We start from the raw sequence: 88,453 nt of genomic DNA, 5'->3' as shown, positions 1-88,453 counted from the left end.
ACGCGATTGGGCAATGGTATGGGCCTCCGCCACCCATCGCGTTGGATCGCTATTGTCCCGCATCAGCCGCTACGGCGAAATGGTGACATACTGATGATGCGTGCCCTAGAGTTGTATCGACACCAAGAACTCTGGCAGGCCGCAGTTAAGCGGGCGATGCACTGTGATTGGTCGTGGGCACGTTCGGCGCAACGCTACGATGAACTATATCGCCGAGCCCTCGTCAGTCGTGCAGCGCGTCGGCCACGCGCTAGCTATGGAGACGCGAATGAGCGTTCGTGAGTCGCTGTGGACTATGGATTCGTTTGAAGAAGCCTTCTTTAGTAATAACCACGGAGGAGCCGTGATCACTCATCTGCCGCGTTTGGTGGCGGGCTTGCCGCCCTCGGTTGCTGCCCTGTGGCGACAACTGTTCCGCGTTGATGTGAGCCATGGCACAATTCATCCACCAGACCGAATGCATGGCTGGATTGAACGCGCTTTTGGCAGTGTCGAAGCTGTCTTGCATCAAGAAATTATTCGGGTGACCAACCTCTGGACGCTCGATGGAGCAATTTTTAATCGGATTCGTGGGCTGCGCCCGCAACAAGGTCGCTATCAATCGGATATTGATCAGATTATTGCTGCTAGTGCTGGCCCGCAGGATGAAGCGGGTTTTTGTACGCCTGAAAGTGGCACCCCAGAAGATCGTTTTGGCCGTGTGCGCGGGCGCTATTGCCTCAGCGCTTCCAACGTCGCCAAATTCGATGGCTGGCATGGCGTGCTGATCTTCGATCAACATAATCCGTTGAATTTCAATCTCGAACGGGTTGAGGATTATATTCAGACTGCTGGGCGTTGGTTCGATGCGGTGCATAGCGCCGATCCGCAAGCGATCTATCCATTCTTTATTTGGAATAGTCTCTGGCGTTCGGGCGCATCGGTCATTCACGGCCACGCCCAAATGTCAGTTTCGCATGGGATGGCCTATCCCAAGGTCGAGATGTTGCGGCGTACTGCTGAGCAATATCAGCTGCAAAACAACAGCAATTATTTCCAAGATGTTTGGCGGGTGCATCGAGCTTTAGGTTTGAGCCTCAATATTCATAGCGACAACACCTATGGCTTTGTTTCGCTCACGCCAGTTAAGGAAAAAGAGGTTGTGCTGTTTGGCAATGATCCGCAAGAATTAGCCCAATCGCTCTACCACGTGCTCGATTGTTTTGTGACTGAGTTGGGCGTGCAAAGCTTCAATGTGAGCATGACCCTGCCGCCACTGACCGACACCCCTGAATCGTGGGCAAACTTGCCAACCATTGTGCGAATTGTTGATCGCGGCGACCCCAACAGCCGTGGCTCGGATATTGGGGCGATGGAACTCTATGCAGCAACCGTTGTTGCCAGCGATCCATTTAATATTGCCAATGCCTTAGCTGGCAGATTTCCTAGTTTATAAAGTTAAATAGCACAGCGCCCTGCCCATGTTTTTGATGGTGCAGGGCGCTTTTGTTTAAGCTGAATTTGATTATTCAGCAAACCAATCGCGTAATTCTTGGGGATGAGCGGCAGCACCCACAGCGACCATTAATTTGATGCGGGCTTTAACTGGCGAAAGTTGCTGGGCAAACATAACGCCCAATCGTTTGAGATCGTGATATTCGCCAACATAGCCATATTCGTCGTAGCAAATGCCCTTCAAGCAGCGCGTCGTTACCACCACCGGAATTCGTTTGTTGAGCGCTTCTTGAATGGTTGGCAGCCACCATGGCGGCACGCGCCCACCGCCAAACGCTGCAATCACAATGCCTTGCGAGTTGGTGTCGATGGCAGCGCGCAATTGACGATCGTCGGCTCCTTGGGTGGCATAAATCAAATCGACGCGTTCGGCCAAGCGCGAACAGGGAATATAGTGGCGACCGCTGGGCTGATGATTGATGCGCACAGTTGCGCCAGTTAAGCTGCCAATCGGGCCAAAGCCAGGTGCATCAAAGGCATCAACTGTTTGCGAATCGATTTTTTGCACGGTTGCTGCCGAGAACAAGCGATCGTTGAAGGCGACCATCACGCCCAGCCCACGGGTTTGCGGGGCGGCAGCAGCGCGAATTGCGCCGGTCAGATTGGTCACGCCATCATAGCCAACATCGGTGGCAATTCGCATCGAGCCAGTAAAAATCACTGGTTTATTCGAATCGATCAATAAATCGCATAAGAAGGCGCTTTCTTCCAAGGTATCGGTGCCATGGGTCACGACCACGCCATCGGCCTCGCCCAGCAATTGGCTATTGACTCGTTGCGCTAAATCAAGCGCCATGGTTGGGGTTATATGGCTGCTTGGCAAGTTGGTAAAATCTTGAAAGCTGACGTTAAATTCGCCGCGAGGCAGCATGGCCGAAAAATCATCGCCTTTGAGCATTGGAACTGCGCCGCTCCATTGCGGTGTGCGTTTGGTGGAAATTGTGCCGCCCGTTGTAATAACCACAACGTTGTGCATAGAGTCTCCCTGCCCGAAGGCTGTGAATCGTAAACTCGGCTTCAAGGTTTGAGTTTAGTCAAGCTTGTTGCTCACGTCAAGCATCGTCGCTGGTTAATCCACGAAGCGCACAAAGAGCACGAAGGGAAGAAACCGCGAAGGGAAATTGGCTATAGGCTATAGGCTATATATACTGGTTCATTAGATTGGCAACACGTGGCATGCCCTCACCCCCAGCCCCGCTCCCACTGAACGCGGGCGAGGGGAGTACCCGCGCTTTCCCCGACGCATTGCGCAAGAACCATGGCATTAAAGCCCCTCGCCCGCGCCACGGGAGCGGGGTTGGGGTGAGGGGATCAGTCGGTGGTTAACGCAATGTACCAGTATATTATTAAAGAAAGATTGCTATGCAAATATTAACCATTTTTGATCCTGATCAATATGTTATCAATATAATTGCTGAGATTGAGCGATTTCAGTCTATTAGAATTAATAATTTATCAAGAGATATGATTATGAATTATCAACCTGAACTGAATCAAGCGAATCAGCTAGGAATTATCTATGCCAGTGTTCCAGCGGTAATTTCAGAAATGCAATACTTGAGTATTTGTCACGCTAAATTCTTTTATATTCTTGATCGTGATGATCCATTGCGTACACAAAGATCATTAGGTGGCGAACGAATTTTGCCTTGGAGTATTGGCTCCTTTGTTTATCCATTTGATCGTGATGATCAATATGCTATAGAACATAGGCTTGTAACGTATTTTTTTGGTCGCGGATAGAAAGTGAGTTGTTATGAGTGAACAAAATCCTGAAACGATCAAAGCATTAATTGTTAGATTACATAATGAGAATTGGCAACCATCAGCAATCCTGCATATTCTCAAAAGCCTTGGCCTTGGGCGCGAAATGGCCGATTATTTCTATTTCGCGTTGGATCTCGATCCAGATGTCGTAACGTACATTTATGCTTGGTATCGGCAAGGAATTTCCGACGAAAGACTAGATTTTTTGGTTCAGCGTTTGAATAACTGGTAAAACTACATTCTCGCTATTGATCCACGAAGAGAAGAAACCGCGAAGATCACGAAGATCGCGAAGTTTAGGGTGAAGGAAGCTCTAAAACAATCCACGGAGAAACATTTGGGGGTGCTGGGGGCTGAAAACCCCCAGCGTTTCCCTCCAGCGGAGGGACGGAAGGGATGAGAATCATTGATAAAGGATTAGATTTCAGTGGGAAGGAATTAGCAACTAAATCGCTAAGAATGCGATGTTTCGAAATTGCGAGGCGCACGAAGAAAGGTTTTAACGCAGAGGCGCAGAGCGGATCAGGCTTTTGGCAAAAGGAACTGATCCCTAGCCCCTGACCCCCGATCCCTCGCAGCGCAACCGCGAAGAGCGCGAAGCAGGCGAAGTTTTGATCCACGAAGAGCACGAAGAGCACGAAGGGAAATTGGCTAGAGGCTATGGGCTTTTGGCTATACGGAACATATGTTGGGGTTGCAAAGCCGCTGGGGATTGAACAGCTACCCGATCCCCAGCCCCTGACCCCCGACCCCTTAGACTTGATTATGCTGCCGATTCCAGCCTACCCAATCCCCATCAACAATCCAGTGATCGTTGGTTAGATGTTGGCTAACTCGTTCACTGGCATAATACATCCAGGCTAAAACCTGGTGCTCGCCAACCTCAACATAGCGTGCAACCCGCAAATACCAACTATTGCCAGCGGGGCTAAATTGCTCTAGCTCATCGATGTCGCGCATGACTGCTTCGTACAGCGCTGGCTCAATTTCGACTAACGTGCCAACCACAGTGCCTTCGCCTGGAATCATATATGGGTAGCGGTTGGCATACAGTTGGTGTTGCTGCACAATCGCTGGAGTTTCGCTGCGGGTTTTACCTTCAAGATAGATTTTCCAGTTGTATTCGCCAGTGCGCAACGTGCCATAGACAAACAGTGGCAAGGGCGTATCGTAGCTTGGTTGTTCGTTCATCTTCAATCCTCGTTAAGCCGCGCATAGGCGCGTACCGGAAATGTGCCAAATTGCTTGATTTTTACCGGCACTGCCGAAAAACGAAAGCCCGCATTTGGCAGTTGCTCAAGCTGGCAAAGATGCTCAACAATCGGAATGTTGTTGCCCAATAATATGGTATGCACTGGCCGCCTACCATCGGCAGTATCATCAATATTGTATGAATCGATGCCAACCAAGGTGACTTGCGCCTGTACCAAATACTCAGCTGCCGCCGCTGTTAAGTACGGATGGCCCTCGAAATACTGGTCGGTGCGCCAATGTTGCGCCCAATTGGTGTTGACCAACACCGCCTTGCCTTTGAGATCAAGCCCAGCAAATGCTGAAGCCTCGATTGCCCGCCCATTGGTGAGATCATGGCGAATCAGCACACCCTCAAGTTCGGCAATTTGGGTTAATGTTAATTCGGCTAAATCCTTGCCATCGGCAAAACGATGAAACGGGCTATCAATGTAGGTTCCGGTGTTGGCAACTAACTCAATTTTGCCAATGTGAAATTCGGTGCCTTCTGCATAGACGCTGCGTGAGGCTTCGCGGCTCAGAAAATCGCAGATAATTGGGGCTGGCAGGCCCTTGTAGGTTATCATGCCAGCTTCAACAGTGTGGCTCAGATCGATAAATTGTGACATAGGCCGATCCTTGTAGTAAGTAGGGTTGGTTGAGTATAGCATAGGTGAATGATGGCGCTTCAGACGAGTTTAAATTGCTGGAAACATCATGCCCGTTGGGCGCTGCAAACCCTCGCAGGCTTCCACTATGGCACGCAAACAGGGTTGTTCGCAGGCCTGCAAAAAATCGGCAATTCCCAGATGGATTTGTATCTCGGCGCATTAACGCCAGCCCAAATCAACGGCCAAGTGTTGACCCAACTCCAGCAACATGGGATTGAAACTGAAGCCGAGTATGCAGCATGGTTGGCAAGCAACGACCACTATCAGCTTTTAACCTTGAGCGATAGTTCAAATTGGGTGTTGCGTTGGGGCGATGCTGTTGAGCAGCGTGTGCATTTGCATCCAGCTCGTTATAGCCCGCTGAGTGTGCGCGTGCGGGCGCCAGTTTTGCGCTCGGCCTATGCCTTGTTGCTCTGGCAACGTTGGTATGGTGGCGATATTCATAATCTTGAGCTGGTGAATCAGGTTCGTACAACGTGGCTGCAACTTAGCCCCATTGCCAAACTCCCGCCAAGCGATGGCCTAAGCGGATTATTAGCCATCTTGCAACCGCTAACCGCGCCATAGCTTCAGCATCCAACCATCCCAAATAAAGATATATAAAACTTTTTTAAGAAAGTGCTTGACAGCGCCGATTGGCCTATGCTAAGGTGTTATTAAGTAATTTCAATGAAATTACGAAGCAGCAAGCCGACTCCATAGTTGTAGGAGGATCAGTGTATGGCCCGTTGGCGTTTTGCAATGATAAGTATTGTTTGTTTGCTCTTTTTGGTATTCAATCTTCAGGCGCGGCAGGTTCCAGCGGCGCGGGCAGCGAGCTTGCCCAACGGTTTTAAGAGTATTGGCTATATGCCTTCGTGGGCAGGTGATGTGAATAGCATCCAATATAGCAAAATCACCCATATCAATTATGCCTTTTTATTGGCCAACGCCGATGGCAGCTTGCGCAGTTTGGATAACCCAGGCAAATTGCAATCGATGGTGACTTTGGCGCATAACAACAATGTTAAGGTCTTTATTTCGGTTGGTGGCTGGAGCGGCAGCTCGGTTGATGCTACGTTTGAGGCTTTGGGTGCTAGCCCAACCGCACGTGCAAATTTTATCAATAATATGGTCAATTTCGTCAATCAATATAATCTTGATGGGGTTGATATTGATTGGGAATATCCCAAGGCTTCGTCTGCTGGCAATTATTCGGCCTTGATGAGCGGCTTATCGACCGCAATGCATAGCCGAGGCAAATTGCTGACCGCCGCCGTGGTTTCCGATGGTTCTGCTGCCGATGGCGTGGCCGCCGATGTGTTTGGCTATGTCGATTGGCTGAATATTATGGCCTACGATGGTGGCGAACCGCACGCCAACTACGATTGGTCGATCAATAGTTTGAATTTTTGGCTTAATCGCGGCTTGCCCGCCTCGAAAGCTGTGCTTGGCGTGCCATTCTATGCGCGGCCAGGCGAAAGCTTCACCTATGCCCAAGCAGTTGCCGCCAACCGTGATAACGCCAACCGCGATTGCGCGACGGTCAATGGCGTATATGGTTGCTACAACGGCCAGCCCACGATTCGCCGCAAAACCCAATATTTGCTTACCCACGCTGCTGGAATTATGTATTGGGAAATGTCGCAAGACACCAAAGACAGCACCTCGCTGGTAAGTACAATTTACGACACGGTGATGGGCAATAGTGGCCCGACCGCAACGCCAACGCCAAATCCAAATGGCACGAATATCGCTCGTGGCCGCAACGCCACCGCTTCATCGACTGAAGCCAGCAGCTATGGCGCAAGCTTGGCGGTTGATGGCAATAATTCAACTCGCTGGTCGAGTGCGTGGACCAATCCCCAATGGTTGCAAGTCGATCTTGGCAGCAGCTATGCCTTGAATCGGGTGATTCTCAATTGGGAAGCAGCCTATGCACGCGGCTATCAGGTGCAGGTTTCCAATGATGCCAACAATTGGCAAACGATCTATAGCACTAGCAACGGCGATGGCGGCAGCGATAACTTGAGCCTCAATGGAACTGGACGCTATCTGCGGGTTTATACCACCGCCAAGGCTACTGAATGGGGCGTTTCATTGTTCGAGTTGGAAGCCTATGGCACGCCAGCCAATAGCCCAACCGCCACGCCACGGCCAAATCCAACTGCAACTAGCGTTCCCAACCCAACCGCGACCCCACGGCCAAATCCAACCGCCACACCAACCACGGGCACGCCCGCTTGGCAGCCCAACACGGCCTATGCAGCTGGCGCAAAAGTCAGTTATGCTGGCAAAAACTATACCTGTTTGCAAGCCCACACCTCGCTTGTAGGCTGGGAGCCTGCCAATGTGCCAGCGCTCTGGCAACAACAGTAAAACAAACTAGCTATGCAGAAACGGGGCATTTTTTGCCCCGTTTTTTGCTGCGGATCGAGATCTGCTATACTTTTGCGAGCAGGATTCTTTTTTAGCCTAGGTCGTTCATGGTGTATCGATTGGAAATATTTGGGCGTTCGAGCGATGCCAGTTGTGGCTATGGCTGAGGCCCACGCATGCCTTCGTTGAAGGTAGCAACCAATGTTGCGCTCTCGTTGGAGCGCTTGGTTGGCGCGCAAGTAAGCGTCAACTATTATGATCTTGATGATTCAGCGGTACAAGCCCAACATGCCAACCAACTTGAGTATTTTGCTGAAGAAGGCTGGCCGTACCCAATTGCCTTATTTGAGGATGAAGTATTGTTCGTTGGGGGCTTGCAGCCACTGAAATTGGTGGCTGCCGTCGTCGAACAACTGCGTCGGCGTGGAATTAATCTCACGTAAGCGCAGGGCTATTGCTTGCGCATCCAGCACGAATCGCGAATAACCAAGCTAGTTGGCACGGTGTGTAGCAACTGGCTCGATTCGCGATTTTGCAACATATCAATTAAGAGCCGCACGCCCAACGAACCCATCTCACGAATTGATTGATCGATGGTGGTTAGGCGTGGTGTGGTTTGCATGGTTTCGGGAATATTATCAAAGCCAATCACTGAGAGATCTTGTGGCACGTTGAGGCCCAGTTCTTGGGCCGCTTCAAGCACGCCGATTGCGGTGCGGTCGTTGGCGGCAAAAATGGCGCTTGGCGGATTGGGCTGGTTCATCAGATGATAGGTTGCTGCTTTACCGCAGGCCGAGGTAAAATCACCATCGCAAACCAGTGCGGCCTCGAATTCGATGCCCGCTTTGTGCAGCCCAGCTTTGTAGCCTTCAAAGCGTTGCAGTGCGCTCCACGCCGTAGGATGGCCTTGAATAAAGCCAATACGGCGATGACCAAGACTGACCAAATAATCAACAGCTTGGATTGCGCCTTCGTGATTGGTTGCTACAACCGATGGCACTTCTGCGCCCGCGCCATGAGGATCAATCACCACAATATTGGCGTTTGTTTGGAAGGTTGGGGCTGATGGCGAAACGATAATACAGCCGTCGGTCAAGCCGCTGCTCAACAACGCCACATGCTCGCGCTCCCAAGAGGCCCGTTTGTTGCGGGTTGGGCTGCCACTGGTATAAATCAATAAATCGTAGCCAGAATTTTCGATTGCTGCGCCAACCCCTTTGATCACTTCGTGGTAATAGACCTCAATTAACTCAGGCACCAACAAGCCAAGCACATTGGTTGTGCGGCTGCGCATGCTTTTGGCGGCTAAACTAGCGGTGTAGTTCAGGTCGTCAATTACTTGGCGCACTTTTTTGTAGGTCTCTGGCGAAACATCAGCTTTGTTGTTGAGCACTCGCGATGCTGTGCTCACTGACACGCCAGCCGCTTTGGCAACATCGTGAATGGTGATTGTTGATTGTTTTGAGCGCACAGCACTACCTCTATCTACCCATGAAACGGGCTGGAAACGATACCGGAAACGCGATCATCATAACAGGTTGACCATGAATGTCAATTAACCGTTTGATCCACGAAGAGCACGAAGAGCACGAAGGGAAGAAACCACGAAGAACGCGAATAACGCGAAGGGAATTTTAACGCAGCGGCGCAGAGAGAAGCTGGCTACAGGCTCTGGGCTTTTAGCTATCGGACATCGGGAGGATAGACAACGCAGAAACAATCCATAAAATAAACATTAGGGGGTGCTGGGGGATGAAAACCCCCGGCGTTTCCCTCCAGCGGAGGGACGGAAGGGAGGAGAAAATAGAAGTAGTTAAAAGCTTCTAGTATTCCCATTGCTAGCCATTTGTGCTACACTCCAAACTAATATCAACGACTGTTTTGATTGAGGAGATTAACCATGACCACGCTCAATGCCTTCAAAAAATCCACGTTAAGCCTGTTGCTCGCCAGAATGTTAAATGCAGCCAGTTTTGGCTTAGCGCTGATGCTGGCCTATCCGAGCAGCCAAATCAACCAGCTGTATGGGGTGCTTGGTTTGCTGGCGGCAATTGGCATGCTTTGGCTGACCACGCGCTTAACCAAAAATCCGGCTGATTATCAAACTCACTGGGTCTATTTGCACGCCGCAATTGTGCTTGGCCTGCTAGTGCTTGGCTTTAGCTTGGGCTTTTCGAGCCTGCAATTGTTTGGTGCGACGCTGATTTGGCTGGTTGTTGGTTTGCTTGACGGAGCTTTTCGGCTGCGTAAGCAGCGCTAAAACGTCAACGTCTTCGCTGCATCGTGCTAGAATGAAGCTAGATTAACCCTAGTTTGAGGATCGTTCTATGCCACGCTGGCGCGAAATTGTCCAAGTTGATGCCTTCGCTCGGGTTCCGTTCACTGGTAATGCAGCGGCAGTGTTGCTGGATACTGCTGGACTTGATCCGGTCGTGATGCAACGCTTGGCCCGCGAGATGAATGTTTCCGAGACGGCGTTTGTGCTGCCAAGTAGCCAAGCCGATTTGCAATTGCGTTGGTTTACGCCAACCGTCGAGGTGCCCTTGTGCGGCCATGCCACGGTCGCCGCGTGCCATGCCTTGGCCGAACGCGGCCATTTGGTTATTCCTGGCCAGTATACGATTGAAACTGCCTCGGGCATTTTGGCGGTCGAGCTGCAAGCAAGCGAAACCTCTGCTTGTAAAGTGTGGCTCGACATTCCCGTGCCCGAATTCGAGCCGCTCGATTTGCAAATTGTGGCCTTGGCTGCCGCGCTGGGCTTGGATGAAGCCGATATTCGCAGCGATATTCCGCCAACGCGCGGCGGTGAATATGGTTATATTGGTTGTCATAATCTGGCGAATCTTTTGGCGATTAAGCCGAATATGAATGATGTGCGTTTCCTCTGTCAAAGCCATCAACTAAGCGCATTAACCTTGTATTGCTTGGAAGGGCTAGATGCTGAGAGCGCGGTGCATGTGCGCTTTTTCGGGCCACTCATTGGCATTGACGAAGACCCCGTAACTGGCTCGGCTCAAGGCCCACTTGGCGCATTGTTGGTTGGAGTTGGGGTGATTGCCCAAGCTGATGGCAGCAATGTGGTGCAGTATCGCGCTGAGCAAGGCGATGCCATGGGCCGGCCTGGGCGGGTCGAGGTTGCTGTCGAGTTCGATCAAGAAGCGCAAATTATGAGTTCGCGGATTGGCGGCGAGGCTTTGACGATTCTGCGCGGCCATGTTTTAGCGTAGGTAATCGATTGTGGAATATCAATTTCCCTGCGTCAGCGATTGTGTTTCGCGCGCGGAAGGGGTGTATATTGCACCCCAAGCCTTGGTTTGTGGCGCGGTCGAATTAGCCAGTGATGTGAGTGTTTGGCCGATGACGGTTATTCGCGGCGATAAAGGCCTGATTCGCATCGGTGCACGCTGTAATATTCAAGATGGCTCAATTTTGCATGCCGACCCCGATGCTTGGCTGACAATTGGCGCAGGCGTAAGTATTGGTCATGGCGCAATTGTCCATGGCTGTACCGTTGGCGATGATGTGCTGATTGGCATGGGCGCGGTGATTTTGAACCATGCCCAAATTGGCGCTGGCTCGTTGATTGGTGCGCGTGCCTTGGTTACCGAAGGTATGATTGTCCCGCCCAATTCGCTCGTTTTGGGTATTCCTAGCAAAATCCGCCCACTCGATGCCGCTCATCTTGAGCGCATTCGGCGCACTGCTGAAAACTATGTTGCGCTCAAAAACGCCTACCTTGAAGCTGCTATCAAGAGTAGAGATATATAATAATGCACCGCTCACCAGCTTGCTAGAAGTATTTTGTTTAACAATCGCATGAATCCTACATCATGAGGTTATTAGGTTTAAAAACTATAAAACTTTGTGATTGGATATCAGTTGGTATTTGTTCTAGTTGTGATTGCATCATGCTTGGGGGTATTGCTATATCCTCAAGCATTTGATATTGGGCAAGATTGGTTTCAAGGATTGTATTGCGTTGAACGAGTCGTTGCATTAATGATATAAGGAGTTCGTATTCATTCGATATATTGCTAGACCATGGCATGAATCTTGAGACAGATTGCATATTAACATTAATTGGAATATTTCTTGAAGTTATTTGACGACGTAATTCATCAATCCATAGTAAGCCTTTTGATTCTCCGTGTGCAAAATCCATCCAGTCTATAAGGGTTATTGTACTAATCTGTTCAACGAAATTGCTAGACAAAAAACGCTGTGGATTAGGGGATAACACTGAATCGCGAGCAATTCGACGAGAATGTTCTTGCCAAAATATGAGCGTTTCTTGCGCAATTCTGCTTGCTTGTCCACTTGTAATATCGAACTCAGCATAAGCATGAGCACGTGCGGTTGCAGTTAAAGTAAAAAGTTCTTCTAAAGCATTGAACTTATGCCAATCATTAATTTTAGAGAGTTGCTCCATATAAAGATGATAAAGATCATTGAGATCGGGTAATACATGACTAAGAATGGTCATGCGCCTATCTTCGGTTGAAATTGTATCAAGTATTTGAAGTTCTTCTATCCGCGCTTTGAGTTTTGTCCGACTTTGTGCTTTAAGTAAATCAAGAATCTCACCAACATGAGTATTAAGTTTATTAATTTTTGCTGAAAGAAGTTTAAAACTTAAGGCTATTGCAAATACACTAAGCCCAGATAGGAGTAAACTCATGTTCGAAAAGATAGCAAGGTGATTAGTTATCTGCAATGCCGATAGAGAAGGATTTATGCCATTGCTCATGAATCGTAATAGTAAATATGGGCCAGTCGTAGGTGCGTGAAGATTTGGATGTATTTTCAACCCTGTAGATGGTAATAAATGGCGTACAATTTGTCCTGCATTAGGAGTTCCTGCTGCCCAGCGAATAACTCCTCCAGAAAGTATCATTTGACCACTAAATAAATAGGCAATTAAATCTTTTGGAATAGTTCGCTCTAATGAATGCTGCTAAGCCGATCCGGCGTAAATAGGGATCGTTGGATGGGTAGAAAAAGTTTTCTAGTTTATCAGGTTGGCGGAGCCAAATAGTATTTTCGACATAATCCATTTCGTCGAGCACTGCCCGAAAATTATCAACATGCAATAATTGCTTTTGGCTCAACTGTTGCACAAAATCGAACCATGCTTGCTCGGTATAGCAGCGTGCAGCCAATTGAATTTGCAATTGGGTTGTTAAGCGATCGCTGGCCAATTCGGCCACAATTGCGTGCCCCAAGGGCAAGAAGCTTGGTTGGATTTCGAGTAGCGGCGTAAGATGTTCCACAAATCGATAGAGGAAAAAGCGTTTTGTCAGAAAGCGGCGCACAATCGCGGCAACAACCTCAATAGCGCTAATTCCATAGAGTTGGACGAGCGATATAATGCTACTTTCGAGTAAATCGTGGCTATCGCTAGCAATGATCGCGATGATTGGTTGGACAAGCAGCCGATCAGGGTCAGGAATCAAACTAAGCGCCATCAGCGCATCTCGGCGAACTGCTCCATCAGGATGTTCCAATAACCCTGCCACGAGTTTGAGATAGCGTTGCTGAATCGCTGGCGGTTGACCTTTGAGCGATATATCGGTCAGGCTATCAACCACATTTGGATCGTCATGCTGACCAATGCTTGCCAAGATTTGCCAGGTTTCTGGGTGCTCAAGATAGTTGCTCAGCGCATGGACGAGGGCAATCCGCACGTCGTTATGCAGCTCAAGCCCATTCCAGCGCAATAATTCTTGGTAGGCAACCTGATTTTTGAGGTCGCCAAGCAGCCGCACGGTTTCTTTGGTAACGGTTACTCTGTCACTTGGCACATTGCGCAGAATATCCAAAGCTTGGTTGGTTGGCATACGCAGCAATACCCGCCGCAAAGCATAAATCGCTACGCGGGCACGGCCATCGGCCAAGGCTTCGATTAAGGTTGGCACGCCATCATTGGTTTCGCGGCGGCTTAATGCTTCAAGCGCTTTATCGCGCAAGACCTCAATTGGGGCGTTAAGCTGCGCCAACTCGATCAAGCGGGTTGGGGCAACCTCGCTGAGGTGGGCCAAGCGTTGAGCATAATCAATCAAGGTTGGGTGTTGCAGATCAGGATTATGGGTTTGCTCAATCAGGGTTTGGGCAAAAATCTGTTGTTGCTTGGTAGTCCAGCGCTCAAAGCCGTGTTGAATTGGCAACATATACGCAGCATCGCCTGTGCTGAATTTGCCTTCGTAGGCTTGGGCTGGCAAAAATGGCGTGAGCAAGTCTTGGCGTTTGCTCTGCACAAAATTCAAAATCAGCCTTTGGGTAATCCAGCTTGGGTCGTTGGCGAGCAGCTGTGGCACAAGTTGGTTAAAATGAGGGCGAGCGTAGCTGTGGAGTGCATCCAAAGCTCGTTTTGCTGCCCAATGTAACTGTTCGTTGGCGATTTGCTCAAGCATGGTAATTAATTCGGGCACATCCTTGATTGAGCGCCCAATAAAATAGACAATGCTGAGAATATCTTCAATTTGTTGGGCGCGTTGCCACGTGCGCATAATTGGTAAAAGCACGGCGCACAAGGCTTGGGCCTCGGCGGCATTCAGCTCACCACCATAGCTCTGGACAAACAGTTTGCCACGCTCGCGGCTCATTTGGCCAATTAATGCCATACTGGCCTCTGGATGCACCGCAAGTAATTTGCTCAGCCAGCGTTGTAAGAGCTGAATGCTGGTATCAGAGCAATCGCGGGCATTTAAGCTCGCACGCATAATCTGCTCGATGCTGGCGAGGTGTTGGGATTGCCACCGTCGTGCTGGCAGATCGCTTAAGGCTGTTAGCAGCTTAACCCGCACCGGATCTTGCTCGTTACGCCGATCGTTAACCAAATCCAAGACAGTTTGGGCATATTCTGGTTGATAGCGCACAATCTTGATTAACGAAGCGATTGCTTCACCCCGCCACTCAGCTTCGCTATGCTTGAGCGCTGGTTGCACGATTTCCCATGCCTCATCCCATGGCAAATAGGCGGCATGCTGAATTTTTAAAATAGGGAACATTTCCACATGCGGTACATGTTGCGCGCGCCGTGCTTCGTGCTGGCGTTCATTGCTCGGCAGCGCGTCCCATACATAATCTTGGAGCAACAACCTTTCATCGTACCATTGGCGATGCAGGGCTGCATACAAGGCAGATCGATAGCTAATTGGGGTTTTTCGCAGCCAAGTAGCCCATCTTGGGAGTAAATTCAGCTCGGCCAGCCGTAAAACTTGCTCTAAGCGCAGTTTGCTAACCAAGTGGTCCCAATCAAGCTCTACTGTTTGTTGCTGCTGAATCAGCAGATTGGCAATCGCTTGGGGGCGCTGATGGGCTAGGGCTTGGAGTGGCAAGGAATTGAGTTCCAGCTGTTGATCGAGCGCTGTTTGCACCAATCCGAGCGCCGGATCTGGCTGGCGCGTAGCTAATTTTGGCAGCGCAATGCTCAAAACTGCCTGTTTTTGTTGAATACTCTGCGCTGATTGCTGCAAAAACGTATTTATCGATGCAACACAGGCAAGCGGTTTGAAGCGCGCCAGTTGGCCCCATTCGCGAGGGCTAAACCGCTGAATAATTGATGCTTGCTGCTGATTGTAATACTGTTGCGAACCAAATATTGCATACTGCGCCAATTGCGCTGGCTCTAGAGTTGCCAAAAATCCATCAATTATTGCAAATCGACCTTGTTTGGCCAATAATTTGAGTGCTTTGCGCCAGAATGGGGCGGCTAATTGGCCCAAACTGGCGGCTACATCAGCATCAGTGCAATACACACCCATTAAATTAATTGCTAACCGAACTAACGATTGAGCAGGATCGCTGATAAACCTTCCAATCAGGCTGCTATCGTGGCTGCCGTAGCAACTCCACAAAGCCAAACGGCGTTGGTAAATGCTTGGGCTTTGGGCGAATTGCTCAATTAATTGACCGATTTGAGGATCGTTGGCGACTTGTTGGCCAAGTGCAACCATGCGTTTAATCCGTTGGTTATCACTTAATTGCTCGAACTCAGCCAGCAGTTGATCACGATTCATCAACACACTCTCCATGCTAATTAACTCGCGCTAGGGGCTATCTGCTGATAGCATACGAGTAGTTAACAAATTCTCCCCAGCCCGTAAATATACCAAGCCTGTCAAGCTGGCTGGAAAGCGGCGCGTTGCTTATCGGCGACGCGCCGCTTGCGAGCTGGATTTATTTGGGTGGCTCGGCTGTTTCGACCTGCGGTGGAAAGATAAATTGGGCTGGTACTGCAACCAACTCATCGGGATCGGCCTGATATTCGGCTAGGCGTTGATAATCGGCGGGATGCCAGCCCAGGCGTTTGGTTTTGAAGCCAAAGGCGGCGAGGCCAATTCGACGTAAATAAGCAGCGCTAGATTGATAGAAAAGGCTTTCGAGTTGGGCTGGCTGAGCTAGCCAACGCCGATTAGCAACCGATTCAACGACTTCTAAGACCGCCCGAAAGTTATTAATATTGAGCAAGCCTTGTTGCTGCAACTGCTGAACGAAATCAAACCATTCTTGTTCGCTGTAGCAATGACCAGCCAATCGAATTTGTAGCTGGGTCGTAAATCGGTCGCGGGCTAATTCGTTGATCAGCGCGTAGCCAACTGGACGATATGCTTCAAATGCGCTCACTTGGCGATCAAGCGTGCTAATGAGATCGTAAATAACCGTCCGATTGAGTAAATGCTCGCGTACAATTCCAACAATAACTGCCGAATCCTTAATTGCATACATATTAATAAGCGACTTAATCGCTGCATGGCGGAGCTGTGCAATCCCTGAAGTCAGCGCTTTGGTCAATGGTTTAACCAAAATCCGTTGGCGATCGCTGCCGTAAAAGAAGTAACAACGGGCAATAGCTTCTTCACGGACTTCAAGCTGAGGATGTTCTACTAGTGCTGCCAATAAGCGGAACAGTCGTTCGTGCATGCTGAGCGGCTGGCCTGCGAGCGAAATTGTGCTGAGGCTCTTGACCACCGTGGTTTCTTCATGGCTCAGCAAGCGCTCAAAAATCTGCCAGGTTTCTGGTTGATCAAGGTAGTTGTTGAGCGCATGGACGAGGGCAATCTGCACATCGCGATGCAAATCAAGCGCGTTCCAGCGCAATAATTCTTGGTAGGCAGCCCGATTCTTGAGGTCGCCGATCAGGCGGATGGTTTCTTTGGCGACGGTTATTTTGGCGCTCGGTACATTGCGCAAAATTGCCAAGGCTTGGCTGGTTGGCATGCGCAGCAAGACGCGACGCAAGGCATAAATCGCCACCCGAGCACGGCCATCGTCCAAGGCTTCGAGCAAGGTTGGTACGCCATCGCCAGTTTCGCGGCGGCTTAATGCTTCAAGCGCTTTATCGCGTAGCACCTCAATGGGGGCGTTAAGCTGGGCCAACTCGATCAGGCGAGTGGGTGCGACCTCGCTAAGGTAGGCTAAACGCTGTGCATATTCGATTAAATATTGGTGTTGTAAGTCTTCTTGCTCGGTTTGGGTAATGACTGCTTCGGCAAAAATTTGTTGCTGGCTGGTTGTCCAGCGCTCAAAGCCGCGCTGAATGGGCAAAATATAGCCTGCATCGCCAGTGCTAAATTTACCTTTATAGCGTTGGGCAGGCAAAAATGGGGTCAGTAAATCTTGGCGTTTGGTATGCACAAAATTCACGATCAGCGGCTGGGTAATCAAGCTGCGATCGTTGGCCAAAATGCGCGGCACAACTTGCGTAAACGTCGTACGAGCATAGCGATGCAGCACATAGACGGCACGCATAGCAGCCCAATCGATCGTATCATTGGCGATTTGCTCAAGCATTGCCAACAATTCAGGCACATCCTTAATTGCACGGCCAACAAAATTGACGATGCTTAAAATATCTTCTGCTTGTTGGCGGCGCTGCCATGATTGCATAATTGGCAAGAGTGCCGCCGCTAGGGCTTGAGCCTCGCTGGCGTTGAGTTCGCGGCCATGGCGTTGCACAAAGAGTTGGCCCCGTTCGCGGCTAATCTGGCTAATTAATTCGATGCTCGCTTGGGGATGCACTTCGAGCAATTTGCTCAGCCAGCGTTGCAATAAGCGAATGCTGGTATCGGAGCAATCGCGGGCATTGAGGCTACCACGAATAACTTGCTCGATGCTGGTCAGGTGTTGTGCTTGCCAACGCCGCGCTGGCAGCTCGCTCAAAGCGCTCAACATTTTAACTCGGACGGGATCTTGCTCATTGCGCCGATCGTGCACTAAATCCAAGACTGTTTGGGCGTACTCTGGCTGATAGCGCACAATTTTGATTAACGAAGCGAGTGCTTCGCCACGCAATTCGGCTTCGTTATGTTTGAGCGCCGGTTGCAAAGCTGCCCATGCTTCATCCCATGGCAAATAGGCGGCATAGCGAATTTTCAACTGCAGATTCGCAGCGGTATTGGGCAGTTGCTGAATCCGCCGCGCCTCAGATTGGCGTTCGTTGCTTGGCAGCGCTTGCAAGAGCGTATCATCGAGGAGCATTAATTGTTGATCGTACCATTCGCGATGATGGGCGGCGTACACTGCTGAGCGGTAGGAGCTAGGGATTTTGTTCAGCCATAAACCTGGTCGTGGCAGCAAATTGAGTTCAGCTAGCTGTAAAATTTGATCTACATTCAATTTGCTGAGCACGTTGCCCCAGTTAATCGAGGCTGTTTGTTGCTGTTGAATCATCAAATTGGCAATCGCTTGAGGTCGCCGATTGGCTAAAGCTTGCAATGTAAACGATTGGAGCGCAATTTGTTGATTGAGTGCTATTTGCAGCAGGGCGAGTGCTCGATCGGGATCGTATTCTGCAAGCTCGGGAATGGCTTGGTTGAAAATACTTAGCTTATGGTTAAGATTCAGGACTTCGTTTTGCAAAATCTGCTGAACTGCGTCGGCGCATTCGTGCGGCTTGAAACGGGCAAAGTGGCTCCAGGCTGCTGGTGCAAGGTGGTGGATAATGCTTGCTTGATGCTGGTTGTAATACTGTTCTGAGCCAAAGAGTTGGTATGGTGGCAGTTGTTGTGGCTCTAAGGTTGCCAAAAAAGCGTCAATCAAGTGAAATCGGCCTTGTTTGGCCAATAATTTGAGCGCTCTCCGCCAAAATGGAGTGGCTAATTGGCCTAAACTGGCGGCTACATCAGGATCAGTGCCATACACAGCGATTAAATTAATTGCTAAGCGAATTAACGATTGGGCAGGATCGCTGATAAAGCGCCGAATCAAGCTGCTATCGTGGCTGCCGTAGCAACTCCACAAGGCCAAACGGCGTTGGTAAATGCTGCTACTTTGGGCGAATTGCTCAATTAATTGGCCGATTTGGGGATCGTTGGCTGCTTGTTGGCCCAAGCCAACCATGCGTATAATCCGTTGGGCATTGCTTAATTGCTCGAACTCGGCCAGCAGTTGATCACGATTCATCAAGACACTCTCCTTGCTAGTTAACTCGCGCTAGGTTACGAGCACCAGCGAACTAATTTCTCCCTAGCCCATCACTATAGCAAGCCTGTCAAGCTGGCAGCGTAGCCAATTTGCCCCAGTTTTACCCCTGTAATTACCCCGGTTGTGCTCGGCGGTTTCGCTTTATACTCTTAATACTTAATTAAGTAATTTTAGGAGCGATTGTTCATGATTAAGCGTGCTAAACCGTTATTGCAGCTGCGGATCTGCTTGCTGCTTGGGCTATTTGGGCTATTTGGGCTGCTTGGGTTGCCGCGTTCGATTCAAGCGCAAACTGGGGTGAATCTGGCACTTGGTCGGCCTGCGCTTGCTTCATCAATTGAAGGTGCTAGCTTTGAAGCGAGCAAAGCCGTTGATGGCAATGCTGCAACGCGTTGGGCCAGCGCCGAAACTTCGGTCGAATGGTTGCGCATCGATCTTGGCGCGACCTACAATCTTAATCGGGTGCTGCTCAAATGGGAAGCCGCCTACGCCAAAGCCTACCGGCTCGAAGTGTCAACCAATGCCACAAATTGGACGACGATTTATAACACGACAACTGGCGATGGCAACAACGACGATTTGAATCTTACTGGTAGCGGGCGTTATTTGCGGGTCTATGCAACCACGCGCGGCACGCCATGGGGCTACTCGCTGTGGGAGCTTGAGGTCTATGGCACATCGACTTCGAATCCAACCCCAACCCGCACGCCAGGGCCAACGCTTACGCCAACCCGCACGCCAACCCCAACTGGCAATTGGAACTTAGTTTGGAGCGATGAATTTAACCAAACGACGATTGATCAAAGCAATTGGCGCTATATTGTGAATGGCGATGGTGGCGGCAATAACGAGCGCCAATATTACACCAATGGCCAAAATGCCAGTATCACCCAAGATGCCACTGCCGAGGATGGCAAAGCCCTATTAATCGAAGCGCGTAAGGAAAATCCTGCCAATTACAATTGCTGGTATGGCAAATGTCAATATACCTCGGCGCGCTTAGTGACCCAAGGCAAACGTTCGTGGCAATATGGCCGCATTGAAGCCCGCATGCGCTTGCCGTATGGTAATGGCATTTGGCCAGCCTTCTGGATGATGGGCAACCAAGGCAATTGGCCAGCTTCTGGCGAGATCGATATTATGGAAATGGTGGGTGGCAACCAATGTGGCAGCGAATGTGGCGATAACCGCACCCATGGCTATATGTGGTGGTCGGAAAATGGCGACCGTAGCGATGGTGCGCAAGCCAAAAATCTGCCCAGCGGAAGCTATGCCGATGCCTATCACGTGTTTGGGGTCGAATGGGATGCACAACAAATTCGCTGGACAATTGATGGTCAGCCATTATTGCGGAACGATAATGGCCAGCCGCTGGTCTTGCCAATTACTGGCAGCGGCAAAACCGAATTCCATCAACCATTCTATATTTTGCTCAATATCGCGGTTGGCGGCGATTGGCCGCTTGACCCGCCTGCAAGCAGCGTTTTTCCGCAACGCATGTATGTTGATTGGGTGCGGGTCTATCAACGCTAATTGATTTGTCAGCTGTAAATTCTATCCAAGCCAGCCCGCGTTGCTACTAAAACACGGGCTGGCTTTTTGTTTGTGAGCTGTGAACATGGGCAAATTATCCTCATCAATGACCCTGCTGAAAGGTACTTTTGGTGCTTGATTTGGCATAATCCTCGCATATAATAAGCCTATTCTTCGAGAGAATTTGCTATTTTCAAACCAATCATGAAGCTCGGGTTTGGGTCGATGCCGTAGCAGGTTTGCTGTTACGGTTGGCTTAGCCTATTTGCTATGATCCATGCTGTACTGCGAGGAGAATTTTATGCGTCAACAATCACGTTTTCGGCCAGCCCTGCTTTGGTGGATTAGCGGCCTTGTGCTGCTTGTGCTGGTGTTTCCCAAATCGCCCACCCAAGTTATGGCCGTGCCCTTTGTCGATACCTATACGCGAGTAAGTGCAGGCGGTGCCCATACCTGTGCGATTAAAACCACCGGAACAATTCGGTGTTGGGGATTTGATCAATCGTATGAAACAAGCCCACCGTCTGGGGAATATCGTGAGGTTAGCTCGGGTAGTTCTTTCAGTTGTGCAATTCGCTATCCTGCCCAAACTCTTGCCTGTTGGGGATCGAATACACATGGGCAGACCAATGTACCAAGTGGCACCTTTACCGCGCTTGATTCTGGTGTATGGCATAGTTGTGGCATCAAAACTGATCAAAGTTTGCAGTGCTGGGGCTATAATAGAAATGGCGCACTCAATGCTCCAGCAGGAGCGTATACCAAAATTAGTGTTGGTTTTTTGTATGCTTGTGCAATTAATACTGCTCAGGCACTAGTCTGTTGGGGTAGTGAAGATAGTGAGAATCCATCGCCACCGCTGCCAAGCGGCACCTATCGTGATCTGAGTGTTGGAGATAGTACTTCTTGTGCACTGGCAGTCGATAATAGTATCAGCTGTTGGAATAACCATAGCCAAGACCAAAATAGCCCCGAAGTGCCTGAGCTGCCGTTTAGCCAACTGAGTATTGGTGGTTCACATAGCTGTGGCGTTTACAACACGTCACAGGTTTCGTGTTGGGGCTTAAGCGAATATATCAATGTTCCGGCTGGTAGTTTTATGTATGTTAGTGTTGGTGGTGGGCATAGCTGTGCGATTAAGAGTGATCGCCGAATTTTGTGTTGGGGTGATAATCGTTATGGGCAACTCGATGTGCCAATTGAAAGCACCCCTACGAGAACCCCAACCAAAACCTCAACTGCAACGCGCACGGCAACTCCAACCAATACAGCGACTGCAACTGACATTCCAACAGCCACAGCCACGGCAACAGACGAACCAACGGCGACCGCGACCGCAACTGATCTGCCCACAGCCACGGCAACAGACGAACCAACCGCAACCGCGACCGCAACTGATCTGCCCACCGCAACGGCAACAGACGAACCAACTGCGACCGCGACCGCAACTGATGTGCCAACCGCAACGGCCACGTCGACCAATGTGCCTACGTTAACAAATACCGTAACGGCAACGGCGACTAATGCGCCAACTGCGACCACGACCACTGTACCGTGGCGCTGCTACATTCCTTGGGCCGCGACGAACTAAGAATTTAATCTGCCGCGATCGCTTTCCTGTGCAAGAGGCGAGCGATTGCGGCCCGAATCCACTCCATAAGCAGCTTCTCGGTTATCACTCCTGAACCAGCGCTAGGTATGCGTGATCCCACTGCTGGATTGGACTAATGGCTCTGGTTGCCTACTGATACGCGCGTATAATTGAGCGATCATCATCATTCTGTGGATCTGGGCAATCGTTGTTGAGGAGCTGTGTGGTTATGGATCGCATGCACGTTCGTTTTCGCGCGCCACTGCTGTGGTGGCTACTTGGCTTGGCGGCGCTGATTCTTGTGTTGCCCAAGTCGAATCCGCAGGTTATGGCCGCACCTTTGGTCGATACCTATCTGCGAGTAAGTGCTGGCTACAGCCATACCTGTGCGATTAAGACCAGTCGAACGCTGCAATGTTGGGGCGCGAATGATGATAATGAATCAACGCCGCCAACTGGCTCATTTGAAGCAGTGAGTGCTGGCGCTGGATTTAGCTGTGGTATTCGATCCTCAGATCTCGCGATCCGATGTTGGGGTTCGCCAGATTATGGGATTCTGAATCCACCAAGCGGCAGATTTAGCGCGCTTGATGCTGGTTCGTTTCATAGCTGCGCGATTAAGCTTGATAAAACTTTAGCCTGCTGGGGCGGGAATGTTGATCCATGGGAAAGTGCCCCGCAAGGTCTATATACGAAAGTGAGCGTTGGCCAAGCTTATGCTTGTGCGATTGATACTGCGCAAGCACTGCACTGTTGGGAAAATGGCTGGGATGGATTCGTCCCACCACCTGCTGGGAGCTATCGCGATGTGAGTGTTGGCTATAGCTCTGCTTGTGCATTAGCAACTGATAATAGGATCAGCTGTTGGAATTACTCGACATTCTCCGATTTGCCTGCACCGCCCAATGGCTCATTTAGCCAGATTAGCATTGGGGGCTATCATGGCTGTGGCATCATTAGTAATACGACAATTGCCCATTGCTGGGGGCAATTTCCTGCGCCAATTGTGCCCGCTGGTACGTTTAGCCAAGTCAGTTCTGGATATGGCCATACCTGCGCAATCAAGGGTGATCGCCGGATTTTGTGTTGGGGTAATAATAGTTATGGCCAATTGAATGTGCCAATTGAAAGCACGCCAACCCCGCGCGTAACCGCAACCCGTACACCCCTGCCCACAGCCACTGCAACCGATGTGCCAACTGCAACAGCAACCGCGACTGACGAACCAACGGCAACCGCGACCGATGTGCCAACGGCGACGGCAACTGATGTGCCAACCGTGGAACCGACGGAAACCGCGACCAACACCGCAACGGCGACTGACGAACCAACGGCAACCGCGACCGATGTGCCAACCGTTGAACCGACGGCAACCGCGACTGCAACCACGACAAATACTGCGACCGCGACCAACACCGCAACCGCAACGCCGACCGATGTGCCAACCGCAACAAATACTGCAGCGGCCACGGCGACTGCGACCACGACCATAGCAATATGGCGCTGCTACATTCCTTGGGCCGCGAACTAAACCATAAGCAAAGCCCCGCTCCAACTGCTTCGGAGCGGGGCTTTGCTTATGGTTTAGTAGTTTATGGGTTATGCGCTACGCACTGGAAAAATCGTGCGGAGCCGTGCATCGCTGAGATAGAGGCCACCCCACAATAAACTCCCAATAATGATTGGAAAGATTAATGAGAATAGCGGATCGCCGACCCGAACATGGCTGGCGATGGCCCCGCCAAGATAGCCAGTCAGCAGAACCGCCCCAAGCACTGCGGTGCGTGGAATTGCATACACGATGGTACAGACAATCAATAGCAACCCCAAGCTCAAGGCAATGCCCTCAGGGTAGCCCAGTGCCGCGAACGATTCAGCAACCGGAGCTGGATTAAAAAGCTTGTAGCTGCCATCAAAAAGCAGGAATAGAATTGGTAACCCTCGCATGATCCTGCTGGCCCACAGGCTGGTTTTTGAGCTGGTTGCGGTTAGCGTTGTCATGAATTTCGTCTCCATTCCACGAAGCCACATCACATTTGTAGTAGCCTAGGCTTCGACTGCTGTTGGCTCAAGCAATTCGAGCGCAACTGCTTCAAGCATTGCCAGCGCGCTTTGCATGCCCGATTCCATACCTGAATTGACATGCCCATCGCGATGCTCTTGACAGCTATGTTGCACCAGCAGGGTCAAACTTGAGCCACCTTCGCGATCGGCGAAAATCAGGCTATTCAATGCTTCGCCTTCGGGCATAGCTTCGTATACTTCGGTGCAAACCAGCCGCTCATTGGGGATAAGTTCGCGATATTCGCCATGAAACGCCACTTCAAAGCCCGTGTCTGTAACCGTGACCCACCGCCACATGCCGCCAATTTTTAGATCAATATCAGCAATCGTGACCGTGCCATGGCCTGCTGACCACCAGCGTTTCACCAGTTCAGGCGTAGTCCAAGCCCGATACACCAGCTCCTTGGGCACATTAAAATCGCGGCTAATTTGAATTTGGGTGTCGGTTGGCAGCGTAACCACTGCTGAATGTTTGTTGACGAGCGTTGGCATGGTTAATCCTCCTGATCATGCAATTCTTCGAGCAAATCATCCAAGGCATCAAAGCGGTCGTTCCACATTTGTTCGTAGCGCCGAATCCAATCGTGAATAGGCTTGAGTGCCCGCCCATTTAATCGGTAGTAGCGTTGTCTGCCATCATCGCGCACGAGCACTAGCCCGACTTCGCGCAAGACATGCAGGCGTTTGGATACCTGCGGCTGAGCCAGCCCAAGCTGCTCAACCAGTTCGTTGACGGAAAGCTCGCCATTCGCGAGCAGGTCGAGAATTTGCCGCCGCCCCGGCTCTGCGATCGCATTGAATACATCGGTTGTTGTTGCTGCACGTGCCATATAGTTATTATATACCGATATGGGAATATATCAAGTAGCAATTTTGCTGAATGGCAAATTGAGCTGATCAAAAATATAAAATGATAGAGCAATGCCTCTTGCCAGTGCCGTAGAAGCGAGGCTGAGGGTTTTTCGCTTACCGATCGGTTGCGCGTTGGGCAACGATTTTGCCAACTGCAATAATTGTGTCGCCAGCAAGGAGCTTAATTTGTTCGCCACATTTAAACTGGCCTAAGGCTATTGGGATTCGAGTGAGCAATTTGCCTAGCGCATAGCCTTCACTCGTGGTTTGGGTATATTCCAACTGTATCCATTCGATACTCCGCATCGGAAATTGGCTTGATTCACCTCGAATGCGCGTTTGCATGCGTACAAACGGCGGCTGGCTATGGCCACTGAATTGTTCTGGTAGCCAGAACAATTCAAACGCGATCAGATTTGACATAACTTCAATCCTGTTCTTTCACAATTCGTGGCGGCACAATCTTGGCAATTGCTACGATGTGTGCGCCCTCACACAGTTCAAGTAATTCGCCTGGTTCAAGCCATGCTTCAGGAAATGGGTCATCGAAGGGGAAAATGCAAAATGCATGGCCTAGTCTAGTCTGTGGGTCATAGTCAAGCTCAATCAATTGAATACTCCTGACGCTATTCGGGGCTTGATAGAAATAGCGCTGCCACCGCACTTGACTATATATATTTTTGGCAAATGGATATTTTCGTCCGCCAAACTGGTGTGGAATCATCACAAATTCGATATTCATCGAAACAGCCATCAATTGCTTCTCCTTACGAGGATTTAATTCTGCTCTACTATACTGGGCTTTGTGGCTCAAAGTTCGGCTATGCTCGGCTTTGGTGTATCCTAATGGCGCATAATCGTTTGTCGCAGCAAAGGAATGAGGATGAATTTAGCCGAGCCAGTTGATGATCACGCGCACTATCGCGCCGTTTGCAGCTTGATTGAAGCCGATTTGGCGGCCTTGCCCACTGGCTTGGCCGAGGTCTTGCAAGCCCAATTTAGCCAGTTGAAACAGGGCCGATTTAGCCAGATTGCCGCGCTCTTGCCATGGTGGCTGCGTGAGCAGTTTGCGCTTGCAAGGCCTATGTATGTTCAGCTCGGTGCGGCCCAACTCTATGGCTGGTGGTATTATTGGGTCCAAGATAATCTGTTGGATGGCGATGCAGAGCCAGCGTTATTGCTTGGCGCGCATTTGGCTTTGCTGCGCCAGCTTGAGCTGTATACAGAATTAGGCTTGGCGCAAAGCCCAATCTGGCCGTTATTTCGCCAACTGACGCTCGCATCAGCGCTTGGCCATCAGCAGGAATTGCGCTATCGCTTGAGCGAATTGGCAAGCCTGGGCGTGGATCAATTGGCCAATTTTGAGCAAACAGTCTTGTTGGCGCGCGCCCAACCCTTTTTTTTCAACAGCCGTGCTCAGGCTTGGCTGGCTGGGCACGATCCATTTGGCCCAACCGCGAATCTCGTCATCGAAACGCTTGAATGCTTAACCTTGGCGCGCCAATTCAGCGATGATGCCAGCGATTGGATCGCTGAACTTAAACAGGATAAACTCAACAGCGTGGCTTGTCGCTTTTTGGTTTATTTGCACCAGCAAGCAGTATTTGGCGATTTTAGCCAGCTTACGGCGGCTCATGTTGCTGGCCAACAGATTCTGCATGAACGATTTTGGCGTGAGCTTGAACATGCCAATCAGGCCTTGATTGTGCAGACCTTGGCCAAATTGCGTGCAGCAAACATCGAAGGCTTAGCCCAATTGCTTGAACAGCAAGCCCAAGCCAACGTGGCGCTGTGGGCTAATCACGCGACCTATCGCCAACAATTACGTGGTTTTTTTGGTTTAGCAGCGAGTGAATAACGCTTGATGAAAACACATTACGAGGTTCTTGGGGTTGCCACCAGCGCCGATGCTGCGACGATTGATGCAGCATTTCGCCGTTTGGCGCGCCAATATCACCCTGATATTAATAAAGCTCCCGATGCTACGGCCTTGATGCAGGCCTTGAATATTGCCTATGGCGTACTGAAAGATCCTCAAAAGCGTCAAGCCTACGATCGCGAGTTGAGTGGCCAGCGCGAACAACCGCGCCAACGCCAACAATCAAGCGGCAATGCGATCAATGATTTATTTGCGGTAGCTTGGCATGCGGCGCATCCGGCAGTGTATTTGTACGAAAATCATACAGTTGAAATTGCTGGCAATAGTTTTCGTTTTGATTTTGCGTATCCTGCCCAAAAAATTGGGATTATTTGCCAAGCTTCGAGCAGCGCCCAAACAACTTGGGCCGATTGGCAGGTGATTCAATTAACCGCCCAGCAAATTTTGAGCAATCCGATGGCGGCGGCAGAATCGGCCTATCAAGCGTTATCCGAAACCGCCTACGCCAGCACCAATCCTGAAGAATATGCTGCGGCGCAAGCCGAATTGCGCTGGGCCGAAGAATTGCTCGAAAAATACGATCAAAGCCAAGCCACTGGCGAAGATTTTGAAGATCAAATTCGGGCTACTCTCGCCCCACAATACAAGCCAATGCTCGATTTGGCTTTGGTTGGCGGAGTTGGCGCGATTGTTGCGACGACTGTGGTTGGAGCAGTTATCAAGCTGGCTATTGTTGGCTTTATAGCGATGGTTGTAGGCGCGTTGGCGGCTGTGCGCTTTCTGCCAAGCTTGATTCGGCCATGGTCTGATGACTTACGAATTAAGGTATTTGGTGGGATTGCTGGGGTTTGTTTGCTGTTGTTGCTGGTGGTGCATGGCGGCAGCGCAATTGGTTTGGTGGTTGGGGCCAGTCTCATTGGCGGCTTGGTTGGCTATGTCTATGCCATGCGCCAGCAAGCTCAACCCTAATCCGAGGTGAACCATGCTGATGCCGCGCTGTGTGCCCTATCAACGAGTGCTTTTGGCAACCACGCCTGCCCAACCAAGCTGGCGTTTAAAACATACCTTGCTGGAATATGAGCGCTATGTGCGCCAAATTCCCAATACTGAGCGGTTTGCAATCGTAGGCATGCGCCTGATTCCCCAACCCAATCGCCTGCTTAGCTTGCGCGATTTGGCCCCGCGTGATGGCAAGTTTTTGGCTTTTGCAGAATTGGATTGGGCAGTGCAGATTATTGGCCATTTTGGCAGAGCACCAAGCATCAGGTTGGTTAATTACAGGATTACACTGCGATATTACCAGCTGCGTGGTGCATCCGGTTGATTCTGCCGAGCGCCATTTTATCCAAGCGACGCGTAATATTCTGGCCCGCTGTTTTAACGCTGAGCAACTTGAGGCATGCGATTGAAAGCGCTATGTATGAGCTGCCCATACTTCGATGCCGTAATAATAGTGTTCAGGCTTAGAGCCAACTGAGATTAACCATTGACCATCATGTGACCAACTGAGTTCATCGATATGTACATAGTGGCTTTTCAGTGTGGCATAAGCTTGCCATGAATCGCTGTGCCAGAGGCTAATAGTATGGTCGAGATGGCCGATTGCCACCAACGGTTGGCTTGGATGGACGGCGATTTTTTGGCTTGTAGCATAGGGCATGCGATACTCTGCCTCTAACCGCTGATTCCATGGATTCCAGCGCTGAACAAGTGACGAATGGTGAATCCCATAATGTGGTTCAGAGCCTGTACATAATAAACTTGCGCCATCGCTACTCCAAGCAATATCACTCATCCAAGCAAACTGATTTGTAGGCCAGATAGTTGCGACATCAAGTTCATCCCAAATGCCAATTGTGCGATCAATGCCACAACTAGCCAAAATCGATTGGATTGGATGAAAGGCAAAGCCTAAACTGTGGCCATTATGAACGTTTAGCAGTCGAATTGTGGTTAAATCGTTGGCATTCCAACGCTTAATATCGCCAAAACTGTCACAAGCAAGCTCTTTACCAAGCCGATCACTTTGAATTAATGTTGGGTAGAAGCCATCCCAAGCTTCCATTGCTGCTTGATCATCATCATGGATTGGGCCTTCGAATAGAACTTGAGGCGGCTGGGTTAAGCCGTTGATCCAATGCAATGCCCGATGACCGTACTCATTCGTACTATAAATCGTTGTGCCATCGCTGCTCCACGTTAGTCCAAAAGCAATCCCAGTGCGGCGGCTGCGATGCTGGGCGGTGCGCGCCAAGCTCGGAATTGCCATCTCTTGGATGGTTCCATCATCATAACAGACGGCCATGCGTGGATAGCGCGGGTTAATTGCCAGATCACGGATGGGCTTGCGTAACGCACTATGGGCGTAGCAATAAAAATTCATCAAATTCTCCATTAAGCCGCTTGAAATTCCAAGCAGCCTGAGCCTTAGATTAATCTAGCATCTGCGCAATGGGTTTATCATGGTTTGTGGCTATTTGAATGTTCACAAGGAGTGTTATGGAAGCGAATCCACCAAATCCCATTCGCATGTATGGCCATGCGCGTTGCCCTGCTGTTCCACCTGTGCGCGGTATGCTCAATCGAGCTGGGGTTCCATATGTCTATATTAATATTCATAACGATCCAGCGGCGGCGGCGCTTGTGCAGCAGATCAACAATGGCAATGAAAGTGTTCCAACCTTGATCTTCCCTGATGAAAGTACGCTGACCGAACCAACACCGCGCCAGCTGAGGGAACGGCTCGCGCAATTTGGCTATCATGTGCCATGGACTGCCCGCTTGATCGGCCATGGTTGGAAGATTCTGATTGTTGCGGGCGTTGCTTTTGCGATTATCCGCGCTTTAGGTTGGCTTTAACCGCAGTTGCGCTGCTGATCATAATGTTACTCCCCCCGTCCGCGTTTAATGGAAGCTGTGGCGAGGGGAGTTTGGTTTATTTTAGGGTGCTATAAGCCTAGTTGCTGGCGTTGTTCAGGGTTGAGCGCCAAGCTGGCGAGTTGACTGCTCAAGTGTTCAAACTGCTCGTTTTGCTCAAGTGCTTGGGCCAATTCGCGCCGTGCTAGCAGCACTTGCGCATACTCCAAGGCTGGTGCATCGGAATAGCGGGCCAGGGCATTGTCGAGGGTTTTGGCGGCAGCCTGATCATCATTTTTGAAATCGCGCAGGCGGGTCGCTACGGCGAGGGCGCGTTGCAACGGCGATTGGTCGGGGTTTCGGTAGGCTTGGGAGGCGGCTTCATCCTCATCGCCTTGTTTAATAAAAATAATCGAATTGCCAGCGTTATCGGTGAGCGTGAAACGACTTTGACCCGGCTTCATGCGCGAGATACGCGGAAAGCCTTGGGCTGGCACTTTGCCTAAAATAGCCTTCAAGCGCGTGGCAAATTGTTGGTGCAATTGCTCAACTTCGGTAACGATAATCAGACAAGTGCTATAGTTTTCGGTGGGCGGCAGGTGTTTCAAGCCAAAGAAGTGTAAGCAATAATCGTCGGCATTGATGACGGCGTAGAGGCTGGGCTTGCGTTGGGTATAGCTGACCGTAAAACCAAGGTTACGCCAAAAATCGATGGTCTGATCGAGATCGATGCAGGGCAGTGCTGGAATTGTGGTTGGCATAATCAGCTCCAGATTAAACCGCTTAGATTGGCAGTATACGCTGGGCAAACTTAATTTGGCTCAGTCTTGGGCTGCATTTTCTGCTTGGGCCGCCAAGGCCTCGAAAAAGCGGTCAAGCCCACCTGGAATTGCGGTGATCAACAGCACACAGGTTTCGGGGTGATCATTGCGAAAAAAGTGGCGCGTGTTTTGGGGAAAATGGGCGATGCCGCCAACCTCAAGCAGCCATTGATTGCGCTCGTCGCCAACCGTGCAGCGTCCCGCCTGCACGAGCAAAATCTCCATTTCGACCTCGTGTTGGTGCAGCACTGCGCCTTGACCAGCCTGCAACGTAACCTCCAAGACCGTGCATTGGTTGTTGGTGGCGGCGCTCGAGACTTTGCAGCGAATATCGCCAATCAGGGTTGTGCCTTCTTCCGGCAAAATCACAGAAATCGGCATAAATTGCGCGCTCATTCTGGTTCCTTCCGTGCTCAATTGACGATCTATGATACTCGGATTTAGCTGGTGCGGTTCATTGTTCGTTAAATCTGAGGCCAACGCGATTAAACAATGAAAGCTGGTCGAATGTTGTAATTTGATCACTATTCAGGCTTAATTTCTGGGCTACGTTCCTCAACAATTTTACCGATTGCCATAACTCGATCCCCTCCAGATGTTAATTCAATAAATAAACCAGGTTTAAGCCAGCCTTCAGGTAATGGCCCATCAGAAATAAATCGACATTTCGCATAGCCTTGGTTGGTTAGTAGATCATAGTTGAAGTATTCCCATTTGAGCGTTCGAATCTCGTTCTCTGGATAACCCATGTAATGTTGCCAACGAATTTGAGTCATCATATTTTCGTAGGGTGGAATTGGATGTCCGAAATTGGGCGGCATCCACACAAACTCAAAATGAATCCAAATTGGCATAGTTACTCCTCACAATGAATGCTTCCATCCTGCGAAACCAAGCGATTAAACAATGAAAGCTGGTCGAATGTTGTAATTTGATCACTATTCAGGCTTAATTTCTGGGATACGGTTCTCAACGATTCTGCCGATTGCTATAATCCGATTGCCACCGAATACTAGTTCAAGCAATAACCCTGGTTTAAGCCAACCATCAGGTAACGGGGTATCGGTCAGAAACTGACAGCGTGCATAGCCTTCTCTGGTTGTTTCGTCATAGTCAAATTCGACCCACCGAATTGTGCGTGCTTCCCCATTGGGGCTATCTCCATACTCTTGCCAACCCATGAGTGTCATCATATTCTCAAAAGGTGGACGGATATGCCCACCAAAACGGTGTGGAATCCACAAAAACTCAAAATGAACCCAAATCGGCATTGTCTGTTCCTCAGAGTCTTACTCAATAATTAGCGATAATCTTGCTGATCTAACCAATCCTGCGCTTCGCTAAGAATTGCTTGGCGAAAAAATTCTCGATCCTCAGGTCGTGAACGGGCCTCGCTGGCACAATAAATAAACGGATCAAGATCATGAAATTCTGATTGTGAACGGCCTTGGTTGTTCGAAGTTTTATTATTTCTTACCTCTATTGATACATCCCATAAATCTTCGGCGGCTATAAAGGGATCGATTGTTCCCAATATGACCTGTTGGAGCACATCTGTTGCATAAATGCGCGCTGCATCACAGCTTGTTATAGGCCTGAATGCCAAGTCGGTGTTAACCTGATCCCACAATGTATTCGCCTGCAAGTCAATTTCATACGCTTGCAATCCCGCCAAAATTTGTAACGCTAGGCTACTATATCCGTCGATTAGTAATTGTGTCGCTAGTTTCGGTAACTCGCTATTGGGGATTCGTCCAAGAATATAGCGAGCCTGAATTATGTTGATTCTGCTAGGCTTTGATTCCATCTTATTTACCCAAATTTAAAGCTGAATGCTACGCTATCAATGTCCTTCGTGGGAGGGGCCTTATCATAAACTACGTTCCTCAACGATTCTGCCGATTGCCAAGATCCTCGGCCCATTTAATATGATAATAAACTGATCAGGTTTGAGTCTTTCTTCTGGTAATTGATGATGCGATCCAAAGCTACATTTCGCATACCCTTGACGGGTCGTTTCATCGTAATCAAATTGAACCCATTGAATATCTATGGTGAATTCTTGGAGTTCACCAAGATGACGTTGCCACCCAATTTCTGTGCGCATATTAGGATAAGGCGTACCTTTGTTCCCACCGAACTCCGAAGGAACCCACATAAACTCAAAATGAATCCAAATCGGCATTGTTTTTTCCTCAAGATTAACCTGTGCTGACCTACTTTACCTCTTCTCTCGCAATATAGTTCACTGCTGGCCCCTCGTTTGGTGTGAATTTAATGACTTTTATGCTAAACGGTACGCCTAGGATAGCCTAGTTGCGTATGGGCTGAGCAATCCCATTAGAGGTTATTTTTGGATAGGACTATTGGCCGGATTGACTTTGACTGGGCCTCGGGTAGACTCTGATTATCCACTGAACCATTTGCCGTATAGATGGAATGACCGTTGATCCTGCGATCAAGCGTTCATGGCACTAGTTTGTGACGAGGAGTCCATTCATGAAACGTTTTTCCCTAAAACTCCTGCTCGTATTGTTGGTAGCTGGCACATTTAGTTCAATTACCCTCGCCTCGGAAGGCCAATCGCTTGACAGCGCCGAACGCAACCGTTGCCGCCGCCCAGGCGTTGATTGTGTGTTCGAAAAGGTCGAAGCCTATGTTGAAGCCCGCTATGGTGTTGCTTCATTGCCAGACTTGGCTCCACCAACTGCCAATTATGTGAATGCTTCACAAGCTGGCGAAATTGTTTTCATCTCATCGGCTGGCCCAGAAATCTTGACTGGTAGCGGTGGATTCCTCAAAGGCGAGTTGCCAACTCTCTCGTTAGCAACCGCTCAAGAAGCTGCAATGTTGAGCTGTGTGCGTGGCTTGCGCTTCCTCAAATCGACAATTGGCGACCTCGACCGAGTTGACCACATTGTAATGGTAACTGGCACGGTCAACGTTGTTCCAACCTATGATGACGTTACCTCAGGCCCAGTTGTTGGCGCACTTGGCAAAACTGTCGATGGCTGCTCAGACTTCTTGGTAACAATTTTCGGCCCTGAAGCAGGCAAACACGCCCGTTCATCAGGCGGTAAAGTTGCCTTACCGTTCAATATGGCCACCGAAATTGAATTGATTGTTGAAATCAACTAAATTGGTTGAGAAGGTATGCCGATGCATCATGCTCGGCATACCTTCTTTCATGGAATCCCGCTTCTCACAAGGCCCACCGCATTCTTCAATCGTTGCGCTCGGGTTTCAGGGACTAAGGAGATGCTCCTATGCAGCTTGCAACCAAACGCTCATTCTGGCTTCTTGGCAGCTTATTGGCCTGTAGCTTAGCCGCTTGTGGTACGGCCCAGCCAACCACCCAACCAACCAATACTCCGGGCGCAACCGCCGCATTGAGCCAAACCAGTACCAGTGCTAGCTATCAGGTTGAAGTCTGGAATCCGCCGTTTGATTTTGCTAGCCCTCGGACGACGACCGATTATGTGCCGCTGGTGCTGGCTGATAAAGCTGAAACGATTTGTGTTTCGATTCCGCACATCAAAGATAGCTATTGGCTGGCGGTTAATTATGGCATTGTCTCCGAGGCCGAACGCTTGGGCGTGAATGTCGAAATTGTTGAAGCTGGCGGCTATGGCAATTTGCCCACCCAAATCACTCAAATTCGCCAATGTGTGGCCAATGGAGCCAAAGCTGTGGTGATTGGCTCAATCTCGCTCGATGGGCTTAACGATTTAATTGTTGAGCTGCAAGGCCAAAAGATTCCAGTAATTGCCTTTATGAACGATATTTCGTCGAAGGCTGTTACTGCCAAATCGCTTTCAGTGCCAGGCGAGGGCGGCCAAGAAATTGCCAAATATCTGGTGCAAAAACATCCCAAAGGCAGCGAGCCAGTTGATGTTGCTTGGTTCCCTGGCCCAGAGAAGGCTGGTTGGTCGAAAGCAGCCGACGAAAAATTCAAAGCTACTATTACCAATGGCGCAATTAACCTTGTCGAAACCAAATATGGCGATACTGGCAAAGAAGAACAGGCAAAATTAATCGAAGAGGTCTTGATCGCGCATCCAGAGATCGATTATATTGTAGGTACTGGCCAAACAACTGTAACTGCTGCCGAAATTTTGCGCGAACGCAAGCTGCAAGATACAATCAAGCTGATGGCGTATTACATCAGCCCTGAAGTCTATGCAGAATTGCAAAGCGGCGGTATCCAAGCTGCGGCGGTTGCACCACCAGTCACGATTGCCCGGATTGCGCTCGACCAAACGGTGCGCATTTTGGAAGGCAAAGATTATATGGCCCACGTTGGCCCAAAAAGCTTTGTGATCGATACAACATCACTCACAACGTTTGACCCAACGACCTCAATCCCACCAGAGACGTTCAAAATTACGCTGCGCGTGTCGCAATAGGTTGTTGTAGGTGGAGGATGGACGATGCTCCATAGTTTACGCAGGCAGGTTATTGTTATTCTCTTATTGGGAACATCTCTGTTGGCGTTGCTTAATTTAGCGATTAATACCCGTGGCTTGGTGGCTGTGCGCAACCAAGCCACTAACGATAGTACCGCCGCGCTGCAAGCCCAAGCTGAACAATATCTCCTGCGGATTGCCAAAAGCCACTCTGCAAGCACCGCCCAAACGGTTCGGGCTGTGCAACAGTTGGCAGTTACCACTCGCACCTATTTGCAACAACCAACAACCCAAAACCCACGTTTGCCAGAGCTAAGTGTGGCTCGTAATGGTCGCCAATATGCCAGCGGCGCAACGACAGTATTGGTGATTGCTAACCCTGATCAGGCCCAAGCGCTGGCCGATATTGGCTATAGCCAACGGCTCGAAGATGTGTTGCCAAGCTTGCAAATTAGCGTTCCCGAAATTGTGCGGATCTCGTATTTAACCGCCAATACGCTGCGTACCTACCCCAACATGACTCCCAACGATCCACCTGCCGATTGGCAACCAAGCCAAGAACTAGCCTATGTCGCCAGCCTCCCAGCCAATAATCCCAGCCGCGCTTTGGCTTGGACAGAAGTTCACCAGTCGATCGATCAATCGCAGCCCTTGATTTCGGTTGCCGCGCCAGTCTACGATAATGCTGAATTTTTAGGCACGGTCAGCGTCGATGTCAGCCTCGATCGCTTGGCATTCTATCTCAAGGGCTTGATTCTTGATGAATCGAGTTTTGCCTTTTTGATTACCCAAAAGGGCGAGGTTGTTGCTGTAACCGAGGCTGGCCAAGGCGGCGTTGTGCAGCAAATTTTGACCAATCAATCGAATAACGCTAGTTCTTCGATGATTAGCGATTTACAAGCTGGTCGCGATGGCGTGACGACGATCTTTATGGATGGTCGCGGCTATGTGGTGGCCTATGCCGCAATTAGTGGCATTCCGTGGGCCTTGGGCTTGGCTTCGCCATTGGATGAAATTACTGAGCGCACCCAAGAAACTGCCAACCAAATTGCTACGATTACCAACCAAAGCCTTGCGCTGAATATTGGGCTTGCTTTGATTGCACTGGTTCTGTTTGGCTTTGGCATGGCGATGATTCTGCGTCGCCAATTCGTCAAGCCATTGACCAGTCTAATCGGCGCAACCAACCGCGTTGCTGATGGCGATTTGCAGCCGATTGAGGTTGAAAGTAGCAACGAACTTGGTCAATTGGCCAATTCGTTTAATAGCATGACCGCTGCGTTGCAGGTTGCCCGCCAAGAAACCGAGGCCAAGGAAGCTGCCCGCGAAGCAGCCATGCAACGCCTCAATGAAGTTGTGGCTAACCTCGAACACTCATTGGCCGAGCGCCAGCAATTATCCCAATTGCTGCGCGATGTCGCCTCGCCAGTCATTCCAATTCTCAAAGGCGTGTTGGTCATGCCCTTGATTGGCAGCTTGGATGGCGAACGCATGCAGCAAGCAACCACGATTATCTTATCGCGGGTTGAACATGAGCGGGCCAAGAAAGTCCTGATCGATATTACTGGCGTGCCAATGATGGACGAATCTGCGGCCCAAGCTTTAGTGCGCATGATTCATGGCTTGCGGTTGTTGGGCGCGACGGTTACCTTGGTCGGGGTCGGCCCCGAAGTTGCCCAAAGCTTGACGGCGCTATCAGTCGATTTGAGCGCAGTCCAGACCGCCGCCGACTTGCGCAGCGCAGTTGCGCAACTCAGCCGTTCGTAATAGGATTAAGCGGATTCAAGAACCCATGCAGGTTGTTGCATGGGTTCTTACCATTAAATCGAGCAGGAGTTTGCCATGATTATTGAGCTGACTGGGCCAATTTGGTTTTGGAAAGGGCCTGCACCATGGTATTTTGTGACCGTGCCCGCAGAAGAGAGCCGCACGATCAAAGCAATTGCTGGCTTGGTGACTTACGGTTGGGGCGTAATTCCAGCCCAAGTTCAAATTGGCAAAACTCGTTGGAGCACCTCGTTGATTCCCAAAGATGGGCTGTATCTTGTGCCAATTAAAAAACCAATTCGCCTGGCCGAGCAGCTCAACGAAGGCGATGAGGTTGTGCTGCAACTGGAGATTGGCCAATAATGCCTATCCTTTCAACCATCAACCTCGTTTTGGCCGCCGATGCTGCAATCGATTTGCAATTGCATACCACCGCCAGCGATGGCCAATGGGAAGCAGCCGAGTTAATTGGCTATCTCAAGCGCGAAGGCTTTGGCTTGGCCGCCATCACCGACCACGATCGGCCTGAGCTTGCTCAATCGCTGCAAGCGTTGGCCTTGGCTGAAGCCATGCCGCTGCTGGTTGCTGCTGAAATGAGCTGCGTTTGGCGCGAGCAAATGGTTGATGTGTTGTGTTTTGGCTTTACGCTCGAGCCAAATCCGCTCACAGCACTGGCTGCGGAGCTGCATCAACGCCAACAGACGATCATCACCAAGGCCTATGCGTATTGTTGTGATGCAGGCTTTTTAGCCGCAGCAGTGCAACCGCACATTGATGCGATTTTGCGCCAACCCTCGGCCAGCCAGCCGCATGCCTTCGCGGCCTTGGTCAAACAGCAAAACCCAGATTTAGCCCCAGCCCAGTTTTCACAATTGATGCAGGCTGCTGGCTGCGATTTTGCCACCACGCCAATTGCAACGGTGGTTGTAGCCGCTCAACAAAGTGGTGCGCTGTGTATCTTAGCGCATCCAGGTCGGGATGATGGCTTTGTGTGTTTTGATCAACCGCTGCTTGAACAACTGTGGGCCGAAGTGCCCTTAGATGGGCTTGAGGTGGATTATCCATTGCATACGCCGGATCAAATTGCCATGTATCGTGCTTTTGCCGCGCAACGAAGCCTATTGACGAGCGCTGGCTCGGATTCGCATCGCCCTAGCAAGCCGCCAATTCGCTATCGCGCTGGCGATTATCGGGCCTTGCTGGGTCGTTTGGGCATTGTGGTTGCTGAGGAGCACCATGCATGAGCTATTTTTTAAAAAAGATTGAATGGGAATATGGCGAAGCCCATGGTGATTGCTTTTATCCCAATAATCAACAGGAATTTCAAGCTCAACTCCAAGCACTTGAGTTACAAGCTAGGCAAAAAAATTATCCATTCTATGTTGAACTTGAATTCGAGGATGATAGTTATATCGGGTTTATTATTGGTCATGCCCTAAGCTGTTTTTATTTTGGGATTTTTATTGCCGATGATCGCCACGTTGTGAATTGTAGAACGCAGTTTGATAGCCATTATGATCCACAAGTTGCTCATCCTGAGCTGATGATCGAGTATTCATTTAAAGCAGACCATGGCGAAAAATATATGCCAGAGTTGCTGCCTCGTGAACAGGTGATGCATGCCATCAATCAGTATATCGAAACCCAACGACTACCGGCATATATTTTATTTACGAAGCGCGCAATTATCGATCGCTACATCGATTAATAAAGCTTAGCGATTAAATAGTAGCCGACTATGCTGCTGAATCGCTGCTTGCAGATCGCGGAAAACTGCTACGTTATCAAGTTCATTGCCCATACTAACCAAGGCTTGTGCCGCCTCAGGCCGAACCCCAATGAAGGCCACGACCGCACCAAGCAAGCTGCTGGCCTGCACAATTCGCTGCAACATCGCTGCCCCAGCATAATCAAGCACCGCCACGCCCGTTAAATCCAACAACAAGATTTTGGCGCGATAGCTGCCGACTGCATCTAAAAGTTGTTGCTGAATATCCTGCAAACGCTCCTGATCAAACGTGCCAATCAGCGGAACCAGCAACATTTGTTGGTGCAAAGGCAAAATGGGCAAACTCAAGGCCCGAATGGTTGAGCGTTGTTGATCGTTTTCCGTTAATAATTGGGCTTGTTGCTCGATTAAATGTTGCGAATTTGCCAAGTTTTGGCGTAATTCTTGGGTGCTTTCAGCCACGCGCTCGCTCAGTTGATCGCGCTCGGTTTGCAGCGTCGAAGTCAATTCGCGGCTGCGCTGTTGAGCAAGATTCATGGCGTAAATGGCTTGGTGAGTAGTACGTGAGCCAACGTAGCCCAGCCCAATGATAATCAGCAACAATGTACTGGCTAAGCCATATACATCGCTATTTTGGGGCAATGTTTGGGGAATATCTCTGGTTAATAATGCTAATAATGCGAGTGCTGCCAAACTGGCTGCGCTGGCAACCAACAAACCACGCGGCGAGAGCGTCACAAAGCCAATCAAAATCGGTAGTAAAAAGAAAAATGGCGTAAATGCAACCCGATTGGCCAAAACTGGCGCGGCTACCAAGGCAATTAAGGTCACTGCAATCAGCAAGCCTGCGCCGCTATTGGCATTTCCTCGCCGCGCTAGCCCAATTGCTGCCAAGCCCAAAATGCCAAATGGGCTAATTAGCGCTGCGGTTTCGCGCCAACCAGCAGCAAAAATGCTAAATAGGCCAATTAAAACAATACAGCAAACCAAGAAAAAGGTGATGCCGACGATTGCTTTGCCACGTCGCCGAATATTGGCATCGGCGTGTTTGATGCGGAAAAGCAGGGCCAGTAAAGCCTTAAGACGCATAGTGCTACGGTATCCAACTAAAATTGCCTTATCCAGTAATTTCGTTTTTCAACCAGAAGAATGCACAGAAGGTTATGCTTCTGTGCATTCTGAGTACTTAACTAGGTTTGAATCGATTAAGTTTGCTAGATATTATCTTTGGTGATCAATTTCAGCTCGGTGCGAATCCAGCCGCTGAATTTCTCACCCTTGAGCGTGCGGTAGCCATAATCCATGCCGATTGCAGCCATTTGCGCACCATATTGTTCCACCGTTGCTAGCATTTTACCATCTTTGATCAACGGTTGCACAGCTGGAATGTTATCGAAGCCAACGACTTTAACCTTATCGATCATTCCGGCGGCTTCGAGCGCTTGGACAGCGCCAAAGGCCATCGAATCGTTGGCCGCCATAATGCCTTGCAGATCGGGATATTTTTTGAGCCACGCGGCGGTGATGCTTTGACCTTCGCTGGTTTCCCAGTGGCCGCTTTCGGCTACGACAAGCTTCAAGCTGCCATCGGCAATTGCATCATCGAAGCCCAAGCGGCGTTGCACCGCGTTATCGGCCTCGGGATTGCCTTCGAGAATCGCGACCTTGCCGCCAACGCCCAAGGCTTTGGCTAAAACGTCGCCCGACATTTTGGAGCCAGCGCGGTTATCGGGGCCAAAGAAGGCAAGATCAATGCCGGCGGCTTTTTTGGTCGCCTCATCGAGTGCAACATCGATATTAATCACGACAATGCCTGCTTTGATTGCTTTGGCAACGGGTGCGACCAAAGCCACCGAATCGGCGGGAGCAAGCACAATCACATCATATTTTTCGGTAATTAGGCGCTCAAGCGAAGCAATTTGGGTCGCAAAATCGCGCTCGTCGTTAATGCCGGTGGCCATGAAATCGAAGCTGTTTGCATTTTGGCGCGCATATTCTTCAGCGCCAGCCTGCATTTGTTGAAAAAACTCATTGCTGAGCGACTTCATCACCAAGCCAATTTTGGGCTTGGTTGGCGTGGCGGTGCTCACAGGGGTGGCTTGGGTGCTGCCACAGCTTGCTAAAAGGCCAAGTGTTGCCAGCCCGCCTAAACGTAAAAAATCACGGCGGGAATATCCGACGGAGTTTACCAGACCATGTGCATTATTAAGTGGCTTTTCCATTGGATCATCCTTCTGCCTATGGAGCATGCGAAAGTAGCCTCAGACGAAAAAATTGGTTTAGCTGATCAATCTTGATTAAATTCGTCATAATTTACGAACAAGTTAACTAGCCTATTTCTACGATAGTTGGTAGTAGATTTTAACCCAACCTGCTCTAGGAGTATGCTTAAACCCGTTTAAGCGCTTTTTAACATATCTGCATAAGAGTTATTAAAATTTTTTGACAAATTCGTTAAGATCATTTAAGATATACCTAATCCACTGATATGGAGCTTGATCGTACTGTTAGGGTAGTTTGCTGACTGCGTAAGGAGGACGCAACATCAGGATCATCGGCCTCACCGATCCTTCATGACAACGATGTGCAATAGGTGTAGGTACAGCCGCTGTTGGTTTGGTACTGCACAATTTTGGTTAAATAACCCACATGTTGAGGAGGCAACTTTGAAGCGTCTGTTTGTTTCGAGCATGTTGATCTTGGCGGTTAGTGCGTTTGCTGGCTCAAATTCATCGTTCGCACAGTCACGTGATGTAGAAAAACCCGTCGACATTGGCGATGCCGTTGGTCTCGACCTCAATGCCCCTGCTGTTCCTGGTCAATTCGTCATCAAGTTCAAGAATACAACCACCAAAGCCAATCGCACCAATATGTTGAATGCCTTAGGTGCTGTGCAAATCGATCGCATCGAAGCTCTCGATGCAGAAGTTGTCGAATTTGCCAGCCTGAAGAGCAACGATAGCTTGGCTTCGCGCACGGCGCTGGTTGAAAGCTTGCTCAAAAATGACTCCATCGAATATGCCGAACCCAACTTTATCTATGCTTCAACCTACACACCAAACGACCCAGGTCGTAGCTCACAATGGGCTTGGGGTGTAACGCAAGCATACACTGGTTGGGATATTACCCGTGGTAGCAGCAGTGTTGTTGTTGCGGTCGTTGACACTGGGATTCAAAGCAATCACCCTGATTTGGATGCCAAAGTGGTCGCTGGCTATGACTACGTTGATAATGACTCAACGCCAACTGATGGTAATGGCCACGGCACGCACGTCTCTGGGACGATTGCTGCTGAAACCAACAATAGCACCGGCGGCGCAGGCACTTGCCCCAACTGCCGTGTGATGGGCGTTCGCGTGTTGAACAACAGCGGTAGCGGTACCTTGGCCGGTGTGGCCAACGGCATCACCTACGCTGCCAACAATGGCGCGAAGGTCATCAACTTGAGCCTTGGTGGCGGCGGTTCGACCGCATTGCAAAATGCTGTCAACTTCGCTTGGGGCAAAGGTGTATTCTTGGCGTGTGCCGCTGGTAACAGCAACACCTCAAGCACAGCCAGCGCCTATCCAGCTGCCTACACCAACTGTTTCGCGGTTGCTTCAACCACGTCGACCGATGCTCGTTCATCGTTCTCAAATTATGGTACGTGGGTCGAAGTTGCTGCCCCTGGTTCGAGCATCTACTCAACCTGGATTGGCAGCGGCTACAACACGATCAGCGGTACCTCAATGGCTACCCCGCACGTTGCTGGTTTGGCAGGCTTGTTGTCATCACAAGGCTTGAGCAATAGCCAAATCAAGAGCAAAATCTGCTCAAGCTCCGACCAAATCAGCGGGACTGGCTCACGCTGGACTTGTGGCCGGATCAATATCTACAAAGCTGTTCAATAGTTCTTCTTTCGCCTTGACGGAATAAGTGGTCGGATGACCGCTTGGTGTGTGGAAATGTTCAAGTGATCCTGAAATCCCTAACTTAATATCAGATCAAAAGCCCATGGGACTAGCTAGACCATGGGCTTTTGGTTTTAGCGATTTGGCTGAAATGGGCGTGGTTCAAAGCCAAAATAATGCCGAAAGGCGCTTAAATCAGCAATGTTGCCTTGCAGCAAGAGGCTTAATTCAGACCGATTAATTGGCCCCAAATTTGTTGCTGTGCCAAGGTTGGCAAGCAGTTGGCTCAGCCAATTAGGCACAAACCATGGGCGTAAGTGCCGATTTTGGCTCGCTGCTAAGCGTTCGAGCAGTTCATAAAAACTCATGCGCTCGCCGCCAGCCTCAATCGTACAGTTGGCAATTGCTTGCTGTTCAACGCACAATTTAATTGCTCGGACAAGGTCGCTAATATGAATTGGTTGTACCTGATACGCGCCATCACCTAAGATTGGCGTAATTGGCAGCTTGGCCAAGCGTTGAAAAAGCCGCATGGAATAGCTGCCTGCACCATAGACAAAACTTGGCCGCAACACAACCCACGGAATTGCTTGTTGGCTCAAGGCCTGATCAGCCAACGCTTTGCTGTGCACAAAGGCTTGCGCTGCTGTAATATCCGCTCCCAAGGCGCTAATTTGAATGATTTTTTGCAGCTTGTGCTGGGCGGCTGCTTGAAATAAGGCAATTGGTACATCAGTCTGCACCGCTTGAAAGCTGGCTTGGTGAGTTTCACGCAAAATTCCCACACAATTGATCACAATCTCGTGGCCAGCCACCTGATCGAGCCACTGTTCAGGCTTAAGCCACTCAGCCACCAGATAGTTAATCGCTGGATCGGCTCGAATTGGTGGTGCTCGGCGCACCAAACAAGTTAATTGATGGCCTGCGTTGCTTAATTCAGCTGCTACATGGCGGCCAATAAAGCCACTTGCTCCCGTCAAAAAAATTCGCATTGCGCACCTCATTGCTCAGCCATCAGCACCTTGCGGCGATAGCCACGCAACCATCGATAATCAATTGGCTGAATTTCATAGCAAATTTCTGGTTGCACCGGATATTGCTTGAGCAATTGAAATTCGGCCTGTTGCACATGGCGTAAGCTGTGTTGCCATGCAGCTTCATCTCGTTCAATGCTCACAATATTGGCTTCGCCTGGTTTGCTCAAAGCAATACCCCGCGCCGGATATTTAAGCTGCTTGGCTGCTTGTTCAAGGCTTTCGAAAACTGAATCGCTGGCAAGTTGGGCTGGCTGTTGGTTATCAATCACAATGTCGGCATGTGCCGTAGTGCTTTTAATTGAAATACGTGTCTGCTCTACAGAACGGTTAACAACAATTGGCGTATGATGAAAATTAAAATTGGTTACGAGATTGCCCGCCCACGCCAACAGCCTATTATCACAATCGCTGCGCACAAAATAGAGGCCTTGTTGTATACCAAATGATGTTTTCAGATTGACATAAATTCGATAGGCCACATGCCAATAGTTAATGCCCACTGCTTGCGGCGCAAACCACGGACGCATATGCGCAACATGGCATATTACGATATTCCAAAAACCGTATCCTTGATATTCGGTGGCGGTTAATTCTGCTGGCAGGATTGGCGAAAACTGTTCGATTGGCATGCGATAGGTCAAAAGCCAGCATTGGTCGATTTGGCCTTGCATGGTGATTGGGTTATGCAGGAGTGGCATGAGCAGCCTCATTTCGCTAAAAGATGACGCAAACGATAGAAACAAATTGCGCCTGTGCCGTTCAGCAGCAGCATCCACAGCAGCCAGGTTTGCCAACGCGCTACTTTAATCACACTTAGTTGCTCGGCCAACGTGCTGGCCATAGTGATGTTGGCGATTAATACCAGCAGCAGATTGCGTTGTTGGGCAGAGGCTTGGGTTTTGAGCAAATAATTGAGCAAAGCAGCAATTAATAGAATGGTTTCGCCATAGCTCATGCTCACCAAACATGCCTGAATACAGCTATTAATTTTGCCTCTGCTGGCGAATACGAGCGCTGGGCCAAGCACCAACCAGCCAGCACCCGCCGAGAGCGTCAACCAACCTGCCGCGCCGCGCCGCGACCATTGCGGCACTGCTTGCTGAAGCGAGCCGCCATAGATCAGCGAGCCACCAACTGCTAAACCAGCATGCTGCAACCACGCCCGATATGGCCATTGCTGAACTGGCTGATTATGCTGTTCGGCCAGGGTTTGCTTGGGCTGGCGCAATTGCTGAAAAAATGTTTGCATTGAATTCACCTCAAATCAACTGATGCAGCAAGCATACAGTGCCTACGTTACAAGCCCGTTACAGCCAATTGCGTCAGCAACGTTGGCGATGCAAAACCCCTCAACCACAGCTGGTCGAGGGGCAAGTGTTGTTCGTTATTGATTAACTAATGAGGATTTTAATCAAGCAAGCCTTGTTGGCGCAAAAGTTCATCGATTTTGGCCCGATGCGCTTGTTCCCACGCTGCGAGGGTTTCGCTCGCATCTTTGGCTGCGCTTGCTTGGGCCTTATGCAAGATTGTTTCTGCTTGCTCAAGCGGAATAACCACAATGCCTTCTTCGTCGGCAACCACAATATCTCCTGCTCGCACCTGTACTCCACCACAATTGATTGGCTGGTTGAGCGGATGGGCTAGCGCTTTGATGCCTGGAATTGGCACTACGCCACGGGCAAAAACTGGAAATTGGCGCTCGCGAATTTCAGCGAGATCACGAATAACGCCATCGATAAGGAAGGCTGTGATGCCTCGCTCTTGGGCAACTGCGCATACATTTCCCCCAGCCACAGCATACTCAACATCAACGCCATCAACAACGATAATTGAGCCTGGCACTGCTCGATAAATCGCTGCATGGAGCATAAGATTATCGCCAGCATTACATTGAACCGTATATGCTGGCCCTGCAACTCGTGGCATACCATGCCATAATGGGCGAATTCCAAGATCCATTATTTGGTTGCGGCTAAGTGTATCGGCTAAAGTTGTTGGCGAAAGCGCTGCGAATGCAGAATAATCAATCATCAAACCTCCATAGAGAAAATTAATATCATCAAATTCAATTGATTTGGCGTAGCGGCGTGCCAGCCAAAAAGGCCTGAATATCGGCAACTGCCTCGCCAAAATACGCCCGATAATTGCGCTGGGTGACATAGCCCAAATGAGGCGTTGCCAGCACATTGGGCAAGCGCCGCAACGGATGATCGGCGGGCAATGGCTCTTGATCAAAAACATCTAAGCCTGCGCCAGCGATCCAGCCTTGTTCGAGGGCGCTGATTAACGCTGCTTGATCGATAATTGGCCCGCGTGAGGTATTAATGAGATAGGCCGTGCGGCGCATCTGTTGTAATTCAGCAGCGCCCACTAAACCACGAGTGCGCTCGCTCAGCACAAGGTGAATCGAAACAATATCGCTTTTGGCGAGCAACTGTGCTTTTGATTCAGCGCGTTGTACACCAAGCGCTTGTGAGTGTTGCGCACTGAGATTTTGGCTCCAAGCCAGTACGTTCATGCCAAAAGCTTGGGCTATGAGGGCTACCTTGCTGCCAAGTTTGCCCAAACCCAACAAGCCCAGCGTTTGGCCAGCCAGATCCATGCCAATCGTGTGTTGCCACGGGCCATTATTGCGAAACGCCAAGTTTTCGGGCACGATTTGGCGCGCCAAGCCCAAAATGAGCGCCCAGGTTAGTTCGACTGGTGGCTCAGGGTAGGTGGCTGTGCCACAAACGATGATGCCTTGGGCTTTGGCTGCTGCCAAATCAATCGAGGCGTTGCGCATGCCAGTTGTGACTAGCAGCTTAAGTTTTGGCAATTGAGCAAGCAAATCGGCTTTGAATGGTGTGCGTTCACGCATAACCACCACAATCTCGCAATCGCCAATTGCCTGCACCAAGGCTGCTTGATCGCTAAAAGATGCTGCAAAGACCCGAACCTCAACCTGATCGGCGATAACTGACCAATCTGCCATCGTTAAGGCGACCTGCTGATAATCATCAAGAATTGCACATTGAAGTTTCATGCGGTTCGACTCCTTCGTAAATGGCTGAATTGCAATGCTTTACACGCATTGATCGATAGTCCAAGCCTTATTCTACGCCCAAACCAGCGATTATTCGTGCTGGCTGCTTTAATTACCTAGCGATTCTTTACAATCAGTTGTTGCTGCGCTAGCATACAAAGGTAACTGAATGCGTGAGGAGGTGCGTAGATGCAACGCTGGATCATAGGATTTCTCCTAGGATTGATCGGTTTGGTTGGCTGTCAAACGGCGCAGCCTGCTGCTCCATCGCCACAGCCCACGCCAACAACCCCAATCGATACAATTTATTTTTCTGAAACCCCATTTGAGGCTGCTCGATCAATTACCAGCATTGCAATTGTTTCATCACCTGAAGCATTAGATGCGTTGTTAAGTCAAACGACGATCAAAATTCTCTATCTTGATCAAACAAGCATTGATGCAGTTTCAAATCAAACATTGACCTTGCTGTATCAAAAAAGCGTTATGCTTGCCTCATTTGATACACCATTGAGCATGCTCGCTAAAAAATCAGGTCATCTGCAAACAATGCCCGATCTTGAAATAAGCAAACCAAGATCCTATATTTCAGCCTTGGTTCAAATGAAAAATGTTACTTCTGGCACTAAGTACGAATATCATGATTTTTTCTATGGCGATTTTATAGAAACCCATCGCTTGATACAGCTTCAATGGCGCATGAGTCGCTGTAACGCAAAGCTTGATCCTCCAGCACAGTGTACTGAATTTCGCTAAAATGTAAGCCTAGAATTATTAAATCGATACGCTAAATACGTGGATTCTCGCGCTTATTTTATTAATCACGCAGTGCTACACGATTGATTCGGCACAGGTGTTGCCTGTCAAAGAGTATGCTATAATTCGCATTTTGTAGGTGTACTTTGGAAAGGGTAGGAATGACCATGATCCCTGTGCTTGAGCATTGGAATTCCGATGCCCTGCTTGCGATGCCCTTTGATCAATATCAGCGCTATCGCGTAAGTGCTGAAGCGATATTTTTATTAAAACAAGCTGCTGGCGCAAGCGATCAGCGCTGGCGGATTCTTGATGTTGGCGGTTTTTTCCCTCCGCGCAATGGTGTAATGCCGTTGCAAGCATTTTTTCCCGCCGATGAAACCTTGGTCGTGGATACTGCCGAGTATGTGGGTGCTGGCTATCAGCAGGCTGATGGCACCAAATTGCCCTTTGATGATCAGGCTTTTGATATTGTGCTTAGTTGCGATACGCTTGAGCATATTCCGCTGGAAGGCCGCAATAGTTTTTTGGCCGAACTGCGGCGGGTGGCCAGCAGAGCGGTTTTTTTGGCAGCGCCGCATAATCTAACCAATGTAGCCACCGCCGAAGCGATGTTGCGCGATTATCTGAGCCAATTGCAGATGCACAATCCCATGCTTGATGAGCATGTTGCATATGGCTTGCCCCAAGCGGCCTTGGTTGAGGCTTGGCTCGCCGCTGAGCAGCTTGATTATTTGGCGTTTGAAAGCGGCTATTTGCCACATTGGCAATTGTTGATGGTGCTGAAACATTTATTGTTTCGCCAAAACCACCGCGATGCGATGCACGCCAATTTCGATGCGCTCTATAATCAACGCTTTTATGCCTATGACCAACGCGGGCCTGGCTACCGCAAAATTTATCTAATTGCCACCAATGGTCAGCTGGATTCCAGCTTACAAGCCTTGGTCGAGCGTTCACTCCAGCCTACGCCAACCGACCCAGCTAGCGATTTGTTGAGCATCGTTTTGCCTGTTTTGACCAGCACCGCCTACGATACTGTGCTGTTTCAGCAAGCCCTCACGGCCCAACTTGAGCAATTCAAGCACGATCAGCAGGCCCAAAGCCAGCAACTAGCGCAGATGCAACAACAACTTGCCTTGCAAGCAAGCAACTTTGATCAGATGCACGATTTAGAGCGGCGCTTGCTTGATGCATCGGTGTTGGCGGCGCAGCTTGAGGCCGAAAAACGCGGCGTGCAAGCCCAACTTGAATATCTGCATTGGCAACATAGTTTGGTTCAACAACAGCTTAATCGCTCGCTACCACAACGCATCATTGATCGTTTACGCCAGCTTTGGAGGAAATTTCGTTAATGAGTCAGCGTCAATTAAACGTCGTTTTCTGGAGCGGTTGTGGCGGCGAAACCCAGCGCTATCGCTGTCAGCATGCAATTGATCAATTAAAGCAACGCGGGCACAAGGCTCAATTGTTTAACCAGACCGATTCGGCGGTTATTTCAGCAATTGCGACCGCCGATCTGGTGATTGCGCATCGGCCCAAAGCCAGCCATTTTTGGGAAACCGTCAAGCAGGCGGCGGCAGGCAAGCCATTGGTCTACGAAACCGACGATCTGCTGTTTGACCCACGTTTGGTCGATTCGATGCCGATTGTCGCCGAAAGCACTGGCTTCGAACGCCAATTTTGGCGCGCCTATGTGCTAGGCAATGTGCCAGTTTTTGAGCAATGTCAGGCGGCGATTGTTAGCACAGCTCCGCTTGCCGAGGCCGCAAAATCTTTTGATAAGCCAGTTTGGACGCATCGCAATGTGCTTGGCGACGATTGGCTGCGCTGGTGCGAAGCGGCGTATCAAGCCCGCGCTGCCCACGAGCATGTGACCATTGGCTACTTTAGCGGCACTTTTTCGCACGATGCCGACTTGCGGCTGATTGCGCCAAGTTTATTAAGCCTCTTGCAGCAAAATCCCAAATTGCGCCTCGTTTTAGGTGGCAAAATTACCCTGCCCGAGGTTTTGGCTCCAGTTGCTGCCCAAATTGAGCAATTGCCATTTGTGCCGCTGGAAGAGTTGCCAAGCCTGATGGCGCAGGCCGATATTATTTTGGCTCCCTTGGATGTGGAAAATGCCTTTACCCGCTGTCGCAGCGAATTAAAATATTTGGAAGCAGCGGCCTTACGCTTGCCAGTTGTGGCTAGCCCTATCCCCGCCTTTGCCGAAGCAATTAGCCATGGCAACAATGGCTTTTTGGCCGCCACTGAAGCGGAATGGACCAGCCATCTGCGCAGCTTGGTTGCCGATGCAGGTTTGCGCCAAAAGCTTGGTCAAGCGGCCTATGCACATGTGCAAAGCCACTATACGATTGCCGCTGCCGCCGCCGAGTATGAAGCGCTGCTCTTGACGATCATTGAACGCTTTGCTACCAATGTGCCTCAGCCAGCCAGCCAACCATTAATTAGCCAATTTCAGCGTGATCTGTATTTTACCGATCGCTCGGTGCATATGATTACTGGTTGCGATATTGGCAATGCAGGCAATTATCGCTGCCGCCATCGCCAAGAACAACTTGAATGGTTTGAGATGTATAGCGGCGTTACCAGCCTCTATAACGAGCCATTTAAAATTGCCGATAGCGTTAAATTTGGCATCTTAATTTTGCATCGGGTGGCGCTCGATTCGAACATTGAAGCATTGATCAACGCTCATCAGGCGCTTGGCCATCCAGTTATTTTTGATACTGATGATTTGGTGTTCCGTACCGATTTGCTGCACTATATCGATGCGATTAAAGATTGGCCCGCCGATGAAGTTGCGCTCTATCGCGATGGGGTTGAGCGCTATCGCAAAACAATGATGCTGTGTGATGCAGTGATTGTTTCGACCGAACCGCTGGCCGAACAGGTGCGCGCCTTAGACCTCAATGCCTATGTGGTGCGCAATGCGCTGAGCCAAAATCAAATCAATTATGCTGCGCCGATTGCTGCGCAACGCCAAGCCAAACCCGTGGCCCAAGCGAATGATCCAGTCTTAATCGGCTATTTCAGCGGCACTGCAACCCATAATCGTGATTTTGAGCAAGTTGAAAGCGCGCTTTTGCATATTTTGGCCAAACACGAGCATGTGCGCTTGCGCATTGTTGGGCCTTTGCAATTATCGCCAGCCTTCGATGCAGTTGCTGCACGAATTGAGCGCCGTGATCTCGTGCCACTCGAACAATTGGCCGATGAGATTGCTGCGGTCGATTTTGCACTTGCGCCATTGGAACTTGATAATCCATTTTGCCAATCGAAGAGCGAAGTCAAATATATGGAAGCAGGCTTGGTGGGCGTGCCCTTAATTGCTACGCCAATTGAAGCCTTCTCCCATGCGATTACCCACGGGGTCAATGGCATGCTGGCCGCAAACGAAGCTGAATGGATTGCCGCGCTTGAAGCAATGGTTACTGATCCTGCGTTGCGCCAACGTTTGGGCCGCGAAGCCTTGGCTGATGTACATGAGCGCTATACGCCCAAGGCACGCAGCCGCGAATTACACAATGCCTTGATTCAAGTGTGGGTGATGTATGCCCGCCAAATGTCGTTGATCAAGAGCAATGCCTTGTTGCTCGGCGCAAATAAATCGTTATCAAATGGCACCGAAGTGCTGGTGATGCACATTGATGGCTTAATCACCAGCAACCAAGATTTACATTATCGCGTTCAAGAGCTTGAGCGTGGCAATGCAGAAGCCAAAGCCTATGCCCACCAATTAGAAATTCAGCTGCAAAACATCGCCAATGGCGTATTAATGCAGGTGAGTGGCAAAGCCAAAGGGCTGCTCAAACGTCTTGTAAACCGTAAAGGATAGAACCGAGTTATGCAAGTTACTGAACATCCTCGCCTGCGAATCGCTTGGTTGCTGACCGCACCAATTGTTGGTTCTGGCGGGTATACCAATATTTTTCGAATTATCAATCTCTTGGCAAGCTTTGGCCACGAGCAAGTTATCTTTATGAATCCCAGCGATTACCCGACCGAGGCGCTGGATCGGCCTGAGCATTTTGTACAACGCTATTTTGGCGTGGTGCATGCGCCAATTTATTTTTGGCCGCAAGAAATTAAGGGCTTTGATATTGTTTTGGCAACTCAATGGACAACAACCCAAGGCTTTGAGATGTGCGATCCTGCGATTACTCGCGCCTATTTTGTGCAAGATTTCGAGCCATTTTTCTATGCCATGGGCGATGAATGGCTGAGCGCCGAGGCGACCTATAAACAAGGTTGGCCCTGTATTACCTTGGGGCATTGGCTGGCCAAACATTTGCACGAGCAATATCAGGCGAAAACTTTTCCATTTGATTTTGCGGTCGAGCACGAACGCTACTATCCACGGCCCAAGTTGTTGACCAAAAAACCGCGGGTTATTTTTTATGCGCGGCCATCAACGCCCCGCCGCTGTTTTGATTTGGGCATGCGCGCTTTGGCGATTGTCAAAGAGCAACGGCCCGATGTTGAAATTGTGCTCTTTGGCGATAAACATCTCAAACATTTCTCTGCGCCATTCAAATTTACCGCCATGGGCATTTTAAACCCAGAAGAATTGGCTGAGTTGTATGCGTCGGCCACTTTAGGCTTGGTTATTTCGTCGACCAACCCTTCGTTGATGCCGCCAGAAATGATGGCCTCGGGCTGTCCGGTGGTCGATATTGATCTCGCGCCAAATCACTTTTTGGTGACCCACGGCAAAACCGGCTTGTTGGCGACCGCTGAACCAAAACCACTAGCCCAAGCCTTGTTAAGCGTTTTGAGCGATGAGCCATTGCGCCAACGCTTGATCACGGCAGGCCTTGCGCATGCCAAAACCTTGCGCTGGGAAAGCTCAGCCCGCGAGGTCGAAAAAGCCTTGGTTAAGTTGGTTACAACTGCTTCTGGTGCAATCAACCAACGCTTGCTGACCGATCACGAACATTTGCAAGGTGATGGCGTGAGTGCCGCTTTGAACGCCGATTTTAACATCGGCCAGCGCTTGGTGTGCCAACACGATGGCGTTTGCGGCTTTGAAGTTGCTTTGGCGCAACCAGCCAGCGGCTCGTGGCGTTTACAAATTTACGATGCGCTGATTAATCCAAATCGCAGTTTAGTTGATGTAGAATCAAGCAGCATTGATCAACAGTGGCTGCACTTTGATTTTCCAGCTTTGCCAGCCAGCCGCAATCAAGCCTTGCACTTTGTGGTGAGTTCGACCAACGGCTCAAGCATTCGTTTTGATTTTCGGGCTGCGGTTGGCGGCTCGCTGAGCTTCAACCATATGCCACAACTTGGCCAGCTGTGTTGTCGCGTGTTGTATGCCGCTGCCTACGATACCCGTGAGCGTAGCGCCACGCCCGAGGTTGACTTTTTGCGTGCCCAACAAGCGTTGGCAAATAGCGAATATATTTTATTGAGCGAATTTACCGAACGCCTGCATAATTTGATTGTGCCCAAAAAAACATGGCAAGAACGCAGCAAGAAAACCTTGCAATTAATTCGTTCTGGCAAGTTTAATCATCTTGCCCTCGAAGCCAAACAATATGGCCGCTGGATGTATGATCGGGCCAAAGCGCAATTTCGTAGTTGGCGCTAAAGCATGGAGTAACGATCAATGGCGATCATTGCTCCATGAGCGCTATTTCGTTATCCGTCTATAGATTAATGAGGAAGAGTGTATGTCGAAATGGTTTAATCGTGCAGTATTGCTTAAGTTTGCACCAATCTTCTTGGTTATGCTTGGTTATACTGCACGTTTATTGATCATGCCTGTAACTGGACATAATGATGTGCTTTTTATGCCATGGCATGCGCATTTTGTTGCCCAAGGCCATTTCAATGTTTATGAGCATCTACTAAATACCTATGGCGATAGCGTGATTAATATTCCGGTATGGGCACCATATCCCTATGGTTTTTATGCCTATACTGGGCTTTGGACCAAAATCTACGATCTGCTTGGCTTAATCGATATTAGCAATTGGTCATCGACCTGGGCGCTTGCCCACCCAATGCGAGCAGTTTTTCTATTTAAACTGATCTATTTGCCGTTTGATATATTAATTGGTTGGGGCTTGAAACGCTCTATTGGGATGAGTGCACTCATTATGTGGGCACTTTCGCCAACTGCCTTATATATGCTAGCAATGGGCCAAAACGATGTCTATGCGACCGCTTCGATGGTGCTTGGCACTGCTTTAGTTGGTCAAGCGCTGGCAGCAAGCGAGCAAAAACTGCAATGGCGACGAGCGTGGCAGGCAATGCTTGTTTTAGGCATTGGTGCATCATTCAAGATGATTCCGTTATTTTTAGTTGTACCATTAATTTTATTGCTTAATCTATCGTGGATGCGGCGCACTATTCTGTTTGTGATTGGGATATCGCCATTTTTGCTCCTATCACTGCCATTTTTAAGCAGTAAAGCCTATATAACTGGTGTACTCTTTAACCCTGAAGGCACGCGAATATTTAATGAATCGAACTTGCTTAGCGAGCCTGTATCATTCTTTTTATTTTCGTATAGTGCCTTGCTGCTCTTTCTCTTGAATTATCGTCGAAAATGGGTCAGTGATTCTGCTTGGTGGGTTTCAGTAGCAGTTATGGCAATGTTCTTTTTGTGGATTCATATTCCAACGTATTGGCTGTATTGGTTTATTCCTTTTGCGATTGTTATTGCGCTGCGTTTTGGCTATCGCTACATCAGCATTTGGTTTTTGGCAGAATTTCTATTTGTCATTCAAATATTTAGTAAAAGTCGTGATATTAACATCGGTTTATCACGCTATTTAGTTAATGAAATGACTTTTATGCATCCGGTGCATGCATTATCGCTGCGCTCGCCATTACTGGCGCAAATATTTACCCGTTTTGAAGGATTTATCCAAAGTTTTCAATTGGCATTATTTGGCTTTGTGCTTGGTTTAGCGGTCTATTGTTTATATCGAGTTCGTCAAGCACAACCATTGGAGCAAGCAAATTCTGGGTTACTGCGTTTATTGCCAATTCCCTTAATTGTTAATATTGGGGTGATTATTGCAGCGATGTTGCTCACGCGCGGTATGGTTATTCCAGCCCCAGCCTTTGCTGAAGCCCATTTATCAATCCAATTGAACCAAAATGCACCAATTGTTGCCCAAACGTTTACTGGCTCTGAAACAGCATTAACTGGTTTTGCAGTACAATTTAGAGAACCAAGTAATAATTATCCTAGCATTAACGGCTGTATTACCACAATTCAGGAAACACGTTGTGCTCCCTTGACTGCACCAAAAGGCGAGGTATGGGAATATGTTGGCTATAACGTAATTTATCCACCAATGGCGACTTATAATCAACCATATACGCTTAGTTTGCAGCTTAGGGAATTAAACCGCAAACTCGATTTGGGTTATCGCTCAAATAAAGAACAATTTAGCTATGGCGATGAGAAACTTGCTGGAATTTTACCGTTTATGCCGATGCATGAATTAAGTTTGAGCAAAGCGATGAGCCAATTAACCCAACATATTAAGAATGATTGGCTCTTTATTCCTATCTGGCTTGTGGTTTATGCAAGCGTTATGCTGTTTTGGTGGCGCATGTTGCGTTCTGAAGTTACCCAATCTACACCAATTGCCGCCGAAATTTAATTTATAAGGGATGCTCTGCCATGCAATTGCAACCAATGCCAACTGAAACGCTCAAGGCCTGCCCAAGCTGTGGCGCAACCCAAGCAGATTTGGTTTGGCAGCAACCAGAAACATTTATTGCTGAAGGCTTAAATTTATATAGCTGTCGTACATGCAAGCAAATTTATCTTAATCCACGTTTGACCCTTGAAAGCACCACCCTGCTCGAAAACCAAAGCGAGGTGTATGCCTACAGCGAAGCCGCAGAGCAGCAAGAAATAGCATTAAAAGCCAGCATTATTGCGCATATTGAACAACATGGCCAGTTGAAACCTGGACGAGTGCTTGATCTTGGCTGTAATCGCGGCTTGTTGTTGGTGGCGGCGCAACAGCGTGGTTGGCAGCCAGTTGGGATTGAACTTTCGCCTGTGGCCGCCGACATTGCGCGCCAACGCTATGGCTTGACCGTTTATAGCGACCCAACCAGCCTTGCCCAGCTTGAAGCTTTTGATCTGATTACCTGTTGGCATGTGCTTGAGCATCTGCACGAGCCAGTAGCGTTTGTGCAAGAACTCGCCGCCGCGCTTACGCCAGAGGGCGTTTTGGCCATTCAAGTGCCAGCCTATCAATTTCGCGATCAGTTTATCGAACAAGGGCAATCTGGCAGCCTTTTGAGCGTGGTGCATACCTTGTATTTTACCGCGTCAACGCTGACGCGCTTAGTTACCCAAGCTGGCTTGTGCGTATTTTATTGCGATGAATCACCAGAATATCGCATGTTGACGATCTATGCCTGCCATCCACAGGCGTTAATGGCTCGTTTAGGCCCGCCTGCGTGGTTGTTGTATGATTTGCAGCAAGCGACCATTCGCAATGCTGAATTGACAACTCAGCTGCGTGAAACCCAAGCACAAATTCCACCATTAACCACCACGACCAACGAGCTTCAGCAGTATGTGGCGACGCTTGAAGCAACGCTCGCCAGCAAAAACGCCCATATCACCCAGCTTGAAAAGCAGATCAACACGCTTGAATCGGGCCGAATCCTGCGTTTGCTCAAAGCATTGCGCCGCTCAAGCTAAGCATGGTACAAAAGCGAGTTAATCCATGAAATATCGATTAGGTTTGTTGCCGAAGCTTGCGCCTTTGGGCTGGATTATTCTGGCTGGCTACCTGGTGCGCTTTTTGATTATGCCCTTGGCCAGCCAACACGATGCGCTGTATATGCCGTGGCATGCCCATTTTGTGGCTCAAGGCCATTTGAATGTGTATGCGCATTTATATACCACCTATGGCCCGCGGGTGATCGAAATGCCGGTTTGGGTTCCCTATCCCTATGGATTTTATGCCTATACCGGATTTGCGGCCAAAATCTACGATCTCTTGGGGCTGATTGATCTCCAAGCATGGCCTTCAACGTGGGAAATTGCCAATCCGATGCGGGCGGTTTTTTTGTTTAAACTGCTCTATTTACCGTTTGATCTATTGATTGGTTGGCTTTTGCAACGGGTTGCTGGGCGCTTGGCGTGGGCAATGTGGGCTTGGTCGCCAACCGCCTTATTTATGTTGGCAATGGGCCAAAACGATGTGTACCCAACGGCTGCGATGCTGTTAGGAACCTATTTGGTGAGCCGCGCATTGGTTGCAGACGATACGGGCAAGGCGCACCCCTATGGCTATTGGGCAATGCTGGTGCTTGGCTTGGGCGCTGGCTTCAAACTGGTGCCACTGTTTTTGGTGCCACCATTAATTGTGCTACTTACCCGCTCGTGGTGGCAACGGCTCAAATTATTTGGAGTTGGTATCGCGCCATTGTTGCTGTTAAGTTTACCTTTTCTGCGCACCCCAGCCTATATTAAAGGCGTTTTGTTCAATCCCGAGGGCACACGGATTTTTGATCAGCTGAATTTCCTCAGCCAGCCTAGCTCGCTCTTTTTGCTGTGCTATAGCCTGTTCTTGATCTTTTTGCTGCTGTATCAGCGGCCTTGGGTTGCCGATAGCGCTTGGTGGGTGAGCATCGCAACTTTGGCGATTTTCTTCCTTTGGATTAAGATTCCGTTTTATTGGCTATATTGGCTCGCACCCTTTGGCATTATTGCAGTGCTGCGCTTGAAGCGCGCCGCTTTGGGCTTGTGGCTGGGGGCTGAGTTAACTTTTGGTCTGACGCTCTTGCATAGCCATCGCGAGCTGAATCTTAATCTCTTCTTTCGCTTTATTCCTGAATGGCAATTTATTAATCCAATTCATGCCTTGGCATTACGCTCGGAGTTGGCAAGCCAGCTTTTGGCCAAACTGCGCTTGCTCAGCGAAAGCCTGCAACTAGCACTGTTTATTAGTTTGATCGTGCTGGCTATAATCAATTTGTATTATGGGTATCAACGATCTACCAAACCAGTGCTGCGGCTGCATCGACTTGGCCTAAGCCTAATGCCTGCTACAATGATTGCAATAAGTTTGCTGCTGTTTGTTTGGATTGCGCGGAGCAATGCGATTCGGCCCCGTGAATTTGGTGCGTTGACGAATATGCTGGTTCTGGATGCTCAACAACCCTTTGTTCAAGGCACGATCCAATCGGAGCAAAGCGAGATAACTGGGTTTGCCCTAAGTTTGGGCCAGCTACCGCCCGCCAATGCCAAACTTCAAGGTTGTGTCGTGGTCGGAACAAGCGAGCATTGCGCGCCGCTGGTCGTGCCGCGTGAGGCGCTTTGGGAAACTGCTGGCTATGTGGTGTTTCAGCCAGCGCTGGCAATTACCCCAAACCAACCATTCAGCGTCACGCTTAAAACGCTTGAGCCAAGTGTGCCTGTGGCCATTCACTACCGCTGGAAGCGCCAAGCGCTCGGGTTGGCAACTAGTCAAGTCGAAGGTAGTTTGCCAATTGTGGCGATGGAACATGCCCAATTTGCCAACGGCTGGCAGCGCTTAGGCCGTTTATTGCGAGCCGATCTGCTGTTTTGTGCAATTTGGGTGCTTACCACCAGCCTTGGCTTGTTATTCGTTGCCAATTTGGTTGCTCCAGCTAGCCAACGCTGGCGCTGGAATTGCGCAAAACTGGCACGAAAATCAAAATAACATTGTGATATAATGAACACAGTAACGCGGAAAGGAACTGTCTATGGCTATTCTGTTGGCGAAGTCGCCACTCTCTGATATTGCCGAAAAAGTTGAAGCAGGCGAACGGCTATCATTTGAAGATGGAGTTCGTTTGTATCAAACTAACGATATTTTAGCCTTGGGTAAATTGGCCGATACGGTGAATCGTCGCAAGAATGGCGATGTGGTGTATTTTGTGCAAAATCACCGCATTACGCCAACCAATGTTTGTGCGTTTCACTGTAATTTTTGTTCATTCCGCCGCAATGGCAACGAGCCTGATGCGTTTGTACGCACTCCTGAGCAAATTATTGATCACGTTGGGCGTTTGTTTAGCGAACGTACCCGTGAATTTCATATTGTTGGCGGTTTAGTGCCCGATCTCGATGTTGAATATTACGCCGATATTATTCGTGAATTGAAGGATCATTATCCCAATGTTCACGTCAAAGCCTTTACGGCAGTTGAAATTGATTATATGGCGCAAATTTCGAATATGGATTGGCGCACGACGCTTGAGATTTTGCGCAAAGCTGGCTTGGATGCCTTGCCTGGTGGTGGCGCTGAAATTTTCCATCCCGATGTGCGGCGTAAAATCTGCCCTGAAAAGGTTGATGGCGATGGCTGGCTGGAAATTCATGGCATTGCCCACGAATTAGGCATCAAAACCAATGCCACAATGCTGTATGGCCATATCGAAACCCTCGAACAACGGGTTGATCACCTGTTGCGGCTGCGCGAGCAACAAGATAAAACTGGCGGCTTTGTGACCTACATTCCGCTGGCCTTCCACCCCGAAAACAACAACTTGGGGCGGGTCAAGAAGCTCGATTGGACAACTGGCTTCGAAGATTTGAAGAATTTGGCGATTGGCCGCTTGTTGCTCGACAACTTTGCCCACGTCAAAGCCTATTGGATCTCGCTTACGCCACGTTTGGCGCAAGTTGCCTTGTCGTTTGGGGTTTCCGACGTTGACGGCACGGTGATCGAAGAAGAAATCTATCACGCTGCTGGCGCTAAAACCGAACAAGGAATCTCACGCGCCGAATTAGTCCATCTTGTGACGACTGCTGGCAAAACAGCGGTCGAACGTGATGCCTTATATAACCACATTGCTGTGAACTAATTGCAGGGTTTTGGGCTGTTGCTTGAAACGTTGCGTATCGCGTGAGTCGCCTAGCGTACTCACGCTTTTAAATTATATGCTTGGTGTAATCGATTATCTCAATACCCAACCGATGGATTATGGCATTACCGAGCGCTTGCCGCATGTGCCTGTCCAACGCGGCGTACCAACGGCGATCAACGCGGCAGTTTTGCGCGGCGAGGTTGCTGTTGCGCCAATGTCGGTCTATGAATGGGCCTTGAATGCAGATAAATTGTTGGTCGTACGCGATTTTTCAATTGCTACGATTGGCGCGGTCAATAGTGTGAATCTGTTTTCGTGGGCGGCTGATCCGCGCCAGCTTGATGGGCAGCCAGTTGCTTTAACTACGGATTCAGCAACCAGCATTAATTTGCTCAAGGTGCTGTGCGAGCGTCACTATCGGATTCAGCCTGAATGGCGTTCGATGGCCCCAAATCTTGATGCAATGTTGGCTGAATGCCAAGGTTCGTTGATGATTGGTGATAAAGCCTTGGTCGAAGCAACGGCGCGTCGTCATTTGGGCGAACGTGGGTTGCCCTACTTCTTTGATCTTGGCGATGAATGGCTGAAACTGAGCGGCTTGCCGTTTGTGTTTGCGGTTTGGGTTGTGCGGCGCGATCAAGCTGAGGCTGTGCGTGATGCTGGGATTGTGCCAGCGTTGCGAGCTGCTAAGGCCGAAAATTTGACCCGCATCGATGAACTTGCTCAGTTTTATGCGCCACGAATTAATATCTCGCCTGGGGTTTGTGCCAAATATCTGCGCGATTTGCGCTACCACTTAACGTCGGTTGATTTGGAGGGCTTGCACACCTTTTTGCGCTATGCAGTGCCCAGTTTTCAGCCAAGCCAATTGGAGTGGTTTAGCGAATAGGTGATTAAAACATCGCGATAACCAATGATTCGCCACCCTTCCGTCCCGCCGCCGGCGGGAGACGCAGGGGGTTTTCAGCCCCCTGCACCCCCAAATATTCGTCTGCTGGATTGTTGTTGTGTTTCTGTAACTCAATCCTTCGTGTTCTTCGCGTTCTTCAATGTATCTACACAGCGCACGAAGGCTTATTTTTAGCCACGAATTGCACAAATTCCACGAAAGAGACGTTTTTTAGCCACAGATTGACGCAGATTTGGATGATTATGATCGTGCCAGCTAATCGCCACCAGCCCAATCCCTGATCCCTAGACCCTGACCCCTGCCCTACTTCTATGTTCTATGCTCTTTTATTCAGCTTTGCGCACGCTGTAGATTGTTTGCAGTTCGCGTTTGCCTTTGAGTTGGACTGGCTCTAGTTGCTCCAGTTGGGCTTGATGCTGCTGTAAACGTTGCGCCAACGGCTGGGTGATGATAATTTGGCCAGCCTCGGCAATCGCCACCAAACGACTGGCTGTATTAACCACATCGCCAATCACGGTGTAATCCATGCGTTGGGCCGAGCCAATATTGCCAACGACCGCCCGCCCACAGCTCATGCCAATGCCCAAGCCAATCGGATAGCCAAAGCTTGCTTGCCATTCTCGTTGCAAACTGGCAAAGGTTTGCTGCATATCGATTGCGGCGTTGATTGCGCGCTCTGGATCATTGGGCAATGCTCGCACCGAGCCAAATACTGCCATCAAGCCATCGCCGAGAAACTTATCGATAATTGCATCATAGCGATACAGCACCGCTGTCATTTCATCGAAAAAGCGATTGAGAATTTGCTTAACCACCACTTGCGGCGCGAGATTTTCGCTGAGCGCCGTAAAGCCGCGTAAATCGGCAAATAACACCACGATGTCGCGCTCGCTTGGCTCGCCAAAACCACCTTCGCTCAACAATTGCTCAACCAGCGGCGGAGCCATGTAGCGTTGCAAATCGGCGCGCAAGCGTTCGAGGCGTTGAGCTTGGAGTTGCTGGTTTTCCAAGGCTTGGGCAAATAAGGTGGCGAGAGTTTGCAGCAAATTGTTTTCATTCGAGCGCCAGATATAATGATCATCAGCAGGCTTAATCAACAACAGGCCCTGTAAGCGTTCAGCGCTGTACAACTGGGCAATCACGACCATGTTAATTTCTGCTTGACGTAATGCGTGGCCCAATGCCGAATCGTGCTGCTGCTTAAACAACTGGACGCGACTTTCGTCGAGGCTGGCCAAAAGTTCGGGCAAGGCTGGCAGTTGCTCAAGCCATGGCAGCGGGTAGGCAATGCTCTTGGTGATCTGACACTGATCATGATCGATTAACAGCAGCATACTTTGGGGAGCCTGAAAAATCGCCGCAACCTGCTGCATAATCTCATGAAATGGCGGCTCGCTGCTGGCGCTGGTCAATTGCAGGGCAATTTCATTAACTTGGTTGAGTTGTTGAATATATTCTTGTTCGCGCAAAAAGAGCTTAGCGTTATCCAAGCCCACAGTCAGTTGCACCGCAACCGCGCCTAAAATCGATTGCGTCAGGCCATCCAAGGCACTGAGATCGCTATGCCCAACGACTAAGAGGCCTTGAATGCCCTCGTGGGTATGCAATGGCACAATCAACTCGGCCACAATTTGCGGCTCGGCCCATTGATAATCCAAGCAAAACTGCGTGACATCGCTGCTAAGCCAGCTTTGATAGTGTTCTAAGGCTTCTAAAATATAGGGTTCGATGGTTAAATATTGGTTGTATGGATTGTGAGCAAAATTATGGGTGCCAGCCCGCAGCATAAATTGGTTTTGCTGCTTGAGCAAAATTGCGACACTATTGAAGCCAAAACTGTGGCGCACTAACGAAGTTACTAAGCGCAGCAATTGATCTGGGGTCATCAATTCGGCAAAATTACGGCCTAGCTCAACCAACAATTGCAATTGGTTGGCCCGCGTATGTTCGCGCGCGAACAGTCGATTGTTGTTGACGGCGGTTGTGCCATGGTTGGCAAAGACTTCGAGTGCTTGAATGGTAGCCAAATCGGGCGTGATCAAATTATTCGGCAGATCGACGATCATCAAGCCAAGCAATTGTTGCGGGCTGCCCAATGGCACAAATAAATAATCTGCTTGGCGAATGCCAGTTGCGCCAAATGGCAGATGGTTGGTTTCTTCGTCGTCGAGCGTATAGCCCGATGGCACAAAATAGGAGCGACTCATCCGAAAGCGCTCACGCAGTAGTGGTATGATGCTTTGCTGAATCTTTTCATTGGTCCAAAGTTGCTGAATTTGCTCGCGCTGAACGCCAGCTACGCCTTGGGCCGACTCAACATCATCAATCTCAAAAACGTGAATAATAACTTGGCGAAAGCCCAACGAGCGATGAATTGCTTGGGCCAGCTCGTTCAAAACCTCGTGCAGCGGCAAATTGAGGCTTAAGCGTTCGCCGACATTCAGCAATTCTTCGAGCATTTGCGAGCGGCGTTCGAGCAGGCCTTTTTGTTGAACCGTGGTTTGAAACAGTTGGGCATGGGTAAAGGCGGTGACGCTTTGATTACCAATATTTTGAGCTAATTCGAGCTGATCTTGGGTAAAATAATTAATTCGGGTATGCGCCGCTGTTATGACCCCAATTACAATGCCTTGGTGAATCAATGGCACTGAAAGAATCGAGCGCGTGGTATCAATCCGACGATCCATCGAGATCCAGCGTGGGTCGCGGGCTGTATCGCTGATGATTAATGGCTTCATGGCCCGCATCACCCAGCCTGCTACGCCATCGCGAATCACCCGTTGAATGCTTGCGGTATTGAGGGTTTCTTTGACTGATGAGGCATAAAATGGCGTGTTATGATCATTAACTAAAATGATTGAGGTGCGGATTGCGCCCAAGGCATTGGCTAGTTGCAGCACCAAATCGCGTAAAATACTGTTAATATCGAGCGAACTGTTGAGGGTTTGGCTAATCGCATACAGAATATGCATTTGACGGGTGGATTCTTCGAGGCCGCGACGATTTTTTTGCAGCCGCATCATCACTCGTAAGCGCGCCAACAGCTCGGATAGCTCGATTGGCTTGACCAAAATATCGTCGGCTCCTGCATCGAGGGCAGCAACTTTGGTGCGCAAATCGCCAAGCGCGGTAATTTGAATAATTGGAATAAATGGAATGGCGGGATTACTGCGCAGATGGCGGGTCAGATCAACGCCATTCATGCCAGGCAAGGAAATATCCAACAAAATAATATCGGGCGTAATGACGCGCACAAATTGCAAGGCTTCTTCGCTGCTATTGGTTAACGAAACGCGATAGCCGGCATCACGCAGCAGCAATTGAAACATGCGGCTAATACTGAGGTCGTCTTCGACGATTAACACATGGCCATTGCTTGCATCAGGCATGAAGGTTCTCCACTTGGGTCGCTGCCCTCATTGTACGAGGTGTTCTGGCGTTTGACAATGGTATAAAGCCAAGTACGATCATAGTGCACCATTATTAATCTCTATCCGGCGGTGCATATGGAGGTTTCTTGTGAGTAAACATGTTGTCGTCTATGGTCGAACGAGTTTTTGCCCTGATCTTGCTCGTTCGCAACGTTTTTTAGAAGCCAATCAGGTTGCCTACACCCAAATTAATATCGATCAAGATGACGCTGCTGGTGCGTTGGTCGAGGGCTGGGTTGGCTATCGCAGCGTGCCCACGATTGTGGTTGCCGAAGCTGGCAGTAATTTGCCTTTTGAAGAGCCAGCACCGTTGCCAGCAGGCCGCGAAGCGCGCTCGTTTGATCGTGGTACCGTTATCACCGAACCAAGCGATGAAGCTTTGAGTGGTTTCTTGAAGCGCAACGGTTTGTTGGTCTAAGCGTATAGTGAGGGTGGATGAGAGGCGAAGGTTGGTGTGAGAGCCAACCGATGAGAATGGTTTTAGCTTTGCTCGCTTTGGCAACGATAGGGCAGCCCTGCTATGACCCCACCCGATACTTTAGAATGGACAGCCGAGGTTGTGCATAGCCTCTTAAACTATCCGCAACGCCTCTTGGCGCATCCTGCTTGGTCGCTGTTTATTGCCGAACTTGGCGGTTTGCGCCATTTGCGCCAGCAACTATTAACCTACCCGCTTAAAACCAAAGAATTACGCTTGCTGAATCTGATGATCAGCCAGCCAGAAGCCTCGGTTGAATATTATTGTGATGTGTTGGCGATTCACCCTGCCACGTTTCATCGACAGCAAAATGCGCTTTGTCAGCGGCTCAGTGGCCTATTGCCAGCGCCCAAAATCGAGCTTACTCCTGAGCCAGCACCCTCAATTGGTTTCCAAATGCCCACAACGAGTTTCCTTGGGCGCATGCTCGACCTTGAACGAATTCAATTATTGTTTGATCAAGGCTGCGATTGGATTAGCTTAATCGGCACTATTGGGGTGGGCAAAACTCGTTTGGCCTTGGAAATTAGCCAGCGTGTTGGCCCAATCTTCCGTGATGGCGTTGGCTTGTTGCATATACCCAGTGGAGCCACGCAAGCAACGCTGGCCCACGATTTTTTGGCTCAGCTAGGGCTTGATTCCCCGCACCTAGATGCGCAACAACGCTTGCAAGCCTATTTTAGCTCACGCCATATGTTGCTCATTTTAGACAATCTGAATCAACCTGAGTTGGCTGCTTGGTTATTTGAATGTTTGCAGGCTGCGCCGTTTGTGCGGGTGTTGGCAACCGGCACGCAGCGCTTGCATGTGTCCCAAGAGCGTTTGCATCATGTTGACGGCTTAAGCGCTCTTGTGCCCGCCGATCAATCTGTTGACCTTGGGTCAAATGCTAGCTTACAACTTTTGGGCGAGCGCTTGAGCCATTTTCAGCCGCTCGCGTTGCATGATTCTGCCCACGTTGAGGCCGCAAGCCGCCTTTGCCAGCTCATAGAAGGCCTGCCCTTGGCGCTCGAAGTAGTGGCCAGCCTAAGCATTGACTATGATTTGACGACTTTGGCGGCGCAACTTCAGCCAATTGCTTCGAGCGAGGAGCGCTTGGCGTGGTTAATTAAGCTGCGCTATACGACACTGCAACCAGCGACCCAACAGCTGCTCACAACATTAGCCCGCTTGCCGCGTTGGCTCAACCAGCGTGAACTAGCTGGCTTGCAAGGATTGTCTGCTCAACAGATTCAGGCGGGTTTGCATGAAGCCCAAACCAAGCATCTTTTGGTTAATTGGGCTGTGTGGTATGCCATGCCAAGCTGCATTCAGCACCAAATCGTTAACCTAAGCAGCAGGAAAGATAGCCCGCTATGAATCAAGTATCAGCCGAATGGAACGATGCGATTGTCCATGATCTTTTGCATTATCCCCAGCGTTTATCTCAACACCCCACATGGTCAACCGTGATTGCCGAAGCTGGTGGGTTGCAGCAGCTGCGCCAGCAATTGCTTGAATTTCCGCTCAAATCCAAGCAACGACGGGTGCTTGAGGTTATTTTGGCCCATCCTGAAGCGTCGGTCGTGCGCTATACCGATCTGTTGGCAATCCATCATGCGACGTTTCATCGCCAGCAAAATGCCCTTTGTCACAGCTTAAGCAGTTTTCTGAATACCAATCCGAGGCAGCCTGAACTTATTCCCGCAGCGGTTGAACCTGTTGCGTTTATTCCCACAAGTCTTGTGCGATCATGGACGAGTTTTGTGGGCCGCCAAGCAGATCTTGAGGCGTTGTCGACCTTGCTAACCAACGGAAGCCGCTGGATTAGTTTGGTTGGAACTGGTGGGGTTGGCAAAACTCGCTTGGCGCTTGAGCTGGCGCAGCATTGGCTTGGTCCTAACTGTGATGAAGTGCATGTCTTACGTTTTGCCGATGTGCAACACGTTGAAGATGTTGGCTTGGCCTGTATGCAGCAGTTGCAACTATCGTTTAGTGATGCGCAATCGATCGAGCACGCGATTCAACAGTTTTTTGAAAATCGGCGCAGTTTGCTGATTCTTGATAACTTGGAGCATCTTCCGGCGGCTGGTGAGTGGTTCGCTAGCCTTTTTGCTGAAGTACCACAGCTCCAAGTGCTTGCGACCAGCAGGGTGCGTTTAAATGTGTCGAATGAAGTTATCTACGAAGTCGATGTATTGGCGTATCCTGCTCTTACAGCGAGCATGGAACCCGTCAGCCACTATCCAGCAGTCCAGCTCTGTCTTGATCGGCTAGAAGCGGTGCGATTGATTGATCGCAGCGATCAGCACTTACTAAACCACGTTGGTCAGATTTGCTGCCATGTTGCGGGGTTGCCGCTGGCAATTGAGTTGGTGGCGGCTCGGGCAGCTGAATATTCTCTGGATTCAATTGTGGCGGCAATTCGCAGCGATCTTGGGTTGCTTGCCGAAGGGCCGCTCGATGTGGATGTGCGCCACCAAACGATGGCGGCAACGATTGGCTGGAGTTATCGGTTATTGCCTGCTGAAACCCAAGCAATTTTGCGTCAGTTAAGCGTCTTTCAGGCAGGCTGGAATGTGGCAGCGGCAGCAGCGTTAGTTGGTCTTGACCATGATTTAATGGAAGATCATTTAAGTTTGCTCTTAGATAATCATTTAATTAGTATCCGCAATGATGTTGTTCATCATCCGTATACAATTTTAGAGCCAATTCGCCACTATGCATGGCAATTATTGAGTGCTGAGCAACGCCATACGTTACGTTTACAGCATTGTGATTATTATATTACCTGGGTTACCCCGACGGAGGAATACTTAATTGGCCCTGACCATGCAATGTGGCATCTTTCCACGTTTCAAGCCTATCCAAATATTCAATTAGCCTTGCAGACAGCCAAAGCGGAAGCTGATCCGACGCGCTTCTGGCAATTGTTAGCTGTTTTGTATCGTTTCTGGTGGGGTTTTCACTTTATTGCAGAAGCTCAATCATGGATCGAACCAATTATTCCAAGCTTGTTCAAGATAACCGATAATCCATATTTGCAATGCAGGGTATTATACACAGCTATTTTATTCTGTTCGAAAAATAGACCAGATTATTCGCAGCTAGCGATAATTCATTATCTGATTGATTTGACTCAAAAGCATGGATTTCATACCCTTGAAGCGAAAACTAAAAACTTTTATGCATTAATATTGATGGAGCAGAATAAATTAAAAGAAGCTGGCGATATGTTCTTAGCGACGGTTACGCTCTATCAGCAGATTGGTGATGAAACTAATGTCTTAGGGCCAATGTTTAATTATGCTAATCTTATGTGGAAATCTAAAAAATTGAATGAATCGTATCTCATGTTTCAGGATTTGGCAGTCAAATTTAAGCAAATGAAATATTACCTTGATTTTACAGCATCGATGAAAAATATATCGTTGATTTATATTTACCAAGAAAAATATTATGAAGCTGAAAAGATTTTAGTTGATTTGATTGCAGAAGAAGAACATATGCAACATATTCCACTCTATCTTGGTGATTATAATCTCTACTTTCGGTTAATCAAAGTATACTTTTTCTTGAAAAATGAACAAGGGATTGATCGCTGTATCAAGATATTATATCCAGTTGCTGTAGAAAATACGGTTTTTATCGAACAAGTATTTTTTACCTGTGAGTCATTGATCTTGGTTGCGATAATTAAGCAATACTACCTGATTGCTTTCGCAATTTATCGGTATTTCTTGAATGTTGTTGAGACTGAAACGTATGCAATGCGTTGGAATGAACGTGAATTTTTGGCCCAAACCAAGATCGTGCTCAGTCATTATTGTGATGATGTTGATTTTGTTGCTGATCCTGATTTTTGCCTAGAAAAGAACGATTTTAACGCGACGATGAATTATTATATTAAGCTCATGTATGGATTTTGATGCGCTTGATCAGGCCTGATCTAGACGAACTTGATAGACATTTTGGCTTGAATAGATGGGACATGCGATGCAACTTACCGAGGATCTTGTCGCAGAATTAATTTTTGCCCCAGAACAGATTGCCAATCAACCGCAACTTGCCCAATTTGTGCAGGCTTGTGGTGGGATTCAACAATGTTATTCGTTGTTGCAAAGCCTGCCTCTCAATGCTGCTGAGCAGCGGTTGTTAAAGCTGGTTTTGGCTCAGCCAGGGGCTTCAGTCGATTTCTATTTGCAACAGTTGCACATCCATAAAGCAACCTTTCATCGTCATCAGCGCAAACTGTTGCATAGTTTGACCTCTGGCATCAATCAAAAACCAGTACTGCAAACGTCACGCTCGTGGTTTGCCCAAATCCAACAAGCCACCCGCTTGCCTGCTGCTCCACCAGTTGATCGGGCTGGGGTGGCGTATCAACGCATGCTGCACTTATTTGAGCAAGGCGTGCGCTTGATCAATGTGGTTGGCGACGATCAGCCAAGCCAACAAGCTTTAGTGTTGAATTTTGCCCAACAGATTGGCGCTAGCTTGAATGATGGTTGTCTATGGCTTGATTTAACTGGCAGCCCGTCGCAAGCACTGAGCCAGCATTTAATGGCAAGCATTCAAGCGCCGACCAAACCAAACCCGGTGGAGTTATTGCAACTATTTCAAGCCCGCCAAGTTTTATTAATTTTAGCTGGCTATCAAACTCATCCTGATGATCCGCTCTGGTTGCGGCGCTTGCTCGAAATTGCCCCGAAGTTGGTTGTGATTTGTACAAGTAGCCAGCGTTTGAAACTGTATGGTGAGTTTCTCGTGCCAATTGGCGTGCCGTCAGCAAGCCCATGATCAAAGCAACGCTTGTTGCGCAGCGAATGCTTTCTATCTGCTGTTCAAGGAGTTAATGATGATTTTGCCGAAGGAGCGCGACCAGCGCCTAATTACAATTCGCCGTGGAGGCACGCTCAGCGACGATGACCATCGACTGCTTGCGCTGTGGGCGGCTGCGTGTGCTGGCCATGTGCTCGAATACTTTGAGCAAGCACAGCCCAACGATCATCGGCCCCACCATGCCTTAGCTCAACTTCAGGCATGGGTGCGCGGCGAGCTTAGTATGAGCGAAGCCCGCGCTGCTGGCGGCCATGCCAATGCTGCTGCGCGTGGTTTGAGCGGGGCGGCGCGCTTTGCTGGCTTTGCGGCAGCGCAGGCGGCCTTAGTTGCCCATGTGGCCGCTCATAATCTTGGTGCTGCGGCCTATGCAATTAAGGCGGTGTGTGCAGCAGCAACCAAGGGCACTGAGGATGAAGCTGGTCGCCAAGAGTGTGCTTGGCAGCATGCCCAACTTCCGGCAACTCTGCGCGCGTTTGTGTTGGACGATCAACGCGCCCGTAATCCAATTTGTTGGGGGGTATTTGCTGTTAATGATTAACCGAGGCATTTAAGCAGATAATATGAACTGCTGTGAACATGCTGCGAATCTGCGCCAAAGTTGCTGTTTTTGGCAATCCTTGTTTGATACAGTGTGCGTAAGATTGAATTGAGCAAAAGCGAGGAACAAGCATGCGACGAACAATGGTGGGTGTATTGGTTGGCATCGTGGCGCTGAGTGGTTCTCTTCAAGCCCAACCGCAGGGCGATACGATTGATCCGGCGGTTGTTGGCTATCCGCAACGGATGGTGGCCTTTGGCGATTCAATTACGCGCGCGTTTCTGGCAGATGGCAACCCAAATAATATTGCCGATCAGCCGCAGTATAGTTGGGCAACTGGCACAAGCCCTGAAGTGAACAGTTTGGCCGAGCGGATTCGCACCGCGACTGGCAATTTAACAGCGACCAATGCTGCTGCTTCTGGCGCAACGATCAACGCCTTGGTTGGCCAAGTTAATGCTGCTAATCCTGCTGATGCCCAATATGCCACGATTTTAATGGGGGCGAACGATGTTTGTTTTGATGAAGAAAGTGATATGACCAGCGTGGCCGATTATCGGGCGCAACTGGTCAGCGGATTAAATCAATTAACGACCAATGAACCAGAAGCCCGCATCTTCATTGCCAGCATTCCCGATGTGTTTAAGGTCTGGCAAACCTTCAAAGATAACCCAGCTGCGCGCGGGATTTGGAACCAATTTGGAGTTTGTCAGGCAATGTTTGCCAACCCCGAATCAACTGCGCCCGCTGATATGGAGCGTCGCCAGCGTGTCCGTCAACGAATTATCGATTTCAATAGCCAATTAAGCGAGGTCTGTAGCGGCTATTTACGCTGTCGCTTTGATCAGAATCTGTTGTTCAATTCAGCAATTTCGCCAACCTTAGTTACCGCCGATTTTTATCACCCGTCGATTGCTGGACAACGGACATTGGCCAGCAACCTTGCCCAAGCTTCGTTTGATTTTACTGATCAAGCAGCGCCCGTCTCAAACGTCACATTTAGCCAAACCCAAGGCGCATGGTTGGCAACCCTCAGCGCGACCGACGATCGTGGCGTGCGTGGCTTAGAATATCGCTTGCCCAGCCAAACAACCTGGACCCGCTATACCCAGCCGATCGCGGTTGCTGACCAAACAACCATTATTGTGCGGGCAGTTGATATTAACGGCAATACTGAAGGTTCACGTGCTTGGAGCGTTCCGGCTGCGGCAACGTATACAGTATTTATGCCTTTTGTAAAGCTTAATCAATAGTAATCTGGCCTAGTTCATAGGTATCGTTCGCTGCATCAAGTAGCATGCGCTGGCCACTGAGATCATACCAACCAACAATAACTTTATAGCGACCTGCTGGCAGTGACGCTGCCAAATCAATCGCTAGTAGGTCGGATTGGGCTTGATCAAGTGGCCAATATTGACTCGCAGGGTTGGTTGGGCTATCAGTTTGGGCTACCAAATTGCCAGCTTGATCGAGCACATGGATAAAGCGAATCAAACTTGGCAAGGGTTGCTTGGTTTGCCAGCGCAGGGCAACCAGCAGTTGGTTTTGGGCATGGCTGGGTAATTCCAGCCCAGTTAATTGAATTCCATTGTGCCAACCAATGTTGAGCTGTTGGCTAAATTGCAGTGGTTTGTTTTCAATCTGCCACCAATCGCCAAGTTTACGATGCTGCAAAGCCAACTCGGGTATCGCTTGCAACGCATAGACTTGGCGGCCTTGGGCCAATTGATCGCGAATACGTTGCTGATCGGCCTGAAAACTAAATTCGAGGTCGGGGCGTTGCTGCTCAACCGCTTGCAGATAGCGCAAACTTTCGATGCTCCAGCCATCGCCAATCACGAGGCTGTGGGCGGCAATTGGCTCGGCCAAGCGCTGGCGGGCAATTTGTTCGATTTGGGCGGTATTGCTGGCTTGAATTTGGGCCAAGTTTTGCCATGCCAGCCATCCGCTCATAGCCAAAGCTCCGACTAAACTCCAGCGTGGCCACGGCAGATACGCCAATCCAAAGCCAATCAGCAAGGCTTGTACAACATACGCGCCAAGCCCAAAAACCGCCAAATCGTCGACGAAATAGGCTAAGCAAAAGCCCAGAATGCTGCAATAACTACCAGCAAGCATGATGGCAATTGGCCGTTGCTGTCGCCAACACTGCCAGAAGCCATAACACGCCAAGCCAAAGCCGAGCCAAGTTAATTGCGGGCCAAAAAGCCCAACTTGCACTGCAACGAACCGCTGCCATGCTTGGTTGGCTGCTCGTTGTGGGTCAAACCACGCGCCACCAGCACTGCCAAGCAGATACTCAGCCAACACCGCCCAACCATTTTGCCAAGCAGGTGCACGCCAAACAATATACAAATAGGGTACAAAACTGATTAATCCCGCTGCGATTGCCAGCAGCATTTGACGTACCGTTGGTCGTCGTTGCCAACAAGCGGCGATCAGCATCCATGGCAGCAAAAAGAGGCTGCTGCGATGATGCCCAAGCATCAAGCCTGCGGCGAACCCAAGCCACCAAAAGCCAACCTGCTGCTGTCGCCAAGCCAGAATCAGCCAGATTGTGCCAAGCTGCAATAACACTGCAAAGGCATAAATTTCGGCATGAGTTGCTTGCTGCCAAAAGGTTGCCGATAGCCCTAAAATGGCTGCACAAGCCCAAGCCCAGCGTTGAGCTAGCCCAAGTTTAAGCGCAATTTGGCCAACGATCGTTAAACTCAGGGCAGCAGCAAAAGCCGAAAAGAGATTAACCCGCCAAGCAACGCTGCCAAATGGCAGGACTTTGCTCCACAACCATGTCACCATACTATACAGTGGATAGCCAGTGCTATGCGCAATCTCAAGGCTTGGGCCAACCCGTTGAAATTCGGCAGTATCGCCGCCACCGAGGCCTGGCAGCAGGGTTATGCTATACAGCAGCAATGCCACTCCAAAGAGCAACAATGCACCAACGTTGCGATCAATCTTTATGGGTTTTGGATTTTGTATCATGGAGTCGTGCCAACTGCTTCTCAGCTACGATTATCAGCGTGGCTTTGGTTGCTGTCAAGCGAGCAGCAGTTGGCGACGACAGAACGCCGCAATCGACCCATCCTTGCGGCGTTCTATGCTTGAAGCACTAGTTGACCATCAGTTGTCCATTGTAGCGTTGTGCCAAGTGTTGAATTCGATCCAGCTCTTTGTTTAAGCCCAATTGTTGATACAAAGCGCTTGCTTGGGTAAGTGCATGCTGTGCGTCAGGATAGCGTTGGGTTGTATAAAAAAGTTTGGTCAGCTCGCGCCAAACTTTGGCTTCCATAAAGCGATCCTGAATCGCTTGGCTAAGTTGGACTGATTGATGTAAATAGCGTTCAGCCATGGCGAATTCTTGTTTGAGGTTGGCAACCCGACCTAGAATATACACCCCAAAGGGCACGTGCGCCGTTTCTTCATAATGCAGCACTTCTTGGGCATAGCGCTCAGCATCATCACACTGATTGAGCGCCACATGGGCATTGGCCAAGGTCATCGTATTCAGCGAAATCCAAAAGCGCGAATTAATCTGCTTGAAGAAGCTATAGGCCTCTTGGGCGATCGTGATTGACTCGTGGGGTTGGTTGATCTCGCCTAAAAAATAGGCCAAATTGCTTTGGTTGCGCGCAGCACGCACATTGTTGCCAATTGATTGATAATAACGAATGGCAAAATTGAAATGCTCAATGGCTTCGGTGCGTTCATTGCGTGCATGCACAATCGCTAAACTCGCATGGGCGCGCGCTTGCAGCGCCTGATCGTTGAGCGTACAGGCATGTTCAAGCGCAGTTTGATAGCCCTCCAAGGCTCGATCGTAGTTGCCTTCCTCGTCGGCAATTTCGCCACTCAACAAGGCAGCAATGAAATGGGTTTTGGCCGCTGCTTGGTGCGCAGCTTCGAAATCGCGCTCATGGTTGAGGTGCATCAAACCACGCTTGACATATAAAATTGCTTCTTGATGATAGTGGTTGGTATCCAAAATCGTAATTGCCCGCTCGTAGCTCTGCATTGCTTGCTCAATTTGACCTTGGGCTTCCCACAAATCACCTTCGAGTTGGTGAATATAGGCACGCAGCGAATCGCTGCCCGTGTGCGAAACGGCGGCTAAGCCAGCTCGGGCTTGATCGTAGCTGCCAATAAAGCGTGCCAACTCTGCTTGACCAATTGCCAAAGTTTGGGCCTCGCGGGCTGGTACTTGATCAAGTGGAATTAATTGCAGCATGCGCAGCATCCGGCCAAAATAGCCAGCCCGAATTTCGCTATGGCGTTGGGGAAACCACCAAACAATTGCCTGGCTATAATCGCCTGCGGCAATCGCATGTTCGGCAGCGAGCGTCCATTGACCAAGCAAGGCATGCACCTGGGCTGCATGTTCATGCAATGGTTGGCGTTGTTCGCTATTTAGCTGTTGCCAATAGTGTTTGCGCAGCAACGGCCACAGCTCCAACGTATCGCGGTAGCCTGCTTGCAGCAATTGATACTGTTCAAGTTGTTGGAGATCGCTGCTTGGCCATAAACTGCGTGGAACCGGTTGCTGAAAACTGGCCAAAATGGTTAATAATTGTTGCGCACTTGGCCCAAGCATGGTGATAATCCGTTCGATCAAGGAGCTAACGCCTGGATGCGCTTCAAGCATGGCGCAAATTGCCGCCAAACTTCGTTCCTGCTGAATCAACACCATCACAATCCGCATTAGATGGGTGTTGCCAGCAATCAGCGCCAGGAATTGCTCCCATGGATAATCTGGTTGAATGGTTGTGGTTGCATCAAACCATGCCCGAAACGCGCTACTTTCCAACGGATCTAGGCTGAGCACTGGTAGATCGTCGCTAAACACGCGATTGCCAATAATCAGCACATGCACATTGGGAATTGCGGCTAAAGCACGCCAAAATGAGTGCAAGGCGCTATGGTGGGCTTGCGGCTGCTTGAGCATAACCTCGCTTTGATCAAGACAAAACAATGCTGGAGTTGCTAGGCTGGCACAATCGCGCCGAATTAAGCCCAACGCCACATTGCTATTGAGTTTGCCGCCCTCAATTGCCAAATGTTGAGCCAAATTATAGGCCCCATGATGCTGTAAGAATGCGCCGATCAAGGGCAAACAGCTTTCAACCTGATCATTCAAATCGGGCAGGAGCGTCAGCCAAAATACTGGCCCTTGCCATGTATTGGCGAGCATTGCAGCACAAGCACTTTTGCCAACGCCCGTTGGCCCAATGATACAAACATGCTGTTCATGCTTGAGCATTGCATGGGCTTCGGCCAGCCATTCAGCGCGGCCATACAATTGAGCTGGCACTGGTGGCCGTTCCAATTGGAGCGCTGGCTGCAAAATGCTCAACAAACAATCAGCAGCCTGATCCAAAATCAAGGGCAAACGATCTTTCATATCGCGATGGAAGGTTGCTTTGGCCAAGCCAAGCTCATCGATTAACACATGCACCGGCAGTTTGTGTTCGTGCAAAAAGCGCCAATAGACTAAGCGCTGGTCACGATTGCCAGCGCGCAATTGTTGCACGATCTCAGCTAAATCGTGAGTTTGATCGGGCCGCACTTGGGTTTCGCCAAGCAAGGCATAGGCAACCACCAATTGAATAATTTGGCCCCGTTGCCGCTCATTCGGATATGCTCCATACAGACCATACCAATGCCCAAGTAAGGCTGGGGTTGCCAACGGTTGGATTGTGCCAATCTCAGCAGGCTGATCAAACTGGTTGAGTACAGTGCGTAAGATTGGATTAAGAATATGCGTCATTCCACACTCCTCGTTAATCGAAAGCAGCCGATGGTTGGCTCGCTGAGCCTCATGTGAGACTTTTTCGCTGCAACATGAGACTTTTTGAGCCATAAAGCCCACTATACTGAAAGCCAAGTGATTCGTTTGTGATTAGGGAGGCTCCAGATGCGACTTATCGTAGTGTTAACAGTTCTAATCAGCCTATTGGGTTCATTTATGCTTAATCAACCCACGCAGGTTAAGGCTAATACGCCACCTCCACCTGCAGGTTGCGGTTTAGCGGGTGTCGATCTTTCAACGCCAAACACGTGGATGGCAGTTTGGGATTTTGAGACGGCGAATGGTTGTTTGGTTGAGCTTGGTACGCCGCAAATTCCAAGCCAAGACCCACCAATTGTCTCAATGACGACCATTGCTTGTACCGTCAATGGCGTTGTCGATTTCAGCCCAGCAGATTATGCGCGCTTTCAAGGCAATGGCTACCTTTCGTGTGATCTCGATTTGCCAAACACCTTGCAGCAGAACTATCCTGATTTCTGGACATATGCTCAAGCTCAATTTAGCACGAATGGCAATCAGCCACTCTTATATCACCCTGATGCACGAATGAGTGTTGACGTAAATGGCTTATACGGCAATTTGCAATGGCAATATCGCCATACCACCGATGCCCTGGAATCGAATACCGTGCGCCGCTTTCGCCTGATTGATGATAATCGGCTGGTGGTTGGCCAATGCTCTAGCTCGGCGCTGAATTGCCCAACCAGCCAAACAGACCCCTATTATGACTATGCAAAAATTCATGGCGACACGACCTATGCCAATTCAAGCCAAACCATGGTCAAGTTTCGCACCAGTGCGACAACGGTGATCATCGGCTATAACCCAGATACCAACGAGTATCTGAATGGAAAGTTGGGCATGATGATTATCGACCCATATGGCAAAGATCCTGAACCAACCGTGATCAATCCTGATCCAACGCCAACCGTTACCCCAACCATGCCCATCCCACAATAAACCGTTTTGATTCAGATGCGAACAGGCCACTAGGAATAATCCTAGTGGCCTTGTGTTTGTTGCGTTTTAGCTGCTATGTGTATTGGTTCATTGGGTTGGCAACCAGCGTATTGCCGCAATCCACCCCCATCGAGGATCGGTTTTCGCTGTCCACCACGCATCCGCAGGTTCATCAATGGATCCGTGGTGGACGCATAGCCCTTGAGGGGGGTTAGGGGGATTAAAGCCCCCTGCGTTTCCCGCTGGCAGGACGGAAGGGTGTAAAAGGGACATGCTGGTTAACGTGATGAACTAGTACAGCTGTGTGCTTAGTTCAGAGTAAAGTTGACGTTTGAAAGATCAAAGAACACATTGTTGGCGCAGCGCACTTTGATCCGCGCTTGAGTCGTTGTCGTATTTGGCATTGTTACTGCTTGGCTGCCATCATTTGGGGTCGAAGCAAGCAAGCTCGTAAAGCTGCTGCCGCCATTGCTGGAGAATAAAATCTCGACATTGGCGCAGCTAACAGGAGCAGCAGTGGTGTTGGCCACATTCCAGGTAATCGTGCGGCTGCTGTTACGCGTCCAAGTAACTGCTGTGTTGGGCGCGGTTACCGTGAAAGGCCCAGCTGCGCTATTAACCGTCACGTTGGCAGTATCAATTGCATAGCTACCGCCGCCAGCCCGATTATCACGCACAATCAATCGGAATGCCAAGGTGCGATTGGTGGTTGGCAACGATTCGCCAATCGTGCTGACGTTGTTCAGAATATCGCTCAATTTAGGGAACGAGCGCTTTGGATTGCTGCTTGGGTTGAAGCTACGGAAGATAGGGCGGCTGCCGTTGTCGGTATTTGGTGGCGCAGCCGTGCCCAAATTATATTGTTCCCAGTTGTAGGTCAGGCTATCGCCGTTGGCATCGCTGCCAGTGCCAGTTAATTCAAATGGCGTGCTGCGCGGAATCGTGTAATCTGCGCCAGCATTGGCGACCGGAGCCGTGTTGCCAGTGTTGGTTGCCGTGCCACAGCTTGAACCGCCGCCTGTAGTAATAAAGGTCGTAATTTCGTTCAAGCTCTTCGAATGGAAGTAGGGATCGCTGTTGGATTGGAGGTTTTCAGCGCCACAAATGCCAGCATAGGCCATAATTGTCGAGCCGCTGCCTGGTTCGTAGGCGGCGCTGCTGGCCCGATTGCCACCACCACAGCTGCCAGTTGTGCCGTTGAAGGTGTGGTTGCCGCCAAATTGGTGGCCAATTTCGTGGGCAACATAATCAATATCAAATGGATCGCCAACCGGAGCCGATGAGCCAGTCACACCTTGAGCTTTGTAGTTGGTTGAACAGACCGAGCCTAACGAGGCAACCCCGCCGCCGCCAGTGCTGAACACGTGGCCAATATCATAATTGGTGTTGCCAATCACATTTTTGATATTGGTTTGGTTTTGGCCGAGCATCGTTCCACCATTATTATTGGTGTAAGGATCGGTGCTGGCATTGGTGTAAATGATGCTGCTGTTGTTAGCAACCAATACCATGCGTACGGCAACTTCGCGCTCATAAACGGCATTAACGCGGTTGACGCTGGTGGTAATTGCTGCCAACGCGCCGCTGACCGTGCCACCATGGAAGGCGGTATATTCGCCAGTTGCGGCCATAGCCAAGCGATAGGTGCGCAATTTATCGCCAACAGCTTTTGGTGCAGCCAAGCCATCGCTGCTCAAGGGCAGATCGATGACATAATCTTCAACTTGGCGTTCAGCCAGTTTCTCGCTGCTTGGCACAAAATTCCGGCTATCGTACACAATGTAGTTTTTGGTATCGCCAGCGCTATAGGGATCGATGAAAATCCGGCCTTGATCGCCCAAGATTAAGCCATGAAAGCCTGCTGGAGTCACATCCAAGCGTCCGCTACGATTCGGTGTATCCACCCCAACGATCAGGTAGGTGCGAATTTCGGGAAACTTCGCCGCAAGTTCAGGCTGCATAACTGGCGATTCGACGACGCGGAATTGCTCAAATTTGCCATCGGGCATGGGCAATTGCAGCGTATACAACGAGTTTGCTACTGCTTGGTCTTGCTCTAATGGCGCTTTGGCCAGATATTGGCTTAAGCCATCCAAATCGAGACCGACAGTGCGATAGATGGTTGGTACAATTTGGCGTGCGCCTTTTTGCACCAGCCGACTTTCTTGCACATCTTGCCAAAAGCCATCGGACGAAGCGGCGGTAGGAGTGACGAGGGTGGCGGCAGCAAAGCTACTCAGCAATGCAACCACCAAGGCTGCAACGATCACCAACGATGAACGTTTTCCGGGCATGCCAAACCTCCTAGAGGTAGAAGTGGATACCTATCTATTATACATTAAAAATATTTAATTAAATTGTGATATTTGTGTATATGGTTAAATTCACGCGCTGTAAAAGCCCATCTGCCGTTGTAACAACGCTGTAACGTGCTGCGGCTAAGCTCTGGTTCATTCAACCGATTGCATAGCGAGGTTTTGGTTTATGTGGCTTGGGCGCTTTTTTGGCTTGGTAATCATCATTGGGATCATTATTATTCTGATTCCTATGGGTGCAATGTTGTTGGTGATTGTTACAATGCTGCCATTCGTCGCTTTTGCAGCTATTTTGTTGCTTTTCTATGGGTGGCCAATTGCTGGGGCTGTGATTAGTTGGCAGAGTATGGGGTTGTTCCATCGATCAGAAAAAAAGCCGCATTATTGGGGTTTAGGCTTGCTGTGCCTTATTTATGGTGTAGGTATCCTCTTGTTAATAATTGATGACCCGTGGTTATCTGGCGATTGGATCTTTTTAGGTAATGGGCTTGGTGTTCTTTTGCGAAGCGGTTTGTATTGAGTGGCGGGTTGCCGAAGTGCGCGCTCGCCGATTAACGATTAATCTGCTGCTTGCGCTTGTGCTGCCAATCAGCGCTAAAACACTGATTGAATATCCTAGGATCAAGGATCAAGATTGTAAATTTCAGGCTGCACTTGATCAAACTGCTGAGAAACTTTTCCAATATTATGCTCAACACGGCAATTATCCCCAATCCTTGGAACTTGACATTGAATTGGATTCGCTAGCATTTAGGGAGCAATGCAAGCAACCATATGGCTGGCGCTATATTGATGTCGATGATTATGCATCTACGGAGTGGGTGTATCAACCTAAGGAAACAAGTTATCGCTTAGGATACTATAGAACGCATTCCATTCTATTTCTTTATTCACGTTACGTCGATCGGGTCTGTTGGTACGACCCAGCCAAAAAGCAGAGCAGTTGTCATTTTGTTTTAAATTAGTGGCTTAAGGCTTAATTGGATCAAATAGGCGCTAAAACTCTTCAACGTTGTAACGGCAGTGTAACGCGCTGCGGCTAAGCTTTGGTTCATTCAACCGATTGCATAGCGAGGTTTAGGTTTATGTGGTTGCAGCGTTTTAGTTCATATTTGGTTGTTTTTGGGTTCGTGATTCTGATATGGCTGGCTGGAGCCTTCTTTTTAACGGTTGGAGCACCGTTTTTATCGTTTGGTTCAGGATTGTTGATAATCTGTGGAGCAATTCTTTGGCTGATTGTGTGTTTTTGGCCAATTATTGGGGCCATGGCTAGTTGGCGGGGATTAGGGCTATTCTATCAGCCAGCAAAAAAGCTGCATCATTGGGGTTTGGGTTTGCTCTGCGTTATTTATGGCATCGCAATCTTCGGCTTCCTGATTAAGAATGTAGAATTGGGCTATTGGATCTTTTTTGGCAATAGTCTTGGGATTATCCTGCGCAGTATCTTCGTTGAATGGCGGGTTGCTGAAGGGCGAGTGCTCCGATTGAGCATCAATCTACTGCTGGCGCTTGGGCTGCCACTCACGGTTACGGGATTTCTTTGGTTTTTAGCGTGAGCAATTGATCAAAATTTAGGTTTAAAACTATTCAGGATTGTTTACTGAGCAGCGTTTAACATGCAGAGCCAGCAATCAACCAAATAACCCTTGATCACAGCTTCTCTTTTGCCTACGATGGTTTGTGGTGGTGCGAGCTGGGTTCTCTTGGTACAACGGTTTAGTTTAGGAGGCCAACCGAATGAGCGCATATTGGGTTGAAAATCAATGGGGCGGCGATGATGCACCCTGGCATCCAGGTGGCACATGGGTGTTGGGCGCACGTGATAACCAGAATGTTGTGGCAATCAATATTTCCTCGGCTGATAATGGCCAAACATTTACTGGAACCATGACCTACAATAACGAAGGCCCAATTGGCTTCCGCGCAAATCGTACCAGTACCAACAACTATGCTGTTGAAAATCAATGGGGTGGCGATGATGCCCCATGGCATCCAGGTGGCACGTGGGTGATCGGTGGGCGTGATAACCAAAATCCGATTAATCTTGATGTTAATTCACAAGATGGCGGCCAAACCCTGAATGGCACAATGGTTTATGCTGGCGAAGGCCCAATTGGTTTTCGTGGCAAACTCCAATAACGCTTAATCTTCGCTTGCCAGCCATGATCAGCTGATCATGGCTGGTTTTTTGTTTTAGGCATATACTCATTGCTATGCCTGTATTGCTTTATGATTGGCGCTAGTAATTCAATTTTTATCTAAGCCTTTGAAATAATTCAGGATTTGCTGCGCTTGAACGTTTTAAGTATGAATCGATTCAATGGACTGTAGAATTTGTGTAGTAAAGGAATGAATAATGGCGACTGAACAACAAATTGATTATGCTTCAATTGCAAAAGCCCAATACGATGCTACGGTTGAATCACTCAAGCAAGCGTTTCCTGATGCTGATAAAAATGCACCAAATCAATTAACCGCAGCTTCAACCTCGACCGCAACTGGGACTTCTACATTTGCCACTGCTTTCATTTATGGTACATGCGAATGTATTTTGACCTTTGATAATAACCAAAAAATTCGCTTCTATGGCACGATGTGGGGCATTGGGCTTGGTGGTGGTACCAGTGCTGGCGGCTATATTGGGGTTCCTATCAACCAATTAGTTGGCGATTGCAGCTTCCAAGTGACGGTTGTTTCTGGGGTTGGCGGCGCGGTAACGATTCAATTCTGGCGCGGCAACGACTACCTTGGCAACTTTACGGGGGCAGCTTTGGCCGTGGCAGCCTCGGTTACTGGCGGCAGCGGTACTTGGACGATGCAATAAGCGTATTTGCTGGTGCGCCACCAACAAAACTGTTGGTGGCGCACGGTGTATTTTAGGCCAGAATTGCTTCGATTTGGGCTTGAACATCGGCGCTTAATTGCACTTCGCCAGCCTTGATATTATCGAGCACATGCTCGGGCTTGGTTGCGCCGGTAATCACCGAGCTAATTTGCGGCAAGCGCAAGACCCACGCCAAGGCCAATTGGCTGGTGGTCAGCTCAAGCTCTTCGGCAATTGCGGTCAATTGGCGAATTTTTTGCAAATTGCTATCGTTGAGTTCGCGATCAAGCCATTTGGTGGTTGCGCCACGGCTGCCCTCGGGCACGCCAGCATTATATTTGCCTGTTAATAACCCTTGGGCAAGCGGACTCCAAACGGTTAAGCCAAGGCCGTGTTGCTCGCAGGTTGGGATGATTGCTGGCTCAATATGGCGATCGAGCATATTGTAGCGGGGCTGCTCAACTTGGGGCAAGTAGCCATTATATTGTTTAGCGATGCTGACCGCTTGCTCAATTTGATCGGCTTCCCAAACGCTTGTGCCCCAATACAGCACCTTGCCAGCTTGAACCAAATCGCTCATTGCGCGCACAGTTTCTTCAAGTGGCGTGTTGGGGTCGAAGCGATGGCAGAAATAAATATCCAAATAATCGGTGCCAAAATGGCGTAAGCTTTTATCGATTGATTCCATAATGTGCTTGCGACTAAGCCCTTGATCGTTGACGTTGCTACTCATGGGCCAAAAAAGCTTGGAAGAAAGCACCAAATCCGAGCGTTTGTAATCGCGAATAACTGCACCAACGACTCTTTCAGCTTCGCCGTAGGCATATGCATCGGCAACATCGATAAAGTTAATGCCATTGTCGATTGCTGCCCGCAAACATTGGGCGGCCATATCGCTTTCGACACTCCCGCCGTAGGTTAACCATGCACCCAACGATACGGCGCTAACCCGCATGCCTGCTTTGCCTAGCCGTCGATATTCCACAGAAGCCTCCTAAGTGAAGATATGCTGAAATTACAATCTGATCATACCACGGATTTATCGTGGCTCTTGGCATAGCTCTTGCCTTGATGAGCTAGTAGAAATTCTAGTTTGGAGGATACTTCAATGGCAGAGCAAACCCCAGTTCAACAAAATATCGCCAAAGTTGCCGAGCAACTTAAAGGCTTTAAAATTGCTATGTTAACCACGGTTGCCCAAAATGATTCATTGCACAGCCGCCCAATGGTCGTGCAAGAAAAAGAATTTGATGGCGATTTGTGGTTTATGACCAGCCGCGATAGTGGCAAGATCGATGAATTAAACAACGATAAACAAGTGAACGTAGCCTTTGTGAATGTTGATGACTCGCGCTATGTCTCAGTCAGTGGCAAAGCCCAATTGGTCGATGATCGGGCCAAAATCAAAGAGTTATGGACTCCATTTGCCAAAGCTTGGTTTAAAGATGAAAACGACCCGAACATTATCCTGATTAAGGTCGAGCCAAGCGTCGTTGAATATTGGGATACGCCAAATAGCACCTTTGTCCAAGTCAAGGGCTTTTTGACAGCGCTGGTGACTGGCGAACGCCCAGATGTTGGCGATCATGGCAAGGTTAGCCTCTAAGCTTTTAGGATTTATCGCTAGATTTAGGCCAGTTGCGCTAAGCGACTGGCCTTTTTTAGTAATTTAGTTCATTGTTAGCAATAGAAGTTTTAGGATCAGATATTGATTCGCCACCCTTCCGTCCCTCCGCTGGAGGGAAACGCAGGGGGTTTTCATCCCCCTGCACCCCCTAATATTTGTTCTGTGGAAAGAATGTAAGTGAGCAATATACCGAAACAACTAATTTAATCTATCTAAACCGCCTCAACTTGACATGTGTGCTTGACATAGAAAATTTGTTCTGGTATAGTCAAAATGGGTGACTGAAGCAACTACGAAATGAGGCATTCTAATGGCAACAATTCTGCAAATACCCTCGCTGCGCGACCAACAAAGCCGTGAAGTTAAGCGTCTGCTCATGAAGCATTTGCGCAGTTTTAGCGATACTTTAGAAGTGAATGATGTTGCCCATGTGCCGCTCTATCAGCAATTAGCCGTCAATATTGTTTGGAAAGTGCGCATTCCTCCATGCTCCAAGCGTAATATTCGGATTGCCTTCTACTACGATGAATATGGCAACGATCAGCAGTTGTTTATTCCAACCTGGCAAGCAGACCCCGACCCTGCCAGCCGTTTGCAAATCACGGCGGCTGAATATTGGTATAGCTATGTGGTTGCGACCAGCAAGGTTTATGTGTTGCCTGTGGCGCAGCTGCGGCCATGGTTCAACCAACACAGCCAGTATTTGCCAGCTCACGAGGTTAAACATCAATTGCCCGACCAACCAGCTTCGATTCAAGCAGTTGGGCGGTTTGTGCCAACTCAACGCTTGCTGCGCGAGCTAGATGAGCTAGAGATTTGGCCACTTAATCGTTTGCAGCCGAGCAAACGGGTTGCGTAGCTCGGCTGCACTGCTTCAATTTATCAATTAGGTTAATTTGCCAACTTGCGCCTGAATGTGCCCAATTGCTGCGTCGCGTAAGCCTTGGGCAATTCCCCGATCACCGAGGCTGCTGGCTACTGCAAAGATGGTGCTGGCACGCAGCACTTCGCTGGCAACTGGCTGCCATGGATCTGGTTGTGGTTTAGGGTTGTATTGATCAAGCAATTGCCCAAGTGACCATGGGCCAGGCCATGGGAATGGCCAGCGAGGGCAAATGTCATCGCCATCTACCCAACCAACTAAATTGCCACTATAACTGGTCATTTTGCGGGCACTACCCATAACTTGGAGAATAATTGCTTTGCTGCGAGCAAGGCCAAGCGTGGTATTGCTCATGCTTTTGCCAAGCCCATAATTGATTAAGCCTTTGGCAAGATTGCCGAGTTCAAGCAATGGTTGTGGCGTTGGAATGCCTACTTGGCGTTTTGGTGGCCATGGGAACGGCCACCATGGCGGGCAGAGATCGTCGCCTGGCTCCCATGCTGCAAAGCTATTTGCCCGTTTCAGTGCCACAAAATGGCTGCGAATTTCGCTGCGAGCCATGCGCAGATTCTCTGCTTGCAAAGCTTGATCGCCATATTGGAAGGCAATGTTGAATGCATCCAAGCTCCGATGCAAATCTAAGACAATCAACCCACCAGCAGGAATCCGATCAATTGGCGTAAACAGTTGGTCTTTGAGCCGCCACCACGGGCGTGGCCACCACCACGGGCGTGGTTCGTAATCGTCGTCGGGGTTGGGTGTGTAGCTCAGGCTGTTGACCGAATCACTGGCATTGGATAAACCAGTCACATTCTTGTCAAGGTCGGCAAGCGCAAAATCATAGACTTTTTTGGCAAATGTTTGGTCACTGCTGACTGCGCTCATTGTAAGCAAGGTCAATGAGCGAAAAGCGCGGCGCGCATATTGGGCGCTAGCAGGAATTTCGCCGCCAGCAGCAAGCTGATTGTCGTCGATTGCGGGCTTGGTGCTGGCAGCAGCCTGATCGAACGCGCTGATTGCGCCAGCGGTTGCTAACGCTGCCAAACCACTATTGCGTAAAAACGAGCGCCGTGAATTTGGATGATTGATCGTATCTTCAGCCTGATCGTTAATCCCCATTGAAATCCTCCTGACGAACGAACTTAACTCTTTCGATGCCATAAAGACGCAATGGGGATTGAGTGCCTTTCCTTAATTAAACTAATTTATTTCGGCTAAATAGGCGTTTGAGCTTTTGGCCGACGTTGCTGAATTGGGCTTGGATGGCAAAACTCTGTTTAACCGACTGTGGCAGATGCTCTGTCCAGTAGTGGGTGGTTTTGGCCACAACCGTAATCACGCTTTTAATTTCGCTTTTGAGGCTAAAATCTTGATGAATTGGCACCCAGAGTTGTTGACCATTGGCTTGGGCTGCCACATGCTCTTGATTAATTGCACCAGCCAGCCATTGGGCTTGGCCAACAATCGGGCATTCAATCGCCAACCATTCGGCGGCTTCGCTCATATGGGCACTTAGGCCGCTGACCTCGTAAATGCCGCGACATAGCTCTGCATAGACCTGCATATAGTTGGGATGCTGCGAATTAGCATTAATCTGCATTGGAATAGCTGCATCATCGCTGCGATGCGGCGGCCCGCCTTCAAGTGCCAAACCACAAAAGCTTTCCCACATATTGGCCCAATCGACCTCGCCATCGTCGCGATATTTGATTGGCGCAGCGGCCATTGGTTGTTGCTCTGTCATCACTCGCTTCCTTGGATTGTATGAATTGTGACACACTATATTAACTTAATTCTCGACCACAAGCATCGTATATAATGGTGAGGCTGTTCGCTGTGTGCTCTCAGTTAAGGAGTATTTGTGCAATGACGCACCCTGAGCTTGATCCAACGACAATGCAGTTGTTGAATGCTGCCCATACCTACACGGGAATTCCTGCCTCGACGATTCAAACGCCATGGCATTCGCTGGCAGAGCTGTTGCAGGCTCGCGCTGCCAGCGATGCTGAACGCGAGTTTTTGGCCTATTTCAACGATCATGCAGGCGAAGAAATTCGTTGGAGTTATGCCGATTTGTTCGCGCGCGCGGCACGAATTGCGAATTTGCTAACGACAGTGTATGGCGTGTGCCACGGCGAGCGGGTTGCCACCTTGGCCTATAATCACCCTGATACAGTGGCAATTTATGCAGCATGTTGGCTGATTGGGGCGACGATTGCGCCGCAAAATGTCGGCGAAGATGACCAGCGGATTGGCTTTATTTTGAGCAATGCGGCGGTGCGCGTGGTGCTGGCGCGGCCCGAATATCTCGAACGAGCGACAACGATTAGCAGCCATGCAGCAGGTGTTGCTCATGTTGTGGCGTTGGATGCTGATTTTGAGCAAGCCTTGGCAGCCCAAGCAGCGACGTTTGAGCCAAGCCAAGCCCCAAGCCTCGCTGATGAGGCCTTGTTGGTCTATACATCGGGCACAACTGGCGCGCCCAAAGGCGTGCAACTGAGCCACTATAATTTGCTGGCCGATTGCACCGGCATTATGCGCTGGCATGGTATCAATGCTGATAGCCGTTTGATGGCAATTTTGCCAATTCATCATGTTAACGGGATTGTGGTGACTTTGGTTACGCCGTTGTTGGCCCAAGCCTCGGTGGTGCTCAATCGGGCGTTTAGTGCGGGCACATTTTGGCAGCGCATCGCCAACGAGCGGGTGCAGATTGTCTCGGTTGTGCCAACGATTTTGCAATATTTGTGCGAAGCCAAGCCAGAGCATAGCCAATTTGAGCGTAGCCATTTGCGCTATTTGATTTGTGGCGCTGGTACGTTGCCTGTTGCCTTGGCCAAACGCTTTTACGACCAATTCGGCGTGCGCGTTTTGCATGGCTATGGGCTTTCCGAAACCACCTGTTATTCATGTTTCTTGCCAACCAACTTGAGCGATGCAGAATATCGCCATTGGATGGAAGATTTTGGCTATCCCAGCATTGGGGTGGCAATCTGGCCAAATGAAATGGCGATCCACGATCCGCAAGGCCATGCCTTGTCCGAGGGCGAGCGCGGCGAGATTGTGATTCGTGGCCATAACGTGATGATGAGCTATTTCAACCGACCTGATGCGAATGCAGAAGCCTTTAAATATGGCTGGTTTCGTTCTGGCGATGAAGGTTTTTATCAATGGGATGCCCAAGGCCGCCAATTTTTGTTTATCACAGGCCGCCTGAAAGAGCTAATTAATCGTGGTGGAGTTAAATATAGCCCGTTTGAAATTGAGGAAGTGCTGCTGGCAGTGCCTGGTGTGCGCACAGCCTTGGCAATTGCCTTCCCAAATAATTGGTATGGTGAGGAAGTTGGCGCTTATATTGTGCCCGAAGAAGGTGCGCAACTTGATGCCGCCGCAATTTTAGCCCATTGTCGTGCCCACATGCCCTTTGCGAAATGCCCCAAAGTTGTGGTATTTGGCAACGAAATTCCGGTGACCGCAACGGGCAAATATCAGCGCTTGCGTTTGCAAGAACTCTTTGCCGAATGGAATGACAGCCAGTTTCGTGAGTAGTGGCTGCTGTAGTTGAGGATGCTATGAGCCGAATTGCCCAAACCTTTGAACGCTTGGCCAGCCAGGGTCGGACAGCCCTGATGCCGTTTTTGACGATTGGCTACCCTGAGCGCGATTCTGCCCTGAGTTTAGCCCAAGCCTTGGTGGCTGGCGGCGCGGATATGCTGGAACTCGGCATGCCATTTTCCGACCCCTTGGCCGATGGCGCGACGATTCAACGCACGACCGATATTGCGCTGGCCAATGGCGTTGATCTTGAATTTTGCTTGGAAACCGTGCGCCAGTTGCGGGCTGCTGGGCTGAGCATTCCGCTCTTGCTGATGGGCTATTTCAACCCCATGTTTCAATATGGCGTTGAGCGATTTGTGGCAGCGGCCAAAGCAGCAGGAGCCGATGGCTTTATCGTGCCCGATTTGCCACCAGAAGAAGCCCAAGAGTTTCATGCGGCCACCAAAGCCCATGAGCTTGATTTGGTGTTTCTCTTGGCTCCAACCTCAACCGATGCGCGGATTGCCAAAGTTGCTGGCTTGTCATCGGGCTTTATCTATTGTGTGGCCTTGCGCGGAGTAACTGGCGCACGCGCGGCCTTGGCCGACGATTTGGGCGATTTCTTGGCGCGAGTACGCCAACACAGCCAATTGCCGCGCGCGGTGGGTTTTGGAATTTCCAAGCCTGAACATGTTGCCTCAGTTGCCACCATGGCCGAAGGCGCGATTTGTGCCAGCGCCTTGCTCGATTATATTGGTAGTTTGCCAAACGACCAACAGGCGGCTGGCGCGCAACAGTTTGTGCAAAAACTGCGTGATGCTGCCGACCAAGCCAATGGCTATCACCAATAATTAATTGCCCTCACAGCAAACCCGCGCCTTTTCAACAGGCGCGGGTTTCTGCTCCCCAAGTGCTTAATTACCGCTCATCGGGATACTGAATACCCCAGCTTTGGCGCAATTGATCCATCGTGTTGATCAGGCTGCGTGAGGCTTCCCAAGTGACGATTGGGCTTTCGATCAAGCCTGCTTGAATACATTCGGCCACATGGGCAACTTCGGTGACATAGCCATTGCCAATGAAGGGCAAATCGAGAGTTTCAGTTTGGCCGTTGCTTGCGACCAGCAATTGTTGCGAGTGCCAAAAATTGCGTTGAAAGCGAATATAGCCGTTGCTGCCGGTGATCGTGGCTTCGCATGGCCCCGCAGCGCGCACGCTCGCGACACAATTGGCATGGCGGCCATCAGCATATTGCAAAATGATGCTTTCTTGCTCATCAACCCCAGTTTGGCCGATTTGGGCTTGGCCATAGACGCTGCTTGGTGCACTAAACAGATACAAGGC

At 49.6% G+C, this 88,453-nt stretch carries 80 protein-coding genes and 2 pseudogenes (1 of these 82 running past the window's edge); 48 read left to right on the top strand and 34 right to left on the bottom strand.

The genetic code is table 11. The features are described from left to right. Positions 1-268 precede the first annotated feature (268 nt). Positions 269-1,435 (top strand): hypothetical protein, encoded by a 1,167-nt coding sequence (locus tag JOD20_RS10705; RefSeq protein ID WP_204755267.1) that lies wholly within the window; start codon positions 269-271, stop codon positions 1,433-1,435. 69 nt (positions 1,436-1,504) lie between these two features. Here JOD20_RS10705 and JOD20_RS10700 read toward each other — a convergent pair whose 3' ends face one another. Beyond that, positions 1,505-2,470: an asparaginase gene (locus JOD20_RS10700; RefSeq protein ID WP_204755266.1), complete on the bottom strand. Its 966-nt coding sequence runs from the start codon at positions 2,468-2,470 to the stop codon at positions 1,505-1,507. Positions 2,471-2,856: 386 nt separating this feature from the next. Here JOD20_RS10700 and JOD20_RS10695 point away from each other — a divergent pair, with 386 nt between their 5' ends. Together JOD20_RS10695 and JOD20_RS10690 are read left to right on the top strand one after the other, a co-directional pair. Further along, entirely contained in the window at positions 2,857-3,237 is a 381-nt protein-coding gene (locus JOD20_RS10695) for a hypothetical protein (protein WP_204755265.1), read from the top strand. A gap of 13 nt (positions 3,238-3,250) precedes the next feature. Continuing rightward, the gene (locus JOD20_RS10690; protein WP_204755264.1) at positions 3,251-3,493 is read left to right on the top strand and encodes a hypothetical protein; all 243 of its coding nucleotides are present in this window, start codon (positions 3,251-3,253) and stop codon (positions 3,491-3,493) included. A gap of 521 nt (positions 3,494-4,014) precedes the next feature. Here the strand turns inward: JOD20_RS10690 and JOD20_RS10685 are convergent. Next, positions 4,015-4,452, bottom strand: coding sequence for a gamma-glutamylcyclotransferase family protein (locus JOD20_RS10685; protein WP_204755263.1), 438 nt, complete (start codon positions 4,450-4,452; stop codon positions 4,015-4,017). Between the two features lie 2 nt (positions 4,453-4,454). Beyond that, positions 4,455-5,120, bottom strand: coding sequence for a cyclase family protein (locus JOD20_RS10680; RefSeq protein ID WP_204755262.1), 666 nt, complete (start codon positions 5,118-5,120; stop codon positions 4,455-4,457). 48 nt (positions 5,121-5,168) lie between these two features. Here JOD20_RS10680 and JOD20_RS10675 point away from each other — a divergent pair, with 48 nt between their 5' ends. From JOD20_RS10675 to JOD20_RS10665, 3 genes are all read left to right on the top strand, one after another. Next, positions 5,169-5,729: a hypothetical protein gene (locus JOD20_RS10675; protein WP_204755261.1), complete on the top strand. Its 561-nt coding sequence runs from the start codon at positions 5,169-5,171 to the stop codon at positions 5,727-5,729. Between the two features lie 153 nt (positions 5,730-5,882). Beyond that, positions 5,883-7,520 carry a glycosyl hydrolase family 18 protein gene (locus JOD20_RS10670; RefSeq protein WP_204755260.1) on the top strand — a complete coding sequence of 546 codons (1,638 nt, stop codon included), beginning with the start codon at positions 5,883-5,885 and terminating at the stop codon, positions 7,518-7,520. A gap of 176 nt (positions 7,521-7,696) precedes the next feature. Beyond that, positions 7,697-7,963: a hypothetical protein gene (locus JOD20_RS10665; RefSeq protein WP_204755259.1), complete on the top strand. Its 267-nt coding sequence runs from the start codon at positions 7,697-7,699 to the stop codon at positions 7,961-7,963. 8 nt (positions 7,964-7,971) lie between these two features. Here the strand turns inward: JOD20_RS10665 and JOD20_RS10660 are convergent, their stop codons facing one another. Further along, the gene (locus tag JOD20_RS10660) at positions 7,972-8,991 is read right to left on the bottom strand and encodes a substrate-binding domain-containing protein (protein ID WP_204755258.1); all 1,020 of its coding nucleotides are present in this window, start codon (positions 8,989-8,991) and stop codon (positions 7,972-7,974) included. 429 nt (positions 8,992-9,420) lie between these two features. Between JOD20_RS10660 and JOD20_RS10655 the strand changes: the two genes are divergently transcribed. From JOD20_RS10655 to JOD20_RS10645, 3 genes are all read left to right on the top strand, one after another. After that, a complete protein-coding gene (locus tag JOD20_RS10655) occupies positions 9,421-9,780 on the top strand; it encodes a hypothetical protein (protein WP_204755257.1) in 360 nt (119 codons plus the stop codon). Positions 9,781-9,847: 67 nt separating this feature from the next. After that, the gene (locus JOD20_RS10650; protein WP_204755256.1) at positions 9,848-10,747 is read left to right on the top strand and encodes a PhzF family phenazine biosynthesis protein; all 900 of its coding nucleotides are present in this window, start codon (positions 9,848-9,850) and stop codon (positions 10,745-10,747) included. 10 nt (positions 10,748-10,757) lie between these two features. Next, entirely contained in the window at positions 10,758-11,288 is a 531-nt protein-coding gene (locus JOD20_RS10645) for a gamma carbonic anhydrase family protein (protein ID WP_338034182.1), read from the top strand. A gap of 55 nt (positions 11,289-11,343) precedes the next feature. Here the strand turns inward: JOD20_RS10645 and JOD20_RS10640 are convergent, their stop codons facing one another. The 3 genes from JOD20_RS10640 to JOD20_RS10630 all read right to left on the bottom strand — a co-directional run bounded on the left by JOD20_RS10640 (position 11,344) and on the right by JOD20_RS10630 (position 18,923). Beyond that, entirely contained in the window at positions 11,344-12,414 is a 1,071-nt protein-coding gene (locus JOD20_RS10640; RefSeq protein WP_204755255.1) for a hypothetical protein, read from the bottom strand. Positions 12,415-12,421: 7 nt separating this feature from the next. After that, positions 12,422-15,538 carry a HEAT repeat domain-containing protein gene (locus JOD20_RS10635; RefSeq protein ID WP_204755254.1) on the bottom strand — a complete coding sequence of 1,039 codons (3,117 nt, stop codon included), beginning with the start codon at positions 15,536-15,538 and terminating at the stop codon, positions 12,422-12,424. A gap of 160 nt (positions 15,539-15,698) precedes the next feature. Continuing rightward, complete coding sequence (locus tag JOD20_RS10630; protein WP_204755253.1) at positions 15,699-18,923, bottom strand: HEAT repeat domain-containing protein; 3,225 nt, start codon at positions 18,921-18,923, stop codon at positions 15,699-15,701. A 207-nt stretch (positions 18,924-19,130) separates the two neighbouring features. Between JOD20_RS10630 and JOD20_RS10625 the strand changes: the two genes are divergently transcribed. From JOD20_RS10625 to JOD20_RS10615, 3 genes are all read left to right on the top strand, one after another. Next, entirely contained in the window at positions 19,131-20,477 is a 1,347-nt protein-coding gene (locus tag JOD20_RS10625) for a discoidin domain-containing protein (RefSeq protein WP_204755252.1), read from the top strand. A 301-nt stretch (positions 20,478-20,778) separates the two neighbouring features. Further along, positions 20,779-22,068: an RCC1 domain-containing protein gene (locus JOD20_RS10620; RefSeq protein WP_204755251.1), complete on the top strand. Its 1,290-nt coding sequence runs from the start codon at positions 20,779-20,781 to the stop codon at positions 22,066-22,068. 229 nt (positions 22,069-22,297) lie between these two features. Next, positions 22,298-23,599 carry an RCC1 domain-containing protein gene (locus tag JOD20_RS10615; protein ID WP_204755250.1) on the top strand — a complete coding sequence of 434 codons (1,302 nt, stop codon included), beginning with the start codon at positions 22,298-22,300 and terminating at the stop codon, positions 23,597-23,599. Between the two features lie 68 nt (positions 23,600-23,667). Here JOD20_RS10615 and JOD20_RS10610 read toward each other — a convergent pair whose 3' ends face one another. From JOD20_RS10610 to JOD20_RS10590, 5 genes are all read right to left on the bottom strand, one after another. Then, positions 23,668-24,069 carry a DoxX family protein gene (locus JOD20_RS10610; protein ID WP_204755249.1) on the bottom strand — a complete coding sequence of 134 codons (402 nt, stop codon included), beginning with the start codon at positions 24,067-24,069 and terminating at the stop codon, positions 23,668-23,670. A 45-nt stretch (positions 24,070-24,114) separates the two neighbouring features. Further along, on the bottom strand, positions 24,115-24,624 hold the full coding sequence (locus tag JOD20_RS10605) for an SRPBCC family protein (RefSeq protein WP_204755248.1): 510 nt from the start codon (positions 24,622-24,624) through the stop codon (positions 24,115-24,117). 2 nt (positions 24,625-24,626) lie between these two features. Beyond that, positions 24,627-24,962 (bottom strand): ArsR/SmtB family transcription factor, encoded by a 336-nt coding sequence (locus JOD20_RS10600; RefSeq protein ID WP_204755247.1) that lies wholly within the window; start codon positions 24,960-24,962, stop codon positions 24,627-24,629. Positions 24,963-25,098: 136 nt separating this feature from the next. Then, positions 25,099-25,407, bottom strand: coding sequence for a hypothetical protein (locus JOD20_RS10595; protein ID WP_204755246.1), 309 nt, complete (start codon positions 25,405-25,407; stop codon positions 25,099-25,101). A 4-nt stretch (positions 25,408-25,411) separates the two neighbouring features. Further along, positions 25,412-25,738, bottom strand: coding sequence for a hypothetical protein (locus tag JOD20_RS10590; protein WP_204755245.1), 327 nt, complete (start codon positions 25,736-25,738; stop codon positions 25,412-25,414). Between the two features lie 129 nt (positions 25,739-25,867). Here JOD20_RS10590 and JOD20_RS10585 point away from each other — a divergent pair, with 129 nt between their 5' ends. The 3 genes and pseudogenes from JOD20_RS10585 (at position 25,868) to JOD20_RS10575 (ending at position 28,187) form a co-directional block, all read left to right on the top strand. Continuing rightward, a complete protein-coding gene (locus tag JOD20_RS10585; RefSeq protein ID WP_204755244.1) occupies positions 25,868-26,842 on the top strand; it encodes a hypothetical protein in 975 nt (324 codons plus the stop codon). Positions 26,843-26,848: 6 nt separating this feature from the next. Continuing rightward, positions 26,849-27,043: pseudogene (locus tag JOD20_RS26990) on the top strand (DnaJ domain-containing protein); the annotation flags it as partial. 802 nt (positions 27,044-27,845) lie between these two features. Continuing rightward, complete coding sequence (locus tag JOD20_RS10575) at positions 27,846-28,187, top strand: hypothetical protein (RefSeq protein WP_204755242.1); 342 nt, start codon at positions 27,846-27,848, stop codon at positions 28,185-28,187. Between the two features lie 90 nt (positions 28,188-28,277). On the opposite strand, the gene JOD20_RS10570 is transcribed toward JOD20_RS10575, so the two are convergent. Further along, the gene (locus tag JOD20_RS10570; RefSeq protein WP_204755241.1) at positions 28,278-29,246 is read right to left on the bottom strand and encodes a WD40 repeat domain-containing protein; all 969 of its coding nucleotides are present in this window, start codon (positions 29,244-29,246) and stop codon (positions 28,278-28,280) included. A gap of 116 nt (positions 29,247-29,362) precedes the next feature. Here JOD20_RS10570 and JOD20_RS10565 point away from each other — a divergent pair, with 116 nt between their 5' ends. Next, positions 29,363-29,722, top strand: coding sequence for a glutaredoxin domain-containing protein (locus JOD20_RS10565; protein WP_204755240.1), 360 nt, complete (start codon positions 29,363-29,365; stop codon positions 29,720-29,722). Between the two features lie 89 nt (positions 29,723-29,811). On the opposite strand, the gene JOD20_RS10560 is transcribed toward JOD20_RS10565, so the two are convergent. The 6 genes from JOD20_RS10560 to JOD20_RS10535 form a co-directional block, all read right to left on the bottom strand. After that, entirely contained in the window at positions 29,812-30,480 is a 669-nt protein-coding gene (locus tag JOD20_RS10560) for a VOC family protein (protein WP_204755239.1), read from the bottom strand. 60 nt (positions 30,481-30,540) lie between these two features. Further along, entirely contained in the window at positions 30,541-30,936 is a 396-nt protein-coding gene (locus tag JOD20_RS10555; RefSeq protein WP_204755238.1) for a cupin domain-containing protein, read from the bottom strand. Between the two features lie 128 nt (positions 30,937-31,064). Next, the gene (locus JOD20_RS10550) at positions 31,065-31,394 is read right to left on the bottom strand and encodes a hypothetical protein (RefSeq protein ID WP_204755237.1); all 330 of its coding nucleotides are present in this window, start codon (positions 31,392-31,394) and stop codon (positions 31,065-31,067) included. A gap of 84 nt (positions 31,395-31,478) precedes the next feature. Beyond that, the gene (locus JOD20_RS10545) at positions 31,479-31,811 is read right to left on the bottom strand and encodes a hypothetical protein (protein ID WP_204755236.1); all 333 of its coding nucleotides are present in this window, start codon (positions 31,809-31,811) and stop codon (positions 31,479-31,481) included. Between the two features lie 29 nt (positions 31,812-31,840). Then, entirely contained in the window at positions 31,841-32,347 is a 507-nt protein-coding gene (locus tag JOD20_RS10540) for a hypothetical protein (RefSeq protein ID WP_204755235.1), read from the bottom strand. A 63-nt stretch (positions 32,348-32,410) separates the two neighbouring features. Beyond that, positions 32,411-32,725, bottom strand: coding sequence for a hypothetical protein (locus tag JOD20_RS10535; protein ID WP_204755234.1), 315 nt, complete (start codon positions 32,723-32,725; stop codon positions 32,411-32,413). 314 nt (positions 32,726-33,039) lie between these two features. On the opposite strand from JOD20_RS10535, the gene JOD20_RS10530 reads away from it, so the two are divergent. The 6 genes from JOD20_RS10530 to JOD20_RS10505 all read left to right on the top strand — a co-directional run bounded on the left by JOD20_RS10530 (position 33,040) and on the right by JOD20_RS10505 (position 38,421). Then, on the top strand, positions 33,040-33,678 hold the full coding sequence (locus JOD20_RS10530; protein WP_054535982.1) for a RidA family protein: 639 nt from the start codon (positions 33,040-33,042) through the stop codon (positions 33,676-33,678). A 128-nt stretch (positions 33,679-33,806) separates the two neighbouring features. Next, positions 33,807-34,946 (top strand): TMAO reductase system periplasmic protein TorT, encoded by a 1,140-nt coding sequence (gene torT, locus JOD20_RS10525; protein ID WP_204755233.1) that lies wholly within the window; start codon positions 33,807-33,809, stop codon positions 34,944-34,946. Between the two features lie 24 nt (positions 34,947-34,970). Beyond that, the gene (locus JOD20_RS10520) at positions 34,971-36,713 is read left to right on the top strand and encodes an STAS domain-containing protein (protein ID WP_204755232.1); all 1,743 of its coding nucleotides are present in this window, start codon (positions 34,971-34,973) and stop codon (positions 36,711-36,713) included. Positions 36,714-36,788: 75 nt separating this feature from the next. After that, complete coding sequence (locus JOD20_RS10515; protein WP_204755231.1) at positions 36,789-37,076, top strand: DUF1905 domain-containing protein; 288 nt, start codon at positions 36,789-36,791, stop codon at positions 37,074-37,076. Beyond that, complete coding sequence (locus JOD20_RS10510; RefSeq protein WP_204755230.1) at positions 37,076-37,957, top strand: PHP domain-containing protein; 882 nt, start codon at positions 37,076-37,078, stop codon at positions 37,955-37,957. Before JOD20_RS10515 ends, JOD20_RS10510 begins: the two co-directional genes overlap by 1 nt. Further along, positions 37,954-38,421: a hypothetical protein gene (locus tag JOD20_RS10505; protein WP_204755229.1), complete on the top strand. Its 468-nt coding sequence runs from the start codon at positions 37,954-37,956 to the stop codon at positions 38,419-38,421. Before JOD20_RS10510 ends, JOD20_RS10505 begins: the two co-directional genes overlap by 4 nt. A 6-nt stretch (positions 38,422-38,427) precedes the next feature. Here the strand turns inward: JOD20_RS10505 and JOD20_RS10500 are convergent, their stop codons facing one another. Both JOD20_RS10500 and JOD20_RS10495 read right to left on the bottom strand, forming a co-directional pair. Then, a complete protein-coding gene (locus JOD20_RS10500) occupies positions 38,428-39,531 on the bottom strand; it encodes an STAS domain-containing protein (RefSeq protein ID WP_204755228.1) in 1,104 nt (367 codons plus the stop codon). Between the two features lie 125 nt (positions 39,532-39,656). Continuing rightward, complete coding sequence (locus tag JOD20_RS10495) at positions 39,657-40,664, bottom strand: sugar ABC transporter substrate-binding protein (RefSeq protein ID WP_204755227.1); 1,008 nt, start codon at positions 40,662-40,664, stop codon at positions 39,657-39,659. 444 nt (positions 40,665-41,108) lie between these two features. Between JOD20_RS10495 and JOD20_RS10490 the strand changes: the two genes are divergently transcribed. Beyond that, positions 41,109-42,332 carry a S8 family peptidase gene (locus tag JOD20_RS10490; RefSeq protein WP_239583812.1) on the top strand — a complete coding sequence of 408 codons (1,224 nt, stop codon included), beginning with the start codon at positions 41,109-41,111 and terminating at the stop codon, positions 42,330-42,332. 134 nt (positions 42,333-42,466) lie between these two features. On the opposite strand, the gene JOD20_RS10485 is transcribed toward JOD20_RS10490, so the two are convergent. From JOD20_RS10485 to JOD20_RS10465, 5 genes are all read right to left on the bottom strand, one after another. Next, positions 42,467-43,324 carry an NAD(P)H-binding protein gene (locus JOD20_RS10485; protein ID WP_204755226.1) on the bottom strand — a complete coding sequence of 286 codons (858 nt, stop codon included), beginning with the start codon at positions 43,322-43,324 and terminating at the stop codon, positions 42,467-42,469. 8 nt (positions 43,325-43,332) lie between these two features. Further along, the gene (locus JOD20_RS10480) at positions 43,333-44,067 is read right to left on the bottom strand and encodes a DUF2071 domain-containing protein (RefSeq protein WP_204755225.1); all 735 of its coding nucleotides are present in this window, start codon (positions 44,065-44,067) and stop codon (positions 43,333-43,335) included. 8 nt (positions 44,068-44,075) lie between these two features. Further along, positions 44,076-44,618, bottom strand: coding sequence for a hypothetical protein (locus JOD20_RS10475; protein ID WP_204755224.1), 543 nt, complete (start codon positions 44,616-44,618; stop codon positions 44,076-44,078). 158 nt (positions 44,619-44,776) lie between these two features. Continuing rightward, entirely contained in the window at positions 44,777-45,400 is a 624-nt protein-coding gene (locus tag JOD20_RS10470; RefSeq protein WP_204755223.1) for an RraA family protein, read from the bottom strand. 34 nt (positions 45,401-45,434) lie between these two features. Beyond that, positions 45,435-46,394: a D-2-hydroxyacid dehydrogenase family protein gene (locus JOD20_RS10465; RefSeq protein WP_204755222.1), complete on the bottom strand. Its 960-nt coding sequence runs from the start codon at positions 46,392-46,394 to the stop codon at positions 45,435-45,437. A gap of 189 nt (positions 46,395-46,583) precedes the next feature. Between JOD20_RS10465 and JOD20_RS10460 the strand changes: the two genes are divergently transcribed. From JOD20_RS10460 to JOD20_RS10420, 9 genes are all read left to right on the top strand, one after another. Then, positions 46,584-47,150 (top strand): hypothetical protein, encoded by a 567-nt coding sequence (locus tag JOD20_RS10460; RefSeq protein ID WP_204755221.1) that lies wholly within the window; start codon positions 46,584-46,586, stop codon positions 47,148-47,150. A gap of 161 nt (positions 47,151-47,311) precedes the next feature. After that, entirely contained in the window at positions 47,312-48,505 is a 1,194-nt protein-coding gene (locus tag JOD20_RS10455; RefSeq protein ID WP_204755220.1) for a class I SAM-dependent methyltransferase, read from the top strand. After that, positions 48,505-50,991, top strand: coding sequence for a glycosyltransferase family 4 protein (locus JOD20_RS10450; protein WP_204755219.1), 2,487 nt, complete (start codon positions 48,505-48,507; stop codon positions 50,989-50,991). The genes JOD20_RS10455 and JOD20_RS10450 overlap by 1 nt, the downstream gene beginning before the upstream one ends. Before the next feature lie 9 nt (positions 50,992-51,000). Further along, on the top strand, positions 51,001-52,746 hold the full coding sequence (locus JOD20_RS10445; RefSeq protein ID WP_204755218.1) for a glycosyltransferase family 4 protein: 1,746 nt from the start codon (positions 51,001-51,003) through the stop codon (positions 52,744-52,746). An 82-nt stretch (positions 52,747-52,828) separates the two neighbouring features. Continuing rightward, complete coding sequence (locus JOD20_RS10440; protein ID WP_204755217.1) at positions 52,829-54,778, top strand: hypothetical protein; 1,950 nt, start codon at positions 52,829-52,831, stop codon at positions 54,776-54,778. Positions 54,779-54,798: 20 nt separating this feature from the next. Beyond that, positions 54,799-55,839, top strand: a complete 1,041-nt coding sequence (locus tag JOD20_RS10435; RefSeq protein ID WP_204755216.1) for a class I SAM-dependent methyltransferase — start codon at positions 54,799-54,801, stop codon at positions 55,837-55,839. A 25-nt stretch (positions 55,840-55,864) separates the two neighbouring features. Beyond that, positions 55,865-57,829, top strand: coding sequence for a hypothetical protein (locus JOD20_RS10430; RefSeq protein WP_204755215.1), 1,965 nt, complete (start codon positions 55,865-55,867; stop codon positions 57,827-57,829). A 43-nt stretch (positions 57,830-57,872) separates the two neighbouring features. After that, the gene (mqnE, locus tag JOD20_RS10425) at positions 57,873-58,976 is read left to right on the top strand and encodes an aminofutalosine synthase MqnE (RefSeq protein ID WP_204755214.1); all 1,104 of its coding nucleotides are present in this window, start codon (positions 57,873-57,875) and stop codon (positions 58,974-58,976) included. Positions 58,977-59,052: 76 nt separating this feature from the next. After that, positions 59,053-59,868, top strand: a complete 816-nt coding sequence (locus JOD20_RS10420; RefSeq protein WP_204755213.1) for a menaquinone biosynthetic enzyme MqnA/MqnD family protein — start codon at positions 59,053-59,055, stop codon at positions 59,866-59,868. A gap of 347 nt (positions 59,869-60,215) precedes the next feature. On the opposite strand, the gene JOD20_RS10415 is transcribed toward JOD20_RS10420, so the two are convergent. Beyond that, complete coding sequence (locus tag JOD20_RS10415; RefSeq protein WP_204755212.1) at positions 60,216-63,278, bottom strand: GAF domain-containing protein; 3,063 nt, start codon at positions 63,276-63,278, stop codon at positions 60,216-60,218. A 130-nt stretch (positions 63,279-63,408) separates the two neighbouring features. Between JOD20_RS10415 and JOD20_RS10410 the strand changes: the two genes are divergently transcribed. The 6 genes from JOD20_RS10410 (at position 63,409) to JOD20_RS10385 (ending at position 70,410) form a co-directional block, all read left to right on the top strand. After that, positions 63,409-63,738 (top strand): glutaredoxin domain-containing protein, encoded by a 330-nt coding sequence (locus JOD20_RS10410; RefSeq protein WP_204755211.1) that lies wholly within the window; start codon positions 63,409-63,411, stop codon positions 63,736-63,738. A gap of 102 nt (positions 63,739-63,840) precedes the next feature. Next, complete coding sequence (locus JOD20_RS10405; RefSeq protein ID WP_204755210.1) at positions 63,841-65,157, top strand: NB-ARC domain-containing protein; 1,317 nt, start codon at positions 63,841-63,843, stop codon at positions 65,155-65,157. Continuing rightward, positions 65,154-67,706 carry an NB-ARC domain-containing protein gene (locus JOD20_RS10400; protein WP_204755209.1) on the top strand — a complete coding sequence of 851 codons (2,553 nt, stop codon included), beginning with the start codon at positions 65,154-65,156 and terminating at the stop codon, positions 67,704-67,706. The genes JOD20_RS10405 and JOD20_RS10400 overlap by 4 nt, the downstream gene beginning before the upstream one ends. 67 nt (positions 67,707-67,773) lie before the next feature. Next, entirely contained in the window at positions 67,774-68,577 is an 804-nt protein-coding gene (locus JOD20_RS10395) for a hypothetical protein (RefSeq protein WP_204755208.1), read from the top strand. 58 nt (positions 68,578-68,635) lie between these two features. Then, complete coding sequence (locus JOD20_RS10390; protein ID WP_420828947.1) at positions 68,636-69,157, top strand: putative immunity protein; 522 nt, start codon at positions 68,636-68,638, stop codon at positions 69,155-69,157. Positions 69,158-69,288: 131 nt separating this feature from the next. After that, positions 69,289-70,410, top strand: a complete 1,122-nt coding sequence (locus JOD20_RS10385; protein WP_204755206.1) for an SGNH/GDSL hydrolase family protein — start codon at positions 69,289-69,291, stop codon at positions 70,408-70,410. Here the strand turns inward: JOD20_RS10385 and JOD20_RS10380 are convergent. Then, positions 70,400-72,091, bottom strand: coding sequence for a protein O-mannosyl-transferase family (locus JOD20_RS10380; protein ID WP_204755205.1), 1,692 nt, complete (start codon positions 72,089-72,091; stop codon positions 70,400-70,402). The two genes, JOD20_RS10385 and JOD20_RS10380, sit on opposite strands and share 11 nt — an antisense overlap. 178 nt (positions 72,092-72,269) lie before the next feature. After that, positions 72,270-74,921 carry a tetratricopeptide repeat protein gene (locus JOD20_RS10375; protein WP_204755204.1) on the bottom strand — a complete coding sequence of 884 codons (2,652 nt, stop codon included), beginning with the start codon at positions 74,919-74,921 and terminating at the stop codon, positions 72,270-72,272. Positions 74,922-75,068: 147 nt separating this feature from the next. On the opposite strand from JOD20_RS10375, the gene JOD20_RS10370 reads away from it, so the two are divergent. Further along, a complete protein-coding gene (locus JOD20_RS10370; RefSeq protein WP_204755203.1) occupies positions 75,069-75,923 on the top strand; it encodes a hypothetical protein in 855 nt (284 codons plus the stop codon). A 308-nt stretch (positions 75,924-76,231) separates the two neighbouring features. On the opposite strand, the gene JOD20_RS10365 is transcribed toward JOD20_RS10370, so the two are convergent. Next, a complete protein-coding gene (locus JOD20_RS10365) occupies positions 76,232-78,217 on the bottom strand; it encodes a reprolysin-like metallopeptidase (protein WP_204755202.1) in 1,986 nt (661 codons plus the stop codon). Positions 78,218-78,407: 190 nt separating this feature from the next. Between JOD20_RS10365 and JOD20_RS10360 the strand changes: the two genes are divergently transcribed. The 5 genes and pseudogenes from JOD20_RS10360 (at position 78,408) to JOD20_RS10340 (ending at position 81,062) form a co-directional block, all read left to right on the top strand. Further along, positions 78,408-78,758, top strand: a complete 351-nt coding sequence (locus JOD20_RS10360; protein ID WP_204755201.1) for a hypothetical protein — start codon at positions 78,408-78,410, stop codon at positions 78,756-78,758. Beyond that, positions 78,721-79,203, top strand: a complete 483-nt coding sequence (locus tag JOD20_RS10355) for a hypothetical protein (RefSeq protein ID WP_204755200.1) — start codon at positions 78,721-78,723, stop codon at positions 79,201-79,203. The genes JOD20_RS10360 and JOD20_RS10355 overlap by 38 nt, the downstream gene beginning before the upstream one ends. A gap of 120 nt (positions 79,204-79,323) precedes the next feature. Continuing rightward, positions 79,324-79,794 (top strand): hypothetical protein, encoded by a 471-nt coding sequence (locus JOD20_RS10350; protein ID WP_204755199.1) that lies wholly within the window; start codon positions 79,324-79,326, stop codon positions 79,792-79,794. Between the two features lie 190 nt (positions 79,795-79,984). Next, positions 79,985-80,377, top strand: a pseudogene (locus JOD20_RS10345) (lectin OAA family protein); the annotation flags it as partial. Between the two features lie 217 nt (positions 80,378-80,594). Next, positions 80,595-81,062: a hypothetical protein gene (locus JOD20_RS10340; protein WP_204755197.1), complete on the top strand. Its 468-nt coding sequence runs from the start codon at positions 80,595-80,597 to the stop codon at positions 81,060-81,062. A 52-nt stretch (positions 81,063-81,114) separates the two neighbouring features. Here the strand turns inward: JOD20_RS10340 and JOD20_RS10335 are convergent, their stop codons facing one another. After that, positions 81,115-82,047: an aldo/keto reductase gene (locus JOD20_RS10335; protein ID WP_204755196.1), complete on the bottom strand. Its 933-nt coding sequence runs from the start codon at positions 82,045-82,047 to the stop codon at positions 81,115-81,117. 123 nt (positions 82,048-82,170) lie between these two features. On the opposite strand from JOD20_RS10335, the gene JOD20_RS10330 reads away from it, so the two are divergent. Beyond that, complete coding sequence (locus JOD20_RS10330) at positions 82,171-82,668, top strand: pyridoxamine 5'-phosphate oxidase family protein (protein ID WP_204755195.1); 498 nt, start codon at positions 82,171-82,173, stop codon at positions 82,666-82,668. Positions 82,669-82,999: 331 nt separating this feature from the next. Further along, the gene (locus JOD20_RS10325; protein ID WP_204755194.1) at positions 83,000-83,548 is read left to right on the top strand and encodes a hypothetical protein; all 549 of its coding nucleotides are present in this window, start codon (positions 83,000-83,002) and stop codon (positions 83,546-83,548) included. A 27-nt stretch (positions 83,549-83,575) separates the two neighbouring features. Here the strand turns inward: JOD20_RS10325 and JOD20_RS10320 are convergent, their stop codons facing one another. Both JOD20_RS10320 and JOD20_RS10315 read right to left on the bottom strand, forming a co-directional pair. Further along, complete coding sequence (locus JOD20_RS10320; RefSeq protein ID WP_204755193.1) at positions 83,576-84,691, bottom strand: hypothetical protein; 1,116 nt, start codon at positions 84,689-84,691, stop codon at positions 83,576-83,578. 76 nt (positions 84,692-84,767) lie between these two features. Continuing rightward, entirely contained in the window at positions 84,768-85,316 is a 549-nt protein-coding gene (locus JOD20_RS10315; RefSeq protein WP_204755192.1) for a hypothetical protein, read from the bottom strand. A 122-nt stretch (positions 85,317-85,438) separates the two neighbouring features. Between JOD20_RS10315 and JOD20_RS10310 the strand changes: the two genes are divergently transcribed. After that, a complete protein-coding gene (locus tag JOD20_RS10310) occupies positions 85,439-87,121 on the top strand; it encodes a class I adenylate-forming enzyme family protein (protein ID WP_204755191.1) in 1,683 nt (560 codons plus the stop codon). 23 nt (positions 87,122-87,144) lie between these two features. Then, positions 87,145-87,960, top strand: a complete 816-nt coding sequence (gene trpA, locus JOD20_RS10305) for a tryptophan synthase subunit alpha (RefSeq protein WP_204755190.1) — start codon at positions 87,145-87,147, stop codon at positions 87,958-87,960. A 67-nt stretch (positions 87,961-88,027) separates the two neighbouring features. Here the strand turns inward: trpA and JOD20_RS10300 are convergent, their stop codons facing one another. After that, on the bottom strand, positions 88,028-88,453 hold the final stretch of the coding sequence (locus JOD20_RS10300) for a Gfo/Idh/MocA family protein (RefSeq protein WP_204755189.1). Its footprint extends 555 nt past the window's final position; the window shows 426 of its 981 coding nt (coding positions 556-981); its start codon lies beyond the right edge, outside the window — the gene reads right to left on this strand; it ends in the stop codon at positions 88,028-88,030.

This window comes from Herpetosiphon giganteus (assembly GCF_016907925.1).
Classification (GTDB): domain Bacteria; phylum Chloroflexota; class Chloroflexia; order Chloroflexales; family Herpetosiphonaceae; genus Herpetosiphon; species Herpetosiphon giganteus.
Note: the sequence above shows the minus strand (reverse complement) of the source record. Positions and strands in the feature narration are given on the sequence as shown.

What these genes read in the sequence shown, in the direction of transcription:
- JOD20_RS10635 (WP_204755254.1), bottom strand. Translation starts at nt 15,538, where the DNA reads ATGAATCGTGATCAACTGCTGGCTGAGTTCGAGCAATTAAGTGATAAC.
- JOD20_RS10440 (WP_204755217.1), top strand. Translation starts at nt 52,829, where the DNA reads ATGTCGAAATGGTTTAATCGTGCAGTATTGCTTAAGTTTGCACCAATC.
- JOD20_RS10330 (WP_204755195.1), top strand. Translation starts at nt 82,171, where the DNA reads ATGGCAGAGCAAACCCCAGTTCAACAAAATATCGCCAAAGTTGCCGAG.
- JOD20_RS10605 (WP_204755248.1), bottom strand. Translation starts at nt 24,624, where the DNA reads ATGCCAACGCTCGTCAACAAACATTCAGCAGTGGTTACGCTGCCAACC.
- JOD20_RS10705 (WP_204755267.1), top strand. Translation starts at nt 269, where the DNA reads ATGAGCGTTCGTGAGTCGCTGTGGACTATGGATTCGTTTGAAGAAGCC.
- JOD20_RS10600 (WP_204755247.1), bottom strand. Translation starts at nt 24,962, where the DNA reads ATGGCACGTGCAGCAACAACAACCGATGTATTCAATGCGATCGCAGAG.
- JOD20_RS10505 (WP_204755229.1), top strand. Translation starts at nt 37,954, where the DNA reads ATGAGCTATTTTTTAAAAAAGATTGAATGGGAATATGGCGAAGCCCAT.
- JOD20_RS10620 (WP_204755251.1), top strand. Translation starts at nt 20,779, where the DNA reads ATGCGTCAACAATCACGTTTTCGGCCAGCCCTGCTTTGGTGGATTAGC.
- JOD20_RS10665 (WP_204755259.1), top strand. Translation starts at nt 7,697, where the DNA reads ATGCCTTCGTTGAAGGTAGCAACCAATGTTGCGCTCTCGTTGGAGCGC.
- JOD20_RS10515 (WP_204755231.1), top strand. Translation starts at nt 36,789, where the DNA reads ATGATTATTGAGCTGACTGGGCCAATTTGGTTTTGGAAAGGGCCTGCA.
- JOD20_RS10530 (WP_054535982.1), top strand. Translation starts at nt 33,040, where the DNA reads ATGAAACGTTTTTCCCTAAAACTCCTGCTCGTATTGTTGGTAGCTGGC.
- JOD20_RS10590 (WP_204755245.1), bottom strand. Translation starts at nt 25,738, where the DNA reads ATGGCTGTTTCGATGAATATCGAATTTGTGATGATTCCACACCAGTTT.
- JOD20_RS10415 (WP_204755212.1), bottom strand. Translation starts at nt 63,278, where the DNA reads ATGCCTGATGCAAGCAATGGCCATGTGTTAATCGTCGAAGACGACCTC.
- torT (WP_204755233.1), top strand. Translation starts at nt 33,807, where the DNA reads ATGCAGCTTGCAACCAAACGCTCATTCTGGCTTCTTGGCAGCTTATTG.
- JOD20_RS10400 (WP_204755209.1), top strand. Translation starts at nt 65,154, where the DNA reads ATGAATCAAGTATCAGCCGAATGGAACGATGCGATTGTCCATGATCTT.
- JOD20_RS10560 (WP_204755239.1), bottom strand. Translation starts at nt 30,480, where the DNA reads ATGCCAACCACAATTCCAGCACTGCCCTGCATCGATCTCGATCAGACC.
- JOD20_RS10575 (WP_204755242.1), top strand. Translation starts at nt 27,846, where the DNA reads ATGCTGATGCCGCGCTGTGTGCCCTATCAACGAGTGCTTTTGGCAACC.
- JOD20_RS10535 (WP_204755234.1), bottom strand. Translation starts at nt 32,725, where the DNA reads ATGCCGATTTGGATTCATTTTGAGTTTATGTGGGTTCCTTCGGAGTTC.
- JOD20_RS10320 (WP_204755193.1), bottom strand. Translation starts at nt 84,691, where the DNA reads ATGGGGATTAACGATCAGGCTGAAGATACGATCAATCATCCAAATTCA.
- JOD20_RS10650 (WP_204755256.1), top strand. Translation starts at nt 9,848, where the DNA reads ATGCCACGCTGGCGCGAAATTGTCCAAGTTGATGCCTTCGCTCGGGTT.
- JOD20_RS10625 (WP_204755252.1), top strand. Translation starts at nt 19,131, where the DNA reads ATGATTAAGCGTGCTAAACCGTTATTGCAGCTGCGGATCTGCTTGCTG.
- JOD20_RS10555 (WP_204755238.1), bottom strand. Translation starts at nt 30,936, where the DNA reads ATGAGCGCGCAATTTATGCCGATTTCTGTGATTTTGCCGGAAGAAGGC.
- JOD20_RS10475 (WP_204755224.1), bottom strand. Translation starts at nt 44,618, where the DNA reads ATGCAAACATTTTTTCAGCAATTGCGCCAGCCCAAGCAAACCCTGGCC.
- JOD20_RS10355 (WP_204755200.1), top strand. Translation starts at nt 78,721, where the DNA reads ATGGGCTTGGTGTTCTTTTGCGAAGCGGTTTGTATTGAGTGGCGGGTT.
- JOD20_RS10465 (WP_204755222.1), bottom strand. Translation starts at nt 46,394, where the DNA reads ATGAAACTTCAATGTGCAATTCTTGATGATTATCAGCAGGTCGCCTTA.
- JOD20_RS10370 (WP_204755203.1), top strand. Translation starts at nt 75,069, where the DNA reads ATGCGACTTATCGTAGTGTTAACAGTTCTAATCAGCCTATTGGGTTCA.
- JOD20_RS10670 (WP_204755260.1), top strand. Translation starts at nt 5,883, where the DNA reads ATGGCCCGTTGGCGTTTTGCAATGATAAGTATTGTTTGTTTGCTCTTT.
- JOD20_RS10500 (WP_204755228.1), bottom strand. Translation starts at nt 39,531, where the DNA reads ATGCGTCTTAAGGCTTTACTGGCCCTGCTTTTCCGCATCAAACACGCC.
- trpA (WP_204755190.1), top strand. Translation starts at nt 87,145, where the DNA reads ATGAGCCGAATTGCCCAAACCTTTGAACGCTTGGCCAGCCAGGGTCGG.
- JOD20_RS10395 (WP_204755208.1), top strand. Translation starts at nt 67,774, where the DNA reads ATGCAACTTACCGAGGATCTTGTCGCAGAATTAATTTTTGCCCCAGAA.
- JOD20_RS10685 (WP_204755263.1), bottom strand. Translation starts at nt 4,452, where the DNA reads ATGAACGAACAACCAAGCTACGATACGCCCTTGCCACTGTTTGTCTAT.
- JOD20_RS10325 (WP_204755194.1), top strand. Translation starts at nt 83,000, where the DNA reads ATGGCAACAATTCTGCAAATACCCTCGCTGCGCGACCAACAAAGCCGT.
- JOD20_RS10445 (WP_204755218.1), top strand. Translation starts at nt 51,001, where the DNA reads ATGCAAGTTACTGAACATCCTCGCCTGCGAATCGCTTGGTTGCTGACC.
- JOD20_RS10630 (WP_204755253.1), bottom strand. Translation starts at nt 18,923, where the DNA reads ATGAATCGTGATCAACTGCTGGCCGAGTTCGAGCAATTAAGCAATGCC.
- JOD20_RS10690 (WP_204755264.1), top strand. Translation starts at nt 3,251, where the DNA reads ATGAGTGAACAAAATCCTGAAACGATCAAAGCATTAATTGTTAGATTA.
- JOD20_RS10655 (WP_204755257.1), top strand. Translation starts at nt 9,421, where the DNA reads ATGACCACGCTCAATGCCTTCAAAAAATCCACGTTAAGCCTGTTGCTC.
- JOD20_RS10375 (WP_204755204.1), bottom strand. Translation starts at nt 74,921, where the DNA reads ATGACGCATATTCTTAATCCAATCTTACGCACTGTACTCAACCAGTTT.
- JOD20_RS10585 (WP_204755244.1), top strand. Translation starts at nt 25,868, where the DNA reads ATGAATTTAGCCGAGCCAGTTGATGATCACGCGCACTATCGCGCCGTT.
- JOD20_RS10640 (WP_204755255.1), bottom strand. Translation starts at nt 12,414, where the DNA reads ATGATACTTTCTGGAGGAGTTATTCGCTGGGCAGCAGGAACTCCTAAT.
- JOD20_RS10520 (WP_204755232.1), top strand. Translation starts at nt 34,971, where the DNA reads ATGCTCCATAGTTTACGCAGGCAGGTTATTGTTATTCTCTTATTGGGA.
- JOD20_RS10595 (WP_204755246.1), bottom strand. Translation starts at nt 25,407, where the DNA reads ATGTCAAATCTGATCGCGTTTGAATTGTTCTGGCTACCAGAACAATTC.
- JOD20_RS10615 (WP_204755250.1), top strand. Translation starts at nt 22,298, where the DNA reads ATGGATCGCATGCACGTTCGTTTTCGCGCGCCACTGCTGTGGTGGCTA.
- JOD20_RS10550 (WP_204755237.1), bottom strand. Translation starts at nt 31,394, where the DNA reads ATGCCAATTTGGATTCATTTTGAGTTTGTGTGGATGCCGCCCAATTTC.
- JOD20_RS10340 (WP_204755197.1), top strand. Translation starts at nt 80,595, where the DNA reads ATGGCGACTGAACAACAAATTGATTATGCTTCAATTGCAAAAGCCCAA.
- JOD20_RS10420 (WP_204755213.1), top strand. Translation starts at nt 59,053, where the DNA reads ATGCTTGGTGTAATCGATTATCTCAATACCCAACCGATGGATTATGGC.
- JOD20_RS10540 (WP_204755235.1), bottom strand. Translation starts at nt 32,347, where the DNA reads ATGGAATCAAAGCCTAGCAGAATCAACATAATTCAGGCTCGCTATATT.
- JOD20_RS10680 (WP_204755262.1), bottom strand. Translation starts at nt 5,120, where the DNA reads ATGTCACAATTTATCGATCTGAGCCACACTGTTGAAGCTGGCATGATA.
- JOD20_RS10610 (WP_204755249.1), bottom strand. Translation starts at nt 24,069, where the DNA reads ATGACAACGCTAACCGCAACCAGCTCAAAAACCAGCCTGTGGGCCAGC.
- JOD20_RS10485 (WP_204755226.1), bottom strand. Translation starts at nt 43,324, where the DNA reads ATGCGAATTTTTTTGACGGGAGCAAGTGGCTTTATTGGCCGCCATGTA.
- JOD20_RS10360 (WP_204755201.1), top strand. Translation starts at nt 78,408, where the DNA reads ATGTGGCTTGGGCGCTTTTTTGGCTTGGTAATCATCATTGGGATCATT.
- JOD20_RS10495 (WP_204755227.1), bottom strand. Translation starts at nt 40,664, where the DNA reads ATGGAAAAGCCACTTAATAATGCACATGGTCTGGTAAACTCCGTCGGA.
- JOD20_RS10365 (WP_204755202.1), bottom strand. Translation starts at nt 78,217, where the DNA reads ATGCCCGGAAAACGTTCATCGTTGGTGATCGTTGCAGCCTTGGTGGTT.
- JOD20_RS10430 (WP_204755215.1), top strand. Translation starts at nt 55,865, where the DNA reads ATGAAATATCGATTAGGTTTGTTGCCGAAGCTTGCGCCTTTGGGCTGG.
- JOD20_RS10570 (WP_204755241.1), bottom strand. Translation starts at nt 29,246, where the DNA reads ATGAATTTTTATTGCTACGCCCATAGTGCGTTACGCAAGCCCATCCGT.
- JOD20_RS10675 (WP_204755261.1), top strand. Translation starts at nt 5,169, where the DNA reads ATGATGGCGCTTCAGACGAGTTTAAATTGCTGGAAACATCATGCCCGT.
- JOD20_RS10695 (WP_204755265.1), top strand. Translation starts at nt 2,857, where the DNA reads ATGCAAATATTAACCATTTTTGATCCTGATCAATATGTTATCAATATA.
- JOD20_RS10565 (WP_204755240.1), top strand. Translation starts at nt 29,363, where the DNA reads ATGGAAGCGAATCCACCAAATCCCATTCGCATGTATGGCCATGCGCGT.
- JOD20_RS10385 (WP_204755206.1), top strand. Translation starts at nt 69,289, where the DNA reads ATGCGACGAACAATGGTGGGTGTATTGGTTGGCATCGTGGCGCTGAGT.
- JOD20_RS10435 (WP_204755216.1), top strand. Translation starts at nt 54,799, where the DNA reads ATGCAATTGCAACCAATGCCAACTGAAACGCTCAAGGCCTGCCCAAGC.
- JOD20_RS10545 (WP_204755236.1), bottom strand. Translation starts at nt 31,811, where the DNA reads ATGCCGATTTGGGTTCATTTTGAGTTTTTGTGGATTCCACACCGTTTT.
- JOD20_RS10405 (WP_204755210.1), top strand. Translation starts at nt 63,841, where the DNA reads ATGACCCCACCCGATACTTTAGAATGGACAGCCGAGGTTGTGCATAGC.
- JOD20_RS10450 (WP_204755219.1), top strand. Translation starts at nt 48,505, where the DNA reads ATGAGTCAGCGTCAATTAAACGTCGTTTTCTGGAGCGGTTGTGGCGGC.
- JOD20_RS10315 (WP_204755192.1), bottom strand. Translation starts at nt 85,316, where the DNA reads ATGACAGAGCAACAACCAATGGCCGCTGCGCCAATCAAATATCGCGAC.
- JOD20_RS10700 (WP_204755266.1), bottom strand. Translation starts at nt 2,470, where the DNA reads ATGCACAACGTTGTGGTTATTACAACGGGCGGCACAATTTCCACCAAA.
- JOD20_RS10350 (WP_204755199.1), top strand. Translation starts at nt 79,324, where the DNA reads ATGTGGTTGCAGCGTTTTAGTTCATATTTGGTTGTTTTTGGGTTCGTG.
- JOD20_RS10455 (WP_204755220.1), top strand. Translation starts at nt 47,312, where the DNA reads ATGACCATGATCCCTGTGCTTGAGCATTGGAATTCCGATGCCCTGCTT.
- JOD20_RS10310 (WP_204755191.1), top strand. Translation starts at nt 85,439, where the DNA reads ATGACGCACCCTGAGCTTGATCCAACGACAATGCAGTTGTTGAATGCT.
- JOD20_RS10510 (WP_204755230.1), top strand. Translation starts at nt 37,076, where the DNA reads ATGCCTATCCTTTCAACCATCAACCTCGTTTTGGCCGCCGATGCTGCA.
- JOD20_RS10460 (WP_204755221.1), top strand. Translation starts at nt 46,584, where the DNA reads ATGCAACGCTGGATCATAGGATTTCTCCTAGGATTGATCGGTTTGGTT.
- mqnE (WP_204755214.1), top strand. Translation starts at nt 57,873, where the DNA reads ATGGCTATTCTGTTGGCGAAGTCGCCACTCTCTGATATTGCCGAAAAA.
- JOD20_RS10390 (WP_420828947.1), top strand. Translation starts at nt 68,636, where the DNA reads ATGATTTTGCCGAAGGAGCGCGACCAGCGCCTAATTACAATTCGCCGT.
- JOD20_RS10480 (WP_204755225.1), bottom strand. Translation starts at nt 44,067, where the DNA reads ATGCCACTCCTGCATAACCCAATCACCATGCAAGGCCAAATCGACCAA.
- JOD20_RS10470 (WP_204755223.1), bottom strand. Translation starts at nt 45,400, where the DNA reads ATGATTGATTATTCTGCATTCGCAGCGCTTTCGCCAACAACTTTAGCC.